Annotated in this window: 96 protein-coding genes, 2 tRNA genes and 1 pseudogene (1 of these 99 cut by a window edge); 55 read left to right on the forward strand and 44 right to left on the reverse strand. The window is 60.4% G+C overall.

Going from position 1 to position 115343, the window contains the following annotated elements; translation table 11 throughout:
• Positions 1–431: 431 nt before the first annotated feature.
• Positions 432–1601, forward strand: a complete 1170-nt coding sequence (locus CAQU_RS00705; RefSeq protein ID WP_084562645.1) for a hypothetical protein — start codon at positions 432–434, stop codon at positions 1599–1601.
• 62 nt (positions 1602–1663) lie between these two features.
• On the opposite strand, the gene CAQU_RS00710 is transcribed toward CAQU_RS00705, so the two are convergent.
• Positions 1664–2506, reverse strand: a complete 843-nt coding sequence (locus tag CAQU_RS00710) for a DMT family transporter (protein WP_075724358.1) — start codon at positions 2504–2506, stop codon at positions 1664–1666.
• A gap of 411 nt (positions 2507–2917) precedes the next feature.
• Between CAQU_RS00710 and CAQU_RS00715 the strand changes: the two genes are divergently transcribed.
• The 4 genes from CAQU_RS00715 (at position 2918) to CAQU_RS00730 (ending at position 13154) form a co-directional block, all read left to right on the forward strand.
• Positions 2918–4183 (forward strand): aspartate kinase, encoded by a 1266-nt coding sequence (locus CAQU_RS00715; protein WP_075724360.1) that lies wholly within the window; start codon positions 2918–2920, stop codon positions 4181–4183.
• A 238-nt stretch (positions 4184–4421) separates the two neighbouring features.
• Positions 4422–5684 carry a hypothetical protein gene (locus tag CAQU_RS00720; RefSeq protein ID WP_075724362.1) on the forward strand — a complete coding sequence of 421 codons (1263 nt, stop codon included), beginning with the start codon at positions 4422–4424 and terminating at the stop codon, positions 5682–5684.
• Between the two features lie 186 nt (positions 5685–5870).
• The gene (locus CAQU_RS00725; RefSeq protein ID WP_075724364.1) at positions 5871–6905 is read left to right on the forward strand and encodes an aspartate-semialdehyde dehydrogenase; all 1035 of its coding nucleotides are present in this window, start codon (positions 5871–5873) and stop codon (positions 6903–6905) included.
• 741 nt (positions 6906–7646) lie between these two features.
• Entirely contained in the window at positions 7647–13154 is a 5508-nt protein-coding gene (locus CAQU_RS00730; protein ID WP_157108836.1) for a DUF5979 domain-containing protein, read from the forward strand.
• Positions 13155–13377: 223 nt separating this feature from the next.
• Here CAQU_RS00730 and CAQU_RS00735 read toward each other — a convergent pair whose 3' ends face one another.
• A complete protein-coding gene (locus CAQU_RS00735; RefSeq protein WP_075724368.1) occupies positions 13378–13938 on the reverse strand; it encodes an RNA polymerase sigma factor in 561 nt (186 codons plus the stop codon).
• Between the two features lie 447 nt (positions 13939–14385).
• Here CAQU_RS00735 and CAQU_RS00740 point away from each other — a divergent pair, with 447 nt between their 5' ends.
• The 4 genes from CAQU_RS00740 (at position 14386) to CAQU_RS00755 (ending at position 24877) form a co-directional block, all read left to right on the forward strand.
• Complete coding sequence (locus tag CAQU_RS00740) at positions 14386–15942, forward strand: catalase (protein ID WP_075724370.1); 1557 nt, start codon at positions 14386–14388, stop codon at positions 15940–15942.
• Positions 15943–16911: 969 nt separating this feature from the next.
• Positions 16912–21909 carry a SpaA isopeptide-forming pilin-related protein gene (locus tag CAQU_RS00745; RefSeq protein ID WP_157108837.1) on the forward strand — a complete coding sequence of 1666 codons (4998 nt, stop codon included), beginning with the start codon at positions 16912–16914 and terminating at the stop codon, positions 21907–21909.
• Between the two features lie 395 nt (positions 21910–22304).
• Positions 22305–24290, forward strand: a complete 1986-nt coding sequence (locus tag CAQU_RS00750) for a hypothetical protein (RefSeq protein WP_075724374.1) — start codon at positions 22305–22307, stop codon at positions 24288–24290.
• A 155-nt stretch (positions 24291–24445) separates the two neighbouring features.
• Positions 24446–24877, forward strand: coding sequence for an Ohr family peroxiredoxin (locus tag CAQU_RS00755; RefSeq protein ID WP_075724376.1), 432 nt, complete (start codon positions 24446–24448; stop codon positions 24875–24877).
• An 82-nt stretch (positions 24878–24959) separates the two neighbouring features.
• Here the strand turns inward: CAQU_RS00755 and CAQU_RS00760 are convergent, their stop codons facing one another.
• From CAQU_RS00760 to CAQU_RS00785, 6 genes are read right to left on the reverse strand one after another with little or no spacing between them, the layout of a single operon-like run.
• Positions 24960–25460 (reverse strand): Na+/H+ antiporter subunit G, encoded by a 501-nt coding sequence (locus tag CAQU_RS00760; protein ID WP_075724378.1) that lies wholly within the window; start codon positions 25458–25460, stop codon positions 24960–24962.
• Positions 25461–25466: 6 nt separating this feature from the next.
• Complete coding sequence (locus tag CAQU_RS00765) at positions 25467–25736, reverse strand: cation:proton antiporter (protein ID WP_157108838.1); 270 nt, start codon at positions 25734–25736, stop codon at positions 25467–25469.
• Positions 25733–26137 carry a monovalent cation/H+ antiporter subunit E gene (locus tag CAQU_RS00770; RefSeq protein WP_245797272.1) on the reverse strand — a complete coding sequence of 135 codons (405 nt, stop codon included), beginning with the start codon at positions 26135–26137 and terminating at the stop codon, positions 25733–25735. Before CAQU_RS00770 ends, CAQU_RS00765 begins: the two co-directional genes overlap by 4 nt.
• A gap of 43 nt (positions 26138–26180) precedes the next feature.
• Positions 26181–27701 carry a monovalent cation/H+ antiporter subunit D family protein gene (locus CAQU_RS00775; RefSeq protein ID WP_075724382.1) on the reverse strand — a complete coding sequence of 507 codons (1521 nt, stop codon included), beginning with the start codon at positions 27699–27701 and terminating at the stop codon, positions 26181–26183.
• Positions 27701–28129 carry a cation:proton antiporter subunit C gene (locus tag CAQU_RS00780; RefSeq protein WP_075724384.1) on the reverse strand — a complete coding sequence of 143 codons (429 nt, stop codon included), beginning with the start codon at positions 28127–28129 and terminating at the stop codon, positions 27701–27703. The genes CAQU_RS00775 and CAQU_RS00780 overlap by 1 nt, the downstream gene beginning before the upstream one ends.
• On the reverse strand, positions 28130–31084 hold the full coding sequence (locus CAQU_RS00785; protein ID WP_075724386.1) for a DUF4040 family protein: 2955 nt from the start codon (positions 31082–31084) through the stop codon (positions 28130–28132).
• Positions 31085–31208: 124 nt separating this feature from the next.
• Between CAQU_RS00785 and CAQU_RS00790 the strand changes: the two genes are divergently transcribed.
• Positions 31209–32723, forward strand: coding sequence for a hypothetical protein (locus tag CAQU_RS00790; RefSeq protein WP_075724388.1), 1515 nt, complete (start codon positions 31209–31211; stop codon positions 32721–32723).
• 166 nt (positions 32724–32889) lie between these two features.
• Here the strand turns inward: CAQU_RS00790 and CAQU_RS00795 are convergent.
• Positions 32890–32966, reverse strand: a tRNA-Pro gene (locus CAQU_RS00795).
• Between the two features lie 111 nt (positions 32967–33077).
• Positions 33078–34007 (reverse strand): metallophosphoesterase, encoded by a 930-nt coding sequence (locus CAQU_RS00800; RefSeq protein ID WP_084562647.1) that lies wholly within the window; start codon positions 34005–34007, stop codon positions 33078–33080.
• A gap of 28 nt (positions 34008–34035) precedes the next feature.
• Between CAQU_RS00800 and CAQU_RS00805 the strand changes: the two genes are divergently transcribed.
• Positions 34036–34494 (forward strand): GatB/YqeY domain-containing protein, encoded by a 459-nt coding sequence (locus tag CAQU_RS00805; protein ID WP_075724390.1) that lies wholly within the window; start codon positions 34036–34038, stop codon positions 34492–34494.
• An 85-nt stretch (positions 34495–34579) separates the two neighbouring features.
• On the opposite strand, the gene CAQU_RS00810 is transcribed toward CAQU_RS00805, so the two are convergent.
• Entirely contained in the window at positions 34580–36979 is a 2400-nt protein-coding gene (locus CAQU_RS00810) for a transglycosylase domain-containing protein (RefSeq protein WP_075724392.1), read from the reverse strand.
• A gap of 694 nt (positions 36980–37673) precedes the next feature.
• Here CAQU_RS00810 and CAQU_RS00815 point away from each other — a divergent pair.
• The 4 genes from CAQU_RS00815 (at position 37674) to CAQU_RS00825 (ending at position 39713) form a co-directional block, all read left to right on the forward strand.
• Positions 37674–38024, forward strand: coding sequence for a WhiB family transcriptional regulator (locus CAQU_RS00815; RefSeq protein ID WP_075724394.1), 351 nt, complete (start codon positions 37674–37676; stop codon positions 38022–38024).
• A gap of 228 nt (positions 38025–38252) precedes the next feature.
• Positions 38253–38408, forward strand: coding sequence for a Sp36 family protein (gene sp36, locus CAQU_RS12530; RefSeq protein WP_211276123.1), 156 nt, complete (start codon positions 38253–38255; stop codon positions 38406–38408).
• Complete coding sequence (locus CAQU_RS00820; RefSeq protein ID WP_075724396.1) at positions 38405–38863, forward strand: RidA family protein; 459 nt, start codon at positions 38405–38407, stop codon at positions 38861–38863. Before sp36 ends, CAQU_RS00820 begins: the two co-directional genes overlap by 4 nt.
• 31 nt (positions 38864–38894) lie before the next feature.
• Positions 38895–39713 carry an MBL fold metallo-hydrolase gene (locus tag CAQU_RS00825; protein WP_075724398.1) on the forward strand — a complete coding sequence of 273 codons (819 nt, stop codon included), beginning with the start codon at positions 38895–38897 and terminating at the stop codon, positions 39711–39713.
• Between the two features lie 154 nt (positions 39714–39867).
• Here the strand turns inward: CAQU_RS00825 and glxR are convergent, their stop codons facing one another.
• Together glxR and CAQU_RS13145 are read right to left on the reverse strand one after the other, a co-directional pair.
• Positions 39868–40551: a CRP-like cAMP-activated global transcriptional regulator GlxR gene (gene glxR / locus CAQU_RS00830; protein ID WP_075724400.1), complete on the reverse strand. Its 684-nt coding sequence runs from the start codon at positions 40549–40551 to the stop codon at positions 39868–39870.
• Positions 40552–40832: 281 nt separating this feature from the next.
• Positions 40833–40955, reverse strand: coding sequence for a hypothetical protein (locus CAQU_RS13145; protein ID WP_281248000.1), 123 nt, complete (start codon positions 40953–40955; stop codon positions 40833–40835).
• Positions 40956–41018: 63 nt separating this feature from the next.
• Between CAQU_RS13145 and nth the strand changes: the two genes are divergently transcribed.
• The 4 genes from nth to CAQU_RS00850 all read left to right on the forward strand — a co-directional run bounded on the left by nth (position 41019) and on the right by CAQU_RS00850 (position 44335).
• Complete coding sequence (gene nth, locus CAQU_RS00835) at positions 41019–41684, forward strand: endonuclease III (protein WP_075724402.1); 666 nt, start codon at positions 41019–41021, stop codon at positions 41682–41684.
• A gap of 61 nt (positions 41685–41745) precedes the next feature.
• A complete protein-coding gene (locus CAQU_RS00840; protein ID WP_075724403.1) occupies positions 41746–42336 on the forward strand; it encodes a TlpA family protein disulfide reductase in 591 nt (196 codons plus the stop codon).
• 65 nt (positions 42337–42401) lie between these two features.
• Positions 42402–43058, forward strand: coding sequence for an NUDIX hydrolase (locus CAQU_RS00845; RefSeq protein ID WP_157108839.1), 657 nt, complete (start codon positions 42402–42404; stop codon positions 43056–43058).
• Positions 43059–43093: 35 nt separating this feature from the next.
• Positions 43094–44335 (forward strand): MarP family serine protease, encoded by a 1242-nt coding sequence (locus CAQU_RS00850; protein ID WP_075724407.1) that lies wholly within the window; start codon positions 43094–43096, stop codon positions 44333–44335.
• 24 nt (positions 44336–44359) lie between these two features.
• Here the strand turns inward: CAQU_RS00850 and CAQU_RS00855 are convergent, their stop codons facing one another.
• Both CAQU_RS00855 and CAQU_RS00860 read right to left on the reverse strand, forming a co-directional pair.
• Positions 44360–45280, reverse strand: coding sequence for an alpha/beta fold hydrolase (locus tag CAQU_RS00855; RefSeq protein ID WP_075724409.1), 921 nt, complete (start codon positions 45278–45280; stop codon positions 44360–44362).
• A 140-nt stretch (positions 45281–45420) separates the two neighbouring features.
• Positions 45421–45927 carry a phage holin family protein gene (locus CAQU_RS00860; RefSeq protein ID WP_075724410.1) on the reverse strand — a complete coding sequence of 169 codons (507 nt, stop codon included), beginning with the start codon at positions 45925–45927 and terminating at the stop codon, positions 45421–45423.
• Between the two features lie 200 nt (positions 45928–46127).
• Between CAQU_RS00860 and CAQU_RS00865 the strand changes: the two genes are divergently transcribed.
• Positions 46128–46784: a hypothetical protein gene (locus CAQU_RS00865; RefSeq protein ID WP_075724412.1), complete on the forward strand. Its 657-nt coding sequence runs from the start codon at positions 46128–46130 to the stop codon at positions 46782–46784.
• Here CAQU_RS00865 and CAQU_RS00870 read toward each other — a convergent pair.
• Positions 46735–47607 (reverse strand): HAD family hydrolase, encoded by an 873-nt coding sequence (locus CAQU_RS00870; RefSeq protein ID WP_075724414.1) that lies wholly within the window; start codon positions 47605–47607, stop codon positions 46735–46737. The two genes, CAQU_RS00865 and CAQU_RS00870, sit on opposite strands and share 50 nt — an antisense overlap.
• Positions 47608–48379: 772 nt before the next feature.
• Between CAQU_RS00870 and ssd the strand changes: the two genes are divergently transcribed.
• Genes ssd through CAQU_RS00905 form a run of 7 tightly spaced genes read left to right on the forward strand, consistent with a single transcriptional unit; the run spans position 48380 to position 52738 of the window.
• Complete coding sequence (gene ssd, locus CAQU_RS00875) at positions 48380–49420, forward strand: septum site-determining protein Ssd (RefSeq protein WP_075724416.1); 1041 nt, start codon at positions 48380–48382, stop codon at positions 49418–49420.
• On the forward strand, positions 49417–50562 hold the full coding sequence (locus CAQU_RS00880; RefSeq protein WP_075724418.1) for a TadA family conjugal transfer-associated ATPase: 1146 nt from the start codon (positions 49417–49419) through the stop codon (positions 50560–50562). Before ssd ends, CAQU_RS00880 begins: the two co-directional genes overlap by 4 nt.
• Positions 50559–51344: a hypothetical protein gene (locus CAQU_RS00885; protein WP_075724420.1), complete on the forward strand. Its 786-nt coding sequence runs from the start codon at positions 50559–50561 to the stop codon at positions 51342–51344. Before CAQU_RS00880 ends, CAQU_RS00885 begins: the two co-directional genes overlap by 4 nt.
• Positions 51341–51886 (forward strand): type II secretion system F family protein, encoded by a 546-nt coding sequence (locus CAQU_RS13150; protein ID WP_075724422.1) that lies wholly within the window; start codon positions 51341–51343, stop codon positions 51884–51886. Before CAQU_RS00885 ends, CAQU_RS13150 begins: the two co-directional genes overlap by 4 nt.
• A gap of 22 nt (positions 51887–51908) precedes the next feature.
• The gene (locus tag CAQU_RS00895) at positions 51909–52106 is read left to right on the forward strand and encodes a DUF4244 domain-containing protein (protein WP_075724424.1); all 198 of its coding nucleotides are present in this window, start codon (positions 51909–51911) and stop codon (positions 52104–52106) included.
• A gap of 15 nt (positions 52107–52121) precedes the next feature.
• Complete coding sequence (locus tag CAQU_RS00900) at positions 52122–52424, forward strand: hypothetical protein (protein ID WP_075724426.1); 303 nt, start codon at positions 52122–52124, stop codon at positions 52422–52424.
• A complete protein-coding gene (locus CAQU_RS00905) occupies positions 52421–52738 on the forward strand; it encodes an Rv3654c family TadE-like protein (RefSeq protein WP_075724428.1) in 318 nt (105 codons plus the stop codon). The genes CAQU_RS00900 and CAQU_RS00905 overlap by 4 nt, the downstream gene beginning before the upstream one ends.
• Before the next feature lie 14 nt (positions 52739–52752).
• On the opposite strand, the gene CAQU_RS00910 is transcribed toward CAQU_RS00905, so the two are convergent.
• A complete protein-coding gene (locus tag CAQU_RS00910; protein ID WP_075724430.1) occupies positions 52753–55134 on the reverse strand; it encodes a DEAD/DEAH box helicase in 2382 nt (793 codons plus the stop codon).
• 146 nt (positions 55135–55280) lie between these two features.
• Between CAQU_RS00910 and CAQU_RS00915 the strand changes: the two genes are divergently transcribed.
• Together CAQU_RS00915 and topA are read left to right on the forward strand one after the other, a co-directional pair.
• Positions 55281–55484, forward strand: a complete 204-nt coding sequence (locus CAQU_RS00915) for a cold-shock protein (protein WP_075724432.1) — start codon at positions 55281–55283, stop codon at positions 55482–55484.
• Between the two features lie 153 nt (positions 55485–55637).
• On the forward strand, positions 55638–58553 hold the full coding sequence (topA, locus tag CAQU_RS00920) for a type I DNA topoisomerase (RefSeq protein WP_075724434.1): 2916 nt from the start codon (positions 55638–55640) through the stop codon (positions 58551–58553).
• 75 nt (positions 58554–58628) lie between these two features.
• Here the strand turns inward: topA and CAQU_RS00925 are convergent, their stop codons facing one another.
• Complete coding sequence (locus CAQU_RS00925) at positions 58629–60155, reverse strand: adenylate/guanylate cyclase domain-containing protein (RefSeq protein WP_075724436.1); 1527 nt, start codon at positions 60153–60155, stop codon at positions 58629–58631.
• Positions 60156–60197: 42 nt separating this feature from the next.
• On the opposite strand from CAQU_RS00925, the gene CAQU_RS00930 reads away from it, so the two are divergent.
• The 4 genes from CAQU_RS00930 to CAQU_RS00945 all read left to right on the forward strand — a co-directional run bounded on the left by CAQU_RS00930 (position 60198) and on the right by CAQU_RS00945 (position 63206).
• Positions 60198–61409 carry a DNA polymerase III subunit delta' gene (locus tag CAQU_RS00930; RefSeq protein ID WP_075724438.1) on the forward strand — a complete coding sequence of 404 codons (1212 nt, stop codon included), beginning with the start codon at positions 60198–60200 and terminating at the stop codon, positions 61407–61409.
• A gap of 58 nt (positions 61410–61467) precedes the next feature.
• A tRNA-Thr gene (locus tag CAQU_RS00935) sits at positions 61468–61543 on the forward strand.
• Positions 61544–61622: 79 nt separating this feature from the next.
• Positions 61623–61967 carry a hypothetical protein gene (locus CAQU_RS00940; protein WP_075724440.1) on the forward strand — a complete coding sequence of 115 codons (345 nt, stop codon included), beginning with the start codon at positions 61623–61625 and terminating at the stop codon, positions 61965–61967.
• Positions 61968–61997: 30 nt separating this feature from the next.
• Positions 61998–63206, forward strand: coding sequence for an MFS transporter (locus CAQU_RS00945; RefSeq protein WP_075724442.1), 1209 nt, complete (start codon positions 61998–62000; stop codon positions 63204–63206).
• Between the two features lie 72 nt (positions 63207–63278).
• Here CAQU_RS00945 and CAQU_RS00950 read toward each other — a convergent pair whose 3' ends face one another.
• The 4 genes from CAQU_RS00950 to CAQU_RS00965 all read right to left on the reverse strand — a co-directional run bounded on the left by CAQU_RS00950 (position 63279) and on the right by CAQU_RS00965 (position 66253).
• On the reverse strand, positions 63279–64160 hold the full coding sequence (locus CAQU_RS00950; protein WP_075724444.1) for a cytochrome c biogenesis CcdA family protein: 882 nt from the start codon (positions 64158–64160) through the stop codon (positions 63279–63281).
• Between the two features lie 9 nt (positions 64161–64169).
• Positions 64170–65051 (reverse strand): DsbA family protein, encoded by an 882-nt coding sequence (locus tag CAQU_RS00955; RefSeq protein ID WP_075728204.1) that lies wholly within the window; start codon positions 65049–65051, stop codon positions 64170–64172.
• Between the two features lie 144 nt (positions 65052–65195).
• A complete protein-coding gene (locus CAQU_RS00960) occupies positions 65196–65564 on the reverse strand; it encodes a DUF2304 domain-containing protein (protein WP_157108840.1) in 369 nt (122 codons plus the stop codon).
• Entirely contained in the window at positions 65561–66253 is a 693-nt protein-coding gene (locus tag CAQU_RS00965) for a glycosyltransferase family 2 protein (RefSeq protein ID WP_075724446.1), read from the reverse strand. The genes CAQU_RS00960 and CAQU_RS00965 overlap by 4 nt, the downstream gene beginning before the upstream one ends.
• Before the next feature lie 47 nt (positions 66254–66300).
• Here CAQU_RS00965 and CAQU_RS00970 point away from each other — a divergent pair, with 47 nt between their 5' ends.
• Positions 66301–67296: a glycosyltransferase family 2 protein gene (locus tag CAQU_RS00970; protein ID WP_075724448.1), complete on the forward strand. Its 996-nt coding sequence runs from the start codon at positions 66301–66303 to the stop codon at positions 67294–67296.
• On the opposite strand, the gene rfbA is transcribed toward CAQU_RS00970, so the two are convergent.
• The 8 genes and pseudogenes from rfbA to CAQU_RS01010 all read right to left on the reverse strand — a co-directional run bounded on the left by rfbA (position 67260) and on the right by CAQU_RS01010 (position 76668).
• The gene (gene rfbA / locus CAQU_RS00975; RefSeq protein WP_075724450.1) at positions 67260–68123 is read right to left on the reverse strand and encodes a glucose-1-phosphate thymidylyltransferase RfbA; all 864 of its coding nucleotides are present in this window, start codon (positions 68121–68123) and stop codon (positions 67260–67262) included. The genes CAQU_RS00970 and rfbA overlap by 37 nt on opposite strands.
• Positions 68120–69454 carry a sugar nucleotide-binding protein gene (locus CAQU_RS00980; RefSeq protein WP_075724452.1) on the reverse strand — a complete coding sequence of 445 codons (1335 nt, stop codon included), beginning with the start codon at positions 69452–69454 and terminating at the stop codon, positions 68120–68122. The genes rfbA and CAQU_RS00980 overlap by 4 nt, the downstream gene beginning before the upstream one ends.
• Positions 69455–70441: a dTDP-glucose 4,6-dehydratase gene (gene rfbB / locus CAQU_RS00985; RefSeq protein WP_075724454.1), complete on the reverse strand. Its 987-nt coding sequence runs from the start codon at positions 70439–70441 to the stop codon at positions 69455–69457.
• Positions 70395–71600 (reverse strand): hypothetical protein, encoded by a 1206-nt coding sequence (locus tag CAQU_RS00990; RefSeq protein ID WP_075724456.1) that lies wholly within the window; start codon positions 71598–71600, stop codon positions 70395–70397. Before CAQU_RS00990 ends, rfbB begins: the two co-directional genes overlap by 47 nt.
• Positions 71597–72973, reverse strand: a complete 1377-nt coding sequence (locus CAQU_RS00995) for a M1 family metallopeptidase (RefSeq protein ID WP_075724458.1) — start codon at positions 72971–72973, stop codon at positions 71597–71599. The genes CAQU_RS00990 and CAQU_RS00995 overlap by 4 nt, the downstream gene beginning before the upstream one ends.
• On the reverse strand, positions 72973–74034 hold the full coding sequence (locus CAQU_RS01000) for an alpha/beta hydrolase (RefSeq protein ID WP_075724460.1): 1062 nt from the start codon (positions 74032–74034) through the stop codon (positions 72973–72975). Before CAQU_RS01000 ends, CAQU_RS00995 begins: the two co-directional genes overlap by 1 nt.
• Before the next feature lie 507 nt (positions 74035–74541).
• A pseudogene (locus tag CAQU_RS13000) lies at positions 74542–75609 on the reverse strand (alpha/beta hydrolase); the annotation flags it as partial.
• Positions 75610–75612: 3 nt separating this feature from the next.
• Positions 75613–76668, reverse strand: a complete 1056-nt coding sequence (locus CAQU_RS01010) for an alpha/beta hydrolase (protein ID WP_075724463.1) — start codon at positions 76666–76668, stop codon at positions 75613–75615.
• A 701-nt stretch (positions 76669–77369) separates the two neighbouring features.
• Here CAQU_RS01010 and lpdA point away from each other — a divergent pair.
• Positions 77370–78785: a dihydrolipoyl dehydrogenase gene (gene lpdA, locus CAQU_RS01015; RefSeq protein WP_211276124.1), complete on the forward strand. Its 1416-nt coding sequence runs from the start codon at positions 77370–77372 to the stop codon at positions 78783–78785.
• A gap of 154 nt (positions 78786–78939) precedes the next feature.
• Here the strand turns inward: lpdA and ramB are convergent, their stop codons facing one another.
• Positions 78940–80367, reverse strand: coding sequence for an acetate metabolism transcriptional regulator RamB (gene ramB, locus CAQU_RS01020; protein ID WP_075724467.1), 1428 nt, complete (start codon positions 80365–80367; stop codon positions 78940–78942).
• Between the two features lie 528 nt (positions 80368–80895).
• On the opposite strand from ramB, the gene CAQU_RS01025 reads away from it, so the two are divergent.
• The 6 genes from CAQU_RS01025 (at position 80896) to CAQU_RS01050 (ending at position 86713) form a co-directional block, all read left to right on the forward strand.
• Complete coding sequence (locus CAQU_RS01025) at positions 80896–81651, forward strand: succinate dehydrogenase cytochrome b subunit (RefSeq protein ID WP_075724469.1); 756 nt, start codon at positions 80896–80898, stop codon at positions 81649–81651.
• A 19-nt stretch (positions 81652–81670) separates the two neighbouring features.
• Complete coding sequence (locus tag CAQU_RS01030; protein ID WP_075724471.1) at positions 81671–83677, forward strand: fumarate reductase/succinate dehydrogenase flavoprotein subunit; 2007 nt, start codon at positions 81671–81673, stop codon at positions 83675–83677.
• Positions 83677–84426 carry a succinate dehydrogenase/fumarate reductase iron-sulfur subunit gene (locus CAQU_RS01035; RefSeq protein ID WP_075724473.1) on the forward strand — a complete coding sequence of 250 codons (750 nt, stop codon included), beginning with the start codon at positions 83677–83679 and terminating at the stop codon, positions 84424–84426. Before CAQU_RS01030 ends, CAQU_RS01035 begins: the two co-directional genes overlap by 1 nt.
• 126 nt (positions 84427–84552) lie before the next feature.
• Entirely contained in the window at positions 84553–84903 is a 351-nt protein-coding gene (locus CAQU_RS01040; RefSeq protein ID WP_075724475.1) for a hypothetical protein, read from the forward strand.
• A gap of 178 nt (positions 84904–85081) precedes the next feature.
• On the forward strand, positions 85082–86377 hold the full coding sequence (locus CAQU_RS01045) for a DUF445 domain-containing protein (RefSeq protein ID WP_075724477.1): 1296 nt from the start codon (positions 85082–85084) through the stop codon (positions 86375–86377).
• Positions 86378–86398: 21 nt separating this feature from the next.
• The gene (locus CAQU_RS01050) at positions 86399–86713 is read left to right on the forward strand and encodes a DUF2516 family protein (RefSeq protein ID WP_245797273.1); all 315 of its coding nucleotides are present in this window, start codon (positions 86399–86401) and stop codon (positions 86711–86713) included.
• Positions 86714–86813: 100 nt separating this feature from the next.
• Here the strand turns inward: CAQU_RS01050 and purU are convergent, their stop codons facing one another.
• Positions 86814–87710 (reverse strand): formyltetrahydrofolate deformylase, encoded by an 897-nt coding sequence (purU, locus tag CAQU_RS01055; protein WP_075728208.1) that lies wholly within the window; start codon positions 87708–87710, stop codon positions 86814–86816.
• A gap of 62 nt (positions 87711–87772) precedes the next feature.
• On the opposite strand from purU, the gene deoC reads away from it, so the two are divergent.
• Entirely contained in the window at positions 87773–88447 is a 675-nt protein-coding gene (deoC, locus tag CAQU_RS01060; RefSeq protein ID WP_075724481.1) for a deoxyribose-phosphate aldolase, read from the forward strand.
• A gap of 41 nt (positions 88448–88488) precedes the next feature.
• On the opposite strand, the gene CAQU_RS12905 is transcribed toward deoC, so the two are convergent.
• The 6 genes from CAQU_RS12905 to CAQU_RS01085 form a co-directional block, all read right to left on the reverse strand.
• Complete coding sequence (locus tag CAQU_RS12905) at positions 88489–88974, reverse strand: hypothetical protein (RefSeq protein ID WP_211276125.1); 486 nt, start codon at positions 88972–88974, stop codon at positions 88489–88491.
• 48 nt (positions 88975–89022) lie between these two features.
• The gene (locus tag CAQU_RS12910) at positions 89023–89205 is read right to left on the reverse strand and encodes a hypothetical protein (RefSeq protein WP_075724483.1); all 183 of its coding nucleotides are present in this window, start codon (positions 89203–89205) and stop codon (positions 89023–89025) included.
• A 278-nt stretch (positions 89206–89483) separates the two neighbouring features.
• A complete protein-coding gene (locus CAQU_RS01070) occupies positions 89484–90296 on the reverse strand; it encodes an LmeA family phospholipid-binding protein (protein ID WP_075728210.1) in 813 nt (270 codons plus the stop codon).
• Positions 90297–90360: 64 nt separating this feature from the next.
• Entirely contained in the window at positions 90361–90867 is a 507-nt protein-coding gene (locus CAQU_RS01075; RefSeq protein WP_075724485.1) for a GNAT family N-acetyltransferase, read from the reverse strand.
• A gap of 105 nt (positions 90868–90972) precedes the next feature.
• Entirely contained in the window at positions 90973–91782 is an 810-nt protein-coding gene (locus CAQU_RS01080) for an SAM-dependent methyltransferase (RefSeq protein WP_075724487.1), read from the reverse strand.
• Positions 91783–91945: 163 nt separating this feature from the next.
• The gene (locus CAQU_RS01085; protein ID WP_075728212.1) at positions 91946–92437 is read right to left on the reverse strand and encodes a DUF2505 domain-containing protein; all 492 of its coding nucleotides are present in this window, start codon (positions 92435–92437) and stop codon (positions 91946–91948) included.
• Between the two features lie 24 nt (positions 92438–92461).
• Between CAQU_RS01085 and CAQU_RS01090 the strand changes: the two genes are divergently transcribed.
• The gene (locus CAQU_RS01090) at positions 92462–93595 is read left to right on the forward strand and encodes a UDP-N-acetylmuramate dehydrogenase (RefSeq protein ID WP_075724489.1); all 1134 of its coding nucleotides are present in this window, start codon (positions 92462–92464) and stop codon (positions 93593–93595) included.
• A gap of 24 nt (positions 93596–93619) precedes the next feature.
• Here CAQU_RS01090 and CAQU_RS01095 read toward each other — a convergent pair whose 3' ends face one another.
• Positions 93620–95029, reverse strand: coding sequence for a GTPase (locus CAQU_RS01095; protein ID WP_075724491.1), 1410 nt, complete (start codon positions 95027–95029; stop codon positions 93620–93622).
• Between the two features lie 48 nt (positions 95030–95077).
• Entirely contained in the window at positions 95078–96922 is a 1845-nt protein-coding gene (locus tag CAQU_RS01100; protein ID WP_157108842.1) for a dynamin family protein, read from the reverse strand.
• Between the two features lie 379 nt (positions 96923–97301).
• On the opposite strand from CAQU_RS01100, the gene CAQU_RS01105 reads away from it, so the two are divergent.
• From CAQU_RS01105 to CAQU_RS01130, 6 genes are all read left to right on the forward strand, one after another.
• Positions 97302–97829, forward strand: a complete 528-nt coding sequence (locus CAQU_RS01105; RefSeq protein WP_157108843.1) for a hypothetical protein — start codon at positions 97302–97304, stop codon at positions 97827–97829.
• Between the two features lie 200 nt (positions 97830–98029).
• On the forward strand, positions 98030–99898 hold the full coding sequence (locus CAQU_RS01110; RefSeq protein ID WP_075724497.1) for an Hsp70 family protein: 1869 nt from the start codon (positions 98030–98032) through the stop codon (positions 99896–99898).
• 447 nt (positions 99899–100345) lie between these two features.
• Positions 100346–101212 (forward strand): hypothetical protein, encoded by an 867-nt coding sequence (locus CAQU_RS01115; RefSeq protein ID WP_075724499.1) that lies wholly within the window; start codon positions 100346–100348, stop codon positions 101210–101212.
• A gap of 82 nt (positions 101213–101294) precedes the next feature.
• Complete coding sequence (locus CAQU_RS01120) at positions 101295–102449, forward strand: C39 family peptidase (RefSeq protein WP_075724501.1); 1155 nt, start codon at positions 101295–101297, stop codon at positions 102447–102449.
• Positions 102450–102479: 30 nt separating this feature from the next.
• On the forward strand, positions 102480–102923 hold the full coding sequence (locus CAQU_RS01125; RefSeq protein ID WP_075724503.1) for a hypothetical protein: 444 nt from the start codon (positions 102480–102482) through the stop codon (positions 102921–102923).
• A gap of 31 nt (positions 102924–102954) precedes the next feature.
• On the forward strand, positions 102955–103491 hold the full coding sequence (locus CAQU_RS01130) for an RNA polymerase sigma factor (RefSeq protein ID WP_075724505.1): 537 nt from the start codon (positions 102955–102957) through the stop codon (positions 103489–103491).
• A gap of 79 nt (positions 103492–103570) precedes the next feature.
• On the opposite strand, the gene CAQU_RS01135 is transcribed toward CAQU_RS01130, so the two are convergent.
• The gene (locus CAQU_RS01135) at positions 103571–103897 is read right to left on the reverse strand and encodes a YbjQ family protein (protein WP_075724507.1); all 327 of its coding nucleotides are present in this window, start codon (positions 103895–103897) and stop codon (positions 103571–103573) included.
• Between the two features lie 372 nt (positions 103898–104269).
• Here CAQU_RS01135 and CAQU_RS01140 point away from each other — a divergent pair, with 372 nt between their 5' ends.
• Entirely contained in the window at positions 104270–105694 is a 1425-nt protein-coding gene (locus CAQU_RS01140; RefSeq protein ID WP_075724509.1) for a DUF7373 family lipoprotein, read from the forward strand.
• A gap of 109 nt (positions 105695–105803) precedes the next feature.
• Here CAQU_RS01140 and CAQU_RS01145 read toward each other — a convergent pair whose 3' ends face one another.
• Positions 105804–107150, reverse strand: coding sequence for an IS256 family transposase (locus CAQU_RS01145; RefSeq protein WP_075724155.1), 1347 nt, complete (start codon positions 107148–107150; stop codon positions 105804–105806).
• Between the two features lie 70 nt (positions 107151–107220).
• Between CAQU_RS01145 and CAQU_RS01150 the strand changes: the two genes are divergently transcribed.
• The 5 genes from CAQU_RS01150 (at position 107221) to CAQU_RS01165 (ending at position 114086) form a co-directional block, all read left to right on the forward strand.
• Complete coding sequence (locus CAQU_RS01150; protein ID WP_157108844.1) at positions 107221–108585, forward strand: DUF7373 family lipoprotein; 1365 nt, start codon at positions 107221–107223, stop codon at positions 108583–108585.
• A 191-nt stretch (positions 108586–108776) separates the two neighbouring features.
• Positions 108777–110636: an Hsp70 family protein gene (locus tag CAQU_RS01155; protein WP_084562655.1), complete on the forward strand. Its 1860-nt coding sequence runs from the start codon at positions 108777–108779 to the stop codon at positions 110634–110636.
• Between the two features lie 296 nt (positions 110637–110932).
• On the forward strand, positions 110933–111181 hold the full coding sequence (locus tag CAQU_RS12535; RefSeq protein WP_157108845.1) for a hypothetical protein: 249 nt from the start codon (positions 110933–110935) through the stop codon (positions 111179–111181).
• Between the two features lie 117 nt (positions 111182–111298).
• On the forward strand, positions 111299–112873 hold the full coding sequence (locus CAQU_RS01160; protein ID WP_075724515.1) for an aspartate:alanine exchanger family transporter: 1575 nt from the start codon (positions 111299–111301) through the stop codon (positions 112871–112873).
• A gap of 247 nt (positions 112874–113120) precedes the next feature.
• The gene (locus tag CAQU_RS01165; protein WP_075724517.1) at positions 113121–114086 is read left to right on the forward strand and encodes a DUF4862 family protein; all 966 of its coding nucleotides are present in this window, start codon (positions 113121–113123) and stop codon (positions 114084–114086) included.
• A gap of 61 nt (positions 114087–114147) precedes the next feature.
• Here the strand turns inward: CAQU_RS01165 and CAQU_RS01170 are convergent, their stop codons facing one another.
• Together CAQU_RS01170 and CAQU_RS01175 are read right to left on the reverse strand one after the other, a co-directional pair.
• Complete coding sequence (locus tag CAQU_RS01170; protein ID WP_075724519.1) at positions 114148–114348, reverse strand: hypothetical protein; 201 nt, start codon at positions 114346–114348, stop codon at positions 114148–114150.
• Positions 114349–114663: 315 nt separating this feature from the next.
• On the reverse strand, positions 114664–115343 hold the 3' portion of the coding sequence (locus CAQU_RS01175; RefSeq protein WP_075724521.1) for an HpcH/HpaI aldolase family protein. It continues 109 nt past the right edge of the window; only the last 680 of its 789 coding nucleotides appear in the window; its start codon lies off the right edge, out of view — the gene reads right to left on this strand; it ends in the stop codon at positions 114664–114666.

Genomic DNA, 115343 nt, shown 5'->3' on the forward strand with positions numbered 1-115343 from the left:
ACATCCGCCCCCATTCACCCGCGAACGGGGGTGGAATACGGCGAAAACAAGAAAAGGAAACCGCACGGCGCACGGGGCACGCCCGGTGAAAGGGGAAAAGGTTTGGCCGGCAACACCTGCGCCACACGGGGCGCGCACACAGCGCGCCGGGGCGCTTAACCGCGACGGGGGCCGGCCACGAGAAAAGAGGTTTTCTCGGGTGGGGCTGGAGTGAGGAGCTTCTAGGAAAACCTAGAAGGTTGGAGTCCCGCCGCGGCGACGAAGGTCTTGCCCGGCGAGTAGTCGCCGGAGGAGGTGTTGCATCAACATGGTGTGTAGCTTACACCACAATTGCCCATAGGGTGGAATGGGTATCCCAAAAATGGGGGTGTGTGGGGTGCGCGGTGCCGCCTCCCAGCGAAAAAACGCCACACCGCCTAAAGTGCACAACCATGCCCGCCCGCACCAACACCCCCACCAAAGAATCGATGCCGACACGCACCCGGGCCGTCGACGCCTTTCTCATCACAGCCCTCATAGGCGCCATCAAACTGGGGGTGCTGGCACTATTTAGCCACCGCACCGGCAAAAGCATCAACGCAGCACTTGCCGAATGGGACGCCAAGTTCTACATGGGCATCGCCGAAGGCGGCTACTTTCACCCCACCCAACCCCCCATCGAAGGCCCACCCCACGAACGTGCACTGGCCTTCTTTCCCGCCTTCCCCGCACTACTGCGCGCACTGCACACCATCAGCGGCGCCGACTACCTCACCCTCGGCACAACCATCAGCCAAATCCTCTCCTTCGTAGCCTGCCTAGGGATAATGACCCTCGCCGCCCGCAGCGGACTCGGCCGCACCGGCCAAATCGGGGCAGGAATACTACTACTAGGCGCCCCGCTCGCAATCACCATGATCATGCCCTACTCAGAAGCACTGTTCATGGCGCTATCCACCTGGGCACTCGTCGCCATCATCGACCGAAAATGGCTCACCGCCGGCGCCTTGACCATGCTTGCCGGGCTGGTACGCCTCACCGCAGTCGACCTCGTCGCGGTCCTCGTCCTCATCGCCCTCTACACCACCTTCACCCGCGGCCAAAACCTCTGGCGCGCCTGGGGTGCCGTCGCCATCTCCCCAGTCGGCATCGCCAGCTACCTCGCCTACGCCAACCACCACCTAGCTAACGCCGGAGGCTACTTCACCATCCAACGCCAAGGCTGGCACTCCTACTTCGACTTCGGCGCCGCCACCCTACGCTTTTTAGCCCGCGTATCCTTCGACAACACCTCCATCATCGGCTACTACCTCTCCGCCGTCATCATCATCGCCGCCGCCATCGCCGTCCCCGCCACCTGGCCCAGCGTGAAACGGGCAACCCTACCAGTAGAAATCTGGCTATTCGGCGCCGCCGTAGCCGCCAACATGCTGCTCTCCGACGGCATCATGCACTCCCGACCCCGCCTCCTGCTACCCGCCTACCTCCTGCTCATCCCCCTCGTAGGCGAGATCACCCACAAACGCAGCAGGCCCGCACAAGTCGCCATCGCCACCGCATATGTTGCCTTCGGTGCATGGATGAGCGCCTACTTCCTCACCGTCTTCCCCTGGGCCATCTAAACCCCACACCCCCAAAAACCACCCACAAAGCCTGCACACAGGCCGCACAACCAAGCCCGCGACTAAGCAATACCCTTGCGCGACAACACCACCGTGCCAGCAATCATCGCAACCAACGCCGCAGCCATCGCAAACCAACCAGCCCCCTGCACCTGGAACTTCTCACCCAAAACCAGATAACCAAGGGTAAACGCCACAATCGGCTCAGAAATCGTCATCGCCGGCAAACAATTACGCAACGCCCCCGCATTAAAAGCATATTGCTGAATCACCGTGCCAAGCGTCGCCGCCAACACCAAAGTGACAGGCTCCCAGTTCGTAGCCAAACCCCACCAACCAAAGTGCACAAAAATATCAACCGTCGCCTTAGAAAGCACCGCAACATAACCAAACAAAGCGCCAGTAGCAATACCCAACAACAACGACTTCTCACGCGGAATCTGATTAGAGGCGTACTTAATCAACACCGCAAGAGCAACCACCCCAACCGCCAAAGACGGAATCCACCGACTCAACGGAGGCTGCGCCAAACCAGGAGAAGGCTTACCCAACATCACCAACACGCCCACCGCAACCGTCAAAATCGTCGCCCACAGCATCTCCTGACGAGAAATACGACGCCCATCCCACCGGGCAGACATCGGCAACGTCAACATCAACTTCAACACCAACACCGGCTGCACCACCAACAAGGTGCCGAAACCAAGCGCCACAATCTGCAGCCCATAAGCAATCAAAGCCGTCGAGGTGCCAGCCCACCACAAAGGCCGACGAATAGCCGACAAAAACGCCTGATGCCCATCATCAGGAGCCTCCTCAGCAATGCGATGCCGCACCACAGTGCCCCACGCAATAGTCATTGCGGAGGCGAATGCGAAAGCAGCAGCAAGGAAGTTGGAATGCACCCGCACCACGGTAATAGACAAACGTGTTGAACGCGCGAAAGAACCGGCCCTAACGGCTGAAAATGCTTAGAAACTCACATTCCACACCACCGACACGCCCAACCGCACAGCCAGCCCCCCAGCACGGCAACAACAGGACCACACGGTGCGGGGGTGGGGCTAAACACTAAAACCGGTCGCTCGGTAGGCTACGATAGCGACTGATAAAACACCGCATATGCAGCACCAAAAAATGGCGCGAAAACCACCACACGCCCACAAGGGCTAGAGGAACAAGCTTCGCGCCAGCGCCAGGTGAGCTCCCAGGGGCGCGCCGGGTGGTCTGGGGATTATTCCTGGGCTTTTGGTGGCGCAGTGTGGTGGGTTTTCCTCGTTGATATCAGGCACGCGAAGAAAGAAGGCTTACCCACAGTGGCCCTAGTTGTGCAGAAATACGGCGGTTCCTCTCTGGAAAGCCCCGAACGAATCCGCAGCGTCGCGGAACGCATTGTCGCCACCAAGAAGAAAGGCCACGATGTCGTTGTGGTGTGCTCCGCTATGGGCGACACCACCGACGAGCTGCTGGATTTGGCGGCCGCCGTCAACCCGATTCCGCCCGCCCGCGAGATGGACATGCTGCTGACCGCCGGTGAGCGTATCTCCAACGCGCTGGTTGCGATGGCGATTGAGTCCTATGGCGCCAAGGCGCAGTCCTTCACTGGTTCCCAGGCTGGTGTGATCACCACGGAACGTCACGGCAATGCCCGCATTGTTGACGTCACCCCGGAACGTGTTCGGGAAGCCCTCGACGAAGGCAAGATTTGCCTCGTTGCTGGTTTCCAGGGCGTGAACCGTGAAAGCCGTGACGTGACCACCCTCGGTCGCGGTGGCTCCGACACCACCGCGGTGGCTTTGGCGGCGGCATTGAATGCCGACGTGTGTGAGATCTACTCCGACGTCGACGGTGTGTACACCGCCGACCCGCGCATCGTCCCCAATGCGAAGAAGCTGGAAAAGCTGTCGTTTGAGGAGATGCTGGAGCTTGCTGCCGTCGGCTCCAAGATCCTGGTGCTCCGCAGCGTGGAATACGCTCGCGCTTTTAATGTTCCGATCCGAGTTCGCTCGTCTTATAGCAACGATCCCGGCACCCTGGTGGCCGGCTCAATGGAGGATATCCCCGTGGAAGAAGCAACGCTGACCGGTGTCGCCACCGACACCTCCGAAGCCAAGGTCACCATCCTTGGCATCCCTGACACCCCCGGCGAGGCCGCCAAGGTGTTCCGAGTTCTCGCCGATAACGAGATCAACATCGACATGGTGCTGCAAAACGTGTCCTCCCTGGAGGACAACCGCACCGACATCACCTTCACCTGCCCCCGCGCCGATGGCCCCCGTGCCATGGAGCTGCTCAAGCGCCTCCAGGCGGAAGGCGTGTGCGAGAACCTGCTGTACGACGATCAGATCGGCAAGGTCTCCCTGGTGGGTGCCGGCATGAAGTCCCACCCCGGTGTGACCGCCGTGTTCTGCGAAGCGCTGCGCGATGTTGGCGTGAACATCGAGCTGATCTCCACCTCCGAGATCCGCATCTCCGTGCTGCTGCGCGAGGCTGACGTGAAGGTTGCCACCAAGGCAATTCACGAAGCTTTCGAGCTTGGTGGCGACGAGGAAGCCACCGTGTACGCGGGAACCGGCCGCTAACTTTCCGGGTCTTTCCTCGCAGTTTCTCCGACCGCCCCACACCTTTGCTATGCAATAAGGTGCGGGGCGGTTTTCGCATTCCTTGCAGCGCATAGTTGCAGGGTGGGGGGTAAGGGGGTGAAAACATAGGTGAACCTAGGCTTGCTTTCTGCTTAGGATGACAAATGTCCATCTAAGCCAGGCAAGCCAAACCATAGTGCCGCCTGGGTACAGCACAGCTTCACCGTTGGAGAAACACATGAACCACACCCCGATGCGCAGCCGACTCGCAGGCACCATCGCCGCCGCCGCACTGGCCACCGCCGGCATTATCACCGTCGCCCCGACCCTGCCGGTCGCCAACGCTGCCAGCACTGACGTTGCCGTGCGCGAAGGCATGTTCTTCGTCAAGCCCGCCGAGGATGCAGCAGCCTACCAACCCCACATGAACCGCCTGCTGCAGGTCTCCGCCCTGCGCCACGCCTACCACTCCGGCGCCTTTGAGCAGAAATACGCCGACTACTTCAACGCCACTGAGCAGCAGCGCGCAGCCGCCGAGCTGTCTGAGCGCCAGTGCTACCTGGCAAAGGCACGTCTTTCCCTAGCAATCATGGCAGTAGAAGGTGACGCAGAAGCCCGCGGCTTGGACATCGATAACGTGGGCATCGATAAAAGCACCACCGAGCAAGCCGCCAAGATCCTGCAGCGCGGTCGCGAGGGTAACCAGGCGCTAAAGGACGAATTCGACTCCGAGGGATCCAACCAGGTGCCGAAGAGTCTCACCGACCGCACCAAGCTTTTTGCCGATGGCGGTGGCCGACTCAACGACCTGGTGAAAGAAATGGGCGAGCCGGGCTTTAAAAACCCTGAATACAGCGCCTACCAGGTCATTGATTACGGTGTCGAAGAGGCTTTTATGAAGATGTCCTTCGCCGAAAATCAGACTCCTGAGTTTGCCCGCACCCTCACCGTCACCAAGGCCGATCCGCTGAAGATGGACAGCTTCCCCGCCGGTGTTGCCCTGGCCGAAGGTGGACTCAACAAGGTGGCCCTCGAGCTGAAATTCCCGGATACCTCCGCGCCGAAACCCCCGGCAGCCCCCGCAGAGCCTACCCAGCCGGCGAAGCCTGAAGCTCCGGCAGTGCCCGCGGAGCCTACCCAGCCGGCAAAGCCTGCGCAGCCTGAAACTCCGGCAGCGCCCGCGGAGCCCACTCAGCCGGAGAGGCCAGTGGCAAGCAAGCCGGAGACCCCGGCTCAGCCCCAGAAGGTTGTCACCACCACCGTCACTGTCGTGCAGGGCGCTCCGGCGCCGAAGCCTGCTCCGAGTGCCGCTGGTGAAACCCAAACCACCACCGTGACCGTGACGGCCACCCCGCAAGCTAAAGCCCCGCAGGAACAGGGAAGTACTGCGCTGAAGGACGAGAAGTCTCCGCTGCGCTTCCTGCTCTCCCTGCTCACCGTCGGTGGCTTGCTGGCCCTGCTGGGTCAGTGGCTGCACAGCGCTGGCCTACTGCCTCGCTAATTTAAGCCGACTGCCCCGCCAGCTCTTTGTGAGCAGGTGGGGCAGAACTCTGCCCGCACACTCCGCAGCCGGCTGTATCCCACCTGCAGCCACTTTCGGAAGGGATACCTGAAGCAAAAGCAGCACTGTTGCGCAGGTATGCTCTAGAAAAAGCACTAAATCCGCAAGGAAAGGCATTTCTTCGCCATGACCACCATTGCAGTTGTCGGCGCAACCGGCCAGGTCGGCCGCGTGATGCGCGACATTCTCGTCGAGCGTAACTTCCCGGCTGACACCGTCCGATTCTTCGCCTCCCCGCGTAGCGCCGGCACCACCCTGGATTTCCGCGGTGAGCAGATCACCGTTGAGGACGTCACCAAGCAGACCGAGGAAAGCCTCAAGGGGATCGACATTGCTGTCTTCTCCGCTGGTGGCGCCGCATCCCGCGAATATGCCCCGCTGTTTGCTGCTGCGGGCGCGACCGTGGTGGATAACTCCTCCGCATGGCGCAAGGACGACGAGGTTCCCCTCGTCGTGTCTGAGGTAAACCCGGAAGCCCTGCGCAACATTCCTAAGGGCATCGTCGCGAACCCTAACTGCACCACCATGGCCGCCATGCCGGTGCTCAAGCCGCTGCACGACGCAGCCGGCCTGGTGCGTCTCCACGTCTCCTCCTACCAGGCCGTGTCTGGATCTGGTCTCGCAGGCGTAGAAACCCTCTACCGTCAGATTCAGGAAGTTGGCGACAAGGCCACCGATATGGCGCACGTGGGCGGGCAGCTGGATAACAGCGATCTCGGTCCCTACGTCAAGCCCATCGCTTTCAACGCCCTGCCGATGGCTGGTTCTCTCGTCGACGACGGTTCCTTGGAGACCGATGAGGAGCAGAAGCTGCGCAACGAATCCCGCAAGATTCTTGGCGTGCCTGAGCTGAAGGTTGCGGGTACCTGCGTGCGCGTTCCCGTGTTCACCGGACACACCCTGACCATCCACGCCGAGTTTGACAAGGCAATCACCCCGGATGAGGCCGTGGCCATCCTTGAAAAGGCTGAGGGGGTGCGCGTCGTTGACGTTCCGACTCCGCTGGATGCCGTTGGAACCGATCCTTCCCTCGTTGGCCGTATCCGCCAGGATCAGTCTGTCGATGACAACAAGGGCCTGGTTCTCGTGGTCTCTGGCGACAACCTGCGTAAGGGTGCTGCGCTGAACACCATCCAGATCGCAGAGCTACTCGTTAAGTAGGCCAGAAGCTGGCTTATGCCGGCTTGAAACCTCCGAAGCTTCCCCTCGCCACTTTTTCCGCTGTGGCGAGGGGAAGCTTTTGTCAATGGAGGCTTGAATCTAAGCTTCTGTGCGCCGACTGGTGCGGGGTAAGAAAAGAGGGCGTGGGTTTGGGGAGTAGGGGAGGGGAGGGCTTCCCGGCATGCGCAAGTAGAAGAAGTGTTAATAGGTTTTTGGGTAAATAATAGGCATTAGGCGACTTAACAAAGTTAGCTGCAGTAAGAAGTTTTTTAGGGCTAAAAGTTAGCTTTAGGGGTGCTGCACAGGGAAAATCAAGGTTCAAACACTCCACCTAGGCAATATTTTGCACATGATAGAAGGCTCATGTTTTAGTGACGGCGCCGGCCCGGTCAGGGACGGGACTTAAAAAGGAGTATTTAACCAGTGCATTTATGTTTAAGATTGGCCAGGCGATGTGCTGGGTGAGTGGATTTTGGAGGTTTTGAGTCCAAGTTTCCCTCTAAATGTTGTCTGTGAAACCTTAGAAAAGGCTTTAATCTACCCAAGTGTGTCACAGGGAATGCACCCCCCTATGGGGGTGGGGGTATTTTCTTTGTGAATCTGTGACCAGCATAAATGTGTTGGTATGGAAAATATATTCATGTCCTAGTTGTTGACATGTAGCAGCTCCCCTACCCTTTAGGCAACTAGAAAACTGACCACAGTTATAGGGTCTTCCACGCAAAGTGGGAGGGGAGAAACGTGAAACACACCCGAAGCAGTAGCCCAGTGGCCCGCACCGCGCGCGCCGCTGCAGCCTTGCTATCCGTCGCCGCACTCTTTGGTGTCGGCGGGGGCCCAGTAGCGCTGGCAGAAGAAACCGCCGTCGAAGCCGTAGTCACTGAGACCGAGGTCGTCACCGAGACGCAGCCGGCCGAGGAGGACGCGCAGCCCTCTGCGGACACTGCTGAACCCGAGGCGGAGGTCGCCACCGTTGAGATGGCGCCGGAAGAGGTCGTCGTCGATGAAGACGGCGTCGCGGTCGAAGGGGAAGATCCCGAAGAAGGTGGAATGCTCGGCATTCAGAGCATCGACTTCCCGCCATCACCGGAGTTTGAACTTCCACCAAAATCCCCCAACCCGCCGCTGCCGCGGGCCTGTGGCCTGAAGATCGGTATGGTCTTCGACGTTTCTGCATCCCTGGATAGTCGGGAACAGGCTCAGGCACAGCGAGCCGCGAAATCGCTGGTGTCCGCCCTCGAAGGCACCGCATCCTCTGTCGGTCTGTTTTCTTTTGCGACGAACGCATACACCGCCACCGTGAACGGGCGCCCAGTGGTCGACGCTCCGATCGATAGTGCAGCTGGCGTGAGGTTGGTCAACACCGCGATCGACAACATCGGTCGCTACTACTCCAACCAGAACTTCAACGGCGGTACCAACTGGGAAGGCGCGCTGAATGAGGTGCGCAACTCCGGAGTGGATTACGACGTCGTCTTCTTCATCACCGATGGTCGCCCCACCGCCACCGACCCCGCTTCGGCTGCAGTGCGTGATTACCGGTTCAACGGCCCAACGGTCTCGCAAGGTAGGCGCCCGGCATTCACCAACACCATCGCCGGTGGCCTGGACGCTAACTACACCGATGTCTACAAGGCAATGGAAGCCGCAAATAAGCTGAAGGACCAGGGCGCCCGCATTGTGCCGATTGGTGTGGGCATGCCGCGTGAAATTGAATTGCTGCGCGATGGCTTCGCCACGGCTCCCCTTCTAAATCGCGATGGCTACGCCTACATTGACCAGACCAGTTGGGGTGGTTACCTCGGGAGCTTCGGTACTACCTCCCGGAGAAACGCAGTTTACGATTCGACCACTGCCCGCGACATGCTGTCGAGTGTTTCCTCCGACGATGCTGTGCTCACCATTCGTAACTACAGCGAGCTCGAGGAAGCGCTGGTGAAGGCTGCTTCTGAGACCTGTAACCCTACGGTCTCTGTGCGTAAGCTCATCGTGAACGAATTTGGTGAGACCGAGTCCCGCGGCGTCAACTGGGAGTTCACTCCGTCCGGCCCGGCAGTTCTTCCCACCGATTCGGACGCTAAGCGCACCAACAACAATGGTTTCGTGTCCTGGGAGACCTCCAAGGGCAACAAGATCGTCGTCGCTGAGACCCAGCAGCCCGGCTACAGCATCTTCCCTGTGGACAACGGAAAAAATGCTGAGTGTTGGCAAAACGTCACCGATAACTACGGTCGGGTGACTCGTAAGCCAGTTCCGGTAGAAAACGTCACCAACGGTTTCTCCCTGGTGACCAGTACTCAGGACTACGGTGCGATCACCTGTACGGTGCGCAACTACACCGCCCGCACCGGCAGCTTCTCCGTTTCCAAGATTTTGAAGGGCTCCGGCAAGGATCTTCCCGGGATTAAAGACCGCACCTTCGACATGGGTTATGCATGTTGGAAGGACGGGCAGGTTGGCGCAATTGACAACCCCGACTACGAAGGTGAACTTCAGGGCGTTGGCGCTAATGAGTCGCGCAATATCGACACTGTTCCCGCCGGCTCTAAGTGTTGGCTGTACGAGAAGCCAACTGCTTTCGATGAGCTGCCTGACAACGTCAATGGCTTCGTCTCCTACGGCGGCTATGGCGTGGTCACCCGTGAAGTTCGGGAACGCAACCTCGGCAAGGTAGCTGAATTCACCGTGCGTGAAGGCAGCGAGATCGCCGTGAAGGTGATCAACAACTACGATGCAGCAAACTTCTACGTGCAGAAGTTCGCTTACAAGGACCCCGCTGGTCAGAACAACCCGCACATTGGTGAAACCCAAGTCATCAACGGTAACGGTGAAGTAGCCGTCAAGTACTGGCTGCGCGTCACCAACGGTTCCGACCGCATCGGTACCTCCGGGGCCTTGACCGACTACTTCACGGTGCCTAGCGGCATGGTGTGGGACGGCAACAAGACCGCCACCATCGAGGCGCTGCCCGGTAACAATGCTCCCCGCGTGAGCGACATCCAAAACTTCAAGCAGACTGCCACGAAGGACCAGCTCGCCAACGGTTTCCAGATCACTTCTGGAATTGAGAACTTCCCGGCTCGTGGAAGCCAGCTGTTCGAAATCACCATCCCGCTCAAGGCGGACACCACCACCTCCGAAAGCGGCGAAACCCAGTACGACATCCACAAGGATCAGCTGGAAGCCTGCGTGGATCGCGTGACCAACGGTATGCGCCACACCCGCTCCGGTGGCGGTATCTTCAACCGCGTCGAGCTGGTCGATGAGGACATGACCTCCACTCCGATCCCGGAGCAGGACAACCGAGCCTGTGTGCCCGTGACTCCTTCGACTGAATGGAAGAGCGCTAAGCAGGCGCGTGGCGAAAACGGTGAGTGGGCACCCGCCGGTACCACCGGTGCGACCGTGCTTCCGGACGACAGCGGAAACATCACCGCCGAGTACCGCATTGAGGTCACCAATAAGTCGCTGGTTGCTGCCCGCAACGCCGACATTCGTGAGACCTTCACTCTGCCCGAAGGCTTCACCCTGACCAAGGCGGAGCTCGCCTACAGCCCGCTGCCCAAGCCGGAGCCAAACTCGGGTAACTACTACAACCTCGATCTCGAACGGTTGATGAAGAACCCGGATAACCCGAATTTGCTGGACTTCTACATCTCTGAAGATCCCGCAAAGTGCCCCTACATTGTGGATCCGGATGCGAGCTACCGCGACGGTGACGACGCGCCGCGCTGGTGCCGACCTACCTACAGCCCGCAGAGCACTCAGCCGGGCAAGAGCTTCTACTACTACCTGAAGGTCACTGCCCGCGCGGATAAGGCCAATAAGGAGCAGAAGGTCAACGCCGGCGAATGTGAAAACTCCGGCGACGGCACCCCGGGTAAGGGTCTGTTCAACGCCGTTCGTCTGCCCGGTTCCGACGAGCCGACCGATGATAATGACGCCTGTGTGCCGGTGGAGTTCCCCTCCTGGGAGATCTCCAAGTCTGCCGAAGGCGACAATGGCTTCAACGAGCCGGGCACTGCCGGCTCGGCAGTCAAGCCGAACGCCAAGGGTGAGGTGACCACCACCTACCGCCTGGATGTGCACAACACGTCGAACAATGAGCAGAAGACCCCCGAGGTTGAGGATGTTCCTTCGATCCCCGAAGGTTTCGAATTGGTGGATGTGAAAGTCACCGATAGCGCTCAGTCGACCAAGCCTGAAGATCTGGGCAAGGCAATCGCGTTGCAGGATGGCAAGCTCATCATCAACAGTGGCGAGGCATGTGAGCAGAATTCCGACACTGGTGCCGGATTCTGCCCGCAGGTCACCAAGTTGCCTGCCGATGGCCACCACTACGTTTACGTAACGGTGACGGTTAAGGCGCCGCTCGATAAGCAGACCGTTTGGGACAACCTGGGCGAATGTGAAAAGAGTGGAAACACCTTCACCCCCGGCAAGACTCTGGTCAACAGCGTCAAGCTGCCGAAGTTCCCCGGCGATCCGGTGAACGACAACGAGGTGTGTGTCCCGATTGAGCACCCGAAGTGGGAGATCAAGAAGGCCGCTGCCAACAGCGAGGGCGGCTTCAACGCCGACGGCACCGCTGGTGCCCCGGTCATCGCCGATGAAAATGGTCGCGTCGTCACCAATTACCGCGTGACCATCAGCAACACCGGTAAGGCCGCTGGCCAGACCCCGAAGGTCGAAGACACCCTGGGCATCCCTGAGGGCTTCACCGTCGAAAAGGTCCTCGTCCAGCAGGGCTCCGCCGGTGATAACGGCACCAAGGTGCCCGCCGGCGAAGGCCAGGACATCTCCGTGGGCGCGGACAATCTCCTGGTAATCCACTCTGGTGCTGAGTGCGCGGCAAGTGAGAAGCCCGCCGACGGTTTCTGCCCCCGTACCGATGCCTTGGAGCCCGGAGCCTCGACGTTCATTTACGTCAAGGTCGTTGCCCGTGGTCCGGAGGACGCTTCCGCTGAACAGTGGAAGAAGGTTGCCGAGTGTGAAGCCTCCGAGGGTGGCTTTACCGAGGGCAAGGGCTTCCTGAATACGGTTACTTTGCCTAGCGACCCGAAGGAGCCGACCGAGGACAACGAGGTCTGTATCCCGGTGAACAAGCCAGGCTGGGACATCAAGAAGTCTCCGGCGACCACCGACAGCAAGTACCCGAGCGGCTACGGCCCTGCTGGTGGTACCGGCACCGAGGTCAATCCCGATGAGGATGGCAATGTCACCATCAACTACCGCATCGATTTGAGCAACACCGGCCAGCAGGCTCAGAAGCGCCCGAAGTTCACCGATAAGCTCACGATTCCGGATGGCTACAAGGCGTCTGCGGTGCTGATGGCTGACAGCGAAGATCCCAATGTTCCTGCTGATGAGAAGTTCACCAGCGTGGTGCCCAAGGATGGTGTCGTGACCATCACCGAGGATGCTGAGCAGTGTGCGCAGCAAGCCACCGACGTGTACTGCGGTTCGCGAAAGGCCCTTGTCAAGGAGCTTGAGCCCGGCATGAACCACTACTACTTCTTCCGTGTGGTGGCCTCCCCGGAGTCCGATATCACTGAGGAGCAGAAGAAGATTGCCGGCGAGTGTGAAACCTCTGAGACCGGTACCCCGGGTAAGGGTTTCTTCAACCGGGTGGATCTGCCTGGTGAGACCGGCGGTAAGGACGACAACGATGCCTGTGTTCCGGTGAAGCCGGGCGAGGGCACCATCGATGTCATCAAGTTCAACCTCGACGGCAGCATGAAGCTTCCGGGTGCCGAGTTCACTATCTACCCGGATAACAACGGCTCCCCCGATACCGGTACCGCCATGGTGCTGGCACCGAAGCAGGTTGTCGACGGCAATGTCGTCGATGAGGCCGCCCCGGCTGAGGAGGCTGTTGGATTCAAGTCCGGCCCGCTGCAGTTCAACAAGGTCTACTGGTTGAAGGAGACTAGGGCTCCTTACAACGAGAAGGAGGCTTACCAGCTGCTGCCTGAGTCGATGAAGTTCCGCCTCACCGCGGACGGCATCGAGGTCTGGGATAAGGGCTCTGGAAAGTTCTTGGCCCCCAGCGAGGATGAGAAGTCGGTGCTGGGAGACAGCTACCGCATTAAGCTCACCAGCGTCAGCGTCTTCGATACTCGCCTGGGTGAACTGCCCAAGGCTGGTGGCATCGGCCACTGGACTCTTGCGGCGGGAGCCTCCCTGCTGATTATGATGAGCCTGGTGATGGCCTACCGCACTCCTGCAGTGCGACGCTCACGCGCCTAACATTGAAGGCGTGCACCCCATAGACTTCGCCGAGTAGCCAACTCGCTCGGTGATGCGATGAACACCCCGGTCCTGTGATTCCCGTGCAGGCCCGGGGTTTCATCTGTAGATGGCAAAAAAATTACAGCCACCTCGCAAGAAGGGGAAGTGGCTGTAAGCGTTGCGTGCCAACCGCGCGGTGGGGAGAGCCGGGGTGTGCAGGCGAGATGTCTGAGGGAGCTGCCTAGGCTTGTTTGCGGCCGGTGTTTCCGGCTTGTTGGGCGCCGATGAGGTCGGCGCGCGCCCGGGCTACTCGGGAGCGGATCGTGCCGACGCGTACGCCGGCGATTTTGGCTGCCTCGTCGTAGGTGTAGCCCAGCACCTGAGTCAGGATGAGGGCCTCCCGGCGGTCTGGGTCCAGATCGTCGAGCAATAGTTGGGCGTCCACCCAATCGGTGAAACTGCCCGGAGTGGAGGTCGAAATGGTTTCGACCTCGGTGCCGGACTTGCGGGGGCGCGCCATGTCGTGGCGGATGTTGTCCACCCACACTCGGCGGGCGAGCGAGAGAATCCAGGTGCGCGCGGAGCTGCGGGCTGCGAATCGTGGCAGGGCGCCCATGACGCGCAAATAAGTCTCCTGGGTGAGATCGTCGGCGATTTCCGCGCCGCCCAGATGGGCCAGGAGTCGCCACACATCGCCCTGGGTCAACCGAATGAATTCGGTCAGGGCTTCTTTGTCACCGCGACCTGCGCGCAGTGCCAGAGCGGTGACGTGTGCGTCATGCTCTTCGGAATGGTGGCTCATAGTTTTAGCATTCTAGCAGGCACGGGACAGGTTTTTGGTGCTGGGTTATGGCTGGTGGCGGTGCTGTGCGGGGTGGGGGAGGGTGCTGTGCGGGGTGGGGGAGGGTGCTGTGCTGCGGTTTTGTCCTGTCGTGGCGGTCGGAAGTGAATGTCACTAAGGTGGCGGATAGAGGTAAACCTTGCCATAAGCAGCAAAAATAGGTTTTCTACAAATAAAAATAATCTATTTTGCGGGTTTGCCTTTCATGGTGTACGCTATGAATCATCCGCCAGTCGATAGGCAAAAACCTAAGTCGGGTAAGACTTGCACCGCGGACCAGCCCCCGCGATGCGGCGCTTCATTGCTTTCGTCTTCTTCATCCGCTTGTGTCACGCACGAGACTGACTGGATTAAAACATTCACCCGACGCCCATCGGCTTTTTCTCGAACAGAAGGGAAGAGAAAAACATGACTCACTCCAAGGACGCTAAAGACATCACTGTCGACGACATCGTCGCAGCAGGTCGTTGCCCCGTCGCCCACGGCGCAAGCACCGGCCTTAATGGTGCTCCGATCGCCAGCGAGAACCACTCCATCACCACCGGTCAGCAGGGCAGCGTTGCACTGCACGACTTCCACCTCATCGAGAAGCTGGCTCACTTCAACCGTGAGCGCGTCCCGGAGCGCGTCGTCCACGCCAAGGGCTCCGGCGCCTTCGGTGAGCTGACCGTCACCGAGGACGTTTCTGCCTACACCTGCGCGGCACTGTTCCAGAAAGACACCGTCACCCCGATGGTGGCACGTTTCTCCACCGTCGCCGGTGAGCAGGGCTCCCCGGACGCATGGCGCGACGTCCGTGGCTTCAGCCTGAAGTTCTACACCACCGAAGGTAACTACGACATCGTCGGCAACAACACCCCGGTGTTCTTCATCCGCGATGGCATCAAGTTCCCCGACTTCATCCACTCCCAGAAGCGTATGCCCGGCACCGGCCTGCGTGACGCTGATATGCAGTGGGACTTCTGGACCCGCACCCCTGAGTCCTCCCACCAGGTGACCTACCTGATGGGTGACCGCGGTATCCCGGCCGACTTCCGCCACATGGACGGCTTCGGCTCCCACACCTACCAGTGGATGAACGAAGCTGGCGAGCGTTTCTGGGTGAAGTACCACTTCAAGACCCGCCAGGGCTGGAAGTTCCTCACCGACGCTGAGGCCGAGGAGATGGCCGGCAAGAACGCCGACCACGCCCGCGAGGATCTGTACAACGCCATCGAGCGCGGCGACTTCCCGACCTGGGACGTCAAGGTTCAGATCATGCCGGTCGCCGAGGCTGAAGACTACCGCTTCAACCCCTTCGACCTGACCAAGACCTGGTCCCACAAGGACTACCCGCTCATCCACGTCGGTCACTTCACCCTGAACCGCAACCCGGAGAACTTCTTCGCCCAGATCGAGCAGGCAGCTTTTGCTCCCTCCAACCTGGTGCGCGGCATCGGTTTCTCCCCGGACAAGATGCTCATCGCCCGTGGCTTCGCCTACGCAGATGCTCACCGCTACCGCATCGGCGCCAACGCCGATCAGCTGCCGGTGAACCGCCCCATCTGCCCGGTGAACTCCTACGCCCAGGATGGCGCCATGACCTACGACTTCCAGGCACCCTCCCAGCGCGTCTACTCCCCGAACGGCTACGGTCGCGACAACGGTGTGCAGGACGATAACAGCAACTCCGGTTCCGGCGTCACCCTTGGTGTGGCTGGCGACCTCGGCCTGTGGGACACCCACGGCACCGACTTCACCCGCGGCGCTTACGTGCAGCACTCCGAGGACGACGACTTCGGTCAGGCCGGCACCCTGGTGCGCGAGGTCCTCAACGACGAGGAGCGCGAGCGTCTCGCCGGCAACATCGCCCGCGCCATGGCTGGCGTTTCCGCACAGGTCGAGCAGCAGTGCTACACCTACTGGAGCAACGTTGACGAAAACCTCGGCGCACGCGTCAAGGAACTGTTCACCGCAGCCAAGTAAGTATCAACCCCAAAGATGAGCGCCACCCCGGCGCCATCAGGCAACCCAAAGCCCTAGGCATCCACACCACGTGGACGCCTAGGGCTTTTGCCATGCCAGGACAAAAACCCTTACCCACTGCAGGCACCAAGAAGAAGCGAATCGGTGTGGAAAAGCTCCGGGCTCTGCACGGCGGCATCACCGACCCGGCACACCCGTCACGCCCGACGCACCTTCACTCCCGCAGCCTGTGTACCAACCCAGCGCGCTAGCGCCTTTCCGTGAACTCAGTGCGGCTCCTGCCGAGGCTCAGGAAAACCCGAACCCGCGACCCCCGGGGATCGGGGAGAGACGCCGGGAAGGGGTGCCAGTTGAGATGAGAACATGCTGAGACTCTAAGAAGAGATCTCAAATCGGCGCAGAATACGACGCGTGCGTGCAAGGTGTCAGGAGCTAGGGGTCCTGTCCACCGCCGAACGGTGAAAAGCGCCTCTACCTGGGAACTGCTGCAGGCGATGAACGGCATTTCGTGCATGTTAAAAATCGCCAAAATACCCCGGGCGGGTATACGTGATGAATTAATTTTTCCCAGCTAGATGGGATACCAGTCACAAAAAACGCAGTAAACGGGCAGATGTGGGCACTCTTTACAGGTCTTGTGCAGCCTTGGAAGCCTGTCAAGACCATCAAGAATCACCCCCGTATGGGGTTGGTGAAAGGGGTGAATGTCCGAACGGGCACCATTGGCGGAATAGGGAATATCAATACCCCCTCCCGTATCGACGTGCGGTAAAGCAAATTCTTATGTTTTTGTAGCGAACTTCTTAATGGAAAAGTGCAGGTGAGGGCGCTAAAGGGTGAGTGAATGTTTATAACAAGGTTTGTCTATATGTCCAGCGCATGCCAAGGAACTCAGGAACTTTTAATATTGAGTTGTGACGTGTAGTTTAAAAAGTCTGTAAATAACTATTTCCCCAAGGAGTACACACTGTGAGGAAAACTCACCTGATGCGCGGTATCGCGCGGCGCTCCCTCGCCTTGGCGAGTGCTTTTGGTGTCGCGCTCGGTGCCTCACTGGTCGTCGGCCCGGCCACCGTGCAGGCCTACACCTATGCCGAGATTGAGCCGAACTCTGGCGCAAGCCCCACCGTGGCGACCACCATGAGCCACTCCTTCGCGGAGGGTGTCGAGCCCGCGCCCAATGCCGAGTTCACCTACAACGGCACCGCCACCATCGGCGGTCTGAACGAGCCTGGCACTGCCTACAGTGCCAAGGTCTCGGTCAGTGCCGGCGGCGTCGGCTCCTTCAAGGGCGATGTCACCGCTGACAGCTTCAAGGTCGACGGTGACGCCACTGTCAGCAAGGTCGAAAAGGACGGCGATTCTTACATCGCCACCATCGACAACCTCACTGGCGACACCACCGTCACCTTCACCCACCCCGGTGTCGTTGACTCTCAGGCTGGTCCGGGTATGCGTGTCACCGGTTCCATGCAGGCCCGTGTCGACGTGACGCCCACCATCTCCTACGCTGGTCGCGGCTACATCGGCTTCCAGGGCAACAACGGCACCATCGCCGACTGTGAAGGCTCCCAGGTCTACCAGTATGAAATCGGTGACTCCGGTGCATGGCTCGCCGACATCAAGTTCGGCGACGTTGAGGGCAAGTACAAGGTCATGCCCGACAATGGTGCGCTGAAGCCTGCATCCCAGGCTGAAGTTCTCAACTACACGAAGAACACCATTAACATCCAAACCGCTGATGGTCGCGACATCACCGGCGAGATCATGGATATGTCTAAGTACAATCCTGATGATCCTTCCAAGCCTTTCGCCCCGGGCAACGCGTCTGCTTACCCGAACACCCGCTGGGTCGACTCGGTCAACTTCCCCTACGATCCCGCCACCTGGACCGGTAAAGCATGGCTGCCGGCCGGCACCGTCGTCACCATCGACCGTGGTGTGACCTATGGCGCATGTACCGGCAACGGTATCTCCACCGACCTCACTGCAAAGCGTGAGCTCGGCGTGAACATGGATATCGCCCGTGTGAACACCAGTGAAACCGACCTGGCCGTTGACAGCTTTACGCTGCCCGGCGAGGTTGCCCCAAGGGACCTGTGTGAAGACCTCGTTTACTCAAACGGTGACTCCACCAAGGCCACTGTGAAACTTGGTCAAGCGACCCTTCTGCCTAACGGCAAGTTGGCTGCGAAGCTTGTCGGCACCACTGAAGTTGGCACCGAGGCTATCGCTATTCCGCACGCCAAGGAATATCACAACCGCATCTACTACCTGACCAAGAGTCACGGCCTGTACTACTACGATGCGAACGATGGATCCAACAACTTTGTTGGCACCATTTTTAAGTTCGATCAGGAAAAGAATAAGCAGCCCTTCGCTGCCGCATTCGATCAGAACGACCAGCTGATCTTCATGGCCAACACCAAGCTGAAGACTTGGTACTCCCTGGACGTTCTTAGCGGCTCTACTAGGCCGGTTGAGTACCCCTATAAGCCCACTAACTTGACGCCGAACTCCTACGTGCGTGATATCGCGTTTGATAAGGCGGGTAACGCCTACTTCACGGCGAACGCCAGCAACACTGATGACACCGGTGTGCAGCTCTATAAGCTCCCTGTGGGTACCACAAAGGCTATTAAGTTGGGTTCTCCTGAGTCCGGCTCCGTCAACGGCCTTGCCTTCGGTAAGGACGGAAAGCTTTATGCGGGTTCTGGCAACAACATTTGGCGAGTTGACACCGAGACTGGGGAACTGACCAAAGTTCCTTGGAACAATGGTGGCCCCAGTGGTATTGGCGATTTGACCTCCTGTAACTACGACGTCCCGGAGCCCCCTACAGGCGGTACCCCGGAATTCTCCGTGGAGAAGTCTGCCATCGACCCCTCCACCGGTGCGGTCGTGAAGGCTGGCGAGTCTGCAGGTAACGGCGTCACTATCGCTCAGAATGGTACCGGCACCGTCCAGTACCTCGTCACTGTGACTAATAAGGGTTCCGGGGCTGGCACCCCTGAAGCCATCACCGACAACATCTCTGTCCCCGCAGGCTTCAAGGTCGAAAACGTTCAGATCAAGGACCTCAGCAAGGCCAGCGACAACGTTTCCGACCAGGGAAACAAGACTGAACTGACCCTGCAGGCCGGCGAACTCGGCGGCACCAACAACAGCCAGTCCTGGCTCATCACCGTCAAGGTGAAGGCCGACGACCCCGCTAGCATCGACTGGTCCGCCATCGGAGAATGCAACACTGAAGGCGCCGGCCAGCCCGGCACCGGCTTTTTCAACTCCGTCACCATGACGGACGACAAGGACGGCGACGAGAACAACGACGCGTGTGTTCCCGTCAATCCCAAGGGCAAGCTGATCCTGAAGAAGCGCATCATCGACAGCAGCACTGGCGCCGAGGTTGCACCCGAGGATCTCGACAAGTTCAACCTGTCCGCATCCAACATCGCCAACGACCCCTCCGGCGTCGTCGGCACCAACGGTGCGACCGCTGCCGTGAACCCCGGTACCTACCAGCTGGCAGAGTCCCCCAAGGACAACGGTGAAACCACCGGCTACTACCAGTTCGGTGCATGGGAGTGCGACGGCGGCGAGCTGAACGCGCCCGAATCCCAGATCAAGGTTGCGGCCAACGAAACCGTCACCTGTACGGTCACCAACACCCGTACGCCCAAGGTACACATCGAGAAGTTCGCCAACGACGCTACCGAGGACAACCCGCACAAGGGCAAGCCCGTCGTCGCTGACGCCGACGGCAACGTCGACATGGTCTACAAGGTTGTCGTCACCAACGACTCCAACTTCGCCGGCAACGTCGGCGCCATCTCCGATACCTTCGGCATCCCCGCCGGCATGGAATGGCGCACCGGCGCCAACGCCACCGTCGCAGAGGCCGAAGGCGTGCAACAGGGCACTACCGTGGGCCTGAAGTCCGAAATCACTGAGGCTGAACTCGAGGACTACGAGATCAGCAGTGGTGTCAACAGCAAGCGTTTCGACCTGAACATTGCTGAGGGCATCACCGACATGGGCCCGGGCACCCACACCTACATCGTCACTGTGCCGCTGCGGATCACTGCTTCCCCCACCACCGAAGAGGGCAAGCAGCAGCTGGCCACCCTCGGCGAGTGTGAAGACAAGTCCACCGAAAATGGCACCAAGCACACCACCACCGCTAAGGGCGTTGCCAACCGCACCACCCTGATTGGTGAGGACTACACCTACAACAGTGAGGGCTCCATCAAGGACAACGTTGCGTGTATCCCGGTGGTTCTGCCCAAGGTTCACGTTGAGAAGCTCGCGGCCGATCCTTCCGACGGCAACTCGCACATCGGCAAGCCGATCGCGGTTCCGAAGAACGGTGAGTTCACCACCTCCTACAAGATCGTGGTGACCAACAACACCGACTCTGACGAGCCCGTCACCACCGGTGCCATCACCGACACCTTCACCGTGCCGGAAGGCCTGGTGTGGGACGGCAGCAAGAAGGCGACCGTCACCGACGACAACGCCGACACTGCTGATGCCAACGGTGCAGCCGAAGGCCTCGTCACCGAGCTGAGCCAAGAACAGCTCGCCGGTGGTGCTGAGATCGCAACCAAGGTTGTGAACCTGCCCAAGGACGCGACCCACACCTTCACCATCACCATCCCGCTGAAGCTGGACACCGCTGATTCCGGTAAGGAAAACCCGGACCAGCCCGGCACCAACTTGACCAATGCCCAGGCCAACGAGTCCAAGCTGGGTACCTGTGAGGACAACCCGGAGTCTTTGACCCCTGGTGTCACCACCAAGACCTCCGGTATCGCTAACCAGGTGTCCCTGGTTGGTGAGGACCAGACCTACAACGACAAGACCTGGGAAAAGGACAACATTGCCTGTGTCCCGATCGAGTTGCCTGGTACCTGGAAGGTGCAGAAGGAAGCCAAGACCGATGACGGTTGGGCTGCCAAGGGTGCTCCTATTAAGGCTGGCACCACTCAGACCGGCTATGAGGTGACCACCACCTACCGCGTGCGTGTCACCAACAACGGTTCCAAGGCCGGCACCCACCCGGAGATCTACGACAACCCGTCCCTGCCCTCCCCGTGGAACATTGACTCCGTCAAGATCGCCAAGACTGAAGCCGACCTGGCTTCCGCCCCGGCGCTCGAGGCCGAGGAAAAGGGCTACAAGATCCCCTTCACCGAAAGCGTTGAAGGTTTCCGCTCCGCCGAATACTTCATCCAGGTGCACGCCACCGCCGACAATGTTCTTCCCGAAGAATGGGAAAAGATCGGCGAGTGCAACGTGGAAAAGGGCGGCAACGCCAAGCTGGGCGCCTTTAACAAAGTGACCATGGAAGACGACACCGACGGCGAAGACAACAACGACGCCTGTGTGCCCGTCACCCCGGGCGAGTCCCCGAAGGTTCCTGGCCCGTCGATTGAGAAGACCGACATCAACGGCACCCCCGTTGCCGGCGCAGTCTTCGCCCTCTACGACCAGGACCCCAGCGGCGCCGTTGAACCCATCGAGGTTCTCCAGGGCACTGACGGTTCCGAAAAGTGGGACGCCACCACCAAGCCGGCTTCCAAGTTCACCATGGAAACCAAGCTGGAGCGCGGCAAGACCTACTGGATCAAGGAGCTGAAGTCGCCGTCCTCCGAGTACACCCTGCTGCCGGTCCCGCTGAAGTTCATCGCCAAGGACACCAGCGTCTACGTCCCCATGGACGGGATGAACGAAGCCCCCGGCGTCTGCCCAGACTCCAAGCCGGACTGCTCCGAGGAAGAAAAGACCCGCACCATCGATGGTGGCACCTACACCCTGACCGGTAACGTGCTCAAGGTCGCCGACCCCCGCGCCGGCGAACTGCCCAAGGCTGGTGGCATCGGCCACTGGACCCTGGCAGGTGGCGCAGGCGTCCTGATCATGGTCAGCCTGATGTTCATGTTCCGCGCAAACCCGCGCCGCAACTAATACACAGCGCCCCTGACGCTTAAGACCTTAAGCGTCTGACACCGCCCGCAGGCCCCCACAGCCTGCGGGCGGTTGGCGTATAAACCCCCACCTTCTTCGTCGTATCCCTCAAGGGACACCCCAATGCGAGAAGAGTGGGGGCTTTCGGCATAGCTAGGTGTGCGCGGGGGTGTTATCCCACCCGAAATAGTCGCACACCTGCTAACCTTAAATCCTCATGAGAATTGCCGTGTGCTTGATGTTTACGGCGGCTAAATCTCCTGGCAGCACTGCATAATTAAAACCTGTCGCAGCCGCAGCTTTTCGCGTATGCCCACACCCCCACCGTGCCCCGGGAAGAAACCCCCAACACTGCCGGGGTGCAAGCCTCACCAGCCCCCGAGAGGACATCCACCGTGTTTGGCCCCACCACCCCACTAGCGCGCCGGCGCATCGGTGGAATGTGTGCTGCCATAGCACTCAGCGCGCTGTTTGGCCTGCCCACCGCATACGCCGCCAACACCCAAATTCCCGCACCCCACATCATCAGTGAGGACGCCTTCGGGCGACCCGCCCCCGGCGGCAGCTTCGCCCTCTATGACCAAAAACCCACACGGGGAGTCGAACCCATCGGCCGATACGTTGGCATCGCCGATAAAAACGACCCCTCCTACGACCCGATCGACCCCCACACCGAATTCGCCACCGACGCGAAAGTCACCGTCGGCCAACGCTACTGGCTCAAACAGCTCAACAGTTCAGCCACAGACACCGCGCTAAATCTCCAGCCGCTGGAGATCCTGGTGAAACAGCCCGGCAACTTCGTGCCAATCGTCGGTGGGGAAGAGGTATACACCTCCTGCGACCCACGGAAGAAAAACGTGTGCGACCCGCGCCTGGCGGTCAAACAAACCCCCGACGGGATCTACACCGTCGAAGGCAGCTACATTACCGTCGCTGATCCCCGCACCGGGGAAATCCCCCGCGCCGGCGGCATCGGCGTATGGACAGTTGCCCTGGGTGCTGCACTAGTCATTATTACCGGCCTGGTGATGACCTTCCGGCAGAAGCCCGCCACAGCGCGCGCCCGCACCACGCTGTCCGCCACGCCAGCAACCCAGACGCCCGCCCAGGTGCCCACCCAGGTCCAAGCACCTGCCCGCCCTCACACCCCGCCCACGCCTGCCCCCACCGCAGCACCCGTCGTGGCGAACCCAACTGTGCAGCCCGCACCCGCCACAGCCCCGGCAGACATCGGCGCAGACACGAGTCCCAACAGCACCCCGGCGAGCACACCCCCGCCTGCACCCCGCACCGGCGCACCGGCTACCGCCGAGCCGCGCCTGCCCGCGCAGCCGGAAGCCACCCACGACGCAGAAACCACGGCAGTATCCCCGCCCCGCACACCTGCGCCTGCACCTGCAGCGCACGCAGTTACCAGCCCATCACCACAACCAGCTGGCGTGCAGGATCCCCAGTCACCGGCCGCGGAACTATCCGCGCCGCAGCGAGAAGACCTCGCCCCCGTCGTGGGATTCGGTCAGGACTGGGAAGAAGAAACCGACCTGGTTCCAGACGTGCTTCCCCCAGCCTTCCTGCCCGACGACGACGCCGAACCCTACACCCTGGCCACCAGGCCAGCCGCAACCAAACCCGCCACGGAAGTGGCACCGGCCACCGCAGCAACCGCGCCCACCACGGACACGTCTGCCCCCACCAAACAGGACACAGCAAAACCAGGCCACGCACAGCCCCACACCCCGGCCGGACACGCGCCTGCCCAACCAGCACCTGCCGCCGCAACCGCGACACGACCCGGCCACACCACAAAGCCCACCAACACCTCCGCCGACCGCACAGATCCCGCGGCCACAGCGCACAGCGTGCCCCTCGTACAGCGCTTGAACCTGGCGGGCAAAACCGGCCAACCACACGTGCACGACATCCCCGTGCCCACCATCGACACCCCGCCGGCTGATCTTGTCGACACCATGATCAGCGGAAGGCGCCGCACCCCGGCCACAACCACCGCACAAGCCTCACAAGCCCCCACGGCTGCCAGGGGAGCAACCACAGCCCAACCGCGCCCACAGGGCCCCACACAACGCCCCACGCGCGATGGGCAGTACCCCGAGACCGCACTCGCGAAACCCACCAAGCAGACCAAGCCGTACTTTCCGCTCCACCCGCCACTGCCGGTCTTCCGCTTCGAGCTGCCCCTAGCCACCGACGACAACGCACCCACCACCGAGCCGCCCGCAGCTTTCCGCCATCCCGAAAAACCTGCGGTCGAAACCAAGGCAGCTACCAGCACCACAACACCAGCCAGCCCATGGGCCGACGACCCAGCCGGACTTACCCCATGGCTAGAGCAATCCAACCAGGACGAAACAACCCGATAAAACCACCCGCGCCTTAGCGCAGCCCACTTTCATTACACTGGGGTGCCACCCGCGCAGATACCCCAAAAGCCCTTAAGTTTTTCAGGGAACAGCATCTGCCGAACGAACAACCGCGTCACCCAGGCGCACACCCTAAAATCTTCAAGGAGAACCACATGGCACAAGCCCTGTACACCGCAACCGTCACCTCCACCGGCGGCGGCCGCGACGGTCGCGTCGAATCCCCCGCCGGCGATCTCGCACTCGACGTACGACCCCCGGCAGCACTCGGCGGTGCAGGCGAAGCCGCCAACCCGGAACTGCTCTTTGCCGCAGCATGGGCCTCCTGCTTCAACGGCGCCCTGCAACTGATGATGAAAAACGCCGGCGTCGACGTCGCAAAATTTGCGCCCGCAGTCACCGCAAACGTCACCCTCAACAAGGATGACAGCGACGGCGGCTTCCGACTGTCCGGCGAAATCACCGTCGCCTTCGACAATGCCGACGAACTCGACAACGCTGCCGAACTCGTCGCCCAGGCACACCAGTTCTGCCCCTACTCCAAGGCCGTGCGCGGCGACTTCGACGCCGAAGCGCGACTGGCCTAACAGCTCCCACAAAAACCAAAAAACTCGGGCCCCGCGACCAGGAAAACATCCCAGGTCGCGGGGCCCGCGTCATGCGCTAGAACTACTTCATCTTGCGCTTCTTTTTCTTCTTCACCCGCTCAGCGATCTCCTGCGGCGACAAAGTAGGCTGCTGCTTTTTAGCACCCTCAGGCTGGGAGCCACCTTTGGCCGCCTGCTGATCGCCACCATCCGGGGTGTTTTCCTCCGGCGCATCCTGCTGCTTGTCCCGAGCGGCCTGCTCCCGCTTAATGATCCGCGCATCCTCCACAGACACGCCGTAAATGGAACGGCCCATCGTGAACGACGCGACACTGACAACCACCAGCAAACCAGCAATCGACAGCACAGCGCGCACAAAATCATGCGCATCAAAACCCACCGTCGACCAATCATGGAACAACTTACCCATGATCATCAGCGGCAACGCCACACCCGGAATAATCGACAGCACATTAGCGCGCGACAACGCATCCGGGGCGCGCCACACCGCGACCGCACACAACACAAACGCCACCACACCGGCAAGCACCGGCACCAACGTCAACATTTCGGAAATACTCATCGCCGCTTACCTCCGGCCATTCGACAGGATCCGGGCCAAAGAAATCGTCGACAGGCAACCCAAAGTGCCCAGCAACATGATCTCGTAGGCAATCTGCGTCTCATGGGTCAACGACCACAACACATATGACGCCAACAACCCCAAAAACACCAGGTCGGACAAAATGGCGCGGGAACCAGAGTCCTTCACCCGCAACATCAACACCACACCAGCAATCATCGCAACAGCGACCACTGCTTGGGCGGCAACAATGATGACCTCAAAAACACTCATCACGCGCCCGTCCTTCCTTTAATCTCCGGAGCAAGACGCTCCTCCATGTCACGCAAACCCGCCAACACCTCATCCGGGTCCTCACCAAAAACAGCATGAACCAATAACGTGCGCGGCACCCCCTCAGCATCAGGATCGCGCAAACCAATCGACATGGTGCCCGGCGTCATCGTAATCGACGTCGAAAACGCCGCAATCAGCTTCTGGCTACGCACCCGCAGCGGATAACGCACCACCACCGGGCAATAACCCACAGAAGGCTTCAACGTGCGGCGCAAAATCTCCCACGCCCCCACATACACCTGGCCAAACAGCCACACCCCATAGCCCACAGCGTGGAAAACCTTCCCCACACCCGAAGCTTTGGCGGGCCCAGAACTGGACACAATCTCTTTGTTCGTCATAGCAACCATCAACTCTTCACATCAGCCATGCTCAGCACAGCCATTAATGCCCAGCGGCAGCAGCAGCCGCCAAGGGGTGGGAACCTAACACCGCATGCACATAACCATCCACATCCAGCATGCCCCCGGCGGCCGCCATCGTGGCAGACACCAAGAAACCAGCCAGGAAGAACAGCGCAACACTGAACAACGTCAACGTTGCACCAGGCAACAGCTTCGACGTCGCCACCACCAGGGTTTCGGGGACCTTCTCCGGATTCATATCCTTACCCCAAAACACCTCGCGCCACAGCCGCATCATCGACAGCAACGCGCCGAAAGACGCCACCGCAATCACAGCGATTACAAAAGCGGCCTTCCAGTCCGCCTCGCGGGCAACCTCCATCACGATGAACAGCTTGCCCCACACGCCAGAAAACGGCGGCAAACCAACAATCGAAAAGGCCGCGGCAGCAAACACCGTCGCCACCAGCGGATCGCGGCGCGCCAAACCAGACAAGCGAGTGAACTTACCGGTGCCATAAGTTTCCTCCACCGCACCAGCAGTCAACACCAAACCACCGACCGTGATCATGTGGTGAATCATGTAGAAAATACCGGCCGCCAACGCACGACGAGCATCCCCCGCCGTAAACGCCAACACCACCAGGATGAACGGCATACCGTTAACCATCTGGTAGCCAATGACCTGGCGAATCGTGTGCTCCCCGAGGCCCGCATACGCGCCCACCAGCATGCTGGCCACACACACCACGATGATCACGGTGTTCCACCGCGGATCCAGGTCAAAAATGACCACCATGATGCGCATCAACGCATACACCGCAACCTTGGTGTGCAAACCAGAAAACAGCGCCATCACCGCAGGCGAAGTACCCGGATAAGTGCGCGGCAACCAGGTGTGCACCGGGAACAAGCCGGACTTAATCGCCAACGCGATCACCACCAGGCCCATCGCCACAGTCACCGGGCCATGACCCGCCGCAGCACCCGCCAACGCCGCAATATTCGCGGTGCCGGCATTGGCGTACACAAACGCCACACCCACCAACAGAATCGTCGACGTCAACAAGTTCACCAACACGAAAGTACGGCCACCCGCCAAGCGGGAGAACGTACCCGTCATCGTGATCAAGCCATAACTCGGCAGCAACATGACCTCAATGAACACAAACAGGTTGAACAAATCACCCGTCAACAAGGCGCCACACACACCGGCAGACAGCATCAGCGCCAACGCCGGATAGAAACGCGCCCGGGTCTCACCGACGACAATGGCGAACCAGTTCGCCGCCACCGCAACAATGCCCGTCGTCGTCAACATCACCGCAGAAAACGCATCCGCGACGAAAGGAATCGACACACCGCCGGTGTACAGGCCCACATTGTGGGCCACCGTCGTGTGACCAGACTGGGTGTAGACGAACAACGCCGCGCCACCCACCGCAATACCGGCCGGCGCCAGCAGCGCCAGCACATCACGCACCACCCGCCACGGGGCGATAGCCGCCACCGCTGAACACGCCAGCGGCACAGCAACAAACAAAGGCAACAACATATCCATTAGTGGTGAGCCTCCCCAGCGCGCGCGGCCCTCGCCGCACGACGCGCAGCACGAAACGACGTCGGATCCAACAACTGAGCACGACGGCCACGGGTCTCCAGGGGAGACTCCGTATCCGGGTCCTCCACACTGCGCGTATCATCGCTGCGGCCCAACGCCGCCAACGCCAACATGAACGCCGTCGTCGCCATCGTGATCACGATCGCCGTCAACACAAAAGCCTGCGGCAAAGCATCAGCAGCATCCTCAATGGGGGTGCGCCCCGCAAAAGGCTCACCCCGCCACGCGCTCACACCGGCCGCCAAAATCGTCAAGTTCGCGGCATGAGAAATCAAACCCATGCCCAACACAATGCGCACCATGCCACGCTGCAGCACCAAAAATGTGCCACCAGCAACCAAGATGCCAATCGATAACGCCATAAACATTTACTTCACGCTCCTCGCGTCAGCATCGTGGCCAGGGGTGTCATCAGACACGCGGACCTGCGCGCCATTCAAACTGCGCGCACCATGACGGCCATCGGAATCCGCATACCCGTGCGGTCGGTACTCCTCCACCGGGTGCGCCGGCAGCGGGTTGCGCCCATCACGAGCAAACGGCAACAAATCCCGCTCCGCGCCGGGGCGCTGATGCCCGCCGAGGGAATTAATGCCCAGCGACAGCATGCCGATCACCGCCATAAACACGCCCACGTCGAACATCATCGAGCTCGACAGGTGCTCGCCAAGCACATGGCCGTGGATGGCGTACAGGAAGGAACCGTGGAACATGCCGGCGAAACCGGTAGCCAAAGCCACCAGCACGCCAACCCCGGTCAGCAGCAGCGGAACGCTCTTGCCCAACACCGGGCCATCGGTGGGTCGGGCCAGATAATTCAGCATCAACGCGGCACCCGCAACCAGGGCGGCAATGAAGCCACCACCGGGGGAGTTGTGGCCGCGGAAGAAGATCATCACCGACAACAACAGCAACACCGGGATAAGTACCCGGATCAACTGCATCATCGGAATGGAGTTAATACCGGACAGCCCCCACGTCGGCGGGTTGGTGCCGCGCTCGAAGGGGTGGCGGGGGATAGAGCCGACCACGGCGGCGATCACCACGCCGGCCATACCCAACACGGTCAGCTCGCCCATGGTATCCAGGGCACGGAACTCCACCAGGATGGTGTTAACAATGTTGTCGCCACCAGAAATCTCCGGGGCATTGTTCAAGTACCACATCGCCAGCTCGGGGCGCTCATTGCGGCCCATCAGGAACCACACCGCGCCGAAAGCCGCAAAACCCATGCCGACCGCCAGGCTGGCGGTCACCAAGGTGCGCTTCTTACCGGACTGCTTGAAGCTGGCCGGCTGGAAACGGATCACCAGCATCATGACCACCACAACCAGCAGCTCCACCATGAACTGCGTCAACGCCACGTCGGGCGCGCCCAGCAGCAAAATCTGCCAGGTCACGCCGACACCGATGACGCCCAGCAAAATCACGGCAAACATGCGGTTGCGGGTCATCACGATGCCGACGGTAGCCAGCGCAATGATGAGCAACGCCACGGCGTCGCCGAACTGCTCCTGGCCAGCGATACGCGGAGCGGCAGCCACCCCATCGATGCCCGGGCCGACAGCCACAGCCGCAGCCAACGCCAGCACCACCAACAGTGGGTAAGTCATGTGGCGGGAAGGGGAGTAGGACGCCGCCATGCGGGCACACACCCGACCCCACCGATCCAGCACCTTCAGCATCCGCTGCAACAGGGAATTACCGCTAAACGGCAGGAACTCGTGCTCGTCGACCAGCGCGTACAGGTGGCGGCGCAGCAGCACACCAATGCCACCGACGATGAGAACCGTCACGGAAATCATCAGCGGCACCGTCACACCGTGCCACAGGGCCAAATGCACGTGCGGCGTCGACGTCACAGCACCGACCATCGCATCCAAAGGCTCATCAAACGCGCCGAGGAAAAACACCGCGGGCAAAGACAACACGCCCGGCAGCGCGGCAGGCAGCCACAACGACACCGGAGCTTCCTTGACCTCCGACATGTCGCGCGGGCCGTCAACAAACGCACCCAGCACCAAACGCGCCGAATAGGTCATGGTGAGCACCGCACCAATACCGGCAGCCAACAGCAAGATGACCACGCCGGCATGCGGCAGGGGAGCTTCCTCAAACGCCTCAAGCATGCCCTCCTTGGACACGAACCCCAGCATCGGGGGCACCGCAGCCATCGACAGCACACCAAACATGACAGAGCCAAAAGTGAACGGCATCCTCGCCACCAGCGGGCCCAAACGGCGCACATCGCGCGAACCGGCCTGGTGGTCAATCACACCAATCAGCATGAACAGGCTGGACTTAAACAGCGCGTGCGCGGCGGTGTGCACCAACGCCGCAGCGAAAGCAAAAGGAGTACCCACACCAATGGTGGCCACAATCCACCCCAGGTGAGACACCGTCGAATAGGCCGTCAGCTTCTTCAAATCAGTCTTTTGAATAGCGAACAAGCTAGCCATCACCGCGGTCGTCATACCCACCGCAATGAGCATCACGTTCCACACATGATTGTCGTGGAACACAGTGGAGAAACGCAGCAGCAGATAAATACCAGCCTTCACCACCGCAGCAGCGTGCAGGAAGGCACTCACTGGGGTAGCGGCAGCCATCGCCTCAGGCAACCAGAAGTGGAACGGCAACTGCGCCGATTTGGTAAACGCCGCCAACGCAAACAGCACCGCCAACGCGGTGGCCAGCATCGGGCGCTGCACCCAAAACTGCGAATCGAGAATGCCCGACAAGCTGGTGGTGCCGGCGGCAGTCGCCGACGCCGCCAACGCGATCAACAGGAACAAACCACCGGTAAAGGTCAGGATCAACGTGCGGTAACTGCCGGCCTCGCCACCGGAACCAGCGCGCGCAATCAGCAGGAAGGAACCAATAGACACCAGCTCCCAAGCGATAAACAGCAACGCCACATCGTCGGCAAGCACCAACAACAGCACGCTGAGCATGAAGCCCGACATGATCACATAAAAGTTCCCGTTGCCATGCCCACGGCCCTTATGCAGGTAAGCCGCCGAGTAGGTGAACACCACCGCGCCCACGCACAGCGCCAACAACGCAAAAAATGCGCTCAACGCGTCGGCACGCACAGCAAAAGCCGCATCCATGCCGGGGGCGACGAAACTTTTCACCCACACCTGGCGGAATGTTTCCGCATTGCCATTGAGAATCTGCGGCATCTTCCGGAAAAGAATCACCGCCGCAGCAACATAGGTCAACGCGATCGGATAGCCGGCGCGCCGATCAAAAAGGGCAACAGCCAGCGGAGACAGCACGAAAGCAGCCCCCGCTAGGGCAAGGACGTAGAACACACTCACAGGAGAACCACACCTGACTCATCAGCACTCAACGATTTAAAACACATATGCCCCCTACGTTACCTGGCAAAACACGGTGTGCCTACTCGCTGAACAGTGATCAACCTCCTACATTCTTTAGAGTATGAGCCCCTCCCGCCCAAGCTATGCCCGCAGACTGATCATCGCCGCCGCTTTCCTCGCCCCCACCCTCGGGGGCGCAATCGCCACCCACGTGACCCACCAGGAGATTCACACCACCTGGAACACCAACCCGGAGCACGCCGTCGCGGCCCCCAGCCCGCTGGCAACCGACAGCACCCAACTCGTCGACGCTCGCCGCGCCGCCGGGCAAGCAGCCTCGCAGGCCGGCTTCCTCACTACCGGCACCAACGAGCTCAATGAGGGACTCAAACAGCTCAACGACAAAACCGAAGAACTAGCCAACGGCATCACCGAACTCGACGACGGTGCCAAACAGCTCAACGAAGGACTAGTCCAACTCCAGGCGGGAACCGGGCAGTTGGGCGACGGTGCGGTGCGCATCGCCGACGGAGTATCCAACGCCGTCGAACAAGTCCAAGGGCTGACCATGATCCAGGCTCAAGTCATCGGCGCAGTCGACAACATCGACCAGCAGCTAGCGCAGTCCCGTGATCCCCGCGCCCCCGAATGGCGCAAACAACTCGCACAGCTACGCACGGAAGCCGCAAAGCTCGGCATCAACGGCGACATGGCCGACCAACTCGACCAACTCCGCTCCGGCACCCGCGACCTCGCCAACCAGCTCGCCGTGCCCGGCTACGCCTACCACGACGGCATCTACAAAGCCGCCGAAGGAACCAAAAAACTCACCCAAGGCACCAAACAACTCAACGAGGGCACCGCCGAAGCCATCGACGGGATCGGCAAACTCGCCGAAGGCGGCGAAAAAGTCAACCAGATGGCCCAGCGCACTAGCGACGACGTCGACGCCGTCGCCCGTGCACTCCCCGCCCCCGCCCCCATCGCCGCAACCGGCGCCGACGCCGCCGAACCCGACGCGCCCGCTCGAGCCCTAAGCCCCCTTATCGCCTTCCTGATTACCGCACTAGTGTCCCTCGGTGGGGTAAGCCTGTTCGCTATCGCCCGCCCTTGGACCTGGAGCCGCATCAACCGCTTCGGGCTGACCCCCACCATCGTCGGAACCGCGGCCGTCGGCGCCGTCGGAGTCGCAACCCTCATCGCCACCACCAGCACCCTCGACCCCACCGGCATCGTCCTCGCAGCACTAGTGACCTTCGCCGCCGCCATTGTCGCCACACTGGCCGGCAGAGCCACCATCTCACTATTCGGCCCCACCCTCGGCCGCGTCATCCTCTTCATAAGTCTCATCCTGCAAATCGCCATCGTCGGCCACGTCTGGACCGGCACCGCCACCTCAGACACCACCACCGCCTGGGCAATCGCAACCAGCCTGATGCCCATCAACTACCCCGTTGAAGCACTCGTCACCGTCGGCAACAACGGCGAGACAATGCACCTCGTGATCGCACTAGCCGTCATGGTCGCCACTGCACTTCTTGCAGGACTAGCAGGACGCTTCGTGCGGGTACCCGTCGACGAATACGGATTCGCCGAAGAACAAGGCGTCGCAGACGAAGACTACGACCAAGCCTAAAAACCACTAACATCCACGCCGTGCAGCGATCCCGCCACCGAAAGGGGCGGGATCTTTCAATGCAACACAACCCCAACCGCGGGCTATAGCCCCCGGATTAACCCCCTGCTCCAGGGCGACAACAAAAAATCAGGGTGATGAGAAAACTCTCATCACCCTGATGTGGTGGTCGGGATAACAGGATTTGAACCTGCGACCTCTTCGTCCCGAACGAAGCGCGCTACCAAGCTGCGCCATATCCCGGTATCGAAGCCTTACGGCTACCCGAAAGACTATAGTGCACGCACAGACCACGCTGCAAAACACCAGGCAGAAAGCATATTCACGCCCGCATCCCCGGCGGTAGCTCGTTCGCTAATGCGCCAAAACCTTACGTTCAGTCAACGTCAACAACGTCGCAGACGGACGACAAAAAAGACGCACCGGCGCATACTTCGAAGTGCCCAAACCATTGGACACATGCATCCACATATCCCCAAAACGATGCAGCCCACTGGCGCGCTTCTGGTCAATCCCACAATTAGTCACAATCGCCCGCTGGCCCGGCAAACACAACTGGCCACCATGGGTATGCCCCGACAACGTCAGGTCGTACCCATCGGCCTCAAACTGGGCCAACACCCGCGGATCCGGCGAATGCAACAACCCAATGGCAATATCCGCATCCGGATTAGGTCGACCCTGAATCCGCCCATAATCATCCAAATCATGGTGCGGATCATCCACCCCAGCCACCGCGATCTTTACTCCGCCGGCCCGAAACTCCACCCGCTGATGCGTCGCGTCCTCCCAACCCCGCTCCACAAACGCGGCCCGCATGCCCTGCCACGGCAACGCCTCCTCGCTGACCTTGCGCTTCTTGCCCAAAAGGTAGCCAACCGGATTAACCGGCCGAGGCCCAAAATAATCATTAGAGCCAAACACAAACACACCAGGGCGGTTAAGCAAAGGATCCAAAGCGTTAATCACCAGCGGGACGGCGTCCTTGTCGCCCAAATTATCCCCCGTGTTGACCACCAGGTCAGGCTCCAACTGTGCCAAGTCCCGCACCCACTGCTGCTTCTTATCCTGCCCCGGGATCATGTGCAGATCAGAGATGTGCAGCACCCGCAGCCCTTGAGAGCCCGCAGGCAGCGCGCCGGGGTTCAGTACCGGCACCGTGACCTCGTGTAGTTCAAACTGGGAGGTTTCCCGATTGCCCCACGCGACGGTGGCGGCGCCGGCGACGGCTGCGGAGGAAACGGCGGTGAGGAGGGATTTTTTCACGGTGTTCACAGACACCATGGTAGATGGCGGGGTACGCTAAGCAACCATGAGTGAGATTCGTGACGAGCTGCGCGCCGACCTGGCGCAGGCTATGAAAGCCGGCGATAAGACCCGCACCGGCACCATCCGCATGCTGTTGTCCGCCATCATTGTGGAGGAAACCCAGGGGGCCGCCCACTCCATCACGAAAGATGAGTTCCTGAAGGTGGTTGCCCGCGAAGCGAAGAAGCGTCGCGAATCCGCCACCATCTACACCGAGGCCGGTCGTACCGAGCTGGCGGAGCAGGAAAACGCCGAGGCTGATGTGCTGGAGACTTACTTGCCGGCACAGATGAGCGATGAGGATGTGGCGGCACTTGTCACAGAGACCATCAAGGAAGTTGCTGGCGATGAAGCCCCGTCGATGAAGATGATGGGCCAAATCATGAAGGCCGCCAGCGCCAAAGCTGCCGGCGCTGTGGATGGAAAGCGCCTGTCCACCGCCGTGCGCGCAGCCCTGGCCTAACGTCTGGCCCAAGCACAAACTGCAACTCCCACTGCCCCAAGTTGATCTTCGGGCAGTGGGAGTTGCTGTTGTGTGGAACGTGGTTTTACTGGCCGGTGTTTTGCAGCAGCTGGTTGACTGCCTCATCGACCGCGGATGCCAGATCCGCGACCGGATCATTGGCCGGGGCCGGCGCCTGCGTAGAAGTGGGGCGCTGAACTCGCGGCGTCGGGGTGGGGGTGGGCGGTTTGGTGCCGTCCGATAGCTGCAGGACAACTTCCTGCCCCTTCATCGTCACGCCCGCCGTGTTCACTCCGACGGCGCGCCCCTTCGGCATGCCATTGCCAGGAACAAATTCGGTGCGCACCCGGTAGCCGGCGCGTTCGAGACGCTTGCGGGCATCCGCCTCAGCCAGGCCGGTCACGCGAGGGATGTCCTGGGTGGCGGTGCCGGTGTTGTAGATCGGATCGTAGGGCGGGATGATGCCCTCGGCCGGCCAGCCGAGGGTTTCAGCCAAACCGATCCAGGTGCGGGCGGGCTCCATGCCGCCGTACAGGGTTCCCTCCTGGCACTGGCGCAGCGGGCTGGTGCACAAGGGAGCGACGGTGGTGCCGTCGTTGTAGATGTAGGGTACGGCCGCAAAGTTGGAGTTGAAGCCCATAAACGCCGCCGACTGGTGGGTTTCGGTGGTGCCGGTCTTACCGGCGGTCGGCGCGCCCCACCCCATGTTTTTAGCGGCCTCGCTGGCGGTGCCGTTAACCATGTCGCTACTCATCGCGTTAGCCAAGGCGTGCGCCACACCCTCATCGATGACCTGCTCACAAGGCGGGGAGTCGATGGGAACATCGTTGCCGTTGCGGTCGGTAATCCGCTCAATGGGGGAAGGCTCGCACCACACACCATTGCTGGCCAGGGTGGCCGCCACGTTGGACAACTCCAGCGGGTTCACCGCAGTCGGGCCCAGGGTGAAAGAGCCCAGGTTGTGGTCGATCATGTACTGCGCGATCGACGATTCGCCGTCGAAACTGCCCGGATCCTCATAGTCGCGCAGTCCCAGCCGCACCGCCATATCCACCACGGCCGGCACGCCGACCTGCTGGATCAGCTGTACGAACGTGGTGTTGGGGGATTGGGCCAGCGCATCGCGCAGGGTCATGCTGGGGCGGTACACGCCCGCGTTTTCCACGCAGTAGTAGCCGGGCGGGCAGTTCGGTGCGCCACCCTCACCCATGCCTTGGGCGTTATAGCGGGGCGGCACGTTGAGGATGTTGTCGATACCCATGCCGCGCTCAATGGCGGTGGCAGCGGTAAACACCTTAAACACGGAACCAGCACCCGCGCCGACGCGCGTGAAAGGCTGCGGCAGCACCGTCTCGCCCTCATCCAGGTTCAGGCCATAGTTGCGGGAGGAAGTCATCGCGAGCACCCGCCGGGTGTCCGCGCCGGGTTGTACTACGTTGAGCACCTCGGCGGCGCCGGGGGTGGTGGGGGAGACCTGGGCGGTGACCGCGTTGTGGGTCATTTCTTGGATGGCGGGATCCAAGGTGGTGTGGATGGTGTAGCCGCCGGTGAACAGTTTGTCTTTGGGGAGGTCTTTTTTAGCGAGGTAGTCGATGACGTAGTCGCAGAAGAATCCCTTATTGCCGGCGGTGATGCACCCGTTGGGCAGCCCGGTGGGGACTTCCTGCACGCCGAGCGGTTCTTGCTTGAGGGCCTGCACTTCCTCCACCGGCAGGGCGCCGGTTTCGGCCATGGTGTCCAGCACGGTGTTGCGGCGCTCGATGACGCCTTCCGGGTTGGTGTAGGGGTTGAGCACCGACGAGGATTGCACAATGCCGGCCAGGGTGGCTGCTTGCAGCGGGGTCAGGTCGCTGGCGTGGGAGCCGAAGTAGGTGCGGGCGGCAGCCTCGATGCCGTAGGCACCATTGCCGAAGGGCACGATGTTGAGGTAGCGGGTCAGGATTTCGTCTTTGCTGAGCCGCTTATCCAAATCGCTGGCCATGCGCATTTCGCGCAGCTTGCGGGGGATGGATTGCTCGGTGGCTGCGACCTGTTCGGCTTCGTCTTCCGCGTCGACGAGAAGTAGATAGTTCTTCACGTATTGCTGGTCGATGGTCGATGCGCCTTCTTGGACTGAGCCGGAGAAGATGTTTTTGACCATGGCGCGGGCAGTGCCTTGCCAGTCGACGCCGGGGTGTTCGTAGAAGCGTCGGTCCTCGACGGACACGATGGCCTGCTTCATAATTGGCGCGATTTGGTCGGGGGCGACGTCGAAGCGGCGTTGCTTGTACAGCCAGGCAATGGGTTCGTCATTGGCATCAAGCAAGGTGGTGACGCCGGGGGCAGAGCCGTCGGTGAGGTCTGCCAGGTTGGACTCCATTGTTTCCTGGGTGCGTGAAATGCCGACGCCGGCAACCGTGGCCGCAGGCGCCAGGCCGACGGCACCTACCAGGCCGGCGGTCACGACTGTGCCAGTGATGATGCTCAAACGACGAAGAAAACTCACGCCCCAACCCTACGTGGCGAAGCTGAGAAAAAGTACCTTTAGCGCCGTCGCGGAGGAAAATTAGGTCGTCGTTGGTGGTGGGGTAGGGGTGTGTCGTGGCCTGTTGGGTGGCTGGTTGATTTGGAAGCGGGGTGATAGTGGGGTGCTGGTGGAATTGTGCGGTTGGGTGGGGTGGAGGGGCAGGACGAGGTGGTGCGGGGTGGTGCAGGGTGGTGCGGGGTGGCGTGGGGCAGAGAAAAGGGTGAATTGGTTCAGCGGGTGGGGGTGGGGCAGTGGGGCCTGTTCTTGCTGCATAGATGCGTTATTGGGGATGTGTTGTGCGGGGGGATGCGCTGTTGAGTGAGCAAAAAATCAGGATTGGGGGAAGCGAGGGGGTAGCCATTTTCAAAAAGTGGGGCAAAAAACGCCCAAAGCTTTTTGGAAGGGGGTAAAGTCCCTTTCTGATCGAGGGGTTCGGCTCCCTTTATCACGAGATAGACGTGATAGGTACTACGAGAAGAAAACCTGTCATTCAGCAGGAAGTTTTTTCTTTCGTGCTGGTCATGACCTTTTTGCAGACGCGCGGTGGCGGCGGGGGTAGGGAAGTATGCAAAAAGGTGCACCCGGAATGGTGTGACTTATTCGACATAGGTGCATGTATGTGAATACACTTACATTCGTCTCGTGAATAGCCGCCCACGTTAGGAGGGAAGCAATGACCGCTTCACTCACCAACACGAAAAACAACCCCTACCTCTCCGCATCGACCACCACGGTCGAGCCCGCAAAAACCCGCGGAGACTGGGTAACCCAAGCAAAGTGCCGCGATGGTGATCCCGACGCGCTCTTTGTCCGAGGGGCAGCACAGCGTCGCGCAGCACAAATTTGCCGCCGTTGCCCTGTCGTCGACCTCTGTCGCGCAGATGCCCTCGACAACAAGGTCGAGTTCGGCGTCTGGGGAGGCCTCACCGAACGTCAGCGCCGCGCCCTGTTGCGCGCCAACCCTGACGTCACCGATTGGGCCGCCTACTTTGAGCGCCATGGCGACGAACTCCTCGGCGTCTAACCCCCACTAGCCGCATCCCATACAGGCCACCTTCGGTGGCGTGTTGAAGGCTCCGCCCCGCGACCCACATCAGGGTTTCCAGCGTGCGGTGCCTTGCGATGAAGGCCCATGCCACCTTTTGCCGGCATGGGTCTTCACTTAATTCCTGCCCCGCTCCAGGACCGGCCACCCCCACAGGTGGGTTTGCTCCCACCACCTTGCGGGGTGAAAACCAGTAGAATCGCCGCCATGACTACATGGGAATACGCGACCGTGCCGCTGCTGTCGCACGCGACCAAGCAAATCCTGGACACCTGGGGCGAAGACGGTTGGGAACTCGTCGCCGTCACCCCCGGCCCCAACCCGGACAACTCAGTGGCCTACCTGAAGCGGCCGAAGCAATGAGCGCCACCCAGCGTCTCGCGGAGCTCGGCATCACCCTGCCCACCGTCGCCGCTCCCGTAGCGGCCTACGTTCCGGCCATCCAGGTCGGCAACCAGGTGTGGACCAGCGGCCAGCTGCCGTTTGTCGACGGCAAATTGCCCGCCACCGGCCACGTCGGCGCCGAAGTTAGCGAAGAAGACGCCAAGGGCTATGCCCGCCAGGCCGCCCTGAATGCGCTCGCCGCCATCGATCAGCTCGTCGGCATCGACAACGTCACCCGCGTGGTGAAGGTCGTCGGCTTCGTCAACAGCCCCGCTGACTTCACCGGCCAGCCCGCCGTCATCAACGGCGCCAGCGAACTGTGCCAGGAAGTCTTCGGGGAAGCCGGCCAGCACGCGCGCTCTGCCGTCGGCGTGGCCGCCCTGCCCATGGGTAGCCCCGTCGAAGTCGAAATAATCGTGGAAATTGCCAACTAGTCGGCAAGCAAAGCAACTACACTTAAAAACCATGGAGCACCCCGCCTACAGTCAGCTGCGACAGGTCACCCCGTCAGCAGCCGTTGTCCTCTGTCCCAATCCCGGATACGCCACCCTCGACGGCACGAACTCTTGGGTTATTCGCGCCGAAGGCGATCCGAAATCCATCGTTATCGACCCGGGCCCGGAAGACGAAGGTCACCTCAACGTCCTGCACTCCAAGTCGGACGAAGTCGGCCTCATCTTGCTGACTCACCGCCACCACGACCACGGTGACGGGGCTACCCGCTTCAGGCAGCTGACCGGTGCCCCCATCGCCGCCAGCGACGCGTCCTACTGCCGCGACGCCGAGCCGCTCAAAGACGGCCAGTTCATCACCCTCGACGGTGTGACCCCCACCATCGAAGTGATGGCTGCCCCCGGCCACACCAAAGACTCCGTCTGCTTCTTCATCTGGTCCGGCACCCCCGGCGAATCCACGCTGGAAGGCATCGTCACCGGTGACACCATCGCCGGCCGCCACACCACCATGATCAGCGAAACCGACGGCGATCTGGGCCACTACCTGGAAACCCTCGGCACCCTGGAAGAGCGTGGCAAGGACATCACCCTGCTGCCCGGCCACGGCCCAGAGCACCCGGATACCTCCCAGCTGGCCCGCAAGTACCTCGATCGGCGCGCCCAGCGTCTCGACCAGGTCAAGCAGGCTCTCAAAGAGCTCGGCAAGGACGCCAGCATGAAGGAAATCGTCGACTTCATCTACACCGACGTCGACCCGGTTCTGCGCGACGCGGCCGAACAATCCACCCGCGTTACCATGCGTTACCTGGAAAACCACCCGGACGCCTAAACCGCGCCCCACACAACACCCCACCGCACCCGCGCAGCACGCGCACCGCGGTGGGGTGTTCGTGCGCAAAAAGCAGAAACCGGCCCAGCCGACAAGACCGCAACACAAAGCCCGCCTCCCAGAGGGAGACGGGCAAAGCCTGTGTGGCGAAAAGTTAGCGGGCGCGACGCGCCAGGTGCTCGGTGTCAGAAATCAGCACCGACTTACCCTCCAGGCGAATCCAGCCACGCTGCGCGAAGGTCGCCAGCGCCTTGTTCACGGTCTCGCGGGAAGCGCCCACCAGCTGGGCGATCTCTTCCTGGGTCAGGTCGTGGTTCACGCGCAATGCGGCACCCTCCTGGGAGCCGAAGCGGTTCGCCAGCTGCAGCAGGGTCTTAGCGACACGGCCGGGTACGTCGGTGAAGATCAAGTCCGCCAGGGAGGCGTTGGTGCGACGCAGACGACGCGCCAGGACGCGCAGCAGCTGCTCGGAAATCTCGGGGTGCTGGGCGATCCACTTGTGCAGCATCTCGGAGTTCATGGTGGCGGCGTGAACATCGGTCACGCACACTGCCGAAGAGGTGCGGGGGCCCGGATCGAAGATGGACAACTCGCCGAACATGTCGGAGGGGCCCATCACGGTCAGGAGGTTCTCGCGACCATCCGGGGCGTGGCGAGCCAGCTTCACCTTGCCGGAAGTCAGAATGTAGAGACGGTCGCCGGGTTCACCCTCTTCGAAGATGACCGCGCCACGCGGGAAGCGAACCGATTCCAACTCTGAAATCAACGTGCTCACCGCCGCAGGGTCAACACCCTGAAAAATTCCGGCACGCGACAGGATCTCCTGAACGGCTTCCACAATTGACTCCTTAGACAGGCTTAACTTTTTGGATGAATCGCTAAACAACCACGCGCACCATGCGACGTGGACACAACCCCACCCCGGTGTTGTGACACACGCAAGGCAGAACCCCTCACAAACGCTGGGGGGAAGCGGCGAAAAGCGGCGAATTGTATAACCAAAACCGTTTTCCGGAAATGCTAAAAAGCTGTGCTGTTCACCACTCTACTATGTTCTAAGTCACGAGGGAATAGAAAGCGTGTTCGCGCCACGAAACAGTCGCGACTTCGCCACATTTTCTAGTCCGCACGCACCTCAACAACGGGCTGCCCGGAACGGGTAACAACAGCCTCGAAATGCTCCATACGCATGGCAAACACCGCCAGAACGACGGGGGTGAGCAAACACAGTGCGGCAATCATGTCTCACATTCTACCCACGCCAACGACCACCAAAAACCACCCCCAAGTCTTAAGCTGGGGGCCATGCCCAGCTCCCCAAAAGCCCCACGAAACAACCCCGCCGACGCATGTGTGGTAGAAAACCTGCTGGCGCAGGCCTACCCGGAGGCAACCTGCGAGCTGAACTTCACCAACCCCTTCGAACTGCTCGTCGCCACCGCCCTGAGCGCCCAAACCACCGACGTTCGCGTCAACACCGTCACCCCGGAACTGTTTTCCCGTTTCCCCGACGCTGATGCCCTGGCGCACGCCAGCCACGACGAGGTCGCTGAGATCATCCGCCCCGTCGGCATGCACAACCAAAAGGCCAAAAACCTCATCAACATGGCCTCCAGCCTGGTGGGTTCTTGCGATGGTCAGGTGCCCGCAGATCGTGACAGCCTCACCGCGCTGGCCGGGGTGGGGCGCAAAACCGCCAACGTGGTGCTGGGCACCTGGTTTCGCCAGCCCACCATGCCGGTCGATACCCACGTCACCAGGGTTGCCCACGCGCTGGGTTTGAGCCGGGGGAAAACCCCACTGGCCATCGAAAAAGATTTGTGCGCGCAGCTGCCCGAGGACACCTGGGTGGATTTTTCCCACCGCATGATCTTGCACGGCCGGCGCATCTGCCATGCCCGCACCCCCGACTGCGGAAACTGCATCCTGTCTAGGGTGTGCCCCAGTGCCACGGCCCCGCTACGGGGATAGCTGGATGAGTACTTACAATGAGGCAACACCACGAACAGCAACGACGGGAGCCCCTTAAGGCATGAAACGCACCATCATCGCTTCCATTTTCGGGGCCGTCGTGATCGGGGTCTTGCTGGCGCTGGTCATCAGCACCACCCGGCCGGCCACCCCCGCGGACGATGCTGCCACGGATCCGGTTGCGGCGCAGGACAGCCCTGCCGCCCCGGTCGCGCAGCGCCCCGATTGCCCGGTGAACACCATCGCCGGGGTGAACTTGGATTGTCTCGGTGGCCAGGCTGCCCCCGCTGACACCTCGATCAGCACCCCGACAGTGGTGACCTTGTGGGCCTGGTGGTGTGGCCCCTGCCGTGCGGAGCTTCCCCTGTTTGATGAGCTGGCGGCTGCTCACCCGGACTGGACTGTGCTCGGGGTGCACGTGGACGCCAAAGATGGTGCCGGCGCCCAATTACTCTCTGAGCTCGGCAGCGACCTGCCCAGCCTGAAAGATCCCAACAGCCAGCTCGCCGCGAAACTCAGCCTGCCCAACGTGGTTCCTATCACGATCTTTATTTCCCCGGACGGCACTACCAAGGTGCATGCCAAGCCCTATACCAGTTTCGCGGATCTTAACCAGGACGCGCAGCAGGCTTTTGCTGGAGCTGGTCGCTAGTGGGCGCGCCTGCGTGGCTGCGCCCTGTGATCGATGCCGGGCAGCAGGGGCATATCAATAGCCACTTGACTGAGCGCAATACCCACGACAATCCCGACGCGAGCCGCAAAGCCGCCGTGATGGTGCTGTTTAGTGGGGATCCGGCCGCGCGCGTGTTGCCTGATGATGCTGCGGTGTTGCTGACCCACCGCACGCCGACCATGCGGAGTCATTCCGGCCAGATCGCTTTCCCCGGCGGCCGGGTCGACCCGGAAGATCCCAGCATCGTTGCTGCTGCTTTGCGGGAAACCTTTGAGGAGACGGGGATTAGCCCCGACACCATACTTCCGCTGGCAACCTTGGACAATATCTTCATTCGGGCGACCGGCTACCCGGTGCACCCGGTGTTGGGGTACTGGCACACCCCGGGTGGGCACCATGTGGCCAGCCCGGAGGAAACCGATGACGTGTTCACCAGCACCATCGGCGAGTTGGCGGATCCGGCGCACCGCTTCGCGATCACTCATGGCTCCTACACGGGCCCGGCTTTTCGAATCAACGACTACCTGATCTGGGGTTTTACTGCCGGTGTTTTGGACGCCATTTTGGCGACGAGTGGCTGGGAGAAACCTTGGCGACACAACCCGCCGAGGAGCCTGGCGCAAGAAATCGCCAACTCGCGCAATAATGAGCAGTTACGACTCCCCGCGCCCGCATCCCGCGGCCGCATTCCCCGGCCTTAGCTGTCACCGCATCACCATCAGGAGAATCCGCCATCGTGCTCACCGGCACCATTATTGACGTCATCGTCATCATCGCCCTCCTGTCGGCTCTTGCCGTCGGCTGGCGCCAGGGCGTCATCGCTGCCTCCTTGTCGATTCTGGGGGTTATCGCCGGCCTGTTTGGGGGCATGCTGGTCACCGAACGTCTGGCGAATTCCACGGATAATCCGGGACTGCGAATCTTGCTGGTGCTGGGTGCTTACATTTTGCTCATCGCGATCGGGCACATGGCGGGCAGCGCTATTGGTGCGGCCTTGCGCGACCGGATGCGTTTTAAGTCCTCGCAGCGGATTGATTCGCTGTTGGGCGCGGTTTTTCAAACCTTTGCCACGCTGGTGGTGTTGTGGCTGATTGCTGGGCCGTTGGCGTCGAGCAATATCACCGGGGTGAATACGGCGGTATCCCAGTCGCAGATTATGCGCTCTGTCGATGGGCACATGCCGAAGCAGGCCAGTCAGCTTCCCAATAAGCTTGCGGCGTTGTTGTCCGAGTCCGGTTTGCCGCCGCTGATTAGTCCTTTTACTGATCATGCGGGCACTGACGTTCCGGCTCCTGCCATCAATGTGGAGGACAAGGAGCTGGTAGAGCGGCTGCGCCCCAGCGTGGTGCACGTGTTGGGCGATGCTACTCAGTGTTCGCGCCGGCTGTCGGGTACTGGTTTTGTGGTTGATGACTCCCACATCATCACCAACGCTCACGTGGTGGCTGGTACGAACACGGTGCGTTTGGACACGGTGTTGGGGATGAAAAATGCCGACGTTGTGTATTACAACCCTTCCGAGGACATTGCGGTGTTGTTTGCTCAGGATTTGGGGTTGCCGGCGTTGCAGTGGGCCCCGGAGCCGGCCGTGTCGGGGGAGGACACCATTGTGATGGGGTTCCCGAACTCCGGTCCTTTTGAGGCGGCCCCGGGCCGTGTGAAGGATAAGTTGACGGTCAATGGGCCCGATATTTACGCCACGACCCGCATTGATCGGGAGGCGTATACGGTGCGTGGCACGATCCGTCAGGGCAATTCTGGCGGCCCGATGGTGAACCTTGAGGGCCAGGTGGTGGGCGTGGTCTTTGGCGCCTCCATCGATAAGACGGACACGGGTTTTGTGCTCACCGCGCAGGAGGTGCGCGATTCCATTGGCGATATCAGTGGTCTGCGGGACAAGGTGGATACGAAGACCTGCGTCAATGGCCATGGTGCCGCGAATGCGACCTTGGAGAAGGACAATCCTTTCGCCCGCTGAGTGGGGCTGGTTTGGGGGAGTGTTTCAGCGGGGTGTGGTTAGTCCCTGAGCGAAGTCGGCGATGGTGTCGGCGAGGTCTTCGGGGGCGGTGATGTAGGGCAGTCTGCCGGCGCAGGATGCGCGGTGGTGGCTGGTGGTGTAGTTGCTGGAGGCGTCGCAGGCGTGGGCCCACCAGGCGGTGCCGTCGTCGATGCACAGCGCTGGTGCGGGGATGGGGTGGGTGGCCCAGCGGCGGGGGAGTCGTTCGGTGGGGATTTTTGCCCAGCGGGCGAGTTTTTCCGGTACCCGGTCGACGCGGGCGTGGAGGCCGCGCCAGTGTGCGATGGTGTCGAGGTGGTGGAGGGGTTGCCCGGATAGGGGAGTGGCTGCGGCGCGGGTGGTGATCCAGCGGCTGAGCGCCATGGGGCGGCGGCGTAGCGCCCGGGCGGCGAGGGGGGGGAAGTGGCTGATGGCGCGGGCGAGTAGTTGCCCGGAGGCGGCGAAGGGGTGGCGCCAGGCGAGAGTGTTGACGAGTCCTGGCCAGGTGCCGCAGATGCTGACGATGGCGCGAATGTTGATGGGGTAGCGGGCGGCGGTGGCCCAGGCGATGGTGCCGCCGGATCCGGCGCCGACGAGGATGGCGTCGTCGTGCCCGAGGGCGCGGATGATGGAGGCGACGTCGCCGGCGGCGACGATGGTGTCGTATCCGCTGGGCGGTTTGTCGGATAGTCCGACGCCGCGGTTGTCGAGGGCGGCGACGTGGTAGCCGTGTTGGGCGAGGGGTTCGAGCAGCCAGAAGTAGTCGAACCAGGCGCCGGGCCAGTCGTGCAGCAGCAGGATGAGGGGGTTGGTGGGCTGCCCGGTGTGAGCGACGTGGAGTCTTAGTCCGCGTACGTGGATGAGGTCGTGGCGGAAGGGCCCGGGGTGGGCGACGTCGCTGGGGCGGATGGGCTCGATGTTGGCCATGAGTGCTTCCCCCTTTGGTGGGGCTGAGCGTCCCGCTGGTGGCGGGAGGGGTGTGAAGAGAAAGAAGAGAAAGCAGGTGTGTGGGGTGTCGCAAAAGCGCCTCGTGGGGGTTCCCACGAGGCGCTCAAAAGGTGCGTGCTTTAGGTGTAGAGGCCGTGGTTGTTGTCCAGGGAGGCCTGTGCTTTGCCGGGGACCAGCTTTTTGAGTTCGCCGACGGAGTCGATGGTGTTCTTCGGCGCGGAGATGGTCTTGACTTTCTTGAAGCCGATGAGTGCCAGCAGGCCGGCGACCAGCAGCATCAGGACGAAGACGATGAGGTAGCACACCCAGCGCTGGTCGATCCAGACGTTGAGGAGCTCTGCGAGCATGAAGAAGAAGAAGAAGGAGGAGTACAGGGCGATGACGCCTGCGGCGCCGAACAGGCCGCCGCCGAGTGCGCCCTTTTTGGCTTCTGCGGCGATTTCGGTCTTGGCGAGTTCGACTTCGGCACGGAACAGTGCGGACATCTGGGCGGTGGCATCAGAGACTAGGTCTCCAACCGAGCCTCGGCCAGAGGCGCGCGTGTCCACATCGGCCAGAGGGATCTCATTCACCTTCGGGGAAAAAGCACCGGAACCATCAGTAAAAAGGCCCTGCGGGTTGCTCACGGTCAACGCTCCTAGAAACGGTTAAAGAAAAAGTTCATTGATGTTTATTGATGTTGATGAAACCACATCAACGACCTGCCAGTTCGCCACGCCACGCCCAACTGATAGCAGTTGTTGCGTTTTGGTCGTCTGCTTTTGGCAGCACATGTCTACCCCACATGTTGCCATAAGTGCCGGTAACTGTGAACTAGAGTGGCCGGGTGGCCTTTCAACTCCCGCTGGAAAACATTGCATCCCACCCGGAAACCCGCGCAGCGATTGCGGCTGCGCGTGATGCTGTCGGGGCGGCGTCGCGGGTGCCGACGGTGATCCGCCGGCCTGATTTTTATAGTGCGCACGCCGCTAAACAGGCTGCGCAGGCGAGCTGCAAGCTGGATCCGGGTGGTTCTGTGGCGTCGGTGCTGGAGGTGTTTGGGATGGTTGATGAGGCTGCCGCCCGTCGGTTGCGCACGCAGCCGTTGGCGGTGCTGGCGCGGATGGATGTGGTGCTCGGGGGCAATGGCACCCCCGTGTCGCGCCCGGATGCGGTGTTGGCGGTGCCGGCGGTGATTCGTGCCGGCGGTGACGGGTTCTTTGCGACGGCGGCCACCCATGCGTTGATTGCGAGTGCGAAGCCTTTTGGTCCGCGCAGTGGCCACATTGCGCGGGCGGCCGCCCGGGTGGTGGCGCTGCATACTGGGGCGGATCCGCACAACATTGCCCACACGGAAAGTTTTCTCTCCCGCCATCCCGATTCTTATCGGCAGATGCTGGCCGGGGCCTGCGATGAGGCGGGGATGCGGGCGGTGGTGGTGGGGTATCTCGACGCTATGGCTTCCGGCGCTTTAGCTGCCCAAAGGCTTGCCCAAGCTGGTTAGCGGCACTGCCGTCGCGGGTCAGCCACCAGGCGCCGGCCACGGCGGCTGCTGCCGCGACCACGGTGGTAGAAACCTGCATTTTCTTCTTTGAGGGCAGCACGAACAGGGGCACGGGGTTTTTAAACACCATGATGTCCCACCCGCGCTCTATGGCGGTTTTGCGCAGGCTGCGGTCGGGGTTGACGGCCACGGGGTTGCCGACGATTTCCAGCATGGGCACATCGGTGGTGGAGTCCGAGTAGGCGAAGCAGCGATCCAAGTCGAGATGCAGCTCGTCGACGAGTTTTCGAATCGCTTCGGCTTTCGCATCACCTTTGAGGTATTGCAGGATTTCCCCGGTGTAGCGCCCGTCGGCGATGTCCAGCCGGGTGGTCACCATGTCGCTGACGCCCAGCTCGTGGGCGATGGGGGCAACCAGCTCGTAGGCGGAAGCTGAAATGATCACCACCACGTGCCCCAACGCCTGGTGATGCGCAATCAGGTCGCGCGCCTCCTGGTAGATCGCCGGGGTGACCACCGTGTGCAGGGTTTCTTGCGCGATGCGGCGCACCTGCTCCACATCCCAGCCTTTGATCATCGCGGCCAGCTGGTCGCGGGTGGCGTCCATCTGTTCGCTGGAATGCCCGTGCAGCATGTAGGCCGCCTGGGCAAAAGACATCTGTACCGCGGCAGCCGGGGTGATCAGCCCATTGGATAAAAACTGCCGAGAATAAGCGAACGCCGAAGACTTCGCGATGATCGTTTTGTCGAGATCGAAAAAAGCGGCCACGCGCGCGCCACTTCCACGCGGGGCAGAAACGCGGGGTGCGAAACGATCGGTCACAGTTGGCCAGTGTAGTGGCCACGCAGCCGTTTCGCTGTCAGCCGGCCCCAAAACCCGCCCAGTCCAACGCGTGAAGCCCCGGCTTTAACCTTCCCGGCCATACCCCACCCACACAACCGCAGACACGCCCACACTTACAACCCCAAACCCGCCTGCCGCGCACCCGCACCATCGGCCACAAACCCTGAAAAACGCCTACACAACGGTGCTTTTTGCGCACTTTTGTGTCCTTGTGGCATACTTCCGGGTGCAGGGCCCCGGTATCTTCGGATACGCTGTGTGGCCCGCCCCGGTACGCCCCCCCGATACCGGGTAAGACGGTCCGCGCAACACCACCCCCCCCCCGAGGCGCGGGCCGTCCTTTACGTTTAACCCCATAAAGATGGGCTTTTAGCCCATCCACTACTGGCCCCGCCCGGGCCAGCACCAGCCCCACGCACCAGCAGGTCGTGGGGCTTCGTGCATCCAAGCATTCCCGCGCCGCACCATCGGGCAATGGAACAACAGGGCAATGGGGCATGTGGTTTTGGGGCCATAGGGTGCTGCACCACCATGAGCGTCCACTACACCTGCCTAAGCCCCCAAACCCCAAGTGCCTCCCAGTCCGCCCCACCGGCCCCACCGGCCCGCCCCACCCACCGGCGACAACACAAGCCCCAACCATCCAAACTGTCAACAAACCCCACCGGGGGTCGCGCCCTAACGACAGTTATCCACACCCACACAGCCACCTGCGCGCACCCCAAGCCATCCACGGGCAACACTTGGGCCCATGACCGCCACAGACACCATCCTCATCGGCATCAACGACCCCCAACTCGCCGAAGAAGCCACCACCATCGCCGCCGCCACCGGGCACCCCACCCACATCGCCACCGGGGCAGCCGAACTGCTCCGCAACCTCCCCCAAGCCCACGCCCTCATCGTCGACCGCGACAACGCCGACCTCCTCAGCCACCACACCCACACCACCCCACTGTTCTACGTCACCGCCGACCCCGACCCACCCGACTACCACCACGCACTCACCCTGCACGCCCGCGGCGCATACCAGCTCCCCAGCGACAACCGGCAGCTACTCACCGACATCGGCGCCCTGAACCACCGCAACCACCAACAAGCCACCATCATCGCCGTCACCGGCGGGCACGGCGGCGCCGGCACCACCACACTGGCCTGCGCACTCGCCCGCGCCCACGCCACCAAAGGGCCCGTCACCCTCATCGACACCGACCCCACCAGCGGCGGCATCGACTTAACCCTCGGGCTCGAAAACACCCCCGGCGCCCGCTGGGAAGACCTCTACGACCTCGGCTCCACCCCCAACCCCACCACCCTCCTGCGGGCACTACCCACCACCAAAGACCACATCCACCTGCTCACCCACACCCGCAGCAACACCCCACAACCCGACCCCCCAAACCCCACCCCCAACCTCATCGCCGCCCTCAGTCACACCCCCACCACCACCGTCCTCGACCTGTCCACCCCCACCCGCACAGCCGACGAACACCTCACCCTCGCCACCCACACAGTCCTGATCACCGCCGCCGAAATCCGCGCATTGGCCGCCACCACCGTCCAACTCGCACACCTCAACACCCGCATCGACCACCAACCCCACATCATCCTGCGCCACCGCCACTGGTCCAGCATCACCACCAGCGACGCCGAAAACATCCTCGGCCGCCCCATCACCGCCACCATCCCCACCAGCATCCGGCTCGCCAAAGCCATCGAACTCGGCGGACTGCCCACCAAACTGCCCAAACACCTCAACACCCTCGCCCACACCATCACCGCCACCCCATGAACAACGACACCCTCTACCACACCATCCAACAACACCTCGCCACCCACCCCACCACCCTCGACGCCACCGCCATCGCCCAGCTCATCCGCCAACACGCCCCCGTCATCAGCGACGAAGAAGTCCTCGCCCTCATCCGCCGCCTGCGCGCCGGGGCAACCGCCCTCGGCATCCTCGAACCCCTCCTCGCCACCCCCGGGCTCACCGACATCCTCATCACCGGCCCCGACCACATCACCATCGCCACCACCGACAACCCCCACCCCCAACCCACCACCCTGACCTTCCCCAACGACCAAGCAGTCCGCGAACTCGCCACCCGGCTCGCCCACCACTGCGGCCAACGACTCGACGACGCCCACCCCTACGCCAACGGGCTGATCAGCAGGCCCGATGGCACCCGCCTCCGCGTCCACGCCATCCTCAGCCCACCCGCCGGCGCCGGCACCTGCATCTCCCTGCGCCTGCTCAACACCGCCCACGCCAGCCTCGACCACCTCCACCACACCGGAACCATGCCCCAAGACATCACAGAACTGCTCAAAACCATCGTCGATCAGCGCGCCAACTTCCTCATCTCCGGCGGCACCGGCAGCGGCAAAACCACCCTGCTGGCCGCACTGATCAACCACATGAACCCCCAGCACCGCATCCTGTGCATCGAAGACACCCCAGAACTCAACCCCCACCACCCCGGCCTCCTACCCCTGACCGCCCGGCCGCCCAACAGCGAAGGCCACGGCGAAATCACCATGTCCACCCTGCTCCAACAAGCACTACGCATGCGCCCCGACCGCATCATCGTCGGCGAAATCCGCGGCAAAGAAATCGTCGACCTGCTCACCGCACTCAACACCGGGCACACCGGTGGGGGAGGAACCCTCCACGCCAACACCATCACCGACATCCCCAGCCGCATCGAAGCACTCGCCAGCCTCGGCGGGCTCAGCCGCAGCGCCACCCACAGCCACATCAGTGCCTCCATCAACATCCTCATCGCCGTCTCCAACACCACCCGCGGGCGCCGCATCACCCAACTCGGCACCCTGCACACCGACCCCCACACCGGCATCGCCCACACCACCACCGTCTGGGACCACACCCACCCACGCGCCCCCACCGCCGAACAACTAGGACTCGCGTGACCACCACCGAACTGGCCATCAGCCTCGCCCTCATCGCCGCCGCCACCCTCATCACCACCCCACCCCCACGCACCCGCACCCACCCCACACCCACACACCGCCGCCCCCACCCCACCCTGCTCCTCCACCTCATCCCCACCGCCTGCATCGCCGCCATCACCCACAACCCCCTTATCGCGCTGAACACCACCCTGATCACCGGCACCATCCACTGGAGCATCCGCCACCACCGAACCCAACGCGCCCACCACCGCGATACCCACACCACCGCCGCAATACTGACCACCCTCATCGCCAACCTGCGGGCCGGCGCCCACCCCACCCAAGCACTCGCTCACACCGCCACCCACCTGCCCGACAACACCCCACCGGCCATCGCCACCACCATCGGCGCCGCCGCCCGCCACCCCGACCACGGGCCCCGCATCCTATCCACCTCACCCCACCCACACCTCAAACACATCGGCCACCTACTCACCCTCGCCAACCAACACGGCATCGCACCCACCCCACTGCTGGTAGCCCACCGCAACCACCTCGACCACACCCTCGACCACCACGCCACCACCCGCGCCCACCTCAAAGGCCCCCAAGCCACCGCCACCACCCTCACCATCCTGCCGGCCCTCGGCATCGCCATGGGAGAAACCATGGGCGCCCACCCCACCACCTACCTACTCACCACCACCACCGGAAACGCCCTCCTGACCATCGGGGTGTTACTCACCCTCGCCGGACACATCACCACCACCACAATCATCAGCCGCGCCGCCACACCATGACCACACTCGCGCTCACCCTCACCCTCACCCTCACCGCACTCGCCCTCGCCACCACCGACCCCAACCCCCACCACCGCACCAAAGCACACACCACCAACCCCCACACCCAACCCCCACCCACCGCCAACCACGCCGCCGATATTGAACTATTCGCCGCCTGCATGAGCGCCGGACTCACCCCCGCCACCAGCACCACCATCACCGCCACCACCAGCAACAACCCCCAATGGCGCGCCGTCGCCACACTGCTAGCCCTCGGCGCCCCACCACCCACCGCATGGGCCCCCATGCGCACCCACCCCACCCTCACCCAACTCGCTGACCAAGCCACCATCTCCGCCACCACCGGCGCCCCAATCACCCAAGGACTGACCCGCATTGCCGAACACATCCGCCACCAAGCAACCACCGCCGCCACCGCCACCGCAGAAAAAGCCGGCGTCCTCATCGCCATCCCGCTCGCCGCCTTTTACCTACCAGCCTTCTTCGCCCTCGGGCTCGCACCCACCGTCATCAGCATCGCCAGCAACATGCTGCCCTAACCCCACACCCCCAAGGAGAACCATGACCACCCCCAACACCCCCAGCACCCTCCAGGACCTGGCCACCAACGACGACGGCATGTCCACCATCGAATACGCCATGGGCTCACTGGCCGCCGCCGCACTCGCCGCCGTCCTCTACACCGTCATCACCGGCAACAGCGTCACCCAAGCCATCCAAAACATCATCACCACCGCGCTGAACAGCAGCCCCGCCTAAACCTGTACCACCACCATGAACACAACAGGAGAAGACGGCAATGTCACCATCGAAGCAGCGATCGCCGCCGCCACCCTCATCCTCATCACCGGCATCATCGTCGCGGGCCTGGCCACCCTCAGCGCCCACATCGCGGCCACCCACACCGCCAGCGCCACGGCCCGCGCACTCGCCATCGGCGAAACCCCCACCACCCCACCCAACACCACCATCACCTGGGAAATCACCGACAACTGGGTCACCGTCACCGCCACCCACACCGCACCCCTCGGCAACCAAACCGCAACCGCCACCTTCCCCGCCGAAAACCTCCCATGAACCACCACCACGACGACGGCAACATCACCATCACCGCCGCACTGACCATCACCGCACTAATCACCCTCACCGCCGCCATCGCCCACACCACCACCGCCATCACCAACCACCACCACGCCCAACTCGCCGCCAACCTCTCCGCCACCGCCGCCGCCCACAGCCACCAATACGGCCAAAACCCCTGCCACACCGCCCACACAGTCGCCACCAAAAACCACGCCACCATCACCCACTGCGCCACCCACGGCCCCGACGTCACCATCATCGCCACCCACCGCAACACCCCCGCCACCGCCACCGCAGGCCCCACCTAACCCCACCCCAATACCTACTGCTTACCCACCACCCGACACCCCACATCCAACACACTCAACACCGCCACAGCCCCCTGCTTATCCAACGGCTCATTACCATTGCCACACTTCGGCGACTGAATACACGACGGACACCCCGACTCACACTCACAACCACGCACCCGCTCCAACGTCATCTCAACCCACTGGCCAAACCGCGCAAACCCCGCATCCGCAAACCCCGCCCCACCCGGATGCCCGTCATACACAAACACCGACGGCAACCCCGTATCCGCATGCAAAGCCGTCGACACCCCACCAATATCCAAACGATCACACGTCGCCAACAACGGCAACAAACCAATCAACGCATGCTCCGCCGCATGCAACGCCCCCGGCCACCTCGACGCCGGCAACCCACACCCCTCCAACACCAAAGGATCCAACGTAAACGCCACCCCACGCGTCTCAAACTCCTGCGGCACAAAATCCAACGGCACCCGATCCACCACCTCACCCCGCGAATTCCGCACCATATAACCCACCACCCGATTCCTCACCAACACCCCAACCCGCGCCACAAACACACCCGCAGCCAACTCACACACATCCCCCTCACCCGGCGCCCCCACCAACGCAATATCCGTCTCCGACAACGCAGCAGTCGAAAACCACGGATCCTCCCGCCTAACCAACGCCACCGAAGAATCCACATCCAAATCCTCCACCACAAAAGACACCCCCTGATGCACATACACCGCACCAGGATGCACCTGCGAAAACGCCCGCACAGAATCCACCTCACCCACCACCCGACCATCCGCAACATCCACAATCGACACCACAGAACCCGAACCCCCACGCACACTCACCCGCCGGTGATACTCCCGCGGATCCACCACCACACCCCCAACCCGCGGCGCCACAAACACCACCTCACCCCGACGCCGCAACACCCCCGCATCCACCAACTCATCCACCACAACCCCAGCCCCCAACTCCTCCACATCAGCCATCGACAAAGGACGCTCCACCGCCGCACACACCACATGATCCCGCAACACAAAAGGATTCGCCGGATCAAACACAAACTCCTCCAACGGCCGATCCAACAACGCCTCAGGATGATGCACCAAAAACGCATCCATCGGCTCATCACGCGCCACCAACACCACCACCGACGACTGCCCCCGCCGCCCCGCACGACCAGCCTGCTGCCACAACGACGCCACCGAACCCGGCACCCCCGCCGTCACCACCGCATCCAAACCACCCACATCAACCCCCAACTCCAACGCCGACGTCGACGCCACCCCCAACAAAAACCCATCATCCAAACGACGCTCCAACTCCCGCCGCTCCTCCGGAGTAAAACCAGCCCGATACGCCGCCACCCGCCCAGCAAAATCCGCCCGCCCCAACAACGCCAACTCCTCCTGCGCCCGCAACGCCACCACCTCAGCCGCCCGCCGAGAACGCACAAACGTCAACGTCCGCAACCCCAAAAACACCAAAAACGCCATCACCAACGCCGACTCCGACGACGCCGCACGACGCACCCGCGTCCCCGCAACCAACACCTCACCACCCTCATCATCACCAGCAACCTCCGGCAAAAAACCCGGCTCCCACAACACCACAGTCCGCTCACCCTGCGGCGAAGAATCCACCCCCACCACAACAAAATCCCGCCCCACCAAACGACGCGCATGAGCCCCCGGATCCCGACTCGTCGCCGACGCACACACCACCGTCGGATTCGCCCCATAAAACCGACACAACCGCAACAAACGCCGCAACACCAACGACACATGCGCCCCAAAAACACCCCGATACACATGACACTCATCCACCACCACAAACCGCAAATTCCGCAACAACCGCCCCCACCGCTCATGCTGCCCCAACACCCCCGCATGCAACATATCCGGATTCGTCACCACAAACCGCGACCTATCCCGCACCAACCGCCGCGCCTCCACCGGCGTATCCCCGTCATACACCGCCGGCAACACCCCACCCAACTGCTCACACGCCGCCACCAACGACGCAAAAGAATCCAACTGATCATTACCCAACGCCTTCGTCGGTGCCACATACAACGCACACGCCAACGGATCCGCCGCCAAACGCGCAGCAATCGGCAACTGATAACACAAAGACTTCCCCGAACTCGTCCCCGTCGCCACCACACAATCACGCCCCCCAAACACCGCATCAGCCGCCTGCACCTGATGCGCAAACAACCGCCCCACCCCACGATCCCCCAACGCCGACACCAACCACCCCGGCACCCACCCCGGCCACTCAGAAAACACCGCCTCACGAGCACCAATACGCCGCACCGCAGTCACCGAAGAATCCGGAAACCGCGCCACCAGCTCAGCCACCACCTCATCACCAAAACCAGCCACCACACCACACCTCCAACAAACGAAAAAACGCCTCAAAAACCAACAACACAACACCCCAAAAAATACCCAACAAACCCTGCATGCAAAGAAAACCACCAAAACGTGACACACTAGAAGCAACAAAGCCGTCACAACATAAAGGACACCCCATGGCTCAAGGCATCGTTAAATGGTTCAACTCCGAAAAAGGCTTCGGATTCATCGAACCGGAAGAGGGCGGCGCTGACGTCATCGTCCACTACACCTCCATCGAAGGAAACGGCTTCCGCACCCTCGAGGAAAACCAACGCGTCGAATTCGACGTCGTCTCCGGCGACCGCGGCCTCCAAGCCCGCAACGTCCGCCTCGTCTAAGGACACACAGCGCCCCTAACCGCGCTACAAACACCGACACGCCCGACGCAGCCACCCCCACAATTTGGGAAGGCGCGCCGGGCGTGTGTGTACTGTAGGCGAGGAACCACAGGCATCTAACAAGCGCACGGCAAGCGTGAAAGGCAAAAGACAGTGGCTGGAACCAACAGCAACGGCGTGAAAAGGCTCGTGATCGTCGAGTCTGCAACCAAGGCGAAAAAGATTGCCCCCTACTTGGGCAAAGACTATGTCGTCGAGGCGTCCGTTGGTCACATCCGCGACCTGCCCCGCAACGCCGCGAGCGTGCCACAGAAGTACAAGAAGGAAAAGTGGGCCCGACTCGGCGTCGACGTCGATCATGGCTTCGCCCCCTTGTACGTGGTCAGCGACGATAAGAAGAAAAAAGTCGCCGACCTGAAGTCGAAGCTGAAAAACGTCGACGAGTTGTACCTGGCAACAGACCCCGACCGTGAGGGTGAAGCCATCGCATGGCACCTCCTGGAGGTCCTCAAGCCGAAGGTTCCCGTCCGCCGCATGGTGTTCAACGAGATCACCAAGCCTGCCATCCTTGCCGCCGCCGAAAACACCCGCGAACTCGACGACAACCTCGTTGACGCGCAGGAAACCCGCCGCATCCTCGACCGTCTCTACGGATACGAGGTCTCCCCGGTGCTGTGGAAGAAAGTCATGCCCCGCCTGTCCGCGGGCCGTGTGCAGTCCGTCGCGACCCGCGTCATCGTCGAGCGTGAACGCGAGCGCATGGCGTTTATCGCCGCCGAATACTGGGACCTCAAGGCCACCCTGGACACCGGCAACCCTGCCGCCGATCACACCAACCCGCGCACTTTCGATGCCCGCCTCGTCGGGGTTGATGGCCAGCGCGTCGCCACCGGTGCTGACTTCAACAAGCAGGGCAAACTCACCAAGGATGCCGTCGTCGTCACCAAGGAGCAGGCGGAAAAGCTTGCCCAGGGCCTCGAAAACGCCACCCTCACCGTCAGCGACGTGGAGGAAAAGCCCTACACCCGCAAGCCGTATGCGCCGTTTATGACCTCGACCCTCCAGCAGGAGGCCGGCAAGAAGCTGCACTACACCTCAGAGCGCACCATGCGCATCGCGCAGCGCCTGTACGAAAACGGCCACATCACCTATATGCGTACCGACTCGACCTCCCTGAGCGAGTCCGGTTTGCGGGCCGCACGCGCCCAAGCCACCGAACTGTACGGCAAGGAATACGTCTCCCCGCAGCCGCGCCAGTACACCAAAAAGGTCAAAAACAGCCAGGAAGCCCACGAAGCTATCCGCCCCGCCGGCGAAACCTTCGCCACCCCCGGTCAGCTGTCCGGCCAGTTGGATGCGGAAGAGTTCAAGCTGTACGAACTGATCTGGCAGCGCACCGTCGCCTCCCAGATGGCCGACGCGAAGGGCACCTCCATGAAGGTGACCATCGACGGCGCCACCGCCGGCGGCGACAAAGTCACCTTCGCTGCCACCGGCCGCACCATCACCTTCCCCGGCTTCATGAAGGCCTACGTCGAGGTCAACGAAACCTCCGACGGCCGCACGATGGCCGACAACGCCGAAAAGCGCCTGCCGCGGCTGAACAAGAGCGACAAGCTCGATGTCGATGAGGTGCTGGCGGATGGGCATACCACCAACCCGCCGGCCCGCTACACCGAAGCCAGCCTGGTGAAAAAGATGGAAGACCTCGGCATCGGCCGTCCTTCCACCTACGCCGCCATCATCAAGACCATCCAGGATCGCGGCTACGTGTACTCGCGAGGAAACGCGCTAGTGCCCTCCTGGGTTGCGTTCGCAGTCGTCGGCCTCCTGGAGACCGCGTTTTCCACCCTGGTGGACTACAACTTCACCTCCTCGATGGAAAACGAACTCGACGAGATCGCCAACGGCACCGAAGACCGCACCCAGTGGTTGACCGACTTCTACTTCGGTAACGACAAAGCCGACGACTCCACCGCCGAAACCATCGCCCGCCTCGGTGGGCTGAAAAACATCGTCGGCGACAACCTCGAACACATCGACGCCCGCAGCGTGAACTCCCTGCCGCTGTTCAAAGATGCTGAAGGCCGCGACATCTTCGTCCGCGTCGGTAAATTCGGCCCCTACCTCGAGCGCGTCGTCGGCACGGATGCCGAAGGCAACCCCGAGCACCAGCGCGCCAACCTGCCGGACGCCATGACCCCTGACGAGCTCGACCTCGAGGCCGCCGAAAAACTGTTCGCCACCCCGCAAGGGGGCCGCGAACTCGGCACCAACCCCGCCAACGGCCGCACCATCGTCGCCAAAGAAGGCCGCTTCGGCCCCTACGTGACCGAAGTCGTCACCGATGAGGAAAAAGCCGGCGCGATGGAAATCGCCGAAAAGAAAGTCGCCGAAGAACGCGCCGCCGAAGACGCGCAGCGCGCCGAAGAAGGCAAACGCCCCAAGAACTGGGAAACCAAAACCGCTGCCGCGCAAAAAGAAAAGCGCATCAACCAGATCATTGAGGAAACCCTCAAACCTGGCACCGCATCCCTGTTCTCCTCCATGGAGACCGCCTCCATCACCCTCGATGAGGCCCTGAAACTGCTCAGCCTTCCCCGCACCATCGGCGAAGACAAAGACGGCGAAGTCATCACCGCCCAAAACGGCCGCTACGGTCCGTACCTGAAGAAGGGCAACGACTCCCGCTCCCTGGCTAGCGAAGACCAAATCTTCAGTATCACCCTGGAACAAGCTCAAGCCATCTACGCGGAACCCAAGCGTCGCGGCCGTGGCGCCACCGCCACCCCGCCGCTAAAGACTCTGGGTAACAACGACGTCTCCGGCAAGCCGATGGTCGTCAAAGACGGCCGCTTCGGCCCCTACGTCACCGATGGCGAAACCAACGCCTCCCTGCGCAAGGGCGACACCCCGGAAACCCTCACCGACGCCCGCGCCTGCGAACTGCTCTCAGAGCGTCGCGCCAAGGAAGCCTCGGATCCGAAGCCGAAGAAAAAGACCACCCGCAAGACGGTCAAGAAGACCACCAAGCGAGTAGTCAAAGCAGGAAGCCGTAAGAAAAAGTAGCCACGCTACACACAAACGAGTGCCGGCCCCACACTGAAGTGGGGCCGGCACTCGTTTGCGACTAGGAGAGAAGCGCTAGGAACGATCCGCCAAGGTCGGGCGAATCGGACGAGCCAGCTGAGTCATCTCCTTACGGCCACGCAGCTCCACAGACTTCAACACAGTCCACCGCGCCTGCTCCGCCTCATTCGCATCACGCAACGTCGCGGCAGAGGTCAACACCCGGCCAGGAGTATCCTTCGCAAGCTCCGTCAGGCGTGCCGCCTGGTTCACCGCATCACCAATGACGGTGTACTCGAAACGATCGTGACCACCAATGTGGCCGGCAACCACCCGCCCCGAAGCCACACCAATGCCACAAGCAAGCTCCATGCCCTTCAACTCGGCCTTCAACTCACGCGCAGCAGCCAACGCATGCCCCGTCGCATCCGACAACGGCAGGGGAGCACCAAACACCGCCAAAGCGGCATCGCCCTGGAACTTGTTAATAATTCCCTTATGGCGGTGCACCACATCGACCACGTGCTCAAAAAACGCATTCAGTGCCTGCACCACTTCCTCCGGGGTATGCGACACCGCAAAACTCGTCGAACCAATCACATCAATAAACAGCACCGCAACCTTGCGATCCTCACCGCCCAAGGTGGGGCGCTCCTCCAGGGCACGACGAGCAACCTCCACACCCACGTAGCGACCAAAGAGCTCGCGCACGCGCTGGCGTTCCTTCAAACCGCGCATCATCTCATTGAAGCCGGCCTGCAACACACCAATCTCAGAACCGTCATAAATATCGACCTGCACATCAGTATCCCCACGACGCACCCGGTTAATCGACTGCTGCAACTCACGAATCGGATCCACCACACTCATGATCGCCAACGCAGTGCCCAAAAAACCAGCCAACACCGCAGTCACAGCCAGCCAAATAACCCCCGTCAAAATCGATCCCGGATCCTCACCGAAATACCCGGCACGCTGGCCCACCACCAACAAAATAATGCCAGCAGCCGGAACCCCCGAGGTCAACAACCACGTCAACACCAAACGCTGCTGCACAGGGGGCTCCAGAGTGGAATCCTCAAAACGGCGCGCCAAAGCCGTCGCCGCAACAGGACGCATCAAACGCTGCGCCTCCAAATACGTAAACAACACCACCATCGCGCCCCCCAACGCCGTCGTCAAAAAAATCACCAACGCAGCCCGCGGCGAACTCGTCGCCGCCAACACCGTCAAAATCGTGATCCCAACAGCCCACACAATGCCCGTCAAAATCCCCTGATACGTAGGAATACGCATCACCAAATTACGAATCATGTTCGGATCATGATCATCCGGATGACGCTGCCACACCAACACCGGCTTAAACAGCATCGCCGTCACCACAGCGCCCGCCACAATCGCAAAAACAACATAAGCGATACCCGCCGACATCAAACTACGATTCGACGCAGACAAACCATCAAGCTCAGGCAACGGCACCGCGAAACGCAGGAACAACATCACCGCGATCGCGCCCACCAGGTTCGACAGCAGAACAGAAGCAGCATACAGCGGCCACGACGTGCCAAACAGCCACTTCAGTCCCTGCGAAAAACGATTCATGTTGCCTACTTTAATGGCTGCACGGGATTGACAGCTAGGCTAGTGGCCGTGACGGACGTATTCAGCACTCTTGCCGACGGTGGGGCAGTCAGCCGGACCCTCAAAGCCGCAGCCACCAGTGCCCGCAATAAAGCCAACGGCACCCCCCTGGGCTCCGCCATGACCCACTCCTGGCTATTCACCGGGCCACCCGGCTCCGGGCGCTCCAACGCCGCAGTCGCCTTCGCACAAGCACTCGTCTGCACCCACCCCGACACCATCGGCTGCGGTGAATGCGAAGCCTGCCGCCACACCGCAAGCAACTCCCACCCCGACGTCACCCGCATCATCCCCCAAGAACTCTCCATCGCGGTCGACGCCATGCGCACCGTCATCACCGAGGCAGCCAAACTACCCAGCGTCGCCCAATGGCGCGTCATCATCATCGAAGACGCCGACCGGCTCACCGAATCCGCCGCCAACGCACTACTCAAAACCGTCGAAGAACCCCCAGAGCGCACCGTCATCATCCTCTGCGCCCCCTCCACCGACCCCACCGACATCGCCGTCACCCTCCGCAGCCGCTGCCGCCACCTTTACATCCCCACCCCCAGCACCGAAGCAGTCGCCGACCTCCTGGTCCGCCAAGGCATCGCTAACCACCAAGACGCACTACTAGCCGCCGCAGCCACCAACGGCCACATCGGGCGCGCCAAACGACTCGCCACCGACCCCAAAACCCAAAACCGCCGCGCCCGCATCCTCAACCTCGCCGAACTCATCTACCACGGCGACGCCGCCTTCCAAGAAGTCGCCGACATCGTCAAAGCCGTCGAAGCAGGCGCCAAAGAAGAACTCGCCCCCATCGAAGAAGCAGAAATCGCCCGCCTCAAAAACGCTCTCGGCCACGGCGCCAAAGGCAAAGGCACCGCCCGCGCCATCGGCGGCACCAAAAGCGAGATCACCGACCTAGAAACCAAACAAAAACGCCGCACTACCCGACACATCCGCGACAGCCTCGACCTCGCCCTCACCGACCTCGCCGGACTCTACCGCGACGCACTGATCACCAACTCCGGGGCCACCAGTAACCTCACCCACCCCGACTTCAAAGCCCTCTCCACCGAACTCGCCACCAAAAACACCCTCGAACAACTCGTCGCCTGCCTCGACGCCATCAGCGCCTGCCGCGAATCCTTCGGACACAACGTCCCCCCACGAATCGCCATGAACGCCATGGTCGGACGGCTCCGAAAAGCATGCAAAACCTCCTAAATTCCCCACAAGCCCACCCCGTGATGTAAACTCCCACAACGTGCCCATCACGGCATGCGCCGCCTTAGCTCAGTCGGTAGAGCATTTCACTCGTAATGAAAAGGTCGCGAGTTCGATTCTCGCAGGCGGCTCCACCAACAAATCCCGCTTGTCACACCAGGACAAGCGGGATTTTGCATACCCGCACGCCCCGCCCGGGTTAAGCTCCAACCCATGCGCCACTTCCTGCCCCTCACCATCATCTACGGCATCGCCTTCCTCGCCATCGAACGCTACGGCCAAGCCCCACACGACCCCGCCTCAATCGGGCCCCTACTCATCTTCAATCCCACAGCAGCGCTCACCATCAGCGCCCTCCACGCCACCATCGCAGGATTCACCCCCTGGGTAGCCCCCGCAGTCGCCCTCGGATACCTCGGCGCAGAATACATCTACTACCAAAGCGTCACCCCAATATTCACCATCCCCTACGCCATCTGTGCCCTTAGCGGCAGCGCGCTCGGCCACCTCATCTATCGACACCGCAAGCGCACCACCAAAGCACACCCCACGCAATAAAAAATCCTGCAGGAAACTAAACTACAGCCCATGGTTCGCGCACGAAAAGGGGAGCAACACGCCTGGCTGGCCGTTGCCCTATCAATGTTCGCCGTCGCCTGGGGCGGCAACGAATTCACCCCACTCCTCGTCCTCTACAAACAGCACGGCAGCTTCTCCAACCTGTTTATCGACGCCATGCTCATCACCTACGCCATCGGCGTCGGCGCCGGACTCCTCGCCGCCGGCCCCATGAGCGACCGCTACGGACGACGCGCACTCATGCTGCCCACCCCACTCGTCGCCGTCGCAGCCTCAACCTGCATCGCCTACGGCGAAGACGCAGCCACCCTCATGGCCATCGGACGCTTCCTGTCCGGACTCGCCGTCGGAATGGCCATGACCGCCGGCGGCTCCTGGCTCAAAGAACTCTCCACCCCCCGCTTCGACCCCACCGCCAAACCCTCCTCCGGAGCCAAACGCGCCTCCATGGCCCTCACCGCAGGCTTCGGACTCGGCGCCGGTGTCGCAGGCGTCCTGGCCCAATGGGGCCCCATCCCCGGACAGCTCGCATACGCCCTCCACATCCTCCTCACCATCGCGCTTTACCCCCTGATCATTAAAGTCCCCGAAACCCGCCAAAGCGCCCACCTCAACATCAAAGGCTCCTGGCTCAACGACATCGCAGTCCCCACAGCCCGCGACCGCCGCTTCCTCACCGTCGCCGTCCCCCTAGCACCCTGGGTCTTCGGCTGCGGCTTCACCGCCTACGCCATCCTCCCCACCCTCATGCGGGACTCAGTCACCTACCCCATCGCCTTCACCGCACTGCTGTGCGTCGTCACCCTCGGCGTCGGCTTCCTCATCCAACAACCCGGCCCCACCATCGTCGGAGACGGCGGCCGACGAGGCCCTCTCCTCGCCATGACAGTCACCATCATCGGCATGGCACTGGCAGCCCTTGTCCCCCTCAACCACAGCATCACGCTGACCCTCATCGCCTGCGTATTCCTCGGACTGTCCTACGGGCTCTGCGTATTCACCGGGCTCTCAGAAGTCCAACGGATTGCACCACCCAACGACCTCGCCGGACTCATGGGCCTGTTCTACTGCTGCACCTACGTCGGAATGATCTTCCCCGCCATCCTCACCAAACTCGACGGCACCTTCACCTACCCCCAAATGCTCGGCTTCGGTGCAGCAGTCGCCACCCTCATCCTCCTCGCGCTAATCAAGACCGCTAAAAAACAAACAGCCTAAAACAAACAAAAAGTGAGGTCCTTCCCCGCAAAAGGGAAGCACCTCACTTTTTCAGCGAAATGCAACCGAAAACTACTCGGCCACAACCGGCTCAGCCACAGGCTCTGCAACCTCATCGCCGGATTCTTCAGCCTCCACAGCCGGAGACCGCAGCAGCTTGAAGAACAACACCAACTCGATAACCACAGCCACAATCAGCAGCACCATCGCGTTGGAAACCTTCGCAGCCCACTTACCAGCAGCCTCCTGGATAGCAAACTGGTTCTCAATCGTGAACAACGACGGCAAAGCACTCGTGCCATTCGTCATCAAGAACAGCACGCCAATTCCGATGAACAACACGCCAGCAAGCATCGAATACGTGTTGAACTTAAAGGGGCCAACCTGGCGAGTCTTACCACGCAACCAGGTACGAGAACCCAAATTGAACTGATCCCACAGCGCCGCCAAGATAAACAGCGGAACCGTCATACCCAGGGCGTAAACACCAAGCAACAGGGCACCAAACAGGGCACTACCGGACACAGCAGCGGTCGTAAATACCGCACCCAACAACGGGCCAGCACAAAAACCAGCAAAGCCGTACACCATGCCCAGCAGGTACATGGAAACCCAGTTACCCAGCTTGATATTGCTCGAAAGGTTACTCAAGCCCGGGATCTGGAAGCCAAAACCCAAAAAGGTGTAAATGCCCAAGGCAATGATGACCAAGCCGCCAATAAGAATCAGCGTCTGTCGGTGCTCATTCAACAAGCCGCCAACAGAACCAAGACCCGCACCCAGCGGCATCAATACAGTCGCAAGACCCAAGAAAAACACCGTGGTACGAGCCAACAGCTGAGTCTTGGAATTGAAAGCATAAGCAAAAAACGCGGGCAGCAGCATCGCTGAGCAAGGGCTCAGAATAGAGAGCACGCCGCCTAGAAATGCTCCAAGAAGACCAATGGAAACCATCAAATCCCCTTACTTGGAATTCTTCTTAGCAGCGCCACCGTTATCGTTTTGAACGGTCTTCGCCAACTGCTGGTTAATCACATCGATAAAGGTGTCGGTCGGCTGCGCACCACCAACAAACTGGTCGCCCACAATGAAGCCAGGGGTACCAGAAATGCCAATACCGGACGCGTACGCACGCGCCTGCTCAATCACCGGCGTGTACTTATCACTCGATGCGTCCTGCTTGAACTTGTTCAAATCCGGCACGCCAGCCTCCTTAGCGAAGGTCATGTAATCATCCATGCCGAAGTTCGGGTGGCCACGCATATCCTTCGAGGCAGTGTAGAAAGCCTCACGGAACTCATTGAACTTACCCTGAGCAGCCGCGGCACGACCAGCGCGCGCAGCATCCTCAGCCTTCGAGCCGTTCACCGGGAAATCATTCCACTCAATGCGGACCAAACCCTTGTCGACGAACTCCTTCATCAACGTCGGCTCAGTCTCATTAGCAAAGCGAGAACAGAACGGGCACTCAAAATCCGAAAACTCAGAAATCACCACAGGGGCATCCACAGCGCCCACAGCGAAAGGATCCTTCGGATTCCGGCGGTGAACATTCAAAATGTCCTCTTGAGTCTCCAACGGGCCGCCAGGACCATTGATCTCAGCATCATAAGAACCATCAGGCAGCTTTTCCGGGCCAGGGCCCGCGGTGCCATTTGCGCCAGGCTTAGCTAGGGCGGCGAGCTTGGCGATGTTCTCGTTGGGAACTGCGGTGTCGGTGGTGCCGTCCTGGGTGGCGGAATCTGCACCAGCAGCGGTGTTAGTGGCCGGGGTGTTGGCCTTCTCACCGATGACGTAGCCACCGAGGCCGGCGATAACGACCAGCATGGCTAGGAAAGCCCACATTGTTTTAGTGACTTGGGCGAAAGCGTTGTTCACGCGTAGTACTCCGTTGTAGGGGTCGGGGTCATTTGGGCGATTGGCATAAAAACAGCCCCTTGTTGGACGCAAAGCATCAACAAGGGGCGCCATGTTAAAAGGCACGTTGCTTTAAGCGCTCGTGCCAGGATACTCGTCTTCTGGGCGGATTGCGTTTTGGAGGGCTACCGCTCGGGCGAGTCGGGCGTAGCGCAACTCTTGCTCACGGAAGCGAATGTAGGTCGACAGGGTAGTAAACATGAAGGCCACTACCAGGCCGTAGAGCAGCAGGTCGGTGCCGCGGGCGACGCCAACCAGGTTCGCTACCCAGGTGAGGTGATCAGGGTGCAGCACCGCATAAATAGACGCGAGGATGAACAGGATGAAACCAAGTTTCACGCCTGCCTTCGCCCGGGCTTTCTTCCGGTTGCCGATGAAGTAGGCGACGAGGAGTGCCGTCGAGGACAGCAGGAGCAGCTGAATCAAAAATTGTCCGGTCACGGCAGTTTCCTAACTAGCAGTCCGTCGGCGAGGATATTGACACCATTGATGAGGGATTGCCCCTTACTCATGGAGTATTCCGTGTAGAGAATGTCGACTGGCTGCTCAGCGACCCGCCAGCCTTTTTCGTCCATCTGGGTTACGAATTCACTGGCGTGGCTCATCCCGTTCATACGAATGTTGAGCTCGTCTGCGACTTTGCGGTTGAACACGCGCAACCCGTTGTGGGCGTCAGTTAATCCCAAGCGGCGGGTGCGAGGGGACAACATCACCACTGTTTTCAGCACAATCCGCTTGATGAGGGGAACTTGATCCTCGTCGCGAGCTGCATCACCAAAGCGGGTACCGACGATAATGTCGGCGTCGTCGTTGCGGAGGCGCTCCAGCATGGCGACCACATCTTTGACTTGGTGCTGCCCATCGGCGTCGAAAGTGACGAAGTAGCGGGCACCTGGCTGGCGGCGCGCGTACTCCACGCCGGTTTGAATGGCAGCACCCTGCCCCAGGTTCACTGGGTGGTTCACCAGGTGCGCTCCGGCAGCGTGAATCTGTGCGGCGGAGTTATCAGCCGAGCCATCGTTCACGGCGACGATATTCGGAAATGTCGCCCGCGCGTTTTCGATGACGTCCTTGATCACTGTGCCCTCGTTGTAGCAAGGGATGATCAGCCAAGTGTCATTTGTGTCCATGGTGATTGCTAACTCTAGCGCAGATTAAAGGCCGTATGCTGTAAGGAATGAAGCTCGGAATAGTCATCGTGTCGTACGGTCACGAGGCGGAGGTTGCCCGCCTGGTTGACTCCTTTACTCCTCAGCTGCGCGAGGGCGATCGCGTCATCGTCGTTGACAACAAAAAGCCCTGGCAGATGCAGGAAGCGGGAGTTGCGGAGATCATCCAGCACGACAACGGTGGCTTTGCCGCCGGCTGTAATGTGGGGGCGGCGGCCGCGGGCGATGTTGATGTGTTGTTCTTTTTGAATCCCGACACCTATGTCGAGGATCCGAACCTGCTCGATGTTATTCGTTCCGGATATGACACGCCGTTGGCGGCGTGGATGCCGTATTTGGTGCTGCCGGATGGGACGGTGAATTCTGCCGGTAATGCGCTGCACATTTCCGGTTTGAGTTGGGTTAACGGTTATGGTCAGCGACCCGACATTCGTGATGGCTTTACCGATATTTCGATTGCTTCGGGGGCGTGCTTGGCGGTGCGTCGCCAGTGGTGGGAGCGCCTCGGTGGGATGGCTGAGTTGTATTTCATGTACCACGAGGACACTGATTTTTCGGCGCGTCTTCTTTTAGCGGGTGGCCAGATTGGTCTGCTTCATGGCGCGCAGGTTCACCATGACTATGACTATTCCAAGGGCGATTACAAGTGGATCTACATTGAGCGCAATCGCCTGTTGTTTATCTTGGCTACCTGGCCGTGGCCGGTGATTGCGGTGTTGGCGCCGCAGCTTGTGGCGGTGGGGTTGGGCCTGTGGGCTATTGCCGCTAAGCAGGGCCGGTTGGGGCTGAAGCTGAAGTCGACGAAGCTGTTTTTCCAGGCGATTCCGGAGGCGATTCGTTTCCGGCGCACAGTGGAACAGTCCATCTCTGCCGCTGAGTTTTTGGCGAAGATGGACTGTTCGGTGGATAACCCGTTTTTGGGTCCGGTGGCGGACAGCAAGCTGGTTGCTGCAGGCTACCGCGCGTATTACAAGGCGGCGTCCTGGGCGATTCGTCGTAAGTAGGCGCCGTAGCCGGATTTTTCGAGCGGTTTGGCGAGTTCTTCGAGACGTGCTGCATCGATGTGTCCGGCGCGGAAGGCTGCGACTTCGGGGCTGCCGATGATGTTTCCGGTGCGTTTTTGTAGCACTTCGACGTAGGCGCTGGCTTCGCTCATGGAGTCGATGGTGCCGGTGTCGAGCCACACGTCACCGCGGGATAGGCGCTGTACTTTGAGTTTGCCGCGTTTGAGGTAGGCCTCGTTGACGCTGGTGATTTCGAGTTCGCCGCGGGCGGAGGGGGTGATGCTTTTGGCGATGTCGACGACGTCGTTGTCGTAGAAGTACAGGCCAACGACGGCGTAGTTGGATTTGGGGTGGCTGGGTTTTTCTTCGATGGAGACGGCGGTGAGGGTGTCGTCGAATTCGACGACTCCGTAGCGTTCTGGGTCGGAGACTTGGTAGGCGAAGACGGTGCCGCCGTCTGGTTCGTCGACGTGGTCGAGGAAGTGGCGGCCGTCGAAGATGTTGTCGCCGAGGACCAGGGCGACGGAGTCGTCGCCGATGAATTCTTCGCCGATGATGAAGGCTTGGGCGAGTCCGTCGGGGGAGGGTTGGACGGCGTAGGTCAGGTTGAGTCCCCAGTCGGCGCCGTCGCCGAGGAGCCTTTGGAATTGGGGGGCGTCTTCGGGGGTGGTGATGATGAGGATGTCTCTGATGCCCGCCTGGATGAGGGTGCTGAGCGGGTAGTAGATCATCGGTTTGTCGTAGATGGGCATCAGTTGTTTGGAGATGCCTTTGGTGATGGGGTACAGGCGTGTTCCTGAGCCGCCGGCGAGGATGATGCCTTTCATCGTGGATCAAGCTCCTTGAGGTATTCGGCGAGCTGTTCGCGCCAGTCGCGGGGGGTGAATCCGGTGGCGGTGAGCTTGTCGAGCGTCATGACGCTGTTGAGGGGGCGGGTTGCGGGGGTGGGGTATTCGGCGGTGGTGATGCGGTTGACGGGGGCTTTGCCGTAGTGGGCGTAGACGATGTCGGCGACGTCGGCCCAGCTGCCGGGTTGTCCGCCGTTGCTGACGTTGTAGGTGCCGTGGGCGTCGATGGCGATGAGGTGGGCGATGGCGCGGGCGAGTTCGTCGGCGAAGGTGAGGCGTCCGATTTGGTCGTTGACGACGTTGGGTTCGACGCCTTTGTTGGCGAGGGTGGCCATGGTGCGGACGAAGTTTTTGCCGTTGCCGACGACCCAGCTGGTGCGGGCGATGAGGTGGCGGGGGACGGTGGCGGCGGCGATGTCGCCGGCGGCTTTGGTGTTTCCGTAGACGCCGAGGGGGCTGAAGGGTTCTTGTTCGGTGTGTTCTTGGGTGCCGTCGAAGACGTATTCGCTGGAGACGTGGACGAGGCGGATGTTGTGTTCGGTGCACAGGCGTGCCAGTGTGCCGACCCCGGTGGCGTTGATGGCCCAGGCTGCTGTGCGTCCGTCTGTTTCGGCGAGGTCGACTTGGGTGTAGGCGGCGGCGTTGATGATGGTGTCGACTTGGCGCCAGTTGCGTTGTGATTTGAGGGTGTCGTAGTCGCAGGTGGCGAGGTCGATGTCGTCGCGATCGAGGAATTCTGCGTCGATGTGGTTGCGCAGTGCGCTGCCGAGTTGGCCGCTGGCGCCGAGCACGATGGTGGTGCGGGCGGGCACGGGGGTGGCGTCGGCGAGTGGGGGGTGTGCGCGGTCTTTGTCGGAGATTTCGGTGGGTTCGAGCGGCCAGTCGATGATGTCGAGGTTGACGAAGTAGTACTGGGCGTCGGGGGACCAGTGGTCGTTGACGAGGTAGGAGTAGACGGTGTTGTCTTCGAGGGCTTGGAAGCCGTTGGCGACGCCGCGGGGGACGTAGACGCAGACGCTGGGGTCGATGCGGTGGGTGTAGGTGTGCCCGTAGGTGGGGCTTCCTTCGCGCAGGTCGCACCAGGCGCCGAAGACTTCGCCGTGGGCGACGGAGACGAGTTTGTCCCAGGGTTCGGCGTGGAGGCCGCGGGTGACGCCTTTGTTGGCGTTGAAGGACATGTTGTTTTGGATGGGGCGGAAGTCGGGGACGTCCGTCATGGTGGTGCGGTTCCAGTTTTCTTTGAACCAGCCGCGGTTGTCGCCGTGGACGGGAATGTCGACGACGATGAGTCCGTCAATGGTGGTGTTCATTTAGTGCCCCCGGGCGGCGTAGGCCTTTTCGATGGCGTCTTTTTGGTCTCGCCACCAGTTTTCGTTGTCGCGGTACCAGGCGATGGTTTGGGCGAGTCCTTCGCGCATGGAGTCGGTGTATTGGGGTTTCCAGCCGAGTTTGGTGCGTAGTTTGGTGGAGTCCATGGCGTAGCGCATGTCGTGGCCGGGGCGGTCGGCGACGTGTTCGAAGGTGCCGCCCATCATCTCGCAGATCATTTCGATGACCTGTTTGTTGTTGATGTGGTCGTTGTCGGCGCCGATGATGTAGGTGTCGCCGATGGTTCCTTTTTCGAGGATGAGGTGGACGGCGGTGTTGTGGTCGTCGACGTGGATCCAGTCGCGGACTTGTTCGCCGGTGCCGTACAGCTTGGCGGGTAGCCCGCTTAAGATGTTGGTGATTTGGCGGGGGATGAATTTCTCGATGTGTTGGTAGGGCCCGTAGTTGTTGGAACAGTTCGAGATGGTGGCTTGGATGCCGAAGCTGCGGATCCAGGCGCGCACTAGGTGGTCGCTGGCGGCTTTGGTGGAGGAGTAGGGGCTGGAGGGGTTGTAGGCGGTGGTTTCGGTAAACCGGTTGGGGTCGTCGAGTTCGAGGTCGCCGAAGACTTCGTCGGTGGAGATGTGGTGGAGTCGTTTGTGGTGGCGGCGGACGGCTTCGAGGATGGTGTAGGTGCCGATGACGTTGGTGTCGAGGAAGGGCCGCGGGTTGGCCAGGGAGTTGTCGTTGTGGCTTTCGGCGGCGAAGTGGACGACGATGTCGCAGTCGCGGATCAGCTGGTCCATGAGTTCGGCGTCGCAGATGTCGCCTTCGACGAAGTCGATGCCTTCGGGGAGGCTGTCGCGGTTGGCGGCGTAGGTGAGTTTGTCGACGACGACCACCTTGTATTGGGGGTATTTGTCGAGGGTGAGTCGGACGAAATTAGTGCCGATGAACCCGGCGCCGCCTGTGACCAGCAAAGTCTTCATGGCGGTTGATTCTAGCAAGTCCGAGGCCTTGAATTGTGGTGCCGACAAGCGGTCCGAGGGTTAATGCGACGACGGTGGCGGTTTGGAGACTCAAAGGGAGGGTGAGGGCGATGATGGCGAGGACGGTGGCGATGATCCATCCGCCGAGGTAGTAGTTGTGTTTTTCGACGGCGATGGTGCAGGTGCCGACGACCATCATGGTGGCGGTGCAGGCGGCGCCGATGGTGTAGGCGCCGAGGGCCCATCCGGGCATGGCGTACGCTTCGCTGCGCAGGATGAATTCCATGAGCCAGGGGCCGATGGCCCAGGCGAGGGCGGCGCCGGTGATGCCGACGGCCCAGACGATCAGAAGTGGGGTGCGCAGGGCGTGGGCGATGCGGTGTTTGTTGTCGACGAAGCGGACGATGAGGGCGGATTGGAATTGTTGGAGGGGTACGAGTAGTGGTGCGCGGGTGAGGGTGACGGCGTAGATGACGGCGGCGGCGCCGGCGGCGTTGGGGTTGGTGAGTTTGACGATGGTGGGGAATCCGACGATGAGGACGGCGGTGGCTCCGGCAGCACCCATGGCGGTGAGGCTGCGGCGCAGGAAGACGGGGGTGGGGCAGTCGGCGATGGCGCCGCGGGGGCGGGCGATGAGGATCCAGGAGGCGGCGCCCATGACGGTGATGATCATGAAGGCGGTGAGGTGGTATCCGAGGAGCCAGGCAGCGATGGCTGCGATCATGCGTACGCCGGAGTCGCAGGCGATGAGCAGCGCGTAGGTGGACCATTGTTTGCGGGCGGAGAGGACGCCGGCGATGGCGGCTTGGATGGCGTAGGAGCCGAGGCCGATGGCGAGCAGGGCGACGCCTTGGAGGTGTGAGTGGGAGATGATCAGGTTGATCCACGCCGGCGAGGTCAGGGTGATTAGTGCTGCGGCGATGGCGCCAATGATGGCGGCGATGAGGATGGGGCGGGCGCCGTGGGGGTGGGCGGTGGCGGCGACGGAGCGGGTGGTTTCTTGCATGTAGCCGGTGAGGACGCCGGTTCCGGTGAAAAATAGGCCCCAGTAGGCGCTGAATTCTGCGGTTTCTTGGGGGGTGAGTGCCCAGGCCGCCACGATGATGACGACGAAGCCAGCAATTCCGGCGATGGCGGTTGCTAGCGACAGGAATCTCATGGGTGTGGCTCCGGGAAGGGGGGTAGCTCGTGGTGGTGTAGCCAGGTGTTCCACAGGTGGTCGAGCTCCGCGATGGGGACTCCGGCGGTGTGGCAGGCGCTGGTCATGGCGGTTTTAAGGTCGATGGGTTCGACGACGGAGTGGGCGCCGCCGGCGACGTAGCGTTTGACGGCGGTGAAGAAGGCGTCGTCGCCGAGCAGGGTGCGCAGCGCGTGGACGAAGATGGCGCCGCGTTTGTAGACGCGGTCATCGAACATGGCCTCCGGGCCGGGGTCGGCGAGGAGGAGGTCTTTGGGGAGTTGGGCGAGGATGTCGTAGTGCCGTTTGGCGGGTACCGCTGCGGGGGTGCCTTGGGATTTTTCGAACCAGAGCCATTCGGCGTAGCAGGCGAAGCCTTCGTTGAGCCAGATGTCGTTCCATTGGGCCAGTCCGAGGGAGTTGCCGAACCATTGGTGGGATAGTTCGTGGGCGACGAGGCGTTCCCAGGTTTTTTCGCCGGTGGCGTGGTTGCGGCCGAAGATGGATAGGGCGGAGGCTTCGAGGGGGATTTCGAGGGGGTCTTCGGTGAGGACGACGGTGTAGGAGCGGAAGGGGTAGGGGCCGAAGAGTTCGGTGAACACGTCGAGCATGCGGACTTGGTCGGCGAAGTCGTGTTCGAAGTAGGCGCGGGCGCTGGCGGGGAGGTAGGCGCGGACGGGGGTGCCGTCGGCGCGCAGGACGAGTTCGGTGTATTCGCCGATTTGTACGGTGGCCAGGTAGGAGGCCATGGGGTTGTGGGTGCGGTAGTGCCAGGTGGTGCGGGAGCCGCCGCGGGTGGTTTGTTGCAGGGTGCCGTTGGTGATGACCCGGTAGGGGTTGTCGGCGGAGATGACGAAGTCGTAGGTGGCTTTTTCGTCGGGGGTGTCGTCGCAGGGGAACCAGGAGGGGGCGCCGCAGGGTTGGGAGGCGACTAGGGCGCCGTTGCTGAGTTCTTCCCAGCCGATTTCGCCCCAGGGGCTTTTGATGGGGCGGGGGCTGCCACCGTAGGTGATGGCGAGTTGGAATTCGGAGTCGGCGGGGATTTCTTCGCTGAAGGTGATGGCGAGTTTGCCGTTGTGGTGGCGGGTTTTTTGGACTCGGATGGGGTGGGCGGCGTTGCCGATGATGCGGACCTTGCGGACGGTGAGGGTGTTCGCAAGGTCGAGGGTCATGCGTTTGAGCGGGACGTAGTTGTCCAGCGTGAGGGTGGCGGTGCCGTCGAGTCGGTTGGGGGTGACGCGGTAGTCCAGGTCGAGCCGGTAGTGGCGGATGTGGTAGCCGAGGTTGAAGTCGACGCCGGTGTAGGAGTCACGGGTGCCTGGGATGGGGGTGGAGCGGAGCCTTCGGGCAGTCATTACTCGCCGGCGATTCCCATCGCGTCGGCGAAGGTGGGCCAGGACTTCGCTAGGGCGTCTTGCCAGTAGCCCCAGGAGTGGGTGCCGTTGGGGGAGAAGTCGTAGGTGGCGGGGATGCCGAGGGAGTTGAGTTTGGCTTCGAGGTTGTGGGTGCAGATGTTGGAGACTGCTTCGATGAGGCCGCCGTTGACGATGTGGGTGCGGACGTCGAGTTCGGGGGTGGTGAAGGGGCTGGACCAGAGGTCCCATTTGCCGGCGAGTCCGGAGCCGTTGGAGATGAACAGGCGGGTGCCGCGGAGTTTGTCAGCGTTTGCGAGGGCGTCGTGGGCGAGGTAGTTGGGGGTGCCGGGTTTGCCCCAGAGGTTGGAGGGTTTTTCGCCGCCGCGCAGGCCGACGACGGCGGCGATGATGAATTGTCCGAGGTTGGTGTTGGTTTCGGCGCAGCCGGAGAAGGATCCGACGCCGTCGTAGAAGCCGGGGTTGCGTTCGGCGAGTTGCAGGGATGAGGTGGCGGACATGGACATGCCTGCGATGACGCGTTTGTCGTTGGCGCGGTAGCGCTTTTCGATGGGGCCGGGGAGTTCTTTGGTGAGGAAGGTTTCCCATTTTTGGGCTCCGCCGAGGTTGTTGGCGGGTTCTTCCCAGTCGGTGTAGTAGGACATGCGTCCGGCCATGGGGATGACGACGTTGACGTTTTTGTCTTTGTAGAAGTCGAGGGCGTTGGTGCTCAATACCCAGTTGAGGGTGCCTTCGCCGCCGTCGGCGCCGTTGAGGAGGTAGAGGGTGGGCCGGCCGGGGTCTTTGGCGGGTAGCACGAGCAGGGGGATGTCGCGGTTCATGCTGGGGGAGTGGGCCCAGACTTCTTCGATGTGTCCGTCGAAGGCGGCTACCTTGTCACGCCACAGGGGGCGTTGTTCGAGCTCTGGTGCTTGGGTGCTCAGCGTTGCCTGGGGGGTGTTTCCGGCCAGGGCGGCGGCGGGGGTGCCGGCGTGGGCGGGGGTTGCCGTGATCAGGGCTGCTGCGGTGAGTAGAGCTGCGGTGCTGCGGGCGAGGCGTGCCAAGGTGTTCCCTCTTGTTTCGTGTTAGTTGGTGGTGGCTGCCGGTGCGTCGGCGGCCGGTGCGGGTGCCTGGTCGGTGTCCGCGGCGGGCGCTTTGGGTGCTTCCTGCGCTTCCGGTGCTGCAGGGGCCTCGGGGGCGGCAGGCGCGGCCGGTGCCTCGGGGGCCTTGGGCGCTGCGGGTGCGGCCGGTGCCTCAGGTGCCTTGGGGGCGGCGGGTTTGGGCGCCTGGGAAGGCTGCGGGGCTGCGGGAGCGGGCGCCGGCTGGGCGGCGTCCTGCTTTTTGTTGCCGCGGCTGGTGGAGCCGGGGGTGATGTCGGAGGACAGGGCGTCGATGGATTTGTCGAGGACCTTGTCCGCGCCGGAGGAGCCGAGGATTTCGGAGCTGCCGAGGCTGGAGCCGGTGGAGCCGCCGGAGGATCCGAGGACTTTTTTCAGGCCGTAGCGGAAGGCTGCGCCGTCGGTGTCGTGGTCGCCGATGGCGGGCGGGTCGAGGTCGCCGTCTTTGAGGGGGATGTCGAAGGCTTTGGCGAAGACTTTCCAGGAGTCGCGCAGGTCCTGGGTCCAGTAGGTCCAGGTGTGGGTTCCGTTGTTGCGGAACTCGAAGGTGGCGGGGATGCCTTCGCTGTCCATTTTGGCTTTGAGGTCGTGGGTGCAGGCGTTGGTGACGCCTTCGATGAGTCCGCCGTCGATGGTACGGGCCAGGAAGGAGGCGAGGTTGTATTCGACGGTGCCGGAGGACAGGAGGTCTTCGGTGCCGGCCAGGCCGGATCCGTTGGAGACGTAGACGTCGGTGCCGCGCAGCCCGGAGACGTCGTTGAGGGCGTCGTTGTAGGCGCGGTTGGTGGAGAACAGCGGCCCCCAGGCCTGCCAGGCGGAGGCGCCGCCGCGGTTGAGGGTGAACCAGGTGGCGAGGAAGCCCCACAGAGTGGAGGAGGTGGAGGCGCAGCCGGAGAAGGAGCCGACGGTGTCGTAGAAGCCGGGGTTGTGTTCGGCGAGCAGGAGGGAGGAGGTGGCGGACATGGACATGCCGCCGATGCCGCGTTTACCGTTGCCGCCGATTTCTGCCTCGAGCGGTCCGGGAAGTTCCTTGGTCAGGAAGGTTTCCCACATTTGTTTGCCGCCGAGGCCGGGTGCTTCGTTGATCCAGTCGGTGTAGTAGGAGAAGGCGCCCTGCATCGGGATGACGACGTTGACGTCTTTGTTTTTGTAGAAGGAGATGATGTCGGTTTGAGCGAGCCAGTTGGCGTAGCCCTCACCGCCGTCGCCGCCGTTGAGCATGTAGAGGGTGGGTTTGGGGCCCGGGTTGGTGTTCTTGTTGCCCTCGATCACGATCAGCGGGATTTTGCGGTCCATGCTGGGGGAGTACGCCCAGTACTCCTTGACGAAGCTGGCGTTGGCGTCGACGTAGCGGCGCCAGGTGGGAACCTTGGTGATCTCGGCGGGTGCGCCCTGTTGGAGGGTGGCCAGCGGGGTGTCGCCGGCGAGGACTGCGGGGGCGGTGCCTGCCAGGGCGGCGGGGCTTAGGGTCAGTGCGGCGGCGGTGGCCAGTGCCACGGCCTTGAGCGCGGTGCGCTTCACGTGTTAGTTCTCCTCGATTTCGAATGCGCGGGCGAAGGTGGGCCAGGAGGCGCGTAGGTCATCTTGCCAGTAGCCCCAGGAGTGGGTGCCGGTGGGGCGCAGGTTCCAGTCGGCGGGGATGTTTGCTGCGTCCAGCTTGGCTTTCAGGTCGTGGGTGCACACGTTGGTGGCGCCTTCGATGAGACCACCGGAGATAACGTTGGTGGCTACGGCCTGGGAGTCGCCGTTGATGCGGGGGCTGGAGGGCATGTCCCATTTGCCGGCCAGGCCGGTGGCGTTAGAGATGTACATGGTGGTGCCGCGCAGCTTTTCGGCGTTGACCAGGGCGTCGTTGTAGAGACGGTTGGGGCTGTTTTGGGGGCCCCACATCTGTTCGATGGTGGCGTGGCCGCGGTTAAGGGTGGCGACGACGGCGGCCAGGCCGATACCGACGTTGGTTTGGGCGCAGCCGGAAAAGGACCCGACGGCGTCGTAGAAGCCGGGGTGGTGCTGGGCGTACAGCAGGGTGGTGGTGGCGGTCATGGACATGCCGGCGATGCCGCGTTTGCCGTTTGCGCCGAGGTAGCCCTCGATGGGTTCGGGCAGTTCCTTGGTGAGGAAGGTTTCCCACATCTGCTTACCGCCCAGGTAGGCGTTGTCCTGCTCCCAGTCGGTGTAGTAGGAGAACTTGCCGGACATGGGGATGACGACGTTGATGTCTTTTTCCCAGTAGTAGGCCAGGGCGTCGGTTTGCAGCGCCCAGTTGGCGCGCCCTTCGCCGCCGTCGCCGCCGTTGAGCAGGTACAGGGTGGGGCGGTTGGGTTTGGTGGCGCGCAGCACGAGCAGGGGCACGTCGCGGTTCATGCTGGGGGAGTGGGCCCAGACTTCTTTGACTCGGTCGGGGGCGAGCTCGGTGATGCCGCGCCAGCGCAGTTCCACCTCGGGGCGGGCGCCTTCGCTGATGGTGGCGCGCTCGGTGGTGCCCGCGAGTTCTGCCGCAGGGGTGCCGGCGTACGCCGGGCTGATGGCTTGACCAGCAAGAAGTGCGGCGAGTGTCAGCGCCGTGATGTGTCGTTTCATGGGCGTTGTGGGTCTTTCCGTTTTCGTGGGATTCGCTGCGTGGTACATGGGGTGTGTCGCGGGTGAGCGGCCGAGCGTTACCTTATCGATCCTGCTGTTGCGGTGTTCGTGAGGTGATGGCGTCGTGCGCGTTGGCTGCGAGCTCACTGTGAAACTCGTGTTTCGCTAGTGAATGAAGTTACGGCCAAACTGGGGTGTTAGCAACCCCTTGGGCGTTGTCGCGTGCGACAATGCGTACATCTTGCGCCCAGCTATGTAACGTCTGCGGGCAGTGCAACGGTATCCCCGGTGTCCCCGGTATGACCGGTACCCGCCCGATCTATGGTTTTTCCTTGGCGCCCCGCGTAAGTGGTGTGCCCCGCCTGAACCTGGATGTGGATCTGGGTGCGTGGGTGGACATTCTTATGGGTGCCCACGCATAAGTTTTTCTTCAACTCTTTCTAGACTTCGAGGTTTTCATCGTGCCTTTCATTGAGCAGATCATCGTCACCATCAACCAGTTCCTCGGCAGCTTGCTGCACGCCGGTTCTTCCGCTTCTTCTTTCGTGGGTAACGCTTTGCACCTGTTCTAAAGCGGGCGCGCGCCCTGGTGCTTGTGTGCTGGGGTTTTTGTGGCGGTGGTCGCCGTCTAACCCCAACCCGGGGTGGTGGCCGTCGCCTTTTTCATGCTTTAGGGGGGTGCTCACGTTATGGTGGTTGATGTGACTGAACATTTTGACGTTGTTGTACTTGGCGCGGGCCCTGGTGGCTACGTCGCCGCTATTCGCGCTTCCCAGCTTGGCCAGAAGGTCGCTGTGGTGGAGAAGCAGTACTGGGGTGGCGTGTGCCTGAACGTGGGCTGCATTCCCTCCAAGGCGCTGCTGAAAAACGCTGAACTTGCCCACACTTTCAACCACGAGGCCGACCTGTTCGGTATCTCCGGTGACGTGAGCTTTGACTTCGGCAAGGCGCACGCTCGTTCCCGCAAGGTGTCCGCGGGCATCGTCAAGGGCGTGCACTACCTGATGAAGAAGAACAAGATCACCGAGATCGACGGTTTTGGTTCCTTCAAGGACGCTCACACCATTGAGGTGTCCGACGGTAAAGATGCCGGCAAGACCATCACTTTCGACAACTGCATCATCGCTACCGGTTCTGTGGTGCGTTCCCTGCCGGGCGTGGAGCTGGGCGGCAACGTGGTGTCCTATGAGGAGCAGATCCTCAACGACACCCTGCCGAAGTCCATGGTGATCGTCGGTGCCGGTGCTATCGGCATGGAGTTCGCTTATGTGCTGTCCAACTATGGCGTGGACGTCACCATCGTGGAGTTCATGGACCGGGTGCTGCCGAACGAGGACGCCGACGTGTCCAAGGAGATCGCCAAGCAGTACAAGAAGCTGGGCGTGAAGCTGCTGACCGGCTACAAGACCACCGGTGTGCGCGATAAGGGCGATGTGGTGGAGGTAGATGTGGAGTCCAAGGACGGTTCCACGTCCGAGACCCTCACCGTCGACCGCGTGATGATTTCTATCGGTTTCGCCCCGCGTGTGGAGGGCTTCGGCCTGGAGAACACCGGCGTGAAGCTGACCGAGCGTGGCGCGATCGAGGTGGATGAGCGCATGCGCACCAACGTTGATGGCATCTACGCCATCGGCGATGTCACCGCGAAGCTGCAGCTGGCTCACGTGGCTGAGGCGCAGGGCGTGGTGGCCGCTGAGACCATCGCCGACGTGGAGACCATGGAGCTCGGCGACTACATGATGATGCCGCGCGCTACCTTCTGTAACCCGCAGGTCGCATCCTTTGGTTACACCGAGGAAAAGGCCCGCGAGATCGCGGAGGCTGAAGGCCGCGAGATCAAGGTTGCTACCTTCCCGTTCTCCGCGAACGGCAAGGCGCAGGGCCTGGGCGAGTCCGCCGGTTTCGTCAAGCTTATCGTCGATGCTGAGTTCGGTGAGCTCATCGGCGGCCACATGGTTGGTGCCAACGTTTCCGAGCTGCTGCCGGAGCTGACCCTGGCGCAGCGTTTCGATCTGACCGCCGAGGAAATTGGTCGCAACGTGCACACCCACCCGACCCTGTCTGAGGCGATGAAGGAAGCCGCCGAAGGCACCATGGGTCACATGATCAACCTCTAAGAGGGTTGTCGACCATCACCTAAAACACTGTGAGGGTGTGTCTTTCGGGGAAGTTTTTAAGCTTTCCCAAAAAGGCACACCCTCACGTCTTGTGGTGTCACGCCTTGAAAAAACCTTGTGGGGCGTGGTGGGGCCAGTGCCGCCGGCTGGTCGGCTAGTAGGGGGCGATGGTGGAGGAGTGGGCGTCCACCGAGATCTGGCCGTTGAGAGGGGGGAATGCCCGCTGTGCGCAGTGTGCGCGGGTGCATACCCGGCAGCCCGCCCCGATGGGGGTGGCGTTGGAGAAGTCCAACAGGTCCAGCCCGTCGGCGTAGATGGTGCGCTCCGCGTGGCGGGCCTCGCAGCCCAGCCCGATCGAAAACAGCTTGCCCGGCTCCCCGAAACGGCTCCGGTGGTGCCGCACCGTGCGACTGATCCACAGGTAGGTGCGCCCATCCGGCATCTGTGCCAACTGCCGCATGATGGATCCGGGATTGGTGAAGGTCTCATACACATTCCACAGCGGGCAGGTGCCCCCGGAGTGGGTGAAATGGAAACCGGTCGCCGATTGGCGTTTGCTCATATTGCCGGCGCGATCCACCCGCACAAAAGTAAAGGGGATGCCGCGCATATTGGGGCGCTGCAACGTTGACAGGCGGTGGCAGATCGTCTCGTAGCCCACCCCGAACAGCTGGCACAAGTACTCGATGTCGTAGCGGGAGGATTCCGAAGACTGGTGGAACTGCTCATAGGGCAGCATCAACGCGGCCGCGTAGTAGGACGCCACGCCGCGCCGCGCCAGGGTTATCGACTCGGGGCTGGTTAGCTCCCCATCATCGACGGCGGCATCGATCAGGTCGCCGGCTTCCAAAAAGGCCAACTCGGCAGCCATGCGAAACGCGCGCTGGCCGGGGCTTAGCCGGGTGGCCACCGAAAGCTCGAGGGTGTCCGGGTTGAAGCGGTGCAGGGTGTCATCGACTTCTTGGGTAAAGGACAACTTCACCCCGTGGGCCTCTGTGAGGCGTTGCGCGATCGCGTCCTCGGTGCGGCGGATATCGCCGGGGGTGATTGCCAATTGTTGGGCAGTTTCTTCGGCCAGCAGGTCCACATCCCCGATGTAGTTCTGGCGGGCGTAGAAGAAGTCACGCACCTCCTCGTGCGGCATCGACAGGGCGTTGGCGGTGGTGGATTTTTCCCCCGGGTTTGGCGCGTTGCGGGTATCGGTTGCCAAAGACAACTTGTCGCGCACGGTGTGATAGCGGCGGTGCATGTCCACCATCACCCGCGCGAGCTTGGGGTGGTTGTAGACCATCTCCGATAACTCCTGCAGCTCCACCGGGGTGGGGCACAGCTCCTTGTCGCCCATCACGTCCTGAATCTCTGCGAGCAGGCGGGAATCGTCATCGCGAGAGAAGAAGGTGGCGTCGACGCCGAAGGCTTCGGTGATGCGATGTAAGACGGGAACCGTGAGCGGGCGAACGTCGTGTTCGATCTGGTTGACATACGATGCTGACAAGCCCAGAGTGTTCGCGAGTTGGGCCTGGCTGAGGTCGCGTTCTCGGCGCAATTGCCGCAGCCGGCTGCCGACGTAAGTTTTACCCATGCGTTCACCATATCGTGATGCGAGTCATAATTTGAGCTTTCTGTGGCATTGTCATGGCTTTGCCAGGAAACCCCATCCGCACTCGCCCCTTCGGCTCATATGTTGAGACGTTTGCGGCAGTGGCTGGCGGGTAGCTGTGCGTCGCAATGGGGATGGGGTTGGGGGCTTGTGGGGGATTGCGCCTGGATGGGTGTGGCGGGTGAGGCGTCCTGAGGCTTATTGGGGCTGTGAGGGTATCCTCTACAACTTTTTAAGGACTCCCAATAGGGGTAGGGGAAAATTATGAGTTTTCTGTCAATTTTGGGCCCGTTTTTTGCAACGCTCATGTGTCGTTTTATCTAAGTGGCGTGCATAAACGGGGGTGATGAAGCGCCGGCGAAAAAACATTGACGATTTCTACTAGGTCAGCCTTACCTAAAGATAAATGCGCAGGTCAATCGGTTAGATGTGAGGTGTATCACCTTGCAAGTGTGTGAGTGGTTTACTACCCCCGGCACCCCGTAAAGTATGAGCGACACTGGAGGTGCCATGACTGAAAAGTATGACGACCGTGTAGCACTCGCACACGGCAAAATCACTGAAAAGCCGCTGCGTGAGCGGCCCGCCTACCCGACCTGGGCGTTGAAGCTGACGATGGCCATCACTGGCCTGATTTTCACTGGCTTCGTGCTGGTCCACATGATCGGCAACCTGAAGGTCTTTATCCCCGCCCACGACGGCGTTCACCACATCGACGAATACGGCGAGTGGCTGCGCACCGTTGGCGAGCCCCTGATGCCCTACGAGGGTGTTCTGTGGATCTTCCGTATCGTGCTGCTGGCCGCCCTGGTCCTGCACGTTTACGGTGCTTTCACCCTGGTGGGCCGCGCCCACCAGTCCCGCGGTAAGTTCCGCCGCACCAACCTGATGGGTGGTCACCAGTCCTTCGCGACCCAGACCATGATCATCTCCGGCCTGGTGCTGCTGCTGTTCATCGCGTTCCACATCGCCGACCTGACTCTGGGCGTTGCTCCGGCCGCATCCTCCGGCTTCGAGCACGGCGCGATTTACAACAACCTGATCGACTCCTTTAGCCGCTGGCCCGTCGCCATCTTCTACATCGTCGCCATGCTGGTGCTGTTCATGCACCTGTCCCACGGCATTTGGGTGGCAGTCAGCGACCTGGGTATCACCGGTAAGCGCTGGCGCGCAGTTCTGCTGTTCGTCGCTTACCTGCTCCCGGCAGTCGTCATGGTTGGCAACATCTCGATCCCGCTCGCCATCGCTACGGGCATCCTGAATTAGGCCGGAAGGTAAATAACTTATGAGCACTCACTCTGACACCACTGTCCAGCCGACCTTCACCGCCCCCGCTTCCTGCGTTGATGGCGTGACCATCGGCCGTGTCCTCGACGATGCTGCCCCCAAGAACGTCCCCATGCGCGACGCTTGGCAGTACCACAAGGACCACATGGAGCTCGTCTCCCCGCTGAACCGTCGCAAGTTCCGCATCATCGTCATCGGCACCGGCCTGTCCGGTGGCGGCGCCGCAGCCGCCCTCGGCGAGCTCGGCTACGACGTGAAGGCCTTCACCTACCACGACGCCCCGCGTCGTGCGCACTCCATCGCCGCACAGGGTGGCGTGAACTCCGCCCGCGGTAAGAAGGTCGACAACGACGGCGCATACCGCCACGTGAAAGACACCGTCAAGGGCGGCGACTACCGCTGCCGCGAGACTGACTGCTGGCGCCTGGCTTACGAGTCCGTCCGCGTCATCGACCACATGAACGCCATCGGCGCCCCCTTCGCCCGCGAATACGGCGGCACCCTGGCAACCCGTTCCTTCGGTGGTGTGCAGGTGTCCCGCACCTACTACACCCGTGGTCAGACCGGCCAGCAGCTGCAGCTGTCCGCAGCTGCCGCCCTGCAGCGCCAGATCCACCTCGGCTCCGTCGAAATCTTCACCCACAACGAGATGGTCGACCTGATCGTCACCGAGGATGAAGGCAAGAAGCGCTGCCAGGGTGTCGTCATGCGCAACCTGATCACCGGCGAACTCAAGGCACACACCGCCCACGCCGTGATCCTGTGCACCGGCGGCTACGGCAACGTCTACTACATGTCCACCCTGGCGAAGAACTCGAACGCCTCCGCCATCATGCGCGCATACGACCGCGGCGCATACATGGCCTCCCCGTCGTTCATCCAGTTCCACCCGACCGGCCTGCCGGTCAACTCCGAGTGGCAGTCCAAGACCATCCTGATGTCCGAGTCGCTGCGTAACGACGGCCGCATCTGGTCGCCGAAGGAGCCCAAGGACGACCGCGACCCGAACACCATCCCGGAAGACGAGCGCGACTACTTCCTGGAGCGCCGCTACCCGGCCTTCGGTAACCTCGTCCCCCGCGACGTGGCATCCCGCGCCATCTCCCAGCAGATCAACGCTGGCCTGGGTGTCGGCCCGCTGCACAACTCCGCATACCTCGACTTCCGCGACGCCATCGAGCGCCTCGGCAAGGACGTCATCAAGGAGCGCTACGGCAACCTCATCCAGATGTACGAAGAGGCCATCGGTGAAGACGCATACACCACCCCGATGCGTATCGCACCGACCTGCCACTTCACCATGGGTGGCCTGTGGACCGACTTCAACGAGATGACCTCCATCGAAGGCCTGTTCTGTGCCGGCGAGGCATCCTGGACCTACCACGGCGCGAACCGTCTGGGCGCAAACTCCCTGCTGTCCGCATCCGTCGACGGCTGGTTCACCCTGCCGTTCACCGTCCCGAACTACCTCGGCCCCATCCTCGGCACCGAGCGCCTCCCCGAGGACGCACCGGCCGCCCAGGAAGCCATCGAGCGCGCCCAGGCACGCATCGACAAGCTGATGAGCATCAACGGCAACCACGGCCCGGAGCACTTCCACCGCCAGCTCGGCGACATCCTGTACTTCTCCTGCGGCGTGGCCCGCAACAAGAAGGACCTCGCCGACGGCATCGAGAAGATCCGCGCCCTCCGCAAGGAATTCTGGTCCGATCTGCGCATCACCGGCGACAAGAACGAAATGAACCAGGTCCTCGAATACGCCAACCGCGTGGCCGACTACATCGACCTCGGTGAACTCATGTGCGTCGACGCCCTCGACCGCGACGAGTCCTGTGGTGCCCACTTCCGCGACGACCACCTCTCCGAGGACGGCGAGGCAGAGCGTGACGACGACAACTGGTGCTTCGTTTCCGCTTGGGAACCCAACGGTGAAAACCAGTTCATCCGCCACGCGGAACCGCTGTACTTCGACTCGATCCCGCTGATGACAAGGAATTACAAGTAATGAAACTCCATCTTGAGATTTGGCGTCAGGCCGGACCGACCACTGAAGGTAAGTACGAGTCCATCGACGTCGACGACGCTGTTGAGCAGATGTCCATCCTGGAGCTGCTGGACCACGTCAACGAGGGCCTGATTGAGTCCGGCAAAGAGCCGTTCGCATTCGCCTCCGACTGCCGCGAAGGCATCTGTGGTACCTGTGGCATCAACGTCAACGGCCGCCCCCACGGCCCGGACAAGAACAAGCCTGCCTGCCAGCAGCGCCTGTTCAACTTCAAAGACGGTGACACCCTGCAGCTCGAGCCCCTGCGCTCCGCCGCATACCCGGTCATCAAGGACATGATCGTCGACCGTTCCGCACTGGATCGCGTCATGCAGCAGGGCGGCTACGTCTCCGTCAACGCCGGTACCGCACCGGACGCCGACACCCTGCACATGAACCACCAGACCGCGGAACTCGCACTGGATCACGCAGCCTGCATCGGCTGTGGCGCCTGCGTGGCCGCATGCCCCAACGGTGCCGCCCACCTGTTCACCGGTGCCAAGCTGGTCCACCTCTCCCTCATGCCGCTCGGCAAGGAAGAACGTGGCAAGCGTGCCCGCAAGATGGTCGACGAAGTCGAAACCAACTTCGGCCCCTGCTCCCTGTTCGGTGAATGCGCCGACGTCTGCCCGGCGGGTATCCCGCTGACCGCCGTCGCCGCCATCAACAAGGAACGCGCCCGCGCCGCCTTCCGCGGCAAGGACAACTAGGCACCCGATTACCCCCGCAACCCTTGCCGGTTGTGGGGGTGACTGTCGTAGGATGAGGCCTAAGAAAAACGCGCACTGCGCGCACCATTTGGGCCGCACACACGGCTACCAACCGAAAGGCACACAATGTCTAACACCCACGCAGTGAACGCTCGCGAAGAGTCCTTCCGCGTGTTCGAGGGCGAGCCGCACTACATCGACGGCTACGTACCCTCCTCCCTGGACTCCCAGCACTCCTCCCTGCTCCGCTCCGCCACCTGGCTCGGCATGGGCTTCGTGCTGGCATCCCTGGCAGGCATCGGCACCCTCGTCTTCGGCCTGGCAACCCACATGTACGAAACCCAGGACAACGCGCAGACCTACATCATGATCGGCGCCGTCCTCACCGTCGTCTTCCTGGTCGCAGGTTTCGCCCTGATCCACAAGGGCCGCGCCAACTACCGCGCCTACGTCAAGGCCACCGGACGCCGCCACTAAGCCTTAACACGCCCCCGCACCCGCTTTAAGGTGCGGGCCAGCGTCATAAAGCACCTCCAACGCGCCCCCAGCAGCTTTCAAAGCAAGCTGCTGGGGGCGTCGTGCATGAAGCAGCCACCCCAAGCCCCACCAGCCCACGCTTTCCCACCACCGGCACAGATGGGAGATAATAACCCCCATGACTACACCGCTCGCCGTCCCCGGCCCCTCCCCAGAGGTCGAGGCTTTCCGCCGCGCCCAACTCAAGCGCTACAAAGCACTCGCCACCGGGCTGCTCGTCTTCGCCGGCGTCGTCTTTTTAGCCTGCCAAATCTACCAACACACCACTCCCAACGCCCCCGCCTGGGTCGGCTACGTGCGCGCCGCCGCCGAAGCCGGAATGGTCGGCGGCCTGGCGGACTGGTTCGCGGTCACCGCCCTATTCAAATACCCGCTCGGGCTCAAAATCCCCCACACCGCCATCGTCAAGAACAAAAAAGACCAAATCGGTGAATCCCTCGGCGGTTTCGTCGGCGAGAACTTCCTCAACGCCGAACTGATCACCGAAAAAGTGCGCTCCGCCGAAGTCCCGGCCCGCCTCGGCGGCTGGCTCAGCGAACCCACCAACGCCAACAAAGTCTCCCACGAAACCGGCAAACTCCTCGCCAACGTCGTACGCGCCCTCGACCCGGCAGACGCCGAACAAATCATCAAAACCGGGCTGATCGACAAACTCGCCTCCCCCCAATGGGGCCCGCCCGCCGGCCGCCTGCTCGAGCAACTCATGCAAGAAGGCCGCACCGAACCCGTCGTCGAAGAACTCATCGGCTGGCTCCACCGCAAATCCCTAGGCTCCGAGGACCTCATCAACCGCCTCCTTGATGAACGCCGCCCCGCCTGGGCACCCCGCTTCGTCAACGACATCGTCGGCGACAAGGTCTACCGCGAACTCGTCACCTGGACCAGCGAGGTCAAAGCCAACAAAAACCACGAAGCCCGCCAGGCCATCAAACGCTTCCTCAACACCCTCGCGCAAGACCTCCAGCACGACGAAAACATGATCGAACGCGTCGAAGGCATCAAACACGACGTGATGGGATCCGCAGCCGTGGAACAAGCCCCCGCCCGCATCTGGGCCGGGGCCAGCCAATCACTGGTTACCGCCGCCCTGGACGAAGAATCCATCCTGCGCCAAAAAATCACCCAACTGGCACTGACCTGGGGCCAACGCCTCGTCGACGACCCGGAGCTGCGCGCCCGCCTCGACCAGCGAGTCACCGGCATGGCCGCCTTCCTCGCCGACAACTACGCCGACGAAATCACCAACATCATCTCCGAAACCGTCCAACGCTGGCCCGCCGACGAAGCCGTCGACAAAATCGAGCTCATGGTCGGTAAGGACCTGCAGTACATCCGATTGAACGGTACCGTGGTAGGTTCACTGGCTGGACTCGCAATCTACACCGTGTCCCAACTCATCCTGCACTTCATCTAGCGCCCCACACAGAAAAACACTATGGATCAACTGATGCTATTCATGTACTTCGGCCAATTCACCGACGTCGCATTCTATATTCTGCGCATCGCGCTAGCGCTGGTCGCCGGATGGGGCGCAATCACCGCAGCCCTAACCCGGGCAGACGCCTTCGAAGTCGCCGGCCGCCAAGCCAAACCCATCTGGGTTGCCATCCTCGGTATCTGCACCGTGGTCATGATCGTCCCCTTTAGGATGAGCATCCTCGCCATCGTCGCCTGCGTGTTCATCGGCATCTACTGGTTCGACGTCAGGCCCCAGCTCAAAGAAATCCTCAACAACTCCGGCGGCTGGTAACCAGCCTTACTGAGCTAATAGACAACAATCCCGCAGCAGACTGCAAAGTCAGCTGCGGGATTATTGCGTCGGCACCCCCAAAAAACAGGCCGCCTGCCCGCTAGTCGAAAATCACCGTGCGGTTACCGTAGACCTGCACGCGATCTTCCAAGTGGAATCGCAACCCACGGGCCAGCACAATCTTTTCCGCATCGCGGCCCAAGCGCTGCATATCGGCCGGGGTGTCCTTGTGACTAATACGGATTACATCCTGCTCAATGATGGGGCCGTCATCCAGATCCTGGGTGGCGTAGTGGCAGGTCGCACCAATGAGCTTCACACCACGACGGTGCGCCTGGTGATAAGGACGAGCCCCCATGAAACTGGGGAGGAAAGAGTGGTGGATGTTCAAGGCCTTGCCCTCCCACATCTCACACAAATCCGGCGGCAAAATCTGCATAAAACGCGCCAGCACCACAGCATCCGGATTGTGGGCGTTGACCAGCTCCGCAACCTGGTCGAAGGATTTGCGCTTGCCGACCGCATCCTTCGGGAACGGCACACACGCAAACGGAACCCCATGAGCCTCGGCAATGTCGCGCAGATCCTCGTGGTTACCGATGACCGCCGCCACATCCATGGGGTAATCATTCTGGGCAACACGGCCCAACAAGTCATGCAGGCAGTGGCCCTCCTTAGACACCAGGATCACCGCCTTCTTATTGCGGGCGGTATCCCAAATACGCCACCGGGTGCCCGGGCCGAAAGACTCAGCCAACTCATCAAAAGCGGCAGAGAACTCCTCAAAGCTGATGTTGACCGACTCGGCGCGCACCGCCTGGCGGGTAAAGAAGCGGCTGGAGTTGTCGTCGGTGAAATAACCGGCCTCCACAATCCAGGCGCCATGCTCGGCGAGGAAGGTGGACAGCTTCGCCACAATGCCGGTGTCATCCGGGCAGCTCAAGGTCAGCACATACTGACGCTCATTAGGGGAGGGGTTTTCTGCCTTGCTAATCATTCGGACGATTTTACCCACCCCGTCAAGTAGCGCACGCACATAAGTCACCTAGTATCGAAACCATGACCGCCCAACTCACCCGCAACGACGTAGCCGCCATCATGGACTACACCCTCCTGACCCCCGAAGCCACCGCACAAGACGTCGAAAAACTGTGCGCCGAAGCCATCGAACTGGGCGTTGGATGCGTGTGCGTATCCCCCAACATGCTCCACGCCACCCGTGATGCCCAAGAAGCAGGCCTCAAGGTGGCAGCAGTCGTGGGCTTCCCCTCGGGCAAACACCACATCCTCATCAAAGCAGCCGAAGCACGCCTGGCCGTCCAATCCGGCGCCAGCGAAATCGACCTGGTGGTCGACCTCGGCAACATCGCCAAAGGCGACCTGAACGCCATGGTGTCCGAGGTCGTGGCCGTCCGCGAAGCAATCAGCGCACAAATTACCCTCAAAGTCATCCTCGAGACCGCACTGTGGGACGACGACACCATCACCCAAGCCGCCGCCCTGTGCGCCAAAGCCGGCGCCGACATGGTCAAAACCTCCACCGGATTCCACCCCGCCGGCGGCGCCACCGCCAGCGCAGTCACCGCCCTTGCCAAGGGCGCAGGCCCACACGTCGGCGTGAAAGCCTCCGGCGGTATCCGCACCTGGGAGCAAGCCCAAGAAATGATTGCCGCAGGAGCCGCCCGGCTGGGGGTTTCCAAGGCTCGGGAAATCCTCGACGGCGCCCCCGCCTAACCGACTACTTCAGATATCAAGGCGACCAGTGTTTCAGTACTCTACAAACCTTCAGGACGCTCATTAAGGTCATTATGGATCATGTAGTTTCTGACCGGAACGCTGTAACTAACTCGCCAGTCTTGAGGAAAAGTTAGAACCGCGAGAAGCGCAGCTATAAATTGTTTAGCCTGCTCAGGGGTTTGAAAAAGCTCTAGAGGAGTTCCGTCTTCCGACGTTAGGCCGATGTAAAAAAGCACTTCACCATCCGGTGCCTGAGCTATTCCGACGGTGGCATTTTCAGATACCTCGGTGAGCGAAGTGATTTCGTACCCAGGAGGATGATGACCTGTTAGATGCAGTTGCCTGCTAACAAGATTTCTTAACAAGTCAGCGATCGACGGAACATCGAGTTTGCCTGCAGAAACATTGAGGACGAGTTCTTCTGCAGCATCCGGATCGACCTCACCCTGAAGGGGGCCAATGGCGGCATTGAGCCTTATCAGCAGCCAACATGCTGCCCACCCCGTTCGCTTGTTACCGTCCAATAAGCTTTGGGTTGTACAAAAAGAATGCAAAAGCGCAGCGGCTTTTTCCTAGGCGGTGGGAAAGGCGTCCATGCCGAATGCGGTCGTGCTGGGGCGCCTAACGTTGGCTTCGAATTGAGCAAGCTCACGGACGTGTAGGTCAAAGCCACACGCGATACTTCCGACGGTGAGTACATCCTCCCCGCTCGGATAAATCGTCAAGCCAGACGTCGGTTCAATTCCGTAGACCATTGGGCGATTTCTTTACCGAGCTTTTCGATGTATTGACGCTGTTGCTCTGGGGTAGAGGAAACATAAGTATGGTGTGGCGCATTCGTAGACCGATTATTTAAAGCCACTTCTTGTTTCATACTCATACCTCCTTGGGTGATTAGACGGTGGTTGTGGAAGCCTGTCTAGTGGGCAGAAATTGATTAAGGAACATGTAAAGAGTGGCATGCGGGATTCTGCGTTGAACTTTCGGCCACAAGCGTTTAACGCAGTCCCTTGAAACTGATTAATTCAGGGTGCTACTTCATGTTCTGCAAATCAACATCATGGCCGACCATCGACACATCCAGGCCGCCATCAACGACCCGGAAATTCGTGACCTGCATGCTGCCAGCCATACCGCCAGCAGAATCCTTCAAACCATTGGTCAACGCATCAATAACTTCCTGCGGCATATCAATACCAAACAGGGAAGCCCCCGCAGCCTCAAACGACACCTCACCGTCGCTGACCACGGGCTTGACCGCAAGATTAGCTGCGCCACCAGTAAATTCAATTCCCAACGTGCCCTCGGCAGGATTACTGGTCACATCGGTGATCTTCACGACCTTCTTCAACAGCATCCCAGCTAAATCCTCCAAGGACTGCGGCTGGGTGTTCTCGCTTCCACTCGTCGACTCATCCATCGCACGCTGCGCCTGCGCCAAAATGAACTCATCCGACACCGTGGTATCCACGTTCAAAGTCGACGCGATCGGGCGATTCGGATCATCCAACTTCAACCCATCAATCGTGATGTGCGCCTTCGGCATGCCGGTCACCTCCGGGACAGAGTCCGGGCCACCCGGGTAGGTGATCTGCAAAGTATTCGGGGTGGTCAAATCCACGTGGTGAATATCCTTTTGCAACGCCCCCAAAAGCACCGGGTAGGAACCAAAAGAAATCGTCGGCTCCTCCGCCGTCACCGCCCCAGCCTGCTGCGCAAAATCGTCTTTGAGCTGCTTGGACACCATCCACCGAACGCCAAGCTCGGCAGCCCCCGCCAGCAGCACCAGCACAATCACAATGCCGACGACGATCTTTAACCACAGATGTGAGGATTTTTTAGCCATGGGCACCACCCTAGCGAACCATCAGCAGCAAAGGCTCAAGCACCCGCCCAGCCCGCACCCACCGCTACAACCGCAAGGTCCGCCGCAACACATACTGCGGCCCCCGCGCCCCCGTCACCTGGCGAAGGCACATCTGAAAATCGCACGAAAGATACATTTGCAACGCCGGCTTATTCTGCTGATTCACCCCCAGCACAAGCTCGCGGGCCAACCAATGCATCAAGGTGGTCTCCACAAACTCGGGAAGCTGCCGAGTAAAAAACGACCCCACACCCCGCCCCTGCAGCGCCGGATCAACCGATAAACCGCGCACCAGCACGCTGTCCACACAATCGGTGTACAACAACCGGTCAGGGCCACGATCCAACACACAAAAAGCAACCACCCTGCCCGCCCCATCGCGCACAATGAGCGGGGTCCACTCCGGCCGGTCGTCCCGCTCATATGCCAGGGGAGGATCCACAAAAAACAGCTGATCTTCGGGCAAATCAAAGTTCAACTGTGCGCGATCGCGAGACCACTGGCACAGCTCGATGCTTAAGTCACGCTCATCAACCCGATTGTTAACCATGGTTTTTGCTCCCTGAAGTGCACCGGTAGTAGAAACTCCCCTAAGAATGCCACAAAGTGGCCTAGGACACATCCAGTTTGCGGTGGAAAACACTAAGAAGATCTCTTAGGCCACAAAATCCCAGGGCACAGTCAACAAACTATCCCGCAACAACCGCCGCTGCGGAGCCAACGGCACCCCCTGCTCCACCAACATCCTGCGCGCCTCAAACCACCGGGCACGCGGCCCAAACGTCGCATAACCCGCCGCCCGATCCCACGCCTGATCAGCCGCAGACAACAACTCATGAATCGGCTCCCCCGGCACATTGCGATGAATCAACGCCTTCGGCAACCGCTCCGCCAACTGGCTCGGCCGCTGCGAATGCCACGGCGACCACGCCAACGTCAACGACACCGGCCCCGAAGCATCCAACAACACCCAGCACGAACGCCGCCCCAACTCATCACAGGTGCCCTCCACAAACACACCCCCAGGAGCCAGGCGCTCACACACCACAGCCCACGCATCCTCCACCTGCGAAACGTCATACTGGCGCAGCACATTAAACGCCCGCACCACCTGCGGGGCGTGGCCCGCCAACTCAAAACCACCCAAACCAAAACGCACCCCATCCCGGGGCGGCAACACGCGAGCAGGATCGATCTCCAGACCAAGGACATCCACCGCAGGATTCACCGTGCGCAAATAGCGCGCCCATTCGCAGGTAGTGGTGTGGCTGGCGCCGTAACCCACATCAACAGCGAGAGGAGTAGAAGTACTGTTCAGCGCAGCCACAACCGCCGGATGATTCACCATCCACCGGTCACAGCGCCGCAAGCGGTTGGTGTTCGTCGTACCACGGGTAATCACACCGACCGGCTTATTAGCGGAAACCGCAAAACTTGCCCGCAAGTTATGTGCGTGATCAGCCACAGTGAAACACACATCCTTTCCTGGTGTACGAGCAAGAAACTGTTGAAACAGGTGGGGGTAAAAACACCAAACCCCGGCACATGCACGTCAAAACCTAGTGCATATGCCGGGTGTGCGCAGCATCGCTGCGACAAAGACAATCAAAGACTGTCAGGAGAAAAACTTAAGCGTTTTCGGAGATCCACTTCTCAGTCAACGCGCCCTCGTTGGCCACCAGCTCGCCGAGAGCATCGGCAACCTTGGGCTCAATAGCCGGACCCATGAACGGGATGGTGACATCGACCTCGTTGTCGTAGGTCAAGGTGGTGGTGTCGCCGGAACCGGCGGCGGTCACGTGGCCACGGAAATCAACGGGAGCGCCCTTGACGTCGGCGGTGTAGTCGAAGGAGAAGTTCTCCCCCTCAAGCGCGCCGACAGTAACGACACGCTTGATCTTCAGGGACTGGGAAATCATGGCACGAACAGCCTCCGGGAGAAGATCCATCGGCATGATTTCGTACAGGACAGCCTCGTTGCCTTCGAAGGAGTGAACCTCGCCAGCTTCGGTGGACAAGTTCGCCACGTTGTACGCCCAGTAGTCGGCGTTGGTCAGGGCGGCGTGCACCTTGTCGGCGGGCTGATTAATGGTCACGGTGTGCTGTGCGCGAGAAGTCATGGACATAAGACTACCGTTAAGGGTATGTCCGAGACACAGCTGCCCCGCGACCTTGCCAACCTTGTGGCGAAAATCCCTGGTGCCGACACCATCGACACCACCTTCGCCGAACTGACCACCCTCCACATCGGTGGCCGCCCAGCGCTCGCCGTGCGCTGCACCACCACCGAAGCAATCGCCGCCACCGTGCGCACCCTCGACGACAACGAAATCCCAAGCCTCATCGTCGGCGGCGGATCCAACCTCGTAGTCTCCGGGCAGCCACTCGACCTCGTCGCCGTCATCATCGACAACCAGGACATCACCATCAACCCCAACACCGGCATCGTCACCGCCGATGCCGGCGTGGTGTGGGATGAACTGGTGGAAACAACCGTGGCCGCAGGACTCGGCGGACTTGAGTGCTTATCCGGCATCCCCGGCACCGTCGGCGCCACACCCGTACAAAACGTCGGCGCCTACGGCGTTGAAGTCGTCGACGTACTGCACCGCGTAGAGCTCTACGATCGCACCACAAAAAAGACCGAATGGGTCGAGCCGGCAGCACTGAACCTGTCCTACCGCTACTCCAACCTCAAATTCACCGCGCGTGCCGTAGTGGCCCGCGTCGAATTCGCCCTCAACACCGATGGGCTGTCCCAACCATTGCGCTTCGGTGAACTGGCACGAAAACTCGGCGTGGAAAAAGACGAAACCACCCCCCGCCGCGATCCACACCTAGTGCGCGACGCCGTGCTGGACTTACGCAACGGCAAAGGCATGGTCTACAACCCCGCAGACCACGACACCTGGTCCGCAGGATCCTTCTTCACCAACCCCATCGTTCCGGCAGCAGCAATCGACGAAGTCAAAGCAACAATTGCGCAACACGTTGATGAAGAAACCTTCGCCACAATGCCGTGTTTCAGCGTTGACGGCGGCTACAAACTCTCCGCAGCCTGGCTCATCGACAAAGCCGGATACACCAAGGGCTACCCCGGCGAAAACGCACCAGCCCGACTATCCACCAAACACACCCTGGCACTGACCAACCGCGGACAAGCCACCACCCAAGACATCGTCGATCTTGCCCGCGATGTTCGCGCCGGGGTGAAAAAGAAGTTCGGTGTGACCCTGGAGCCCGAGCCGGTGTGGGTGGGCGTCAGCATCGACAGTTAAGCCTTTCGACCTGTTCCGCCGGGTCTAAGTGAGTGCCTCGCCGGCGCGTTCCACGGCGTCAAGGGCCCGGTTAATGGTGATCATGGCTGCTTCTTCGGCGGGCCCAACGCTGAAAGTCAGCCCCTGTAAGGTGACGCGTGCTTGGCGGACGGCTTCGATGATGTCGTACCCGGAGGCGTAACGGTCGAGCCCCATTTTGTCGGCGGGGTAGTAGCCGGTGATCAACGGCAGCAACATGTCGACGAGCTCAGAGTCGGGGTTTTCCTTCAACACAGCCTTGAGATCCATCAGGAGGATTGCCGGCTGAAGCGCCTCGTGTTGGCGCAAATCATGGCTGGCATTGCGCACCGCTTCGCGATGCTCCGGGTGGGAATACGCCAGCTGCTCGAGGCCGGCGATGATGCGCCCCGCCCGGTGCAGCCGCGCATAGGGGGTGATCGTGCGGTTAATGATGTCTTTAAGTTGGGGCAGCCGGGAGGCCTCGATAAGCCAATCGTTAAGCGCGGCCGCCCCGTGGGCGGCTGTGGCACGACCCCGGAAGAGGCCGTATTCGCCAATCAGTTTCACGATGCGCTCAATCCCGCCATCGGCTTCCTCCACCGTGCCGAGAAGACCCCGCAGCAGGTCAATATCGTCCCGCTGTGAAAAACGCGCAATGTCGCGCGCATCGTTTTCAGTCAACGCCCCCGTGTGGGAAGTCTCCGCCAAAAGACCTGCAACCGGCACCACGGTGGTCAGATACTGCTTGAGTTCTCCCGCAATAGTTTCGGCATGCACGCAAGCCTGCTCGAAAGGATCCCGGTCGCCTAGCGCTCCTTGCGCGAACCCATCGGCCCGGGAGAGCACCCCGAGAGTATTCAGCGGGGTAAAACCCAGACTGGTGAGGAACTCCACCTCATCGCGGCGCGGGGTGGTGTCGAACAGGAAGATCGCAGCATCCGCGTCGACGGAGGCGTTTTTGGTTTGCTCATATCCTTCGATCAGCGCGCGCCGGGTGGCGCGTTCGTTGTCTTCGGTCAGCGTTGCCAGGCCTGGGGTATCGATGAGGGAGTAGTCGCGAAGTGGGGCTGCGGGCATCCAGCGGCGCACGTAGTTGATGCTGCGGGCGTCCGCCGGGAGTTCGGCGACCTGGCCGCGTTTGGTGTTGATGGCAATGCTTTCCCCGTTGAGTAGGTGCGCGACCGCGCGGTCTGGGGCGCCGTACTCGAACACGGTGACAACGTTGGTGGCCTCCAGGGCCGCGGTTTCTGATGCGGGACTGCCGATCAGCGCGTTGACGAGGGTGGATTTGCCTGCCTTGAGTCGTCCGACGATGACGATGCGTGGCGCGGAGGTCAAGCTAGCGGTGATTGCATCCAGTTGTTCCTCAAGTGAGGGGGCGGTGCTGCGCAGACGCTCAATAGTGTCGAGCAGGGTGCGGGTGATGGGGTCCAAGGGTAACCGTGACTTTCTTAACCGGGTTGTGCTGCGGGAGGTGCTTTTTTAACAGGCGAGTTCTTGTGAGGGGGTGGTGCTGGCGACTGTTGCCGCATAGGCGTTGATTTCGTCGATGAGTTCTTCGGCTTTGGTGATGCGGGTATCGATGATGCGAATGTTTTTGCTCAGGCTGGCGATTTTTTCTTCGCGACGCTTTTTGTCCCGGGTGGCGGCGGCTTCTGCATCGCGAATGGCGCGTTGGGTTTGCTCAATACTGGTTTTGAGGTGTTCGCGGTAGCGGATGACGATTGCGGGGCGGGCTTGGGCGAGGGTGTTGTCGAGAATCCGGTTGGTGAACACTCGGGTGGAGTTGGAGGTGGTGTTCATCCACGCCAGCAGGTTGTTTTTTCCGGCTCGCATGGCGCGGAATCCGACGTTGATGGCGATCCACCCGGCCCCGGCGGCGAGGCCAACACCGGTGAAGGAGACAACGCTGGCGAGGATGCCGCCGATGGCGCTGCCGCCAGAAAAGCCCATCATGAGCATCATGGGGTCGAAGATGCCTTCGCTTTTCTTTTTGACCTCGGCGTGGGTGGGTTGTTGGGCTTGAAGTTGGGCGCTGATGGATGCTTGGATTTCGTCCCACGCGTCGGGGCTGTCGAAGCGCGGCTCGATGATGGTGGTTTTTAGCTCAGATGCAAATTGTTCCACTGATGTCAGCACTGCCTTTTGGAAGTCTTTTTCCATCTGGGCGGTGAAGTGTTGTGGGTTTTTGCGCAGCACCGCCATGCCGTGGCTGTTGATGCGGTTGGTCCAGTCGCTGCGAATGGATTCCAGCTCACTGTCCAGGGTGCTCATCGCGCCTTGACGGATCAGGGTGAGATCTCGTTGGAGATATTGTTCCCACTGCTCGGCGTCTTTTTTGAGGCTGTTGAGGCGCGCTAGGTCAGCCTCAAGTGAGGGGACCGCTGCGGCACCTTCGGTGATGGTGGTGAGCTTTGATTGGAACTGCGAACGCGCAACGCGTAGCTCTTCGACGGCGGTGCGCAGGGCGTTGACGGTGGGGAAGAGTTCGGCAGTGCGGAAACGATCTTTGATGGCTTCCCGCAGGGGGATGATCCCGGAGATTTCTTCCGCCCCCGGGGTGTCGCGAACGGCGAGCAGGCTGCTCACGGGAAGTACTGGCACGCTGCGGGCCATGTTCTCGCTGATGATCCGCTTGTTGTCAGCGAGGATTTCCCGCCACCGGGTGGTGTTTTTATCAATCTTGGTGACCGCCACGATGATGGAATCCGCGTGCGCGCCGGCCTGTTTAATGAAGCTCATCTCGGGCGCGGTGATGGGGGTCGACGCATCGACAGCGATCACCAGGACACATGCCTGTTCCAGAGCTTGCTGCGCTAGCTCCGCGTGCGCCGGAACCAAGCCACCCACCCCCGGGGTGTCGATCACGACGACATCATCCATCGGTGTCACTCCGACGGGCACAGTAACGCGGGTGGGGGTGAAAGACTCAGGGCCCGAAGCTGTGAGGGAATTCGCCTCAGCGCGTTCGTCAATGAAGTGGGAGAGCTCGGTGTGGGCAACTTCGACCATGCCGTCAGCAGACCAAAGCTGCGCGGTGGGGCTTGGTGCCTCCGACGGCACCAGTGCGATGGGAATGGTGGTTGCGGAATCCACCGATTCGGGGCTGGCCCCGGCGCGCCCCACCAAGGCGTTGGCCAGCGAGGATTTTCCGCGCCCGACTTCACCGACGATTACTACTGTTTTCGCTTGGGATGATGAGTCGAATTTCGCCCAGGTTCGTTTCACCACGTCTTCGCGCCCCAGTTTGCTTAATGCCCCATCGAGCATGCCTTCAAGCTGTGCTTTCGCGCGGGACCGAAACTCAGTTGGCGTCGTGGTTGTCACGGGCGAAAACTCCTGAAAGGTAGGGGTATGAAACGTCTTACAGCGTACAACGAACAGTGTCGTAAGGGGACACCGTTAAGGGGTGAATGTGCGGGTGGGGGAGGTGGTTATGGGTGGGAGGTCGGGATTCATCACCCACGTCACCGGCCCCCAAATGGGGGTTGATGTGGGGGCTTTTGTGCGGGAAATGTGGCGCGCCCTGGTGTGAGGTGTGTGGGTTTTGCCAGTATTGATTGTGCTGCGTTTGTTCCAAAAAGTAGCGTCGCGCACTTCACCGTTTTTGGGTGAGGATTTCCGGGTGGAGGTAACCCTTGACTGCGTGCGCGCCGTCAAAGACACATCCCCACAGGCTTAGGGAGTTTTTTCACCGAGGAGTTCGATGATGTTTGGTTCCATGCGCGCGGCCGAAGCAGAGACGTTTGCGAGGTTCGCGGCGAGTGCGCATCCTGTCAGCGCTTGCAGCGCATCTGGTAGCCCGTCGGGCACCCAGGCAGCCGGGGTAAAGCCTCCTTTGCTAACGGCGTTTTACCCCACCGAGTACACAAAGATCGAAGACAATGCGAAAAATCGCCAAAACTACCGCACTGCCGGTGAAAGCTGTGCGATTGCTGAAGCGCTCCTTTTGCCCTTCGAAAGCGTTGAACGCCTTATGGAAGGCAATGGCGCTGCCGACATGCCAGACACCCTCCTCGTGCAATCCATCGACGCCACAAAGACCGCCAGCGAAAAGACCTCAGAAATGTGCTCCCAAAAATTCGGCCGTTATATTGCCGAAGCCAACGGCGCCAGGGGTGAAACACCAGATCTAGGAGCCGAAAAACCACAGCAGCGCATCTGCAAACGAATGGCAGTGCAATACGCAATCTTCCGTCACACCCAAAGCCAGGGCTTTACCACCGGAAACTAACACCCAAGGAGCAACCCTCACCCAAGGTTTCACGCACCCCAACACCACAGGCGACTGTGGTGCTGCATGAAACCTTTTCGGCGGTTTAATACGTCCAATAAAACACCAGGCTCCACCACAACCAACGGCGCCAAACTCCCTGAGACACACGAAGACAAAACCCAAGACACCCAAGACACCCAAGACAAGGAACACCCCACATGACTACCCCACAATGGTCCCTCGGCATCGACTTCGGCACCTCCAACACCGCCGCCGCCCACACCAACGCCATCAAAGGCAACGTCGAAACAGTCAACCTTGCCCACGGGCGCAACACCATGTCTTCCAGCGTTTACATGGAAAACCCAGACGCCGTCGACACTGGAGACGTCGCCCTAGCCAAAGCCGAAAACAATCCCCAAGGCTTCATTCCCGCACCGAAAAGACTCATCCCTCAACAAATATTCCAACTAGGCGGAATGGACGTCCCAAGTGCCGTGCCAGTCGCCGCCGTGCTGCAATCAGTGCTTAAAAAAGCCTCCCGCGAACACGGCGGAACCCACCCCGGCCACCTCGTCCTCACCCACCCCGAAGCCTGGTCGGACGCAGAAATCAAAGTCCTTCTCGAAGCGGCAGAATCCCTCGGGCTAGGCGCCGAAAACATCACGACGGTATCCGAACCCCAAGCCGCCGCGCACTACTACTCCGCCGCCAACAAACTCGAAGCCGGCCAAAAAATCGGAGTCTTTGACTTCGGTGGCGGCACCCTCGACATTGCAGTCCTTGAAGCCCAAGGCGACGGATCCTTCAACGTGATCGCGGCCCGCGGCAGCAATGCCATCGGCGGCAAAACCTTCGACGCGCTGCTGCGCAAATGGGTCGACCGCCACCTCGAAGACAACCACCCTGACCTCATGCAATACCTCCGCCGACACGCCAGCCTGTCCGAACGCTACGCCCTTGAGGACTCCATTCGCCGCGCCAAAGAACTCTTAAGCGAATCCGCATCCGCAACCATCAGCATCGTCACCGACAAATTCGACACCGAGCGGCTGCAGATCACCCGCGGTGAATTCGAAGAACTCATCGCCCCAGTTTTAGAACAAGCCACAACACTGACCCGCGCAACCCTCACCGACGCGGGCATCGACCACAACAACCCACTCGTCGCGCTGTACCTCACCGGCGGATCATCACGCATCCCCATGGTTCAAGAACAGCTAAAAGACCTCGGACCCATCGCAACCCTCGACGACCCCAAAACCGTCGTCGCCCAAGGTGCATTGGCAGCCGCCCAAGGAGTACTCCGGGCAGTCGCCATCAACACGGGCGAAAAAACACAAACACCCCACACGCCCCCACCCCCAAACACCCCAGCCGCCGAGCAAACCCAACAACTCCCACAAGTCCCCGAAACACCACCAGCCAAACAGCGCGCCACAAAAGCCAACAAGTCCACCAAGACCCCACTACTCATAGGAGCCGCTGTCCTGGTTGCCGCGCTAGTTGGTGGTGGCGTGTTCTTCGCCAATCAGTCCAGTGACTCTTCGTCCACAAACGCAGCAGCAACCACCACAACCCAGCCCGCACAACAACCCGAAACCACTGCCGCCGCACCAGTGAAGAACACGGACGCTGCGGAAGCGCAAGACAATGCCTCCTCGGATGCATCAGCGCAGCTGCGCAAGCAGTTCATCGACAAGGTTCCAGCAGGCATCACAGTTGATGAACCCTCGTGTAACTACAGCGAAGGAGGATTGGAAACCTCCCTCAATTGCTACGTTAATGTTCCGAACCAAAATGAGTACGCAGAATCATCACTATCAATGAAGATCGTCATTGATGAGCGAATGGTGAAGGTTACGGCCCAGCAAATTCGGGACGGCAAAACAGGCCCCATCTCGCCTAAGGTTAAGCCTCTGATAATTGACACAGGCAATCCCAAAGTTTTTGCTGTTGCACAAGAGTCCTTGAGCAATTTCGAACTCTGCTTTGCAAACGTCTCGGAGGACGTCGCGGGTTGCGTGCGCGGATTCAAAACCCAACAGTCCGCTGAAGCTTTCGGTAGAGACTACAAAATCTTCTAATCGCGAGAAGTAGACATCAAAACTCGGCATCCAGGTCTACTGGTGCCGAGTTTTGCATGTTTCGGGCAGTTAGCACAGCGGCCGGCTTAGAGGCTGACATGCTTGCTTTTTGTGGCCGTTTCAAAGCGAATAAGACCGTGATTTGCACCAGGTACGGCATCCAATGACCGGCATCCGCATCTTTCTCACAACCCTCTTTGAACAGCAGAAAAACTATTTCCTTTTAAGCCCTGTGGAGATTTTTTAGGGTTTTTCAATTCGAGTTGTTACCTTTCGGCGGTCTCGGCACGTCAAAGAAATACAAGCACACAAAAGAGTCAGCAAAACCACGGCTCTGACTGGAAAACCGAAAGTTCAGTTCGGAATGTGCTTGAGCCGCAAAGCTATCAATCGCAAGCTTTGACGACTTTGGGAAAAAACATCGCAACACCTTCGAAAGGATCTGCCATGAGCGGAGAAAACCTCACCACCGAGACCACCCAGTATGACAACTCGAACGACATCAGCAGCAAAGATCTTGAAAATGCTGTGAACAACCAGCCCTCTGAAAATACCGACCCCGAAAAGATCGACCTGGATCAGGAATCTACCGCGCAGGCGGGATCGCCCGCAGAAGGTTTCGACACCCCGAACCCCGAGGACTACGACTACTACAGCATCCGCGACCTCGATGGTGATGGCGAAAACGACAGCATCGTCACCCGCAAGGACGACATCACCGAAACGCATCACCTGGAAGACGATCAAGTGGTCTCCATCGAAGCAGACCTCAACGATGACGGGATTGCTGAAACCCTGGCAACTGTCCACGACGAAAACACCATCCGGCTCATCCAGGACACCACCTTGGACGGCACCAGTGACCGCGAAGTGTTCATCGACAAAGCCACTGGCAAGACCATCGAGGAAATCAATTACACCGAAAACGGCGCCGCCAGCGTCCTCGCCGACACTGACGGTGATGGGATCGTGGACCTCGAAATCCAAGACACTGACGGCGACGGGGTGATGGACACCATCGCTGTCGATAGCGACGCAGACGGACACGTGAACTCCATCTACCGCGATGTCGACGGCGACGGCACCATCGACCAGCTGGACACCGATCTGGATAACACCGACGGCATCCTCGAAACCACCCTCACCACTGACAACCTGGACGCCGGCAACCTCGGCACCGTGGATGAGTTCATGAGCCAGCTTCCTATCCATGGTGCAGACGCGCTCAGCCAGGAAATGCCAGACAGCGACTACACCAGCGACCTGGCAGATTCGGGCTCCCTCGGCACTGATGACTGCGACATCGACCTCTAAGCACTCCACCTCGGGGCATGACTAATTGGCATGCCTCACCCCACACCCACCCATCAAAAACCACCGAACGTGAGGACAAAAAATGAGCGACTTCGACCTGAACAACTACACCGCTGCCGAGCACCTGCTAGACCACAGCGATGGTCTCGCGGATACCACCAGTACTGCAGAAGACGATTCTGTTTACAGTGACCCCGTAGCGACACCAGCCGTTTCCGCCCCGGAAATTTTTAACCATGAGGCCTTTCAGACCGGCAGCGAAGGCCCGCTGGGGCTTACTTCCGAAGACATCGACAACCTCAACTGGATTGAAGATAACCAAGGTGGCATGTTCGCCTACGCCGCCGATGGAACCTACATTGCTCTCGACGGCCCGACTGGAACTATCACGGTGCAATATCCAGATGGAACAATCACACAAGTCATGGCCGATGGGGCCACCTATACCTGGGGGCCGGGGGAAAACAGTCCCGCCTCCGGGGAGGACGCCATCGATGTCCAAAACACCGGTGATTACACCTACGAATACGACAACACCGGCACCGACTACAGCCCAGAGACCGTTGATGATGTGCCAGTTATTGAGGAGTGGGATGGCGTCTACGGAAACTCCTACGCATGGCACGACGACTGGTTCTACCAGGAAGTTAATGGGTACTGTGGTCCGACTTCCGTTGCCATCATCGCCAACGAATTCCTCGGAGAGCAGATCAACAACCCCGACTATGTGGTGTCAATTGCTTATGAGCTGGGTCTGGTCGAAGACATCAGCGAGGGAATGTATCCCGACGATATTTGCCAATTGCTCAACGCCATGGGGGTGCCGGCCACACTGACGCATTCGAGCATGGAAGATCTGGCGGCGAAACTAGAGATGGGATACGGGGTGCTTGCGTCGGTCGACTCGGGTGAAATCTGGGGAGACGACGAAGCGGACTTCTATCGTGAAGATAACGTTTCCGACCACGCGCTGGTCGTCACGGAGATCAACGTTTACGAAGGCACCGTCACCCTCGCAGATCCCGGAACCCCCGACGGTAATGGATTACAAGTTTCCATCGAAAAATTCGCTGATGCTTGGGAAGACAGTGGCTTCCGGATGATTGTTACCCAACAGCAGGACGCGAATTTGATGGACGAAGAACTGCTCACTCCCGTCAGTGCCGGTGGTAGCATGACTGAAAACTCACCAAACCTTGCTTTGGTGAACTTGTCCGGAACTGATCCGATCAAGTAATCCAAGCTCTACACCGCAGGAAGTAGGACCATGGGTACCAACGATTCTTCCGCAGGGATGGACACCGATCTATTCCCCATCGTTGAACTATCTGACAGCCGTTGGGAAGAAATTCTCCACAACGGCATGACGCAGCCTACTGACCTCGAATACACCTTGGGCGTCGTTACTGACGAGGACCTCATCTCCGATGACGACCTGGATTTTGACCTCGATGACCTTGATGATGTCGATGACGAAGCCGGGCAGGAAGACGATGAAGACCTAGAGCTCGACGATATCTCCCTGTCCGATGACATCGACGAAGACTCCGGGGCTGAAACCTTCGGGGCTGACAGCCTCAGCGAACCGTCTGTATCGGAACCATTAGAACAATCCGACCTGTCTGTTGACAGCGGTGAAGACGAGTTGATGAGTCCTCACCACACCGAAGACTTCGGAACCACAGACAATTCAACTGGCGATCTGTGGTAACAGGGAAGAATTGTTTTAAGGATCAGTAACGATGGCTCTGAATAATGAATCTGCCCTGCTAGCAGCTGCCCGAAAAGGTGACGGCCAAGCCTTCGGTGAGCTCGTCACCAACTACCGGCTAAAAGCCTTCAACGCTTGCCTGCGCATTACCGGCAACCACCATGATGCAGAAGACGCCCTCCAAGCGGCTGTGTACCTGGCCTGGAAAAACCTAGACAAATTCCGGGGCGAAGCAGGTTTCGGAACATGGTTCTATCGCATTGCATCAAACGCAGCAATGGACCTTCTGCGCCGCCGCAAAGAAGCAAGCAGCCTTGACGAGGACGGTTTCGGAAACGAAGTGCAGCTTGAAGACTCCACCGCCACCTTCGAATCCCAACTCGCCGAAAACGATCGGCTCAATCAAGCGCTCGACAACCTCACGGATGAATCCCGGGAAGCTCTCGTACTCTTCGCCGTTGTGGGAATGAAGATCGCCGAAATTGCCAAGCACCAGGACTCATCAGTATCTGCCACTAAGGTCCGGATTCACCGAGCCAAAAAGGCACTGATACCACTGTTGGCTTAGGAAGATTCTTTAACGTATTCAAGTCAGAAAAAGGTGTGGCCTCGACTTTCCATAGTCGAGGCCACACCTTTATTTGTTGTTATTGGTTGGGGGTGAGCTTTACGGCCGTTCCCGTCGCGGTAACCATGAGCATTCCGCCCTGGCCGATCGAACTGTAGTCGAGCTTCACGCCGACAATAGCGTCAGCGCCAAGCTCGCCGGCGCGACTCCACATCTCCGCGAGAGCTGCTTCGCGGGCTTGCGCGGCCTCATACTCGTAGCTTTCGCTGCGGCCACCAACAATGTTTCGGAATCCGGCCGCGATGTCCTTGACAGCATTGATGCCGGCGACGGTCTCACCTGATACAACGCGGAGGTATTGGGTGATGGTGTGGCCTTCGACGCTGTTGGTTGTAGTGACGATCATGGTGATCCTTTCTTCCAAACAAATTGAAGCCGTTCAACAAATGAAGGTTTCAATTTCTCTGGAACGATTTTGATGGGCAAATAGTGCAACCTTCATCCGTTGAGGCTTGAATAATTGGTTCGCTAACTGCATTTATTGGCCAGTGTCTCGAAAAGCTCGAGAATCTCGCTCCTTGAGTAAAGGCCCTGGTATTTCAGGATAACAACTTCTGTGCCATATCGGGGTGTGACCTGAAAGCCCAGATACTGCTTGGGGGGAGAAGAGTCTGATTTTGGGGGTAAGCAGGGGGTATTGCAGATAATTTGTAACCTTTCGGCTTGTAGCATTCGTCTAAGAAACGTACCTAAAAGAAACAACTTGTGGAGGTAACAAGTGCGAAGTGCACGCGCAAAGTTGATCCCGGTAGCCGCCCTGTTTACCGGCGCGATGCTAACGCTGAATGCATGTGGCGTAGACGCTCATGATGAAGCAGAACAGGCGAAGACCGCAGCTTCGCCAGCAGAAGCGGCACCAGTGTCCGACTCTCAGGCGGACGGCGCTAAAAAGAAGGGAAAATTTGATACTGGTGAATATAAAACTGACTACAAAGATCTGAATGCGCGCAGCGGGAACTCCTTCAAGCGGATTATTGAAAGCTCAGTAATGTCGAATTATCTTGTTCTTCCATCTGAGCTTGACCCGCGTTTCACAATTTCGAGTGTTGCGGCCCCAATGGCTAATGTGAAACAGTTCGACGAAAACATGCATAATCTTGCTCAGGATCCGGTGGAATGGGTTTTGAAAGGAACCCAACCAACGGGAATTTTCGATGGGATGGAAACGGATTTCCTGGGGGGATACTTCTATGAAGCAGCTTCGCCCGAAAATGCAAAAAATTCTACCTTCGAGTATGAAGACGGATTTTATGGTGGAGCCGAAACCGCTGTAATTCGCGTAGGAAAACCTGAACAGGCTCGTCAGGTCGTAAACGCTCTGATGGAGAGGAATAACTCCAAGGCAACCGGCGAGCTGGAGACTTCCTATCTTCAAAACACTCCAGATTTGAAGAAGTTTTTGAGGATTCCGAGCGACGACGGGCTCAAAGATGGATATGTCATCGCTGTGCACGGTGAATACATCCTCATGGCGATGGTCTCGACCAACGAGCCCATGGATCAGTTCCTCAAGACCTACAACAACTATGCAGACGCATTCCTAGCGAAGGAACCAGCGTTGATTTCGGAAGCCCCGGTCGAGAGAACTGTCTATGGGTACGGCACTAGTCACAAACTCGAGCCGGTTGATCCAGACGGAGTTCTCAGCTTGACGGTTCCTCTTTTGGATGAGCAATTCCAAGCGGGCGCATCCCTTCAGCGGCTGGGGGAGCGGGGAACCATTGGTTATGCAAAAAATGCTGATGAGGCCCGCCAGCTCATGGAAAACGAAGGAATGTTGCCGTCGAGCGCAGAGCGTGCAACGTTCGTGCAGCGCTACGAAAGCGAGAATTTTGCCGCACGAGACTTCAAGCGGAATTCCTTGGAAATTGAGAATCCTGCAGACCCCTTAGCTAGCGGAAGCTACGAGGAGCCACAGGGTGTTCCAAACACCGTTTGCGGCGAAAAGAACCTCACCACCATGTCGATCCTCACCTGCATTCAGCAATATGGCCCTTACGTGGCAACAGGTAAGAGAGTCGTTAAAGACAAGGACGGCAACTTGGAGGGGGCTCGAAAAGAGCTATCGCAGTTGATGGCTGCGCAATACGAACTGTTCGAAAACGCTAAAGAGGCGGGGGCCTTTGAAGAAGAAACCAACTGACGGTTTTCGCGGAATAAATCTAAGACTTCTGGATAGGAATGAAATGAGAAAAAATACGATCTTCACTGTATGTGTGAGTGTGTCAAGTTTTTTGTGTGTGAACTTCGGCTTACAGGTAAGGCTCGAACCGATCCGGGTAATGTGCTGACAGCTGATTGATGGCCGCAACCCACCCAGTCACACGCACCCCCTCAACAAACCGGCTCGTTCCCGCACGGGCACGCCCGGCCTTCTTTTTCGTTTTCTCCGCCTGCCGGTCCTCGATGTGGCAGATCATCAACCACAACGCCTTGACCGCGGCAGCATCATTAGGAAACTGCCCCCGATTCCTTGTCGCTTTACGCAACTGCGCATTCATCGACTCGATCGCATTCGTGGTGTAGACAACCTTCCTCGCCTGCGGCGGGAACTGCAAAAACGGTATGAAACGCTCCCACGCATCCCGCCAAGCCTTCACCGCCTGCGGATACTTCAGCCCCATGTCGCTGGCATCAAACTCGTCCAAAAACGCAAGCGCCTGCTCTGCCGTTGCAGCGGTGTAGATCTTCTTCAAAGCAGCCGCGACCGCGCTACGGTCCTTTGCCGCCACCCACCGCAGTGCGGTGCGGATCAGGTGCACCACACAGGTCTGCACCATCGCATCAGGCCAGGTGGCCTGCACCGCCTGTTCGAAACCTTTCAGCCCATCACAGCAGACGATGAACACATCTTTGACCCCACGGTTAGCCAACTCCGCACAGACCTGGGCCCAAAACGCCGCGCCCTCATTGTTTGCGATCCACAGCCCCAAGATCTGCCGGGTACCCTCCATGGTGATGCCGACCGCCATATAGCAGGCCTTGTTGACGACCCGGGCACCATCACGGATTTTGATGCGCAAAGCATCCAGGTAGATCACCGGGTAGAACTCCTCTAAGTCCCGGTGCTGCCAGGCAAGTACCTCATCTAGGACCTGGTCGGTGATCTGGGAGATCGTCTCATGCGACAAATCCACACCCAACGTGGTGGCCAGGTGGTGCTGGATGTCACGAAGGCTGGTGCCTGCGGCATACAGAGAGATGATCAGGTCGTCGACATCGGTGATCCTGCGGGCTCCTTTGGGCACCATCCGTGGGGTGAAGCTGCCGCTGCGATCCCTGGGCACGGTGATGTCGATAGGCCCGTACTGGGACTGGACGGTTTTGTTGTAGGAGCCGTTGCGGTGATTGTCGGCCGTGCCGTGGCGGGCTTTGCCTGTGCGGTCTCCTGCTTGGTAACCGAGGTGGGCGTCCATTTCGGCTTGCAGTGCGGTGTTGATCCCGGTCTGGATCATCGAACGCACCATGTCGTTGATGTCGGTTGATGATGTGGCGAACTCTTTGAGGATCTCGGCGAGTTCAGGGCTGGACATCAGTCGCTTCTCTAGTTGTTTAAGCCGGGCTTTGTCTTGCGGGTCGCGGGTGGTCATGGTGGTCATTGTGGAGCATCCTCCTCGATGGCTGGTGATTTAACACGTCACACACAAACCATCTGACACTCTCGTATGTGTGGCCGGCACGCTCTTATTGGGAGCATGCAGCGCACCGGACTCCTCTGAAGCAGTACAAGGAGTCAAGGATGCAAAAGGAAACTCCACTGAAGCAACGTCGGTACAGGCTGCCTTTAATCCGGACAACCTAGACACCGGAGACTATCAAACAACTGTCCGTCCTCCGTATCAGGATCCGGACAACTTCCGGGCAGCAACCATCATTGAATCAACTGAACTTGGCGATAATTTGCCGCTTCCCATCGAAATCGATCCGCGATTCGATCGGTCCCTGGGTGGACTGGAGCTCTTTCACTTTTCAAAGATTGCCCTGACTGTGAGTATGCAGCTCGGCGAGCTGCTCAAGAGTCGTGAAGATGATCTGCATTCAGGCTTCATTAATGGCGGAACGAACAGTGACAAAACCGATGGCGGGATTGATATCAAAAACGTTGTGCTGCGTTTTTCCAGTCCAGAAGTTGCGCAGGAAGTTGCTGAAGATTTCTACAAGGTCCGCTTGGACCCTGAGGATCAATACCACTTCGTTGACGTTCAAGACCTGAATTGGTCTGCTGGCAATTATCCCATTCGATTCCAGGGCAAAGTTGGCGGTTTGGACGAGAAGCTAACGATTCCCGTCATCAACGAGAAGGCGCCGGTGCCTGACTACCTTATTTCTGATGTTGATGACGTAATTGCCTCGTTTACGCATGATGAGTACTTTTTCTTGGTCAAGTTCACGGGACGTAGTGCGGATGAGGAATTTATCACCGGATACATGGAGAAGGCGTATCCGAAGCTGATCGAAGGCATCGATAACGCTCAGACTCAAAAGACTAAGAGTGGCTATGGCAAGGTAGACCGAATTCGGAATGCTGATAAAGGTGGCCTTCTGCGGCTGTCACCTTCGTTCCAAGAATCTGACAAGAAGACTCAGACGGTACCTATGCCGGCAGTCATGAATAAGCGCCAAGCGGTTTCCACCTTCTCTGACCCCCGAGCGACGCTCGAGGAATTTGAAGAAGCCGGAGTTACGAAGATTGCTAGAAATGGCACGATGATTATCGAAACATCGTCTGAAAATGCCGCTGCCAAGCTATATGAGTTTCTACGGGATGGCTATGCCGAGGATGGAACTCTCGAAGAGTACAAAGATCCCCAAGGATTGCCCAACACAACATGCTTTGAGGGGATTAATTCGAAGGGATCACCTAACGAAGAATGCATTCAGCAGTATGGTCGTTATGTTGTCTCGGCAACTGGGATTGGTTCGGCGGATGAAGACCCCGATCGTAAGCAGCTTCGCTTGGGAATGACTCAAAGAATGGCAGCTCAATACCTTATTTTTAAGGATGCTGAAGGAAAAGACTTGACCGCTGAATAGGAAGCGGTGTGGCGGCTGGATCCGATTAATTTTGGATCTGGCCGCTTTGCAGATGATTCTTACCAGCGTGGATGTTTTGGTTCTTTCTCTGAAACCCCTGACTCATTGGTCGTGTTCAAAGATCAAGACTCCGACCGAAAACCTATCTTGAAAACGAAGCATAATTGCAATCTAGGAACGAGTGAACCGTGATGAGTACTTCAGACTGGACTCTTGGTATTGATTTTGGAACATCCAATACCGCTGCCGCGCATGAAAGCACAGGCGAAGCGCTGGTCGAGACAATTAACTTGTCTAATGGAAACAACACCATGCCATCTTCGGTGTACATGGAGTCTCTGGACGCGGTGGAAACTGGGGAATCAGCTATTGCCAAAGCCGAAGTTGATCCTAAAGGCTTTATTCCCGCACCGAAGCGTTTGATTGCTCAACAGTCATTCCATTTCGGGGGCGTCGAAGTTCCAAGTTCGGTTCCTGTCGCAGCGGTGTTGAGTGCAGTAGTACAGAAAGCAGTGCGAGAACATGGCGGGAATCGGCCAGCTCAACTCGTGCTTACGCACCCTGAAGCCTGGTCGGAATCTGAGATTCGTGTATTGCTCGAAGCTGCGCAATCTTTGGGGCTTGGGACGGAACATATCACCACTGTTTCGGAGCCTCAGGCAGCTGCTCATTATTATTCTGCCGCTCGCAAACTCGAGCCTGGTGAGAAGATTGCCGTTTTTGATTTCGGTGGCGGCACTCTAGATGTAGCAGTTTTGGAAGCGCAAAGTGATGAATCTTTTAAGGTCATTGCTGCGCGGGGTAGTAACGCAATTGGCGGTAAAACGTTCGATGCGTTGCTGCGAAAATGGGTTGATCGGCAACTTGAAGACAATAATCCGGAGTTGCTTGAGTACTTACGCAAGAGTGCAACGTTAGCGGAACGTTTTGCGCTGGAAGACTCGGTGCGTCGGGCAAAAGAGCTGCTCAGTGAGTCTGCATCGGCGACGGTCAATGTTGCAACGGACTCTTTTGATACGGAGCGTCTGCAGATTTCTCGCAGCGAGTTTGAAGCGCTGATTGCACCGGTGCTGGCTCAGGCGGTCAATCTCACGCGAGCGGCTTTATCTGATGCGGGAATTGCTGAGTCTGATGATTTGGTGGCGCTCTATTTAACCGGAGGTTCATCCAGGATTCCCGTTGTTCAAGAGGAAATGAAGTCGGTGGGTCCTGTTGTGACTCTGGATGATCCGAAGACTGTTGTTGTGCAGGGGGCACTGGTAGCCGCGCGACGTGTGGTCCGCGGGGTAGCAGCGACTGATTATCAGGGGTCGCACCCGGGTGGTGAACAGCCGGAGTCTTTGAGTTCGAGCAATGATGCTTCGCAGGAGACGAATGTCCTGCCTGTCGTTAATGATGTCCAGCGTGAGTACAAGCCAGTAGCTGAAGCAAGTCCTAAGAGGCGCGTTGTCTTAGCACTCGGAATCTTGTTGGTTCTCCTGCTTGTGGGTCTGGGTGGTTTTGTGTGGAGCAAAAATTCGGGGAGCGAAGGTGCTGTGCAGGGGCACGCAGATGGGGAGCAGGCATCGGTTGAGCCTGCAGGGGATCGGCTGGAGGGTGACACGCTTAAGCAAGCGAATCATGCGGAAGAGCCTGGTGATGTGAAAGCTTCATATGTCGCAAAAATTCCCGCAGCACTCAAGGGGGATCTTGCGGATTGCAAGTACCACGAAAGCACTTCTGGAAAAGCGGTGAAATGCGCGCTGGGTGGCGTAGGCGTAAAAGAGTTTTCAGAAAGTGGAGGGCCGCTGGAATTGGACTTCTTTATCGACAAGCTAGAGGCGATGAAGAAGGCGGGGTCGATCAGGGACGATAACGTTTACGGAATCAATGGCGAACCGGCGTTAATTCTTGATACCGGGGATCCTAAAACTTTTGCGCGGATTGTTAATTCTGGGAGTGCGTACACTCTAGAATTTTCCAACCTGAATGAAGTTTTTTCTGGAAGCGTTTCCGGTTTTGTCGATCGTGATGCGGCTCAGCGCTTTGCCGACTCCTCCTCGCTCATTTAGGGGCTGTGCGAACGACCCTGGGTGAAGATGCTTTAAGGCGGGGGAGTTGAGGATCGGGTCGGAGTTGTAGCTTTGGGCTTGGTACTTGCAGTGTTTAAACGCACAGGGGCTCGTGTGGTTTTTCACACCCCGCCTTGTCGTTTGGCTTGAACCTTTCTGTTCATATGCATTCTGCGATGGCGCCCTCGTGGATGGAACGCCCAAGTTTGCTCAGATTGCAGCCCTGCACTACCTGTGTTTTTGTGGTTTTGTGTGGGTTTTTGTGTGGTTCGGGTGGGCTTTGACAGCGTGCGCTAATGGCAAAAGAAGTCTTTTGGGGGAAGTGGGAAGGCTCGCCGCCGTGTGAGTGCTGTGATTGGGCATTGGCAATATCTGCGATTTTCCTGCGACAATGGAGGGGATTCGCATTCTTGAGTGAGGTGCATCAGCTGTCGATTTGTGTCGATGCTGGTGTTTTTCGCTTATGGGGTGAAGAAGGTGCCGCTTCTGAGCCGCGTTGGTTTTCCCAACGTATGCGTCAAACCAGAAATAAAACCACACAGTAACCCCAGGGTTAGGGCGATCGTGGCGCATGCCGCGACCAGCTGCCGATTTGCCAGTTGTTTTGGTTTCTTGGTGTTTTCGGCATCTTCTTGGGGTGGGAAGAAGTATGGGCATTCGTAATGCTTGAATACCTGGCGGCGAATCCGCTGCTGATGATTTTTCTGTTCCTCGGCCTCGGCATGGCGGTCGGCAGCATCAAAGTAAAAGGCGTGTCTTTGGGTGCGGCTGCGGTGCTGTTTTTGGCTATTGGTGTGTCGGCTTTTGCTAAGCAGCATGGGGTGGAGTTGGCCATCCCGGATGCGGTGGGGCAGGTCGGCTTGGCGACACTGACGTTTTCGATCGGTATGGCAAGCGGGCCGAACTTTTTTGCCGCGATGAAAACGGCGTGGGCCCCGTTGATTTTGCAGACCATCGTCATTGTTGCCTGTGGTGCCGTGGCGTTCGGGTTGGGAAATGCTTTCGGTTTGTCGCCGGGCATTATTGGTGGAACGTTTGCGGGTGCACTGAATTCGACTCCGACGTTGGCGGCGGTTGCTGCTTCGTTTCCTGAGGCGACGGTGGGTTATGCGGTGGCGTATCTGTTTGGTGTGCTCGCGCCGCTGGGGTTTATTTTGTTGGCGTTGCGTCATAGCGCACAGGACAAGGATGAGCCGCAGCCGGTGGAAAACGTCACCATCCGTGTGGAGCGCAACGATGGGCCGACCTTGGGTGATGTGGGTGCGCGTGCTGGTCAGGAGTTGACGTTTTCGCGTATCCGCCACGGGGATGATGGCCCTGTGGTGCACCCTGTGGCCGGGGATGTGTTGCGCCGGGGGGATCTGTTGACGGTGGTGGGTACGGCGGAGTCTGTGCGTGCTGCCACCGAGTATTTGGGCCATAGTTCCCATCATTCTTTGATGGTGGATCGGCATGATTTGGACTTCCGCCGTATTACGGTGTCGAATCCGAAGTTGTATGGTCGCCGGCTGTCCAGCCTTGATGTGGAGGAGCGTTTCGGCGCGACGATTTCTCGGGTGCGTCGGGGTGATGTGGACATGATCGCTACCGGGGATGTGCAGCTGCAGCCCGGTGATCGGGTGCGCGTGGTGTTCCCTGCGGGGATGCTGAAAGATATTTCTGACTACTTTGGGGATTCTTCCCGCGGGTTGACCTCTATTACGCCGGTGGCGCTGGGTATTGGCATGACCTTGGGAATCTTGTTGGGGGCGGTCAATATTCCCCTGCCGTCGGGTGCGTCGTTTAGTTTGGGTGCTGCCGGTGGCACGTTGCTGGTGGGCCTGATTTTTGGGCGTATTGGTCGGGTGGGTCGTTTTGCCACCACGATGCCTTTCACCGCTACCCAGGTGTTGGCGGATTTTGGCCTGTTGGTCTTTCTTGCGCAGGCCGGCGTGAAGGCGGGCGGTTTGGTCAGTGATGCGTTTGCTGGTGGGGATTGGTGGAAGATTTTGATCGTGGGCGCGGCGATCACTTTGACGCTGTGCACTGGCATTTATTTGAGCATGCGCCTGGTGATGAAGATGGGTGGCACGACCCTTGCTGGTGTCATTGGTGGTTCCCAGACTCAGCCGGCGGTGTTGGCTTTCGCTAATGACCGCACGGGTGGGGATCCGCGGGTGCCGGTGGGGTACGCGATGATGTTCCCGCTGGCGATGATCGTGAAAATTCTGGTGGCCCAGACCATCATCTTGTTCTAAAGATGTGACGCTGTTGCTTGGTGGCGCCTGCTTTGACTTGTTCAAGCAGGCGCCTTGTGCGTGCCTGGCGGGTGTTTTTGTTCCCGTGGTGCGCATGTGGGTTGAAAAAGGAGCATGCTTGAGGTTGGTGCGTTCCACGAACCAGTGGTGTGGGAGGCATCGAGTTGCCAAGTTTTTCCCGCGCGCAGGTGGCATGGGCTGCTGTTGTGATTGCGACTGGGTGCGGGCCGTTTTTCAAGGAGCCATCATGTCGTGTGACCGCCGGGAACTTCCCTTCGTCGTTGGTGCTTATGCATCGCAACCCCAAGACCCTCAAGGCCAGGCCACCTATTTTGATCTGCTTGCTGACACCGGGTGGGTGCAGGGCTTAGAGGTCCCGTTCCCCGGGCAGCTCCGCGATGAGGATTCGCGTGATTTTCTCGGTGGGCTCATGTCGGGGCGGTTTAACCGCAGTGTGCTCACGCCGATTCCGGGCACCATGGTGAGCATGTGGGAGGATCCGAGTTTCGGTCTGGCTAGTCCGGATGAGAAGGGGCGGGCGCGGGCGGTGGAATTCCTCCGGGAGGTGCACCACGTTCTGCAGCAGATGCACGCCCGCTATGGGCACCTGTTCGACTATGTTGCGTTGCATTCGGCGCCGAAAAATACCTGTACGCCCGAAGCTTTTGCGGCTTCCATTGAGGAAATCTCTGGCTGGGATTGGGGTGCGACGCAGTTGGTGATTGAGCACTGCGACGAAAAAACATCCACGACTGATGCTGAAGGACTAAGCCCCGATGGGGTGGTGCGCACGCATGAGCCGGAAAAAGGCTTCCTGCTGTTGGAGGATGAGATCGCGCTTGCTCGGCAGTTCGGCCTGAGGGTGTCGTTGAACTGGGGGCGCAGTGCAGTTGGCAGCCGGGGCGCTGTGGTGCCTAACCAGCACATCGCACAGGCGGCTGATGCCGGGGTGCTCGCCGGCGTGCTGTTTAGCGGGGCTTCTCCAGAGGAAACCGCTTACGGCCCGGAGTGGATTGATGGGCATCTGCCGGCGGCCACCGACGAGCCGGCCTCGTTGATGACCGAAGCCCTCATCGATGAAGGGGCGAAGCTGGCGGTGGGGGCCTGCTACCTGGGCGCAAAGTGCTGTGTGCCGAAGGACGCCACACTTGAAGAACGCGTCGAGATGCTATCCCACATTCACCGTGCGGCGATCGCTAAGCCAGGTCGATAGGACGGCAACACGAAGCGGGTGTCACCTCCTGCAGTGTGAGGTGACACCCGCTTTTTATGGGTTAGTGTCCCTGTGGCTGGCGCTTCTTGGTGGTGTAGATGACCGCGGTGTTTAGCGCAGTCACAATGGTCAGCGACACAAACATCAGCGGGACAGAGCCGTCGGCAATCCACTTCCACGCCGTGCCAATAGCCAGGACGACAACCCCGATGATCATGAGAACGAATCCCCACTTGAAGGTGTTGTCATCTGTCAGTCGCATGAGATGTCCTTTCCTGTGGGGGTTATTTTCTTCGACGCTAACAAATCACCTGGTGGCGTGTGGACTGATGCGAAGACCACGGGTAGCGCCGAGTTGGTGCTAGAGGGTGGCGAAAGCCTCCAGCGACAGGGTGCCACCCGGAAGAAAACTAATTAACCCTAAGGCGCCAATAAACAGGTGGATAAACAGTGCCAGCAACTCAACAATCATGCGCAAATCATAACCCTTTTGTTGCTTGGCGCTGTGCTTCTGGGGCTGGTGGGAACGCTTTTTAGCTGTGGTGCCCGGTGTAAAAAGCGCGCCCGCCAGTGAGAACTACCCCTTGTGCGCGGCAATGATGTCCGCGGTGTCTTTTACGAGGGTGCCGGATGCCTTAGCCAGCAGCTGCACATCCGCGCCGACCGCGATGAAATCAACACCGGCAGCCAGGTACTCAGCCTGCTGCGCCGGCGCGAAAGCATTCACGCCGACCTTCTTGCCCTGGGCCTTCGCCGCCGCGATGGTGTCCTTAACCGCCTGGATCACCTTGGGGTGATCCTGCTGGCCGATCAACCCCATGTCGGCCGCCAGATCCGCAGGCCCGATAAACAGTGCGTCCACCCCATCGGTTCCCGCGATCGCCGCAGCATTGGCTACCGCCTGCGCCGATTCAATCTGCACCGTCAGGCTCACGGTGTCGCTGGCGGTGCCCAGGTAGTTCGGTACCCGATTCCAGCGAGAAGACCGCGCCAGCGCGCTGCCCACACCGCGCACGCCTTTCGGCGGATAGTGCATGGCGGCCACAGCATCAGCCGCCATCTGCGGGGTATGCACCATCGGCACCATGATGTTCTGCGCGCCCAAGTCCAAATACTGCTTAATCAGCGCCGTATCCAGCACCGGAACTCGCACCACGGGGGTTGCATCATAAGCGGCAATGGTGTGCAGCAAACCAACGATGGTCTCCAAACCGATGGGGGAGTGCTCCCCGTCGACCAGTACCCAGTTCGGCTGCG

The sequence above is a fragment of the Corynebacterium aquilae DSM 44791 genome, assembly GCF_001941445.1.
Taxonomy (GTDB): Bacteria; Actinomycetota; Actinomycetes; order Mycobacteriales; family Mycobacteriaceae; genus Corynebacterium; species Corynebacterium aquilae.

Coding starts and splice junctions, on each gene's coding strand:
- CAQU_RS00705 (WP_084562645.1), top strand. CDS start 432: ATGCCCGCCCGCACCAACACCCCCACCAAAGAATCGATGCCGACACGC.
- CAQU_RS00720 (WP_075724362.1), top strand. CDS start 4,422: ATGAACCACACCCCGATGCGCAGCCGACTCGCAGGCACCATCGCCGCC.
- CAQU_RS00725 (WP_075724364.1), top strand. CDS start 5,871: ATGACCACCATTGCAGTTGTCGGCGCAACCGGCCAGGTCGGCCGCGTG.
- CAQU_RS00735 (WP_075724368.1), bottom strand. CDS start 13,938: ATGAGCCACCATTCCGAAGAGCATGACGCACACGTCACCGCTCTGGCA.
- CAQU_RS00740 (WP_075724370.1), top strand. CDS start 14,386: ATGACTCACTCCAAGGACGCTAAAGACATCACTGTCGACGACATCGTC.
- CAQU_RS00755 (WP_075724376.1), top strand. CDS start 24,446: ATGGCACAAGCCCTGTACACCGCAACCGTCACCTCCACCGGCGGCGGC.
- CAQU_RS00760 (WP_075724378.1), bottom strand. CDS start 25,460: ATGAGTATTTCCGAAATGTTGACGTTGGTGCCGGTGCTTGCCGGTGTG.
- CAQU_RS00770 (WP_245797272.1), bottom strand. CDS start 26,137: ATGACGAACAAAGAGATTGTGTCCAGTTCTGGGCCCGCCAAAGCTTCG.
- CAQU_RS00775 (WP_075724382.1), bottom strand. CDS start 27,701: ATGGATATGTTGTTGCCTTTGTTTGTTGCTGTGCCGCTGGCGTGTTCA.
- CAQU_RS00780 (WP_075724384.1), bottom strand. CDS start 28,129: ATGTTTATGGCGTTATCGATTGGCATCTTGGTTGCTGGTGGCACATTT.
- CAQU_RS00790 (WP_075724388.1), top strand. CDS start 31,209: ATGAGCCCCTCCCGCCCAAGCTATGCCCGCAGACTGATCATCGCCGCC.
- CAQU_RS00800 (WP_084562647.1), bottom strand. CDS start 34,007: ATGGTGTCTGTGAACACCGTGAAAAAATCCCTCCTCACCGCCGTTTCC.
- CAQU_RS00805 (WP_075724390.1), top strand. CDS start 34,036: ATGAGTGAGATTCGTGACGAGCTGCGCGCCGACCTGGCGCAGGCTATG.
- CAQU_RS00815 (WP_075724394.1), top strand. CDS start 37,674: ATGACCGCTTCACTCACCAACACGAAAAACAACCCCTACCTCTCCGCA.
- sp36 (WP_211276123.1), top strand. CDS start 38,253: ATGACTACATGGGAATACGCGACCGTGCCGCTGCTGTCGCACGCGACC.
- CAQU_RS00820 (WP_075724396.1), top strand. CDS start 38,405: ATGAGCGCCACCCAGCGTCTCGCGGAGCTCGGCATCACCCTGCCCACC.
- CAQU_RS00825 (WP_075724398.1), top strand. CDS start 38,895: ATGGAGCACCCCGCCTACAGTCAGCTGCGACAGGTCACCCCGTCAGCA.
- CAQU_RS13145 (WP_281248000.1), bottom strand. CDS start 40,955: ATGATTGCCGCACTGTGTTTGCTCACCCCCGTCGTTCTGGCGGTGTTT.
- nth (WP_075724402.1), top strand. CDS start 41,019: ATGCCCAGCTCCCCAAAAGCCCCACGAAACAACCCCGCCGACGCATGT.
- CAQU_RS00840 (WP_075724403.1), top strand. CDS start 41,746: ATGAAACGCACCATCATCGCTTCCATTTTCGGGGCCGTCGTGATCGGG.
- CAQU_RS00855 (WP_075724409.1), bottom strand. CDS start 45,280: ATGGCCAACATCGAGCCCATCCGCCCCAGCGACGTCGCCCACCCCGGG.
- ssd (WP_075724416.1), top strand. CDS start 48,380: ATGACCGCCACAGACACCATCCTCATCGGCATCAACGACCCCCAACTC.
- CAQU_RS00880 (WP_075724418.1), top strand. CDS start 49,417: ATGAACAACGACACCCTCTACCACACCATCCAACAACACCTCGCCACC.
- CAQU_RS13150 (WP_075724422.1), top strand. CDS start 51,341: ATGACCACACTCGCGCTCACCCTCACCCTCACCCTCACCGCACTCGCC.
- CAQU_RS00895 (WP_075724424.1), top strand. CDS start 51,909: ATGACCACCCCCAACACCCCCAGCACCCTCCAGGACCTGGCCACCAAC.
- CAQU_RS00900 (WP_075724426.1), top strand. CDS start 52,122: ATGAACACAACAGGAGAAGACGGCAATGTCACCATCGAAGCAGCGATC.
- CAQU_RS00905 (WP_075724428.1), top strand. CDS start 52,421: ATGAACCACCACCACGACGACGGCAACATCACCATCACCGCCGCACTG.
- CAQU_RS00915 (WP_075724432.1), top strand. CDS start 55,281: ATGGCTCAAGGCATCGTTAAATGGTTCAACTCCGAAAAAGGCTTCGGA.
- CAQU_RS00925 (WP_075724436.1), bottom strand. CDS start 60,155: ATGAATCGTTTTTCGCAGGGACTGAAGTGGCTGTTTGGCACGTCGTGG.
- CAQU_RS00940 (WP_075724440.1), top strand. CDS start 61,623: ATGCGCCACTTCCTGCCCCTCACCATCATCTACGGCATCGCCTTCCTC.
- CAQU_RS00945 (WP_075724442.1), top strand. CDS start 61,998: ATGGTTCGCGCACGAAAAGGGGAGCAACACGCCTGGCTGGCCGTTGCC.
- CAQU_RS00950 (WP_075724444.1), bottom strand. CDS start 64,160: ATGGTTTCCATTGGTCTTCTTGGAGCATTTCTAGGCGGCGTGCTCTCT.
- CAQU_RS00955 (WP_075728204.1), bottom strand. CDS start 65,051: ATGTGGGCTTTCCTAGCCATGCTGGTCGTTATCGCCGGCCTCGGTGGC.
- CAQU_RS00965 (WP_075724446.1), bottom strand. CDS start 66,253: ATGGACACAAATGACACTTGGCTGATCATCCCTTGCTACAACGAGGGC.
- CAQU_RS00970 (WP_075724448.1), top strand. CDS start 66,301: ATGAAGCTCGGAATAGTCATCGTGTCGTACGGTCACGAGGCGGAGGTT.
- rfbA (WP_075724450.1), bottom strand. CDS start 68,123: ATGAAAGGCATCATCCTCGCCGGCGGCTCAGGAACACGCCTGTACCCC.
- CAQU_RS00980 (WP_075724452.1), bottom strand. CDS start 69,454: ATGAACACCACCATTGACGGACTCATCGTCGTCGACATTCCCGTCCAC.
- rfbB (WP_075724454.1), bottom strand. CDS start 70,441: ATGAAGACTTTGCTGGTCACAGGCGGCGCCGGGTTCATCGGCACTAAT.
- CAQU_RS00990 (WP_075724456.1), bottom strand. CDS start 71,600: ATGAGATTCCTGTCGCTAGCAACCGCCATCGCCGGAATTGCTGGCTTC.
- CAQU_RS00995 (WP_075724458.1), bottom strand. CDS start 72,973: ATGACTGCCCGAAGGCTCCGCTCCACCCCCATCCCAGGCACCCGTGAC.
- CAQU_RS01010 (WP_075724463.1), bottom strand. CDS start 76,668: ATGAAACGACACATCACGGCGCTGACACTCGCCGCACTTCTTGCTGGT.
- ramB (WP_075724467.1), bottom strand. CDS start 80,367: ATGGGTAAAACTTACGTCGGCAGCCGGCTGCGGCAATTGCGCCGAGAA.
- CAQU_RS01025 (WP_075724469.1), top strand. CDS start 80,896: ATGACTGAAAAGTATGACGACCGTGTAGCACTCGCACACGGCAAAATC.
- CAQU_RS01030 (WP_075724471.1), top strand. CDS start 81,671: ATGAGCACTCACTCTGACACCACTGTCCAGCCGACCTTCACCGCCCCC.
- CAQU_RS01035 (WP_075724473.1), top strand. CDS start 83,677: ATGAAACTCCATCTTGAGATTTGGCGTCAGGCCGGACCGACCACTGAA.
- CAQU_RS01040 (WP_075724475.1), top strand. CDS start 84,553: ATGTCTAACACCCACGCAGTGAACGCTCGCGAAGAGTCCTTCCGCGTG.
- CAQU_RS01045 (WP_075724477.1), top strand. CDS start 85,082: ATGACTACACCGCTCGCCGTCCCCGGCCCCTCCCCAGAGGTCGAGGCT.
- CAQU_RS01050 (WP_245797273.1), top strand. CDS start 86,399: ATGGATCAACTGATGCTATTCATGTACTTCGGCCAATTCACCGACGTC.
- purU (WP_075728208.1), bottom strand. CDS start 87,710: ATGATTAGCAAGGCAGAAAACCCCTCCCCTAATGAGCGTCAGTATGTG.
- deoC (WP_075724481.1), top strand. CDS start 87,773: ATGACCGCCCAACTCACCCGCAACGACGTAGCCGCCATCATGGACTAC.
- CAQU_RS12910 (WP_075724483.1), bottom strand. CDS start 89,205: ATGGTCTACGGAATTGAACCGACGTCTGGCTTGACGATTTATCCGAGC.
- CAQU_RS01070 (WP_075728210.1), bottom strand. CDS start 90,296: ATGGCTAAAAAATCCTCACATCTGTGGTTAAAGATCGTCGTCGGCATT.
- CAQU_RS01075 (WP_075724485.1), bottom strand. CDS start 90,867: ATGGTTAACAATCGGGTTGATGAGCGTGACTTAAGCATCGAGCTGTGC.
- CAQU_RS01085 (WP_075728212.1), bottom strand. CDS start 92,437: ATGACTTCTCGCGCACAGCACACCGTGACCATTAATCAGCCCGCCGAC.
- CAQU_RS01090 (WP_075724489.1), top strand. CDS start 92,462: ATGTCCGAGACACAGCTGCCCCGCGACCTTGCCAACCTTGTGGCGAAA.
- CAQU_RS01105 (WP_157108843.1), top strand. CDS start 97,302: ATGATGTTTGGTTCCATGCGCGCGGCCGAAGCAGAGACGTTTGCGAGG.
- CAQU_RS01110 (WP_075724497.1), top strand. CDS start 98,030: ATGACTACCCCACAATGGTCCCTCGGCATCGACTTCGGCACCTCCAAC.
- CAQU_RS01115 (WP_075724499.1), top strand. CDS start 100,346: ATGAGCGGAGAAAACCTCACCACCGAGACCACCCAGTATGACAACTCG.
- CAQU_RS01120 (WP_075724501.1), top strand. CDS start 101,295: ATGAGCGACTTCGACCTGAACAACTACACCGCTGCCGAGCACCTGCTA.
- CAQU_RS01125 (WP_075724503.1), top strand. CDS start 102,480: ATGGGTACCAACGATTCTTCCGCAGGGATGGACACCGATCTATTCCCC.
- CAQU_RS01130 (WP_075724505.1), top strand. CDS start 102,955: ATGGCTCTGAATAATGAATCTGCCCTGCTAGCAGCTGCCCGAAAAGGT.
- CAQU_RS01135 (WP_075724507.1), bottom strand. CDS start 103,897: ATGATCGTCACTACAACCAACAGCGTCGAAGGCCACACCATCACCCAA.
- CAQU_RS01145 (WP_075724155.1), bottom strand. CDS start 107,150: ATGACCACCATGACCACCCGCGACCCGCAAGACAAAGCCCGGCTTAAA.
- CAQU_RS01155 (WP_084562655.1), top strand. CDS start 108,777: ATGAGTACTTCAGACTGGACTCTTGGTATTGATTTTGGAACATCCAAT.
- CAQU_RS12535 (WP_157108845.1), top strand. CDS start 110,933: ATGGCAAAAGAAGTCTTTTGGGGGAAGTGGGAAGGCTCGCCGCCGTGT.
- CAQU_RS01160 (WP_075724515.1), top strand. CDS start 111,299: ATGCTTGAATACCTGGCGGCGAATCCGCTGCTGATGATTTTTCTGTTC.
- CAQU_RS01165 (WP_075724517.1), top strand. CDS start 113,121: ATGTCGTGTGACCGCCGGGAACTTCCCTTCGTCGTTGGTGCTTATGCA.
- CAQU_RS01170 (WP_075724519.1), bottom strand. CDS start 114,348: ATGCGACTGACAGATGACAACACCTTCAAGTGGGGATTCGTTCTCATG.